Origin of the sequence: Microbacterium sp. NPDC089186 (assembly GCF_040685115.1) — a bacterium.
Lineage (GTDB): Bacteria > Actinomycetota > Actinomycetes > Actinomycetales > Microbacteriaceae > Microbacterium > Microbacterium galbum.
The window spans coordinates 113,947-225,672 of sequence record NZ_JBFBHJ010000002.1; the positions used below are offsets into that span (position 1 = coordinate 113,947).

General features: G+C 71.1%; 108 protein-coding genes and 3 tRNA genes (1 of these 111 only partly in view). 50 read left to right on the forward strand and 61 right to left on the reverse strand.

Annotated elements, in window-relative coordinates; all coding sequences use genetic code 11:
• The 4 genes from AB0N82_RS06755 to AB0N82_RS06770 form a co-directional block, all read left to right on the forward strand.
• Positions 1–362: the 3' portion of a DUF445 domain-containing protein gene (locus AB0N82_RS06755; RefSeq protein WP_315994702.1), read on the forward strand. The gene continues 913 nt to the left of window position 1, outside the view; only the last 362 of its 1,275 coding nucleotides appear in the window; the start codon falls outside the window, past its left edge; it ends in the stop codon at positions 360–362.
• A 77-nt stretch (positions 363–439) separates the two neighbouring features.
• Positions 440–793 carry a gamma-glutamylcyclotransferase family protein gene (locus AB0N82_RS06760; protein WP_315994703.1) on the forward strand — a complete coding sequence of 118 codons (354 nt, stop codon included), beginning with the start codon at positions 440–442 and terminating at the stop codon, positions 791–793.
• The gene (locus AB0N82_RS06765) at positions 790–1,716 is read left to right on the forward strand and encodes an arginase family protein (protein ID WP_363389674.1); all 927 of its coding nucleotides are present in this window, start codon (positions 790–792) and stop codon (positions 1,714–1,716) included. Before AB0N82_RS06760 ends, AB0N82_RS06765 begins: the two co-directional genes overlap by 4 nt.
• Positions 1,713–2,177: a histidine phosphatase family protein gene (locus AB0N82_RS06770; protein WP_315994705.1), complete on the forward strand. Its 465-nt coding sequence runs from the start codon at positions 1,713–1,715 to the stop codon at positions 2,175–2,177. The genes AB0N82_RS06765 and AB0N82_RS06770 overlap by 4 nt, the downstream gene beginning before the upstream one ends.
• Here AB0N82_RS06770 and hutI read toward each other — a convergent pair.
• The 3 genes from hutI to hutH form a co-directional block, all read right to left on the reverse strand.
• Positions 2,167–3,336 (reverse strand): imidazolonepropionase, encoded by a 1,170-nt coding sequence (gene hutI / locus AB0N82_RS06775; protein ID WP_363391167.1) that lies wholly within the window; start codon positions 3,334–3,336, stop codon positions 2,167–2,169. The genes AB0N82_RS06770 and hutI overlap by 11 nt on opposite strands.
• Positions 3,337–3,437: 101 nt before the next feature.
• On the reverse strand, positions 3,438–5,141 hold the full coding sequence (locus AB0N82_RS06780; protein ID WP_363389678.1) for a urocanate hydratase: 1,704 nt from the start codon (positions 5,139–5,141) through the stop codon (positions 3,438–3,440).
• Positions 5,138–6,697: a histidine ammonia-lyase gene (gene hutH, locus AB0N82_RS06785; RefSeq protein WP_363389681.1), complete on the reverse strand. Its 1,560-nt coding sequence runs from the start codon at positions 6,695–6,697 to the stop codon at positions 5,138–5,140. Before hutH ends, AB0N82_RS06780 begins: the two co-directional genes overlap by 4 nt.
• A gap of 61 nt (positions 6,698–6,758) precedes the next feature.
• On the opposite strand from hutH, the gene AB0N82_RS06790 reads away from it, so the two are divergent.
• Positions 6,759–7,532: an IclR family transcriptional regulator gene (locus AB0N82_RS06790; RefSeq protein WP_363389684.1), complete on the forward strand. Its 774-nt coding sequence runs from the start codon at positions 6,759–6,761 to the stop codon at positions 7,530–7,532.
• A 253-nt stretch (positions 7,533–7,785) separates the two neighbouring features.
• Here the strand turns inward: AB0N82_RS06790 and AB0N82_RS06795 are convergent, their stop codons facing one another.
• The gene (locus tag AB0N82_RS06795; RefSeq protein WP_363389687.1) at positions 7,786–8,790 is read right to left on the reverse strand and encodes a LacI family DNA-binding transcriptional regulator; all 1,005 of its coding nucleotides are present in this window, start codon (positions 8,788–8,790) and stop codon (positions 7,786–7,788) included.
• A 229-nt stretch (positions 8,791–9,019) separates the two neighbouring features.
• Here AB0N82_RS06795 and AB0N82_RS06800 point away from each other — a divergent pair, with 229 nt between their 5' ends.
• Genes AB0N82_RS06800 through AB0N82_RS06815 form a run of 4 tightly spaced genes read left to right on the forward strand, consistent with a single transcriptional unit; the run spans position 9,020 to position 14,236 of the window.
• Entirely contained in the window at positions 9,020–10,258 is a 1,239-nt protein-coding gene (locus tag AB0N82_RS06800; RefSeq protein ID WP_363389690.1) for an extracellular solute-binding protein, read from the forward strand.
• Positions 10,259–10,260: 2 nt separating this feature from the next.
• Entirely contained in the window at positions 10,261–11,376 is a 1,116-nt protein-coding gene (locus AB0N82_RS06805; RefSeq protein WP_363389693.1) for a sugar ABC transporter permease, read from the forward strand.
• Positions 11,373–12,287 (forward strand): carbohydrate ABC transporter permease, encoded by a 915-nt coding sequence (locus AB0N82_RS06810; protein WP_363389696.1) that lies wholly within the window; start codon positions 11,373–11,375, stop codon positions 12,285–12,287. The genes AB0N82_RS06805 and AB0N82_RS06810 overlap by 4 nt, the downstream gene beginning before the upstream one ends.
• Positions 12,284–14,236 carry a glycogen debranching N-terminal domain-containing protein gene (locus AB0N82_RS06815; protein WP_363389698.1) on the forward strand — a complete coding sequence of 651 codons (1,953 nt, stop codon included), beginning with the start codon at positions 12,284–12,286 and terminating at the stop codon, positions 14,234–14,236. Before AB0N82_RS06810 ends, AB0N82_RS06815 begins: the two co-directional genes overlap by 4 nt.
• A 235-nt stretch (positions 14,237–14,471) precedes the next feature.
• Here the strand turns inward: AB0N82_RS06815 and AB0N82_RS06820 are convergent, their stop codons facing one another.
• Positions 14,472–14,948, reverse strand: coding sequence for a YbaK/EbsC family protein (locus AB0N82_RS06820; RefSeq protein ID WP_363389700.1), 477 nt, complete (start codon positions 14,946–14,948; stop codon positions 14,472–14,474).
• 222 nt (positions 14,949–15,170) lie between these two features.
• On the opposite strand from AB0N82_RS06820, the gene AB0N82_RS06825 reads away from it, so the two are divergent.
• The gene (locus AB0N82_RS06825) at positions 15,171–16,244 is read left to right on the forward strand and encodes a Glu/Leu/Phe/Val dehydrogenase dimerization domain-containing protein (RefSeq protein WP_363389703.1); all 1,074 of its coding nucleotides are present in this window, start codon (positions 15,171–15,173) and stop codon (positions 16,242–16,244) included.
• A gap of 62 nt (positions 16,245–16,306) precedes the next feature.
• Here AB0N82_RS06825 and AB0N82_RS06830 read toward each other — a convergent pair whose 3' ends face one another.
• The 3 genes from AB0N82_RS06830 to AB0N82_RS06840 all read right to left on the reverse strand — a co-directional run bounded on the left by AB0N82_RS06830 (position 16,307) and on the right by AB0N82_RS06840 (position 17,836).
• Entirely contained in the window at positions 16,307–16,645 is a 339-nt protein-coding gene (locus tag AB0N82_RS06830) for an Lsr2 family protein (RefSeq protein ID WP_315994716.1), read from the reverse strand.
• Between the two features lie 68 nt (positions 16,646–16,713).
• A complete protein-coding gene (locus AB0N82_RS06835; protein WP_363389708.1) occupies positions 16,714–17,433 on the reverse strand; it encodes an acetolactate decarboxylase in 720 nt (239 codons plus the stop codon).
• Between the two features lie 55 nt (positions 17,434–17,488).
• The gene (locus AB0N82_RS06840; RefSeq protein WP_315994718.1) at positions 17,489–17,836 is read right to left on the reverse strand and encodes an Lsr2 family protein; all 348 of its coding nucleotides are present in this window, start codon (positions 17,834–17,836) and stop codon (positions 17,489–17,491) included.
• 183 nt (positions 17,837–18,019) lie between these two features.
• On the opposite strand from AB0N82_RS06840, the gene AB0N82_RS06845 reads away from it, so the two are divergent.
• The 7 genes from AB0N82_RS06845 to AB0N82_RS06875 all read left to right on the forward strand — a co-directional run bounded on the left by AB0N82_RS06845 (position 18,020) and on the right by AB0N82_RS06875 (position 25,951).
• Positions 18,020–19,519: an amino acid permease gene (locus tag AB0N82_RS06845; RefSeq protein ID WP_363389711.1), complete on the forward strand. Its 1,500-nt coding sequence runs from the start codon at positions 18,020–18,022 to the stop codon at positions 19,517–19,519.
• A 212-nt stretch (positions 19,520–19,731) separates the two neighbouring features.
• A complete protein-coding gene (locus tag AB0N82_RS06850) occupies positions 19,732–20,784 on the forward strand; it encodes a hypothetical protein (protein ID WP_315994720.1) in 1,053 nt (350 codons plus the stop codon).
• The gene (locus AB0N82_RS06855; RefSeq protein ID WP_315994721.1) at positions 20,781–21,659 is read left to right on the forward strand and encodes an ABC transporter ATP-binding protein; all 879 of its coding nucleotides are present in this window, start codon (positions 20,781–20,783) and stop codon (positions 21,657–21,659) included. The genes AB0N82_RS06850 and AB0N82_RS06855 overlap by 4 nt, the downstream gene beginning before the upstream one ends.
• Positions 21,659–22,957 carry an ABC transporter permease gene (locus AB0N82_RS06860; RefSeq protein WP_363389716.1) on the forward strand — a complete coding sequence of 433 codons (1,299 nt, stop codon included), beginning with the start codon at positions 21,659–21,661 and terminating at the stop codon, positions 22,955–22,957. The genes AB0N82_RS06855 and AB0N82_RS06860 overlap by 1 nt, the downstream gene beginning before the upstream one ends.
• A 171-nt stretch (positions 22,958–23,128) precedes the next feature.
• Entirely contained in the window at positions 23,129–23,872 is a 744-nt protein-coding gene (locus AB0N82_RS06865; protein ID WP_363391170.1) for an ABC transporter ATP-binding protein, read from the forward strand.
• Positions 23,854–25,440, forward strand: coding sequence for a hypothetical protein (locus tag AB0N82_RS06870; protein WP_363389719.1), 1,587 nt, complete (start codon positions 23,854–23,856; stop codon positions 25,438–25,440). Before AB0N82_RS06865 ends, AB0N82_RS06870 begins: the two co-directional genes overlap by 19 nt.
• A gap of 73 nt (positions 25,441–25,513) precedes the next feature.
• Positions 25,514–25,951, forward strand: coding sequence for a VOC family protein (locus AB0N82_RS06875; protein ID WP_363389722.1), 438 nt, complete (start codon positions 25,514–25,516; stop codon positions 25,949–25,951).
• Between the two features lie 36 nt (positions 25,952–25,987).
• Here AB0N82_RS06875 and AB0N82_RS06880 read toward each other — a convergent pair whose 3' ends face one another.
• The 5 genes from AB0N82_RS06880 to galU all read right to left on the reverse strand — a co-directional run bounded on the left by AB0N82_RS06880 (position 25,988) and on the right by galU (position 29,851).
• Positions 25,988–26,743 (reverse strand): alpha/beta hydrolase, encoded by a 756-nt coding sequence (locus AB0N82_RS06880; protein WP_363389725.1) that lies wholly within the window; start codon positions 26,741–26,743, stop codon positions 25,988–25,990.
• A gap of 134 nt (positions 26,744–26,877) precedes the next feature.
• Positions 26,878–26,953: transfer RNA gene (locus AB0N82_RS06885), tRNA-Ala, on the reverse strand.
• Between the two features lie 145 nt (positions 26,954–27,098).
• Entirely contained in the window at positions 27,099–28,154 is a 1,056-nt protein-coding gene (locus AB0N82_RS06890; protein WP_363389728.1) for a large exoprotein, read from the reverse strand.
• 168 nt (positions 28,155–28,322) lie between these two features.
• Positions 28,323–28,946, reverse strand: coding sequence for a GNAT family protein (locus tag AB0N82_RS06895; protein WP_315994727.1), 624 nt, complete (start codon positions 28,944–28,946; stop codon positions 28,323–28,325).
• A 14-nt stretch (positions 28,947–28,960) separates the two neighbouring features.
• Positions 28,961–29,851 carry a UTP--glucose-1-phosphate uridylyltransferase GalU gene (gene galU, locus AB0N82_RS06900; RefSeq protein ID WP_363389731.1) on the reverse strand — a complete coding sequence of 297 codons (891 nt, stop codon included), beginning with the start codon at positions 29,849–29,851 and terminating at the stop codon, positions 28,961–28,963.
• Between the two features lie 63 nt (positions 29,852–29,914).
• Between galU and AB0N82_RS06905 the strand changes: the two genes are divergently transcribed.
• The 3 genes from AB0N82_RS06905 to mscL are packed head-to-tail and all read left to right on the forward strand — an operon-like array spanning position 29,915 to position 31,253.
• Positions 29,915–30,511 carry a 5-formyltetrahydrofolate cyclo-ligase gene (locus AB0N82_RS06905; RefSeq protein ID WP_315994729.1) on the forward strand — a complete coding sequence of 199 codons (597 nt, stop codon included), beginning with the start codon at positions 29,915–29,917 and terminating at the stop codon, positions 30,509–30,511.
• A gap of 18 nt (positions 30,512–30,529) precedes the next feature.
• Positions 30,530–30,799: an FmdB family zinc ribbon protein gene (locus AB0N82_RS06910; RefSeq protein WP_363389734.1), complete on the forward strand. Its 270-nt coding sequence runs from the start codon at positions 30,530–30,532 to the stop codon at positions 30,797–30,799.
• Between the two features lie 34 nt (positions 30,800–30,833).
• The gene (gene mscL / locus AB0N82_RS06915) at positions 30,834–31,253 is read left to right on the forward strand and encodes a large conductance mechanosensitive channel protein MscL (protein ID WP_363389737.1); all 420 of its coding nucleotides are present in this window, start codon (positions 30,834–30,836) and stop codon (positions 31,251–31,253) included.
• Positions 31,254–31,689: 436 nt separating this feature from the next.
• Here the strand turns inward: mscL and AB0N82_RS06920 are convergent, their stop codons facing one another.
• Positions 31,690–35,388, reverse strand: a complete 3,699-nt coding sequence (locus tag AB0N82_RS06920; RefSeq protein WP_363389740.1) for an AAA family ATPase — start codon at positions 35,386–35,388, stop codon at positions 31,690–31,692.
• Positions 35,389–35,614: 226 nt separating this feature from the next.
• On the opposite strand from AB0N82_RS06920, the gene AB0N82_RS06925 reads away from it, so the two are divergent.
• Positions 35,615–36,148, forward strand: coding sequence for a methylated-DNA--[protein]-cysteine S-methyltransferase (locus tag AB0N82_RS06925; protein WP_315994733.1), 534 nt, complete (start codon positions 35,615–35,617; stop codon positions 36,146–36,148).
• A gap of 81 nt (positions 36,149–36,229) precedes the next feature.
• On the opposite strand, the gene AB0N82_RS06930 is transcribed toward AB0N82_RS06925, so the two are convergent.
• The gene (locus AB0N82_RS06930) at positions 36,230–37,846 is read right to left on the reverse strand and encodes a cation acetate symporter (RefSeq protein WP_363389744.1); all 1,617 of its coding nucleotides are present in this window, start codon (positions 37,844–37,846) and stop codon (positions 36,230–36,232) included.
• The gene (locus AB0N82_RS06935) at positions 37,843–38,196 is read right to left on the reverse strand and encodes a DUF485 domain-containing protein (protein WP_315994735.1); all 354 of its coding nucleotides are present in this window, start codon (positions 38,194–38,196) and stop codon (positions 37,843–37,845) included. Before AB0N82_RS06935 ends, AB0N82_RS06930 begins: the two co-directional genes overlap by 4 nt.
• Before the next feature lie 140 nt (positions 38,197–38,336).
• Between AB0N82_RS06935 and AB0N82_RS06940 the strand changes: the two genes are divergently transcribed.
• Both AB0N82_RS06940 and AB0N82_RS06945 read left to right on the forward strand, forming a co-directional pair.
• Positions 38,337–39,188, forward strand: a complete 852-nt coding sequence (locus AB0N82_RS06940; protein WP_363389747.1) for a LuxR C-terminal-related transcriptional regulator — start codon at positions 38,337–38,339, stop codon at positions 39,186–39,188.
• Between the two features lie 113 nt (positions 39,189–39,301).
• Complete coding sequence (locus AB0N82_RS06945; protein ID WP_315994737.1) at positions 39,302–39,589, forward strand: Fe-S cluster assembly protein HesB; 288 nt, start codon at positions 39,302–39,304, stop codon at positions 39,587–39,589.
• A gap of 125 nt (positions 39,590–39,714) precedes the next feature.
• On the opposite strand, the gene AB0N82_RS06950 is transcribed toward AB0N82_RS06945, so the two are convergent.
• The 7 genes from AB0N82_RS06950 to paaA all read right to left on the reverse strand — a co-directional run bounded on the left by AB0N82_RS06950 (position 39,715) and on the right by paaA (position 45,340).
• Positions 39,715–40,476, reverse strand: coding sequence for a hypothetical protein (locus AB0N82_RS06950; RefSeq protein ID WP_363389750.1), 762 nt, complete (start codon positions 40,474–40,476; stop codon positions 39,715–39,717).
• A 130-nt stretch (positions 40,477–40,606) separates the two neighbouring features.
• A complete protein-coding gene (locus tag AB0N82_RS06955; protein ID WP_363389753.1) occupies positions 40,607–41,377 on the reverse strand; it encodes an enoyl-CoA hydratase-related protein in 771 nt (256 codons plus the stop codon).
• A gap of 73 nt (positions 41,378–41,450) precedes the next feature.
• The gene (gene paaE / locus AB0N82_RS06960) at positions 41,451–42,626 is read right to left on the reverse strand and encodes a 1,2-phenylacetyl-CoA epoxidase subunit PaaE (protein WP_363389756.1); all 1,176 of its coding nucleotides are present in this window, start codon (positions 42,624–42,626) and stop codon (positions 41,451–41,453) included.
• On the reverse strand, positions 42,626–43,111 hold the full coding sequence (paaD, locus tag AB0N82_RS06965) for a 1,2-phenylacetyl-CoA epoxidase subunit PaaD (RefSeq protein ID WP_315994741.1): 486 nt from the start codon (positions 43,109–43,111) through the stop codon (positions 42,626–42,628). Before paaD ends, paaE begins: the two co-directional genes overlap by 1 nt.
• On the reverse strand, positions 43,105–43,941 hold the full coding sequence (paaC, locus tag AB0N82_RS06970; protein WP_363391173.1) for a 1,2-phenylacetyl-CoA epoxidase subunit PaaC: 837 nt from the start codon (positions 43,939–43,941) through the stop codon (positions 43,105–43,107). Before paaC ends, paaD begins: the two co-directional genes overlap by 7 nt.
• 107 nt (positions 43,942–44,048) lie before the next feature.
• Positions 44,049–44,354 carry a 1,2-phenylacetyl-CoA epoxidase subunit PaaB gene (gene paaB, locus AB0N82_RS06975; RefSeq protein WP_315994742.1) on the reverse strand — a complete coding sequence of 102 codons (306 nt, stop codon included), beginning with the start codon at positions 44,352–44,354 and terminating at the stop codon, positions 44,049–44,051.
• Positions 44,354–45,340 carry a 1,2-phenylacetyl-CoA epoxidase subunit PaaA gene (paaA, locus tag AB0N82_RS06980; RefSeq protein ID WP_363389760.1) on the reverse strand — a complete coding sequence of 329 codons (987 nt, stop codon included), beginning with the start codon at positions 45,338–45,340 and terminating at the stop codon, positions 44,354–44,356. The genes paaB and paaA overlap by 1 nt, the downstream gene beginning before the upstream one ends.
• Before the next feature lie 133 nt (positions 45,341–45,473).
• Here paaA and AB0N82_RS06985 point away from each other — a divergent pair, with 133 nt between their 5' ends.
• The gene (locus tag AB0N82_RS06985) at positions 45,474–46,136 is read left to right on the forward strand and encodes an HAD family hydrolase (protein ID WP_315994744.1); all 663 of its coding nucleotides are present in this window, start codon (positions 45,474–45,476) and stop codon (positions 46,134–46,136) included.
• A 49-nt stretch (positions 46,137–46,185) separates the two neighbouring features.
• Here AB0N82_RS06985 and AB0N82_RS06990 read toward each other — a convergent pair whose 3' ends face one another.
• Positions 46,186–46,893 (reverse strand): PAS domain-containing protein, encoded by a 708-nt coding sequence (locus AB0N82_RS06990; protein ID WP_315994745.1) that lies wholly within the window; start codon positions 46,891–46,893, stop codon positions 46,186–46,188.
• A gap of 158 nt (positions 46,894–47,051) precedes the next feature.
• Here AB0N82_RS06990 and AB0N82_RS06995 point away from each other — a divergent pair, with 158 nt between their 5' ends.
• The 5 genes from AB0N82_RS06995 to AB0N82_RS07015 are packed head-to-tail and all read left to right on the forward strand — an operon-like array spanning position 47,052 to position 51,280.
• Complete coding sequence (locus tag AB0N82_RS06995) at positions 47,052–48,014, forward strand: ABC transporter substrate-binding protein (protein ID WP_363389764.1); 963 nt, start codon at positions 47,052–47,054, stop codon at positions 48,012–48,014.
• A gap of 2 nt (positions 48,015–48,016) precedes the next feature.
• Positions 48,017–48,991 carry an amino acid ABC transporter permease gene (locus tag AB0N82_RS07000; RefSeq protein WP_315994747.1) on the forward strand — a complete coding sequence of 325 codons (975 nt, stop codon included), beginning with the start codon at positions 48,017–48,019 and terminating at the stop codon, positions 48,989–48,991.
• Positions 48,988–49,770, forward strand: coding sequence for an amino acid ABC transporter ATP-binding protein (locus AB0N82_RS07005; protein ID WP_363389767.1), 783 nt, complete (start codon positions 48,988–48,990; stop codon positions 49,768–49,770). Before AB0N82_RS07000 ends, AB0N82_RS07005 begins: the two co-directional genes overlap by 4 nt.
• Complete coding sequence (locus AB0N82_RS07010; RefSeq protein WP_363389770.1) at positions 49,767–50,891, forward strand: aminotransferase class V-fold PLP-dependent enzyme; 1,125 nt, start codon at positions 49,767–49,769, stop codon at positions 50,889–50,891. Before AB0N82_RS07005 ends, AB0N82_RS07010 begins: the two co-directional genes overlap by 4 nt.
• Entirely contained in the window at positions 50,888–51,280 is a 393-nt protein-coding gene (locus AB0N82_RS07015) for a RidA family protein (RefSeq protein ID WP_315994750.1), read from the forward strand. The genes AB0N82_RS07010 and AB0N82_RS07015 overlap by 4 nt, the downstream gene beginning before the upstream one ends.
• 12 nt (positions 51,281–51,292) lie before the next feature.
• On the opposite strand, the gene paaK is transcribed toward AB0N82_RS07015, so the two are convergent.
• From paaK to AB0N82_RS07055, 8 genes are all read right to left on the reverse strand, one after another.
• Positions 51,293–52,603, reverse strand: coding sequence for a phenylacetate--CoA ligase PaaK (paaK, locus tag AB0N82_RS07020; RefSeq protein ID WP_363389775.1), 1,311 nt, complete (start codon positions 52,601–52,603; stop codon positions 51,293–51,295).
• Positions 52,600–53,142 carry a hydroxyphenylacetyl-CoA thioesterase PaaI gene (paaI, locus tag AB0N82_RS07025; protein WP_363389778.1) on the reverse strand — a complete coding sequence of 181 codons (543 nt, stop codon included), beginning with the start codon at positions 53,140–53,142 and terminating at the stop codon, positions 52,600–52,602. Before paaI ends, paaK begins: the two co-directional genes overlap by 4 nt.
• Positions 53,139–55,184, reverse strand: coding sequence for a phenylacetic acid degradation bifunctional protein PaaZ (paaZ, locus tag AB0N82_RS07030; RefSeq protein WP_363389781.1), 2,046 nt, complete (start codon positions 55,182–55,184; stop codon positions 53,139–53,141). Before paaZ ends, paaI begins: the two co-directional genes overlap by 4 nt.
• Positions 55,181–56,107, reverse strand: a complete 927-nt coding sequence (locus AB0N82_RS07035) for a 3-hydroxyacyl-CoA dehydrogenase family protein (protein WP_363389784.1) — start codon at positions 56,105–56,107, stop codon at positions 55,181–55,183. Before AB0N82_RS07035 ends, paaZ begins: the two co-directional genes overlap by 4 nt.
• Positions 56,104–56,979, reverse strand: a complete 876-nt coding sequence (locus AB0N82_RS07040; protein WP_363389787.1) for an enoyl-CoA hydratase/isomerase family protein — start codon at positions 56,977–56,979, stop codon at positions 56,104–56,106. Before AB0N82_RS07040 ends, AB0N82_RS07035 begins: the two co-directional genes overlap by 4 nt.
• Complete coding sequence (locus AB0N82_RS07045) at positions 56,972–58,162, reverse strand: thiolase family protein (protein WP_363389790.1); 1,191 nt, start codon at positions 58,160–58,162, stop codon at positions 56,972–56,974. Before AB0N82_RS07045 ends, AB0N82_RS07040 begins: the two co-directional genes overlap by 8 nt.
• A 335-nt stretch (positions 58,163–58,497) precedes the next feature.
• Positions 58,498–58,573 (reverse strand) — tRNA-Arg (locus AB0N82_RS07050).
• 14 nt (positions 58,574–58,587) lie between these two features.
• Positions 58,588–59,322, reverse strand: coding sequence for an NRDE family protein (locus tag AB0N82_RS07055; protein WP_363389793.1), 735 nt, complete (start codon positions 59,320–59,322; stop codon positions 58,588–58,590).
• A gap of 337 nt (positions 59,323–59,659) precedes the next feature.
• Between AB0N82_RS07055 and coaBC the strand changes: the two genes are divergently transcribed.
• Positions 59,660–60,871, forward strand: coding sequence for a bifunctional phosphopantothenoylcysteine decarboxylase/phosphopantothenate--cysteine ligase CoaBC (gene coaBC / locus AB0N82_RS07060; RefSeq protein WP_363389796.1), 1,212 nt, complete (start codon positions 59,660–59,662; stop codon positions 60,869–60,871).
• 64 nt (positions 60,872–60,935) lie between these two features.
• On the opposite strand, the gene AB0N82_RS07065 is transcribed toward coaBC, so the two are convergent.
• The 4 genes from AB0N82_RS07065 to AB0N82_RS07080 form a co-directional block, all read right to left on the reverse strand.
• A complete protein-coding gene (locus AB0N82_RS07065; protein ID WP_363389799.1) occupies positions 60,936–62,138 on the reverse strand; it encodes a DUF2510 domain-containing protein in 1,203 nt (400 codons plus the stop codon).
• Between the two features lie 66 nt (positions 62,139–62,204).
• On the reverse strand, positions 62,205–65,735 hold the full coding sequence (locus AB0N82_RS07070; RefSeq protein ID WP_363389802.1) for an error-prone DNA polymerase: 3,531 nt from the start codon (positions 65,733–65,735) through the stop codon (positions 62,205–62,207).
• 66 nt (positions 65,736–65,801) lie between these two features.
• Positions 65,802–67,346 carry a DNA polymerase Y family protein gene (locus tag AB0N82_RS07075; RefSeq protein ID WP_363389805.1) on the reverse strand — a complete coding sequence of 515 codons (1,545 nt, stop codon included), beginning with the start codon at positions 67,344–67,346 and terminating at the stop codon, positions 65,802–65,804.
• Positions 67,346–68,062, reverse strand: a complete 717-nt coding sequence (locus AB0N82_RS07080; protein ID WP_363389808.1) for a hypothetical protein — start codon at positions 68,060–68,062, stop codon at positions 67,346–67,348. Before AB0N82_RS07080 ends, AB0N82_RS07075 begins: the two co-directional genes overlap by 1 nt.
• Before the next feature lie 304 nt (positions 68,063–68,366).
• Between AB0N82_RS07080 and AB0N82_RS07085 the strand changes: the two genes are divergently transcribed.
• The 4 genes from AB0N82_RS07085 to opgC are packed head-to-tail and all read left to right on the forward strand — an operon-like array spanning position 68,367 to position 73,635.
• Complete coding sequence (locus AB0N82_RS07085) at positions 68,367–70,283, forward strand: glycosyltransferase family 2 protein (protein WP_315995263.1); 1,917 nt, start codon at positions 68,367–68,369, stop codon at positions 70,281–70,283.
• A 1-nt stretch (position 70,284) separates the two neighbouring features.
• On the forward strand, positions 70,285–70,620 hold the full coding sequence (locus AB0N82_RS07090; protein WP_315994763.1) for an STAS domain-containing protein: 336 nt from the start codon (positions 70,285–70,287) through the stop codon (positions 70,618–70,620).
• Positions 70,613–71,029 (forward strand): ATP-binding protein, encoded by a 417-nt coding sequence (locus AB0N82_RS07095; RefSeq protein WP_315994764.1) that lies wholly within the window; start codon positions 70,613–70,615, stop codon positions 71,027–71,029. The genes AB0N82_RS07090 and AB0N82_RS07095 overlap by 8 nt, the downstream gene beginning before the upstream one ends.
• Positions 71,026–73,635 carry an OpgC domain-containing protein gene (gene opgC, locus AB0N82_RS07100; RefSeq protein WP_363389812.1) on the forward strand — a complete coding sequence of 870 codons (2,610 nt, stop codon included), beginning with the start codon at positions 71,026–71,028 and terminating at the stop codon, positions 73,633–73,635. Before AB0N82_RS07095 ends, opgC begins: the two co-directional genes overlap by 4 nt.
• Before the next feature lie 58 nt (positions 73,636–73,693).
• Here opgC and AB0N82_RS07105 read toward each other — a convergent pair whose 3' ends face one another.
• The 4 genes from AB0N82_RS07105 to AB0N82_RS07120 form a co-directional block, all read right to left on the reverse strand.
• The gene (locus AB0N82_RS07105) at positions 73,694–74,875 is read right to left on the reverse strand and encodes a GAF domain-containing SpoIIE family protein phosphatase (RefSeq protein WP_315994766.1); all 1,182 of its coding nucleotides are present in this window, start codon (positions 74,873–74,875) and stop codon (positions 73,694–73,696) included.
• Between the two features lie 402 nt (positions 74,876–75,277).
• Positions 75,278–75,775 (reverse strand): HNH endonuclease, encoded by a 498-nt coding sequence (locus AB0N82_RS07110; RefSeq protein WP_315994767.1) that lies wholly within the window; start codon positions 75,773–75,775, stop codon positions 75,278–75,280.
• 352 nt (positions 75,776–76,127) lie between these two features.
• Positions 76,128–76,943 (reverse strand): M23 family metallopeptidase, encoded by an 816-nt coding sequence (locus AB0N82_RS07115; protein WP_315994768.1) that lies wholly within the window; start codon positions 76,941–76,943, stop codon positions 76,128–76,130.
• A 339-nt stretch (positions 76,944–77,282) separates the two neighbouring features.
• Complete coding sequence (locus tag AB0N82_RS07120; RefSeq protein ID WP_315994769.1) at positions 77,283–77,981, reverse strand: metal-dependent transcriptional regulator; 699 nt, start codon at positions 77,979–77,981, stop codon at positions 77,283–77,285.
• Positions 77,982–78,080: 99 nt separating this feature from the next.
• On the opposite strand from AB0N82_RS07120, the gene serC reads away from it, so the two are divergent.
• A complete protein-coding gene (gene serC, locus AB0N82_RS07125) occupies positions 78,081–79,202 on the forward strand; it encodes a phosphoserine transaminase (protein ID WP_315994770.1) in 1,122 nt (373 codons plus the stop codon).
• Between the two features lie 63 nt (positions 79,203–79,265).
• Here serC and AB0N82_RS07130 read toward each other — a convergent pair whose 3' ends face one another.
• Together AB0N82_RS07130 and AB0N82_RS07135 are read right to left on the reverse strand one after the other, a co-directional pair.
• Complete coding sequence (locus AB0N82_RS07130; RefSeq protein ID WP_363389818.1) at positions 79,266–79,910, reverse strand: DUF3027 domain-containing protein; 645 nt, start codon at positions 79,908–79,910, stop codon at positions 79,266–79,268.
• Positions 79,894–80,277 carry a cold shock domain-containing protein gene (locus tag AB0N82_RS07135; RefSeq protein ID WP_307454093.1) on the reverse strand — a complete coding sequence of 128 codons (384 nt, stop codon included), beginning with the start codon at positions 80,275–80,277 and terminating at the stop codon, positions 79,894–79,896. The genes AB0N82_RS07130 and AB0N82_RS07135 overlap by 17 nt, the downstream gene beginning before the upstream one ends.
• A 106-nt stretch (positions 80,278–80,383) precedes the next feature.
• On the opposite strand from AB0N82_RS07135, the gene AB0N82_RS07140 reads away from it, so the two are divergent.
• The 5 genes from AB0N82_RS07140 (at position 80,384) to AB0N82_RS07160 (ending at position 86,672) form a co-directional block, all read left to right on the forward strand.
• Positions 80,384–80,665, forward strand: a complete 282-nt coding sequence (locus tag AB0N82_RS07140; protein WP_363389821.1) for a multidrug ABC transporter ATPase — start codon at positions 80,384–80,386, stop codon at positions 80,663–80,665.
• Between the two features lies 1 nt (position 80,666).
• Complete coding sequence (locus AB0N82_RS07145; protein ID WP_363389824.1) at positions 80,667–82,397, forward strand: helicase-associated domain-containing protein; 1,731 nt, start codon at positions 80,667–80,669, stop codon at positions 82,395–82,397.
• A 47-nt stretch (positions 82,398–82,444) separates the two neighbouring features.
• Positions 82,445–84,094 carry a DNA repair helicase XPB gene (locus AB0N82_RS07150; protein ID WP_315994774.1) on the forward strand — a complete coding sequence of 550 codons (1,650 nt, stop codon included), beginning with the start codon at positions 82,445–82,447 and terminating at the stop codon, positions 84,092–84,094.
• Positions 84,095–84,163: 69 nt separating this feature from the next.
• Positions 84,164–84,856, forward strand: a complete 693-nt coding sequence (locus AB0N82_RS07155) for a response regulator transcription factor (protein ID WP_076676776.1) — start codon at positions 84,164–84,166, stop codon at positions 84,854–84,856.
• Positions 84,857–84,992: 136 nt separating this feature from the next.
• A complete protein-coding gene (locus AB0N82_RS07160) occupies positions 84,993–86,672 on the forward strand; it encodes a HAMP domain-containing sensor histidine kinase (RefSeq protein ID WP_363391176.1) in 1,680 nt (559 codons plus the stop codon).
• 303 nt (positions 86,673–86,975) lie between these two features.
• Here AB0N82_RS07160 and groL read toward each other — a convergent pair whose 3' ends face one another.
• The 5 genes from groL to AB0N82_RS07185 all read right to left on the reverse strand — a co-directional run bounded on the left by groL (position 86,976) and on the right by AB0N82_RS07185 (position 90,990).
• Entirely contained in the window at positions 86,976–88,595 is a 1,620-nt protein-coding gene (gene groL / locus AB0N82_RS07165) for a chaperonin GroEL (protein WP_363389829.1), read from the reverse strand.
• A gap of 172 nt (positions 88,596–88,767) precedes the next feature.
• Positions 88,768–88,968 carry a cold-shock protein gene (locus tag AB0N82_RS07170; protein WP_076676782.1) on the reverse strand — a complete coding sequence of 67 codons (201 nt, stop codon included), beginning with the start codon at positions 88,966–88,968 and terminating at the stop codon, positions 88,768–88,770.
• A 130-nt stretch (positions 88,969–89,098) separates the two neighbouring features.
• Positions 89,099–89,701, reverse strand: a complete 603-nt coding sequence (locus tag AB0N82_RS07175) for a LytR C-terminal domain-containing protein (protein ID WP_315994776.1) — start codon at positions 89,699–89,701, stop codon at positions 89,099–89,101.
• Between the two features lie 35 nt (positions 89,702–89,736).
• On the reverse strand, positions 89,737–89,991 hold the full coding sequence (locus tag AB0N82_RS07180) for a DUF3263 domain-containing protein (RefSeq protein ID WP_363389834.1): 255 nt from the start codon (positions 89,989–89,991) through the stop codon (positions 89,737–89,739).
• Positions 89,992–90,000: 9 nt separating this feature from the next.
• Complete coding sequence (locus AB0N82_RS07185) at positions 90,001–90,990, reverse strand: DUF2332 domain-containing protein (RefSeq protein WP_363389837.1); 990 nt, start codon at positions 90,988–90,990, stop codon at positions 90,001–90,003.
• Between the two features lie 72 nt (positions 90,991–91,062).
• Between AB0N82_RS07185 and msrB the strand changes: the two genes are divergently transcribed.
• Both msrB and AB0N82_RS07195 read left to right on the forward strand, forming a co-directional pair.
• Positions 91,063–91,482: a peptide-methionine (R)-S-oxide reductase MsrB gene (gene msrB, locus AB0N82_RS07190; protein ID WP_315994779.1), complete on the forward strand. Its 420-nt coding sequence runs from the start codon at positions 91,063–91,065 to the stop codon at positions 91,480–91,482.
• Complete coding sequence (locus AB0N82_RS07195) at positions 91,479–92,048, forward strand: nitroreductase family protein (RefSeq protein ID WP_363389841.1); 570 nt, start codon at positions 91,479–91,481, stop codon at positions 92,046–92,048. Before msrB ends, AB0N82_RS07195 begins: the two co-directional genes overlap by 4 nt.
• Positions 92,049–92,191: 143 nt before the next feature.
• Here the strand turns inward: AB0N82_RS07195 and AB0N82_RS07200 are convergent, their stop codons facing one another.
• From AB0N82_RS07200 to AB0N82_RS07210, 3 genes are read right to left on the reverse strand one after another with little or no spacing between them, the layout of a single operon-like run.
• Positions 92,192–93,166: a DMT family transporter gene (locus tag AB0N82_RS07200; protein ID WP_363389844.1), complete on the reverse strand. Its 975-nt coding sequence runs from the start codon at positions 93,164–93,166 to the stop codon at positions 92,192–92,194.
• Positions 93,167–93,213: 47 nt separating this feature from the next.
• Positions 93,214–93,585, reverse strand: coding sequence for a GntR family transcriptional regulator (locus tag AB0N82_RS07205; RefSeq protein WP_363389847.1), 372 nt, complete (start codon positions 93,583–93,585; stop codon positions 93,214–93,216).
• Positions 93,582–94,577, reverse strand: a complete 996-nt coding sequence (locus AB0N82_RS07210; RefSeq protein WP_363389850.1) for a hypothetical protein — start codon at positions 94,575–94,577, stop codon at positions 93,582–93,584. Before AB0N82_RS07210 ends, AB0N82_RS07205 begins: the two co-directional genes overlap by 4 nt.
• A 235-nt stretch (positions 94,578–94,812) precedes the next feature.
• Between AB0N82_RS07210 and AB0N82_RS07215 the strand changes: the two genes are divergently transcribed.
• The 3 genes from AB0N82_RS07215 (at position 94,813) to AB0N82_RS07225 (ending at position 97,544) form a co-directional block, all read left to right on the forward strand.
• Complete coding sequence (locus AB0N82_RS07215; protein WP_363389853.1) at positions 94,813–96,702, forward strand: amylosucrase; 1,890 nt, start codon at positions 94,813–94,815, stop codon at positions 96,700–96,702.
• A gap of 14 nt (positions 96,703–96,716) precedes the next feature.
• Positions 96,717–96,998 (forward strand): hypothetical protein, encoded by a 282-nt coding sequence (locus AB0N82_RS07220; protein WP_315994783.1) that lies wholly within the window; start codon positions 96,717–96,719, stop codon positions 96,996–96,998.
• Between the two features lie 72 nt (positions 96,999–97,070).
• Positions 97,071–97,544 carry a nucleoside deaminase gene (locus tag AB0N82_RS07225; RefSeq protein ID WP_315994784.1) on the forward strand — a complete coding sequence of 158 codons (474 nt, stop codon included), beginning with the start codon at positions 97,071–97,073 and terminating at the stop codon, positions 97,542–97,544.
• A gap of 43 nt (positions 97,545–97,587) precedes the next feature.
• Here the strand turns inward: AB0N82_RS07225 and AB0N82_RS07230 are convergent.
• The 3 genes from AB0N82_RS07230 to AB0N82_RS07240 all read right to left on the reverse strand — a co-directional run bounded on the left by AB0N82_RS07230 (position 97,588) and on the right by AB0N82_RS07240 (position 99,091).
• Positions 97,588–97,660, reverse strand: a tRNA-Thr gene (locus AB0N82_RS07230).
• 48 nt (positions 97,661–97,708) lie between these two features.
• On the reverse strand, positions 97,709–98,083 hold the full coding sequence (locus AB0N82_RS07235; protein ID WP_315994785.1) for a hypothetical protein: 375 nt from the start codon (positions 98,081–98,083) through the stop codon (positions 97,709–97,711).
• A 54-nt stretch (positions 98,084–98,137) separates the two neighbouring features.
• Positions 98,138–99,091 (reverse strand): thioredoxin domain-containing protein, encoded by a 954-nt coding sequence (locus tag AB0N82_RS07240; RefSeq protein ID WP_315994786.1) that lies wholly within the window; start codon positions 99,089–99,091, stop codon positions 98,138–98,140.
• A gap of 213 nt (positions 99,092–99,304) precedes the next feature.
• On the opposite strand from AB0N82_RS07240, the gene ugpC reads away from it, so the two are divergent.
• Together ugpC and AB0N82_RS07250 are read left to right on the forward strand one after the other, a co-directional pair.
• Positions 99,305–100,408, forward strand: a complete 1,104-nt coding sequence (gene ugpC, locus AB0N82_RS07245) for a sn-glycerol-3-phosphate ABC transporter ATP-binding protein UgpC (protein WP_363389859.1) — start codon at positions 99,305–99,307, stop codon at positions 100,406–100,408.
• Between the two features lie 81 nt (positions 100,409–100,489).
• Positions 100,490–101,812 (forward strand): DUF4032 domain-containing protein, encoded by a 1,323-nt coding sequence (locus AB0N82_RS07250; RefSeq protein WP_315994787.1) that lies wholly within the window; start codon positions 100,490–100,492, stop codon positions 101,810–101,812.
• Between the two features lie 186 nt (positions 101,813–101,998).
• Here the strand turns inward: AB0N82_RS07250 and AB0N82_RS07255 are convergent, their stop codons facing one another.
• The 3 genes from AB0N82_RS07255 to cysS are packed head-to-tail and all read right to left on the reverse strand — an operon-like array spanning position 101,999 to position 105,045.
• On the reverse strand, positions 101,999–102,640 hold the full coding sequence (locus AB0N82_RS07255; RefSeq protein ID WP_363389863.1) for an NAD(P)H-binding protein: 642 nt from the start codon (positions 102,638–102,640) through the stop codon (positions 101,999–102,001).
• A gap of 19 nt (positions 102,641–102,659) precedes the next feature.
• Complete coding sequence (rlmB, locus tag AB0N82_RS07260) at positions 102,660–103,658, reverse strand: 23S rRNA (guanosine(2251)-2'-O)-methyltransferase RlmB (RefSeq protein ID WP_315994789.1); 999 nt, start codon at positions 103,656–103,658, stop codon at positions 102,660–102,662.
• Positions 103,651–105,045 carry a cysteine--tRNA ligase gene (cysS, locus tag AB0N82_RS07265; RefSeq protein WP_363389867.1) on the reverse strand — a complete coding sequence of 465 codons (1,395 nt, stop codon included), beginning with the start codon at positions 105,043–105,045 and terminating at the stop codon, positions 103,651–103,653. The genes rlmB and cysS overlap by 8 nt, the downstream gene beginning before the upstream one ends.
• 68 nt (positions 105,046–105,113) lie before the next feature.
• Here cysS and AB0N82_RS07270 point away from each other — a divergent pair, with 68 nt between their 5' ends.
• On the forward strand, positions 105,114–105,575 hold the full coding sequence (locus AB0N82_RS07270) for a GNAT family N-acetyltransferase (protein ID WP_363389870.1): 462 nt from the start codon (positions 105,114–105,116) through the stop codon (positions 105,573–105,575).
• A gap of 9 nt (positions 105,576–105,584) precedes the next feature.
• On the opposite strand, the gene ispD is transcribed toward AB0N82_RS07270, so the two are convergent.
• Together ispD and AB0N82_RS07280 are read right to left on the reverse strand one after the other, a co-directional pair.
• Entirely contained in the window at positions 105,585–106,784 is a 1,200-nt protein-coding gene (gene ispD / locus AB0N82_RS07275) for a 2-C-methyl-D-erythritol 4-phosphate cytidylyltransferase (RefSeq protein ID WP_363389873.1), read from the reverse strand.
• Between the two features lie 89 nt (positions 106,785–106,873).
• Complete coding sequence (locus AB0N82_RS07280; protein WP_013585821.1) at positions 106,874–107,356, reverse strand: CarD family transcriptional regulator; 483 nt, start codon at positions 107,354–107,356, stop codon at positions 106,874–106,876.
• Between the two features lie 172 nt (positions 107,357–107,528).
• Here AB0N82_RS07280 and AB0N82_RS07285 point away from each other — a divergent pair, with 172 nt between their 5' ends.
• Positions 107,529–108,092, forward strand: coding sequence for a DNA modification methylase (locus AB0N82_RS07285; RefSeq protein ID WP_315994793.1), 564 nt, complete (start codon positions 107,529–107,531; stop codon positions 108,090–108,092).
• Between the two features lie 67 nt (positions 108,093–108,159).
• Here the strand turns inward: AB0N82_RS07285 and AB0N82_RS07290 are convergent, their stop codons facing one another.
• Positions 108,160–108,843, reverse strand: a complete 684-nt coding sequence (locus AB0N82_RS07290; RefSeq protein ID WP_315994794.1) for a response regulator transcription factor — start codon at positions 108,841–108,843, stop codon at positions 108,160–108,162.
• A complete protein-coding gene (locus AB0N82_RS07295; RefSeq protein ID WP_315994795.1) occupies positions 108,840–110,054 on the reverse strand; it encodes an ATP-binding protein in 1,215 nt (404 codons plus the stop codon). Before AB0N82_RS07295 ends, AB0N82_RS07290 begins: the two co-directional genes overlap by 4 nt.
• A gap of 172 nt (positions 110,055–110,226) precedes the next feature.
• Here AB0N82_RS07295 and phoU point away from each other — a divergent pair, with 172 nt between their 5' ends.
• Positions 110,227–110,910 carry a phosphate signaling complex protein PhoU gene (gene phoU / locus AB0N82_RS07300; RefSeq protein WP_315994796.1) on the forward strand — a complete coding sequence of 228 codons (684 nt, stop codon included), beginning with the start codon at positions 110,227–110,229 and terminating at the stop codon, positions 110,908–110,910.
• A 57-nt stretch (positions 110,911–110,967) separates the two neighbouring features.
• Here the strand turns inward: phoU and AB0N82_RS07305 are convergent, their stop codons facing one another.
• Positions 110,968–111,714, reverse strand: coding sequence for a phosphoglyceromutase (locus tag AB0N82_RS07305; protein ID WP_315994797.1), 747 nt, complete (start codon positions 111,712–111,714; stop codon positions 110,968–110,970).
• Positions 111,715–111,726: the final 12 nt, after the last annotated feature.

Genomic DNA, 111,726 nt, shown 5'->3' on the forward strand with positions numbered 1-111,726 from the left:
CGTGGAACACCGCCAAGGCCGGACTGCTGCGCTCCCTCGCCGACCCCGAGAGCGCCCTGCGCCGACGGGCCTCCGCCGCGTTGGCCGAGGTGGGCGAGCGACTGCAGCACGACGAGACCCTGCAACGGCGGGTCGACGGCTGGGTCACCGATGCGGCGGTCTTCGTCGTGGGTCGGTACCGGCACGACATCGCCTCGATCATCACCGACACCGTCGAGCGGTGGGATGCCGAGGAGACCACCGAGAAGATCGAGCTCATGGTGGGCCGCGACCTGCAGTACATCCGCCTGAACGGCACGATCGTGGGGGCCCTGGCCGGGGTCGTCATCTTCACCGTGGCCCACTTCATCTGGGGCTCGTGATGATCCGCGGCCGGGCGCGCACATTCGTGTCGCGTCGCACCGCCCGCCGACACGCCGCGCTGGGTAGCCTGAGCCTCGTGAGCGACGGTTCGGGGCCGGCGGAGTGCCTCTTCACCTACGGGACGCTGCAGCTGCCCGACGTGCAGCTCGACACGTTCGGCCGCCTGCTCGAGGGAGAAGACGACGCGCTGCCGGGCTACCGTCTCGAGTGGACCGACGTGGGTGACGAACGGGTCGCCCAGCTGTCGGGGCTCGACACGCATCCGATCCTTCGCCGCACCGACGATCCGCGCGACCGCGTGTTCGGACGCGTCCTCCGCCTCACGCCCGATGAACTCGACGCGGCCGACGAGTACGAGGTCTCGCTCTACCGTCGCGCGTCGGTCTCGCTGGCGAGCGGCCTGCGCGCCTGGGTCTACGTGGCCGCATGAGCGCGCTGTCGGTCGATCCCCTGTGGCCCCGGGCCGGTGACTGGCCCTCACCGGCGGAGGGGACGGATGCCGTCCTCCTCGGCGTGCCTGCCTGGCGCACCTCTCTGTCGCCCACCGGCGCCGGCGAGACCCCGGCGGCGGTCCGCGCCGCCCTGCGCCGCTTCTCGCCGACGCTGATCGGCCCGCCCGCGATCGACCTGACCGCGCACCTGCGCATCGCCGACGCGGGCGACGTCGACGAGCCCGACGGCCGCGACGGCGAAGCTCGGGTGCGCGCAGCCGTCGCCGCGCTGGCGTCGTCGCGACTCGTCATCGCCCTCGGCGGAGACAACTCCGCGACGTACGCGGTGGCGCAGGGCCGCGGCTCACAGGGTCTCATCACCCTCGACGCGCACTTCGACCTGCGCGACGGCGAATCCAACGGCTCGCCCGTCCGCCGTCTCATCGCCGACGGTCTCGACCCTCACCGCATCGTGCAGATCGGGATCGCCGACTTCGCCAACTCGGCCGCGTACGCGCGCCGCGCCGCCGACGCCGGTATCACCGTCATCACCCTCGACGAGGTGCGCCGCCGCGGCATCGACGAGGTCGTGTCGCACGCCCTGCGCGTGGCCGGCGCGGCAGAGGCGCGCCCCACGGCCGAGGACGCGGACGCCGCGGCCGCCGCCGGCGGCATCCACCTCGACATCGACGTCGACGTGTGCGACCGCGCCGTGGCGCCCGGATGCCCCGCGAGCGTGCCCGGCGGGCTGGCCGCGTGGGAGTTGCGCGCTCTCGTACGCGGGCTCGCCCGAGACCCCGGCGTGACCAGCGCCGACATCGTCGAGGTGGATGCCACGGCAGACACCGACGACGCCCGCACGGTGCGACTCGCCGCCCTGTGCGTTCTGGAGCTCCTGGCAGGAATGGCGGAAAGACGATGATCCAACTCGTGCTCGCGCGTCACGCGAAATCCGACTGGGCCGATGAAGGCCTCGACGATCACGACCGGCCCCTCAACGATCGCGGCCGGCGCGACGCCCCGACGGTCGCGCGCGCAGTGCTGCGGGCGGGAGTGCGTCCCGAGATCCTGCTGTCGAGCACGGCCCTGCGGGCGCGCGAGACGGCTGCGGTATTCGCGCGCACCTTCGACGCCGAGGTGACCGAGCAGGCCGAGCTCTACCTCGCCGAGCCGGATGGACTGCTGGCGGCGGCGCGCGACGCGGGTGGCGACGAGGTCATGGTCGTCGCGCACGACCCCGGCATGAGCGCCCTCGTCTCCCGTCTCGCCGATCGCGACGTGCGCATGGTCACGTGCGCGGTCGCCGTCTTCACGTGGCACGACGGAACCTGGGACGACGTGGATGCCGTCGCCCCCGACGAGTTCGAACTCTTCACGCCATAGGCCGCGGCTCCACGCCGTCCTTCCAGACACGGCGCACGAGCGGCACACCCGGCCGATAGGCGAGATGCACGCGGCTCGGCGCGTCGAGCAGCACGAGGTCGGCCCGCATCCCGGGCGCGATCGCACCGACGTCGGTGCGACGAAGCGCCCGCGCTCCCCCGGCTGTCGCCGCCCAGACCGCTTCGGCCGGCGTCATCCCCATCTCCCGCACCGCGAGGGCGACCATCAGGGGCATCGAGCTGGTGAAGCTCGACCCGGGGTTGCAATCGCTCGCGAGCGCCACGGTGACGCCGGCGTCGAGCAACCGCCGGGCGTCGGGATACGGCTGCCGCGTCGAGAACTCCACCCCGGGCAGCAAGGTCGCCACCGTGTCCGAGGCGGCGAGCGCCTCCACGTCGGCGTCGCTCAGGTAGGTGCAGTGGTCCACGGCGGCCGCACCGCACTCGACGGCGAGCCTCACTCCGTCGCCGTGACCGAGCTGGTTGCCATGCACCCGGATGCCGAGACCCGCCGCCCGACCCGCCTCGAGCACCCGCCGCGCCTGGCCTGCCGTGAACGCGCCGTCCTCGCAGAACACGTCGATCCATCGCGCGGCGAGTGCGACCGCAGCGAGCATCGGACCGGCGACGAGATCGACGTAGGCGTCGGCCCGGCCGGCGAACTCCGCGGGCACCACGTGCGCGCCGAGGAAGGTGACCTCCTCGGTCACCTCGGCGGCGAGGCGGGCGAGGCGCGTCTCGGTCTCGACGTCGAGGCCGTAGCCGGTCTTGACCTCGATCGTGGTCGTCCCTTGCGCACGGCACTCGTCGACGAGGCTCCGCAGGCGCACGCGCAGATCGTCGTCGGACGCGGCACGAGTCGCGGCGACGGTGGTGCGGATGCCCCCCGCGGCATACGTCTCGCCCGCCATGCGGGCCGCGAACTCCTCCGCGCGATCCCCCGCGAAGACGAGGTGCGTGTGACTGTCGACGAAGCCCGGTATCACCGCGCGGCCCCCGGCATCGATGACGGGGAGACCATCGGGGCCCGGGAGCGGCGAGCCGTCGGCCCCACCCGGCCCGACCCACGCGACGCGCCCGTCGCGGACGAGCACCCCCGCATCGCAGATCGTGCCGCAGGGATCACCGCCGACGGCGACGTTGGTCGTCAGCTCGCCGATGCCGGTGAGCCAGAACGACCCTCCGGCGTCGACGGCCCCGGTCGACTCCGCCGCCGCCGATGCACCATCGACCGGCTCGACCGTGCCCCGCGCGGACGCGTTCACCACATCGGCACCGTCAGGCCGCGTTCGGCGGCGACCTCGCGAGCGCGGTCGTACCCGGCATCCACGTGGCGCATGACGCCGGTGCCGGGGTCGTTGACGAGCACGCGCGCGAGCTTCTCCGCGGCCAGCGGCGTGCCGTCGGCGACGCACACCTGTCCGGCGTGGATGCTGCGGCCGATACCGACGCCTCCGCCGTGGTGGATCGACACCCACGACGCTCCGCTGGCGGTGTTGAGCAGCGCGTTCAGCAGCGGCCAGTCGGCGATCGCGTCGGATCCGTCGGCCATCGCCTCGGTCTCGCGATAGGGCGAGGCGACCGAGCCCGCGTCGAGGTGATCACGGCCGATCACGATCGGCCCCGACAGCTCGCCCGACGCGACCATCTCGTTGAACTTCAGCCCCGCCAGATGCCGCTCCTGGTAGCCGAGCCAGCAGATGCGCGCGGGCAGCCCCTCGAAGTGCACCTGCTCTCCGGCCTTCTCGAGCCAGCGGTGCAGGGCGGTGTCGTGCGGGAACAGTTCCGCGACAGCGCGGTCGGTCTTGGCGATGTCCTCGGGGTCTCCCGACAGCGCCACCCAGCGGAACGGCCCCTTGCCCTCGGCGAACAGCGGGCGGATGTAGGCGGGCACGAAGCCCGGGAAGGCGAAAGCGCGGTCGTAGCCGCCGAGCTCCGCCTCGCGACGGATCGAGTTCCCGTAATCGAACACCGCGGCTCCGGCATCCTGGAAGCCGACCATCGCCTGCACGTGCGCGGCCATACTCTCGCGCGCCCGGCGGGTGAAGTCCTCGGGGTCGCGGGCCGCTTCGGCCTGCCACTGGTCGACCGAGACGCCGGTGGGGAGGTACGACAGGGGGTCGTGCGCGCTCGTCTGGTCGGTGACGATGTCGATCCGGATGCCACGGGCCAGCAGCTCCGGGAAGACCTCCGCCGCGTTGCCCGCGACGCCGACCGACCGGGCCTCGCCCGCCTCGCGGGCGGCGCTCACGCGCGCGATCGCCGTGTCGAGATTGACGGCGACCTCGTCCAGATAGCCGTGGGCGACGCGGCGGTCGAGGCGCGCGCGATCGACGTCGACGATGAGCACGGCACCGCCGTTCATGGTGACCGCGAGGGGCTGCGCGCCGCCCATCCCCCCGCACCCGGCAGTGAGCGTGAGGGTGCCCGCGAGCGACTCCCGGCCGAGCGAGCGGGCGACGGCCGCGAAGGTCTCGTACGTGCCCTGCAGGATGCCCTGCGTGCCGATGTAGATCCACGACCCGGCCGTCATCTGGCCGTACATCGTCAGTCCGAGCTCCTCGAGCCGGCGGAACTCCGGCCACGTGGCCCAGTCGCCGACGAGGTTCGAGTTGGCGATGAGCACGCGCGGCGCCCACTCGTGCGTGCGGAAGACGCCCACGGGCTTGCCCGACTGCACGAGCAGCGTCTCGTCGGGCTCGAGCTCGTCGAGCGTGCGCACGATCGCGTCGTACGCGGCCCACGAGCGCGCGGCGCGTCCCGTCCCGCCGTACACGACGAGGTCGTCGGGGCGCTCGGCCACCTCGGGGTCGAGGTTGTTCATGAGCATGCGCTTGGCGGCCTCGGCTCCCCAGCTCTTCGCGGTGCGGGTCGCGCCGCGGGCGGCCCGGATCCCGGATGCCGCGCGGCCGGCGTCCGCATCGGACGGGGTCGCGAGAGCGTCGGTCGTGGGGGTGTCGGTCATGCGTGATCTCCTTCGATCAGGGCGAGGGCGGTCCGGGCGACTGCTCCGGACGCGACGAGCTCGGTGACGGCCTCGATCTCGGGCGCGACGAAGCGGTCGGGTCCCGGTCCCTGCACGCGCGCGCGCACGAGGTCGCGCACGGCTCCCGTGGCCGCCGCGGGCTGCAGCGGCGCGCGCAGGTCGAGGGCGCGGCATCCCGTGAGCACCTCGATGGCGAGCACGCGCGCGAGGCCGTCGACGGCGCGACGGAGCTTTCGGGCCCCGGCCCATCCCATCGAGACGTGGTCCTCCTGCATCGCGCTCGAGGGGATCGAGTCGACCGACGCGGGCGCCGCGAGCCGCTTGAGCTCCGACACGATGCCCGCCGCCGCGTACTGCGCGATCATCAGGCCCGAGTCGACGCCGACCTCGTCGGCCAGGAACGGCGGCAGACCATTGCTGCGCGCCACGTCGAGGGCCCGGTCTGTGCGTCGCTCCGACATGGATGCCACGTCGGCCACCGCGATCGCGAGGAAGTCGAGCACGTACGCCACCGGAGCGCCGTGGAAGTTGCCGTTCGACTCGACGCGTCCGTCGACGGTCACGACGGGATTGTCGACGGCGGATGCCAGCTCGCACTCGGCGATCTGCGCGGCGTGGGTCAGGGTGTCGCGGGCGGCGCCGTGCACCTGGGGCGCGCAGCGCAGCGAGTAGGCGTCCTGCACGCGCGTGCACTCGGGGCCGCGGTGGCTCGCGACCAGCGGTGAGCCGGCCAGCAGCGCACGGAGGTTCGCCGCGGAGGCGGCTTGACCCCGCTGCGGCCGCAACGCCATGAGGTCGGCCGCGAAGACGGCATCCGTCCCCAGCTGGGACTCGATCGAGATCGCCGCGGCGACGTCGGCCGTGGTCAGCAGCGTCTCGAGGTCGTGCACGGCGAGCAGGAGCATGCCGAGCATGCCGTCTGTGCCGTTGATGAGCGCCAGCCCTTCCTTCTCGCGCAGCACGAGCGGCTCGATCCCGGCGGCGGCGAGGGCATCGGCGGCGGGGCGGATCCGCCCCGCGGCGTCCCGGACCTCCCCTTCGCCCATCACGGCGAGGGCGACGTGCGAGAGCGGAGCGAGGTCGCCCGAGCAGCCCAGCGAGCCGTACTCGCGCACGACGGGGGTGATGCCCGCGTTCAGCAGCGCCGCGTAGGTCTCGACGACGACGGGGCGCACGCCCGTGCGTCCGGTCGCGAGGGTCTGCAGGCGCAGCAGCATGAGGGCGCGGACGACCTCGCGCTCGACCTCCGCTCCGGTGCCGGCCGCGTGCGAGCGGATGAGGCTCGCCTGCAGCTGCGCGCGGCGGTCGTCGGCGATGAAGGTGGTCGCAAGCGCTCCGAACCCGGTCGAGATGCCGTAGTGCGGCTGCGGGTCGTCGGCGAGTGCTTCGATGAGGGCGCGCGTGTCGGCGACGCGCCGAAGAGCATCTTCGTCCACGACCACCCCGGCGCCGTGGCGGGCGACGTCGACGACGTCGTGGGGGCGGAGGATGGTCGATCCGACGGTGACGGATCCGACGGCGAGGCTCGTGTGCATACGCCGATTCCATCGCGTCCCCTGTCGCGGAACGGCGGGGTTCTGGCATCCTGTGTCTGTCATGCCAGACAATGCCCGCCCGCAGGTGCCCGCCGCCGACCAGACGCTGCGGATCCTCTCGCTGCTCGCGCGGCAGCCCGGCCCGATGGCCGCCCAGACGATCGCGACGACTCTCGGCCTCCCCCGTTCCAGCGTCTACCACCTGCTGGCGACCCTCGAGCAGCACGGCTACGTCGTGCACCTGCCCGGAGAGCGTCGCTGGGGGCTGGGCACCGCCGCGTTCGAGCTGGGCGGCGGCTACGCCCGCCAGCAGCCGCTCGCGCGCCTCGGGCGTCCCCTGCTCGCCGCCCTGTCGGACCGCGTCGGCGAGAGCGCGCACCTCGCCGTGCTCGCCGGTCGCGACGTGCTCTACATCGTCGAGGAGCGCGCTCCGCGGCGCCCGGCGCTCGTGACCGACGTGGGCGTGCGGCTTCCCGCCCACCTCACGGCCACGGGCCGGGCGATGCTCGCCGCCCTCCCCCGCGAGCAGGTGCGGGCCCTGTTCCCGGATGCCACCGCCCTCACGCAGCGGCACGGCGTGGGCCCCGCGACCCCGCGCTCCCTGCGCGAGCTCCTGCGCGAGGTGCGCGCGGCGGGTCACGCGAGTGAGAACGGCGAGGTCACCCCCGGATTCCGCTCCGTCGCCGCCCCGGTGCTCGACCACGCCGGCTGGCCGGCCGCCGCGGTCGCGATCACGTGGCCGGCCGAGGGGCCGCTTCGCGACGCCGACGCGCTGGCGGAGGCCGCGATCGTCTCCGCCGCCGAGCTCGCCCGCCGCATCGGCCGCCCCGCCTGACGCGGCCGCACACTCCGTCGAGTGTCCACGACACGCCGCAGGCACCCGCGCCGGTACGGCGTTTCTCGAACACTCGAGCGGGCTTCAGGCGATCCGCGCGGTTTCTCCGTCACGCGCGCCGACGCCCCCGGCAGCCCCACGCCCCGCACGGCGCGTCGATCGTCCACAACACCCGGACGGGTCTCGGAGACGTCCGGGGGTTCCGGACACTCGACAGCGGACTGCGGCCGCGACACGGAAACCGCCCCGCGCGTCAGCGCACGATGAGCCGCGGCTCCACGAGCACGTGCGCGGCTCCCGCCGTCGCGGGGCGGGGCGCCACCACCGTGCCGTTCTCGCCCATCAGCAGGTCGAGGGCTCCGGATGCCACCCGCTCGGGCAGCTGTTCGACGCTCGAGAGCCCCAGAGCCTCGGCCGCGGGGGTGTTGTCGAACCCGATGACGCGGATGTCGGGGCGGCCGGTGAGGGCGGTCGCGAGGTGCGCACCGATGGCGAGAGAGTCGCTCGCGCACACGATGGCGGTGACGTCGGCATCGACGCGCAGGCCCGCCTCGACCGCGTCACGGGCGAGGGCGACGCTGTCTTCGACGACCCAGCGCGGTCCGCGCGCTGCTCCGACGCTCTCGCTCCATCCGCGCTCTCGTTCGTCGCCCGTCCCCGACCCCTCGGGCCACCCGAGGAACGCGACGCGTCCGGTCGCGCGCTCGAGCGCGTGGACGGTCGCCGCCCGCGTCCCCGCCGCGCCGTCGACATCGACCCACAGGTGGGCGGGCGCCTCGACGTCGTCCTCGCCCCACGGCCGACCGAACGACACGAACGGCAGACCCCGGGCGTTCAGCCACCCGGTGCGGGGGTCGCCGTGGAAGGTGCCGGTGATGACGACGGCATCCACCTCTCCCCCCTCCAGCAGATCGGCGAGCCGGTCGATCTCCTCCTCCGCGGTCCGCGCGGCGTACAGCAGCACGCGCATGTCGCGCTCGCCGGCGCTCTCGGTGAGGGCGTGGACGAATCGGTCGAGCACGACCCCGGCGATGCCGCCGGCGTAGGGATCGAGATGGATGCCGATGGTCGAGCTGCGCCGCGTCCGCAGGCGCCGCGCGGCGGCGTGGGGGCGGTAGCCGAGCTCGGCGATGGCGGCCTCGACGCGCAGGCGAGTGGCCTCGCGGACGATGTCGGGAGTGTTCACGACGTTCGACACGGTCTGCCGCGAGACGCCCGCGATGCGCGCGACGTCATCGATGGTGGGCGCCTTGGTCATGTCTTCCTCCCCCCAGGGTGTCAGCCGTCGATCACGTCGGGCGGCCGGATCGGATGCCCTGCCGGCCCCCGTGGACGTGGCGGACGCCCGTCAGCCTAGGCCGCGTGTCGACGGCTTGACATCGCGCCCCGCCGTTCCTTACCGTAGTCGAACCGTCATTTGAACGTTCAAAAAGACGGCCCTCCGCGCACTCGGAGGGGTCGCATGCCTCATCGAAGGAGAGAGACACATGACACGGCACCCTGTCCGCCTCTGGCTCACCGCCGGCGCCCTGCTCGCCACCGGAGCCCTCACGCTCACCGCGTGCGGGTCGGGCTTCACCGACACCCCCGGCGAAGGTCAGGCCTCGGGCGGCGGCAAACTCACGCTGCTCATCGGCTCCTCAGGCGACGCCGAGACCACGGCCGTCACCGACGCCGTCGCCGCATGGAGCGAGCAGTCCGGCGTCGAGGCCGAGGTCCAGACCGCCAACGACCTCCCCCAGCAGCTCTCCCAGGGCTTCGCGGCCGGCTCGCCGCCGGACCTGTTCTACCTCGCCCCCGAGGCCCTCGCCGGCTACGCCGCGAACGGCTCGATCCAGGCGTACGGCGACGACCTGTCGAACAAGAGCGACTTCTACCCCTCGCTCGTCGACAACTTCACCGTCGACGGTCAGTTCTTCTGCGCTCCCAAGGACTTCTCCACGCTCGCGCTGATCATCAACACCGACCTGTGGGCGGCGGCGGGACTCACGGATGCCGACATCCCCACGACGTGGGACCAGTTGGCATCCGTCGCCCAGAAGCTCACCACCGACGGGCGCGTGGGTCTGGCCTTCGGCGCCGAGTACCAGCGCGTGGGCGCCTTCATGGCCCAGGCCGGCGGCGGACTGGTCACCGACGGCACGGCCACCGCCGACAGTGCCGCCAACGTCGAGGCGTTGACGTACGTCAAGACGCACCTCAACGACGGCACCTTCGCCTTCGCCTCCGACGTGGGCGCGGGCTGGGGCGGCGAGGCGTTCGGCACCCAGAAGGCCGCGATGGTCATCGAGGGCAACTGGATCTCGGGCGCGATGTCCGCCGACTACCCCACCGTGAAGTACCAGGTCGCCGAGCTCCCCGCGGGCCCCGGCGGCAAGGGAACGCTGCAGTTCACCAACTGCTGGGGCATGGCCGCCGACAGCGCGAACCAGGAGCAGGCCCGTTCTCTCGTGGAGTACCTGACCGGCACCGACCAGCAGCTGGCCTTCTCGAAGGCGTTCGGCCCGATGCCCTCGATCCAGTCGGCCGCCGATGCATGGTCGACCGCCAACCCCGACAAGACCGCATTCCTCGCCGGTGCCGACTACGCGCAGTTCCCGCCGAACATGGCCGGGGCGGCCGACGTCATCACCGACTTCAACGCCCAGCTGGAGTCGCTGAAGACCGGTGACCCGCAGGCGCTGCTGTCGACGGCGCAGTCCAACCTCGAGGCCATCGTCAAGTAATCATGAGCGCTCTCACCGCAGCGCCTCGTCGGGCCGGATCCCCCTCCGCGGGGATCCGGCGCGGCGAGGCCGCCGCCGGCTGGCTGTTCACCGCCCCGGTGCTGATCATCCTCGGCGTGTTCCTCCTCGTCCCCGTGCTCATGGCGCTGTGGGTGAGCTTCTCCGACTGGACCGGGCGCGGCAGTCCGTTCTCCTCGAACGTCGGCTTCGTCGGCCTCGACAACTACGCCGCCGTGACCACCGGCGGCGGGCTCGCCGAGCGCGACTTCGGCACGGCCCTGCGCAACAACGCCTGGTACGTGCTGCTGGTCGTCCCGCTGCAGACCGCCCTCTCGCTCTTCCTCGCGGTGCTCGTCAACCGCGCCGTGCTGCGCGGTCGCGGCCTCTTCCGCACCGCGTTCTACTTCCCCTCGGTGACCAGCTCGGTCGCGATCACCGTGCTGTGGCTGTTCCTCTTCTCGGCATCCGGGGCGGTCAACGAGGTGCTCTCGTGGCTCGGCATCAACGGGCCGAACTGGTTCAGCGATCCCTCGGGCGTCGTGCACAACCTTCTCGGCGCGCTGGGCGTCACAAGCGGCCCCGCCTTCCTCACCGGCAACACGATGCTCGGCGTGTCGTGGTGGGACTGGCTCGCCGGTCCGTCGGTGGCGATGTCGGCGTTCATCCTCATGGCCGTGTTCACGACCTCGGGCACCTTCATGCTCCTGTTCATCGCGGGGCTGCAGAACATCGGCGCCGACGTGCAGGAAGCCGCGATGATGGACGGCGCGAACGGCTGGCAGCGCTTCTGGCGCGTGACCCTGCCGCAGCTCAAGCCCGTGCTGTTCACCGTGCTGACCCTCGGCCTCATCGGCACCTGGCAGGTGTTCGACCAGATCTACACCGGCACCCAGGGCGGTCCCGGCAAGACGACCCTGACCCCGGCCTACCTCAGCTACTCGTCCGCGTTCCTCTCGCAGCAGTGGGGACAGGGTGCGGCGATCGCCTTCGTGCTGTTCGTCATCATCGTGGCCCTCACGATCCTCCAGCGCTTCGTGCTGCGCGACCGCCCGGTCTCGCGCCGGCGCCTCCGTCAGTACGAACTGCCCCGCGAGGGCGCGAAGGGAGCGAAGCGATGACCGCCACGGCATCCCCGCAGACGACGGTGCTCGCCGAGCAGCGCGTCGACGGCCCCACGCGCCCCGCGAAGCACCGCATGTCGGCGAAGACCCTGCGCTGGCAGATCGGCCTGTACGTGCTGCTGCTCGTGCTCGCCCTCGTGTACATCTATCCGTTCCTGGTGCAGGTGGCGACCTCCTTCAAGTCGGATGCCGCCGCCGCGGCCGACCCGATCTCGCTCGTCCCGCAGCCCTTCACGTGGGCCGCGTACGAGCGCCTGTTCCTGAACTCCGACTTCCCCGTGTGGTTCGGCAACTCCGTCGTCGTGACGGTGTTCGTCACCGCGGGCCGGGTGTTCTTCAACTCCCTCGCCGGCTACGCCCTCGCGCGCCTGCAGTTCCGCGGTCGCGGCATCGTGTTCGCCGGCCTCGTCGCCGTCATGGCCGTTCCGGCGGTGGTGCTGCTGATCCCCAAGTTCCTCGTGATCAATCAGCTGGGCATGTACGACTCGTACGCGGGCATGATCCTGCCCCTCCTCGTGGATGCCGCGGGCGTGTTCATCATGAAGAACTTCTTCGAGTCGATCCCGCCGTCCGTCGAGGAGCAGGCCCGCATCGACGGAGCGGGGACCTTCCGCATCTTTTGGTCGGTCGTGCTGCCGATGGCGCGCCCCGCGCTCATCACGATCGTGATCCTGTCGTTCCAGGGGTCGTGGAACGAGCTCAGCCACTTCGTCATCTCCACCCAGTCGCCCGAGCTGACCACGCTGACCAAGGGCGTGGCATCCCTCGCCAGCGGGCAGCTCAGCCAGGGCAGCCAATTCCCCCTCAAACTCGCGGCCGCGGCCCTGATGACGATCCCGGTCGCCGTGGTGTTCTTCATCTTCCAGCGCCGCATCATGAACGCCAGCGAAGGAGCCGTCAAAGAATGACCACCGCCCCCACCACCTCGCCGAACGGGACGACCACCGAAACCATGCCCCTGCAACCGCTCCTCAACGACGCCCTCATCGTGCTGCGCGCCCCCACCCAGGTGTGGTCGGACGCGACGGGCGCCATCGGCACGGCCGCCGTTCACGGGGTCTACCACGGCGACGTGCGTCACGTCAGCGCGCTCACGGCCTCGTGCGACGACTCGCCGATCGAGTGGATCTCGACCGCCCCCGACGGCGCCTCGCGCGTGGTCTTCGGCGGGCTCCTCCGCGGAGTCGACGACACCACCCCCGACCCGAAGGTGCGGCTGGTGCGCGACCGCCGGGTCGACGACGGTCTCGTCAGCGAGTCGTGGATCATCCGCTCGCGCGTCGACCGGCCCCTCCGCACCACCCTGCGTCTGCGCCTGACGCCGGAGTTCGCCCAGTTGCACGAGGTGAAGTCGGGCCACGCCCACCCCCGGGCCGCCGAGACGGTGCCCGAGCGAGAGGGCGTGCGCGTCGACGCCGGGGCCCAGGGACTCTCCCTCCACGCCCCCGGGGCCGGGATCTCCCTCGGCGACGCGGGCGTCGAGGCCGCGTGGGACGTCGACGTGCCCGCCTTCGGCGAGGTCCAGGTGGGCTTCACGCTGAGCCTTCGCGACGACACGCTCGTCGTCGACTCGCCCGCCGTCCCGGCCCGCTGGGACGCCGCTGCCGTGTCATCCGCCGCCGCCGACCCGCGCCTCGCCCGATGGCTGCGGACGGCGCTCGACGATCTCGACGCACTGCGCCTCGTGCTCCCCGACCACCCCGACGACGAGTTCTTCGCGGCCGGTGCGCCCTGGTTCTTCACGCTCTTCGGACGCGACTCGATCTGGGCCGCCCGCCTGGCCCTCCCCCTCGACCGCGAGATGGCGGCATCCACCCTCCGCGTGCTCGCGCGTCTGCAGGGGACCGACGACGACGCCCAGACGGCGCAGGAGCCGGGCAAGATCCTGCACGAGCTGCGGGCATCGTCGCTGGAGATCCCGGGCGAGGGCATCGTGCTGCCGCCGAAGTACTACGGCAGCGTCGATTCCACCCCCCTGTGGATCTGCCTGCTCGCCGATGCGTGGCGCGCGGGCATGCCCGAGGCCGAGGTGCGGCAACTCCTGCCGGCGCTGCGCGCGGCGCTCGGCTGGATCCGCGACAGCGGCGACAGCGACGGCGACGGCTTCCTCGACTACATCGACCGCCTCGGCACCGGCCTGTCGAACCAGGGCTGGAAGGACTCCGGCGACTCGATCCAGTGGCGCGACGGAAGCCTCGCCGAGGGTCCGATCGCCCTGTGCGAGGTGCAGGCGTACGCCTACGAGGCCGCCCTCGCCGGCGCCGATCTGCTCGAGGCCTTCGGAGCGGACAGGGATGCCGACGACATCGCGTTCTGGCGCACGTGGGCGCTCGACCTCAAGGCGCGCTTCGCCGACACGTACTGGGTGCAGACGCCGGAGGGCCGGTACCCCGCCGTCGCCCTCGACAACGCCAAGCGGCCGGTCGACACCCTCACCAGCAACATCGGGCATCTGATCGGCACCGGCATCCTCTCCCCCGACGAGGAACGGCACATCGCGTCACTCCTGCTGGGCGAGAGCATGTCGAGCGGGTACGGCATCCGCACGATGTCGACCGGCGCCGCCGGGTACTGGCCCCTGTCGTACCACGGCGGCAGCGTCTGGGTGCACGACACCGCGATCGCCGCCCACGGCATGCTGCGTGCGGGCCTGACCACCGAGGCCCGGGCCGTCGTCGACGGACTCCTGGATGCCGCCGAGGGCTTCGCATACCGCGTGCCCGAGCTGCACAGCGGCGACCCGCGCACCGACTCCTCCGTGCCCACGCCGTACCCCGCGGCGTGCCGCCCGCAGGCGTGGTCGGCCGCGGCCGCCGTCGTCTGCCTCACCGCCCTCACGCCGTCCCCCCTGGCGTGAGCCCGCCGGGCGGCGCGGACCCCCCGCCGCGCCGCCCGGCCCTTCCCCCTCCGGTCGGGGCGCTCGAGGTGGCCCCGGGGCGCCGGAAATGGCCCCGGGCCCACCCCGCGACCCGCTCCATCCCGCCCCGCGCCGGCCAATCACTCCGCCACGTGGCCCCGGGCCCCGGAAATTGCCTCCGGGCCACCCCGCGCCGCGTCGCGCCACCCTGACGCCGCGAATCTCCGGCGTGACCTCAGGCGACCCGCGCCACCGTGCCGCCCGTCAGCCGCACGAGCTCGTCGAAGGTCAGCGGGAACACCGTGTGCGGCGTCCCGCCCGCGGCCCAGATCTGCGGGAACGCGGCGAGGTCCTCGTCGACCACGGTCGTCAGCGCAGCGGGGTGCCCGGTCGGCGCGACTCCCCCGATCGGCTGACCGGTCGCGGCGAGGACCTGTTCCGGCGTCGCCCGCCGGATCGCGCCGCGCCCGAGTCTCTCGGCCAGCGCCGTCGTGTCGACGCGGTGCGCGCCGCTGGTCATCACGAGCAGCGGCTCGTCGTCGCTCCAGAACACGAGGCTGTTCGCGATCGCGCCCACCGCGATGCCGAGGGCTGCGGCCGCCAGGGCGGCCGTCGACGCGGCATCCGGCAGGACGACGATCTTCCCGGGGATGCCGGCCGCCTCCAGCGACGCGGCGACGAGGCGACTCCGGGCGGGCAGGGCGTCGGTCATGCCCGTCAGCCTAGGCCCGTCGTCGCGCCGCTCCGCCGCCCGAGGCCGGGCCGAGACCGCACATGCGGTGCGGCTCCGGCGCCGAACGGCGAACCTCGGCGGTCACCCGCGCGCGGCGGCGTCGCGCTCGGCGGCGGCGCGCGCCAGAATGGAGGGTGGATGCCGCAACGCCGCGGCGTTCGAAACGTGCCGCCCACAAGGCGACCGACGACAAGGAACGCGATGACCAACGCCCTGCCCCTGCCCGATTTCGTCCACGAGCGCGTGGAGGTGATGACGGGGCGCCGCAGCGGCCTGTTCATCGCCGTCGCGCTGCACTCCTCGGTCCTCGGCTCCGCCCTCGGCGGAGCGCGACTGTGGACCTACCCCTCCTGGACCGACGCCCTGGGCGACGCCCTCCGCCTCTCGGCGGCGATGACGCTGAAGAACGCGGCCGCCGGACTCGACGCCGGCGGCGGAAAGAGCGTCATCGGCCTCCCCGAGGGCACGGTCCTCGACGCCGAGCGCCGCCGTGCCGCCTTCCTCGACCTGGGCGACGCCGTCGAGAGCCTGGGCGGCCTCTACCGCACGGCCGAGGACGTGGGCTCCACCACCGACGACATGCTCGTGGTGAGCGAGCGCACGGCGCACGTCGTGGGCCTGCCCGACACCGTGGGCGGGTCGGGCGAGCCGGCCGGGCCCACGAGCCTCGGCGTCTACGCCTCCCTCGTCGCGACGCTGGAGCGCGCGGTCGGCACGAGCGACGTGTCCGGTCGCCGCATCACGATCGCCGGTCTCGGCCAGGTCGGCAGCCGGCTCGCCGAGCGCCTCGCGACCGAGGGCGCGACGCTGACCGTCACCGACGTCAACCCCGCCAAGCGCGCGCTGGCCGCCGAGCTGGGCGCCGCGTGGGTCGAGCCGAGCGAGGCGCACCTCGTGCCGGCCGATGTCTTCGTTCCCGCCGGGATCGGCGGTGTGCTCACCGACGCGGTGATCGACGCCCTCGACGCGCGCGCGGTCTGCGGCCCCGCCAACAACCCGCTCGCCGAGCGTTCGGGTGCCGAGCGGCTTGCGCGGCGCGGCATCCTGTACGCCCCCGACTTCGTGGTGAACGCGGGCGGCGTGATCTACCTCGACCTCGTGGCCAAGCAGCGCGGGACGCTGGAGCAGATCATGGGGCGCGTGGCCGACATCGGCGACACCGTGCGCCGCGTGTTCGACGAGGCGCAGTCGCGCGGGGTCACCCCGCTCGCCGCCGCCGAGGGACTCGCCGCCGAGCGTCTCGCTGTCGGAGCGGGCGACGGCGCCTTCGTCTGACACGCCCGGGACGAAGAAAGCCGGATGCCGTTTCCCACGGCATCCGGCTTTCTTTCGACCACTCAGTGTGCAGCGTCGTACGCCGCGAGGACGACCTCCGAAATACGTCCGCGTGTATTGATGGAATAGCCGTTCTTCTCGGCCCACGTGCGGACGTCGACCAGGTCGCGGGTGGGCGCGGGGCGGCGCCGCGATTCCTTGCGGGCGGACGGCGAAGAAAAGCCGACGGCGCGACCGGCGGAGATGAAAGGCGAAAGAGCCTCGCGAAGCTTGTCGGCATTCTCACTAGAGAGATCGATCTCGTACGAACGCCCTTCGAGGGAGAAGTGGACGGTGGTTCCGTCATCGATGACCGAACCGTCGAGATCGTCGATCACCTGCGTGATGTGCTTTTTCGCCATGCGCCGATCGTAAGACGGCAATTTGCGCCTCCCCGGGGCGCGATATTACGAATTCACCCGCTTCTTCGTCAGCTTTCACCGGTTTCCGGAACGGCCGGCCGACTCTCGACCGCGACGATCCGATGATCCTCGTCGTGCGTGAGTTCCGTGCGCCGGAATTGCTCGTCGTCCGGCAACCGGAGCGCGAAACGCGCATATGCCGTCATGCGCAGGCTGCCCTCGCGCACGCGCACGTCGAGAACGTGGCCGCCGACGGTGCGATCGTCGGCGAGGAAATGCAGGTGGAGCCCGGCGACCGTGATGCCCTGATAGATCCGGGGCATCCAGAACCCGACGAGAGAACCCGTGCAGTCGCACGCCACCGTTTCGATCTGCTCCGCGGCGACGTCCGCGAGCGGGCGGAACGGCGGCTCCTGCCGTCGCGTGACGCGCGTGCGCACCCGCGCCATCACGCCGTCGAGGCGCACGGCGTGGAAGAGGTTGCGGCTGGCCAGCCGGGCGTCGACGTGGCTCTCGAGGTCGGCGAAGTCGGCGTCGCGCACCACGGTGGCGACCCCCTCGCCCATCGCGCACACGTCGACGAAGGGCAGCGTCTCGCTCGGCTCCATCCGGCGCGGCGGGGCGTCCGGCGTGCACTCGAACGGCGTGCCGTCGAGGATGACGACTTCGCCGCCGAGGCCTTCGCAGCAGCCGATCCCGGTGTCTCCGAGCTCCACCGCATCGGAAACCGGAATACCCGCCGAATACACGCCCGCCATCAGCGCGTCGAGCACGGCGAATTGGGTCACCGCGCTCGACGCGATGTCGGCCGTCGGCGAACCGACCGGCGAATCCGGAGCGACCTCAGGAATTCGCGTCGGCGTACGCGTCGAGAATGGTCGAGGGAACACGGCCGCGGTCGCTCACCGTGTGTCCGTTCGCCCGCGCCCATTCGCGGACGGCACCGAGGTCGACGTCGCTGGAGCGGCGGGGGGCGCGTGATCGACGCGTCGTGGAGGCACCGCGCGAGACCGAGCGAGCGGCATCCACGAAAGGTGCGATCGCCGAATAGAACTTGTCCGCATTCCGGTCGGAGAGATCGATCTCATAAGCACGGCCTTCGACCGAGAAAGTGATCTGCTTTCCTTGTCCGTCTTCGAGGACCGTTCCGTCGAGATCGTCGACGAGGTGCGTGATGTGCTTCATAGCCATAATACGAAAAACCTTACACCGGCATTCGATGAATTACCCGCACGACTATCCGTGTGATAGCACCGGGACGGCGGGCCGCGTCACCGATAGGCGCGGGGGCGGCGAGGGACTATTCTCCGGGGGTGGTGTTCGCTCCGGGGACACCACCTGAGACAGACATCCGTCGAGACAGGGAAGCGTCGCGTGAGCCTTTTCCGTACCAAGTCGGTGGAGCAGTCCATCGCCGACACCGATGAACCGGAGTTCCGGCTCAAGAAGTCCCTGAGCGCGGTCGACCTGACCGTCTTCGGCGTGGGCGTCGTGATCGGCGCCGGCATCTTCACCCTCACCGGGCGTGCCGCGCACGACGTGGCGGGTCCCGCCGTGGTGATCAGTTTCGTGATCGCCGCGATCGCGTGCGGCCTCGCGGCCATGTGCTACGCCGAGTTCGCCTCGACCGTCCCCGTGTCGGGATCGGCGTACACCTTCTCCTACGCGTCGCTCGGCGAGCTGTTCGCCTGGATCATCGGGTGGGATCTGATCCTGGAGATGTTCCTCGGCGCGAGCGTCGTCGCCCAGGGCTGGAGCGCCTACCTCGGGACGTTCCTCGAACAGATCGGCATCGTGCTCCCGCCGGCCATCTCATACGGCGGTGTCGTCGATCTCCCCGCCATCCTGCTCGTGCTGGTGCTCGGCGGCCTGATGACCCTGGGCATCAAGGAGTCGCTCCGCGTCAACCTCGTCCTCGTGGCGGTGAAGCTGTTCATCGTGCTGTTCGTCATCATCGCCGGCATCCTGTTCATTAACCCGGCGAACTACAGCCCCTTCGTGCCCGACCCCGTGCCGACCGAATCCACGTCGGGACTGACGCAGCCGCTGCTGCAGTTCCTCTCGGGTCTGGAGCCCGCGACCTTCGGTGTCGGCGGCATCCTCGCGGGAGCCGCCCTGGTGTTCTTCGCCTATATCGGCTTCGACGTCGTGGCGACCACCGCCGAGGAGACCAAGCGCCCCCAGCGCGACCTGCCGATCGGCATCATCGCGTCGCTCGTGATCTGCACGATCCTGTACTGCGCGGTCGCCGTCGTGGTCACGGGAATGGTCCCCTACTCCGACCTCAACCCCTCCGCGGCCCTCGCGAACGCGTTCGCCTTCCACGGCCAGACGTGGATGGCGACCGTCATCGCGGCCGGCGCGGTGGCGGGCCTCACGACCGTCGTGCTGACCCTGCTGATCGGCGCCACGCGCATCATCTTCGCGATGTCGCGCGACCGCCTGCTCCCCGGCGGCCTCGCCAAGGTGCACCCGCGCTTCCGCACCCCGTGGGTCATCTCGATCATCGTCACGGTCATCGTGGCGATCGTCGCCGGACTCACCCCCATCGGCGTCCTCGAAGAAATGGTGAACATCGGCACGCTCTCCGCCTTCGTGCTGGTCTCGATCGGCGTCATCGTGCTGCGGCGCAAGCGCCCCGACCTGAAGCGCGGGTTCCGCGTGCCCTTCAGCCCGGTGCTGCCGATCCTGTCGGCGCTCATCTGCACCTACCTGATGCTCAACCTCTCGGTCGAGACCTGGCTGCGCTTCCTCATCTGGCTCGCCCTCGGGTTCGCGATCTACTTCGCCTACTCGCGCAGCCACGCGCGCCTCGCCACCGGCGCCCCGCTCGATCCCACGAAGCCGCACGTCGTGGCGCCGCCGAAGGACTGAGCCTCGCCCACCGGATGCCGCGGCCCCACCGTCTCGAACGGTCGGGGTCGCGGCATCCGTGCCTCCGTCATCCGAGGGGATGACATCGCCGATCGACGTCATCCCATCGGATGATCTCCGGCCCCCACGGCGCCGGGCGATACGTGGGCGATACACGCACCCCCCTAGGGTGGAGACGTTCGATGACGACGATTTCCGTTCCGGGGGGTTTCATGGGGATCGCACGCACGTGGGTCTTTCCGATTCTGCGTATCCTTCTCGTCGCCCTGGTGGCGGCGGCACTCATCAAGCTCGCGTTCTTCCCTGATCGCCCCGCCGACGCGTCTCCCGCGATCCCGACGGGGACCATCGTCGAACCGACGACCGTCGCGGCGCTGGGCACGATCACGAACGACGTGGTCGTCTCGGCCACCGTCTCGGCGGATCCCGCCCTGCCGATGAAGGCAACGGCCGCCGGCACGGTGAACAAGATCTTCATCGCCCAGGGCGCGAACGTGAACCAGGGCGACGTCGTCTTCGACGTCAAGGTCCCCATCGAGCGCGATCCCGCCGACAGCGTGGATGCCGAGGGCAAGCCCAAGCCGGCGATCTTCCGCTACGAGGACGTCACGGCGCCGGCGACCGGCATCCTGAGCTCGCTCTCGGTCATCTCGGGGCAGGACATCACGATCGGGATGACGGCGGGCACCGTGGCCCCGCCGACCTTCTCGGTCAGCGGCTCGCTCGAGCCCGCGCAGCAGTACCGCTTGCTGGACCGCCCGACCGAGGCCACGGTGACGATCACCGGCGGGCCCGCCGCCTTCGCGTGCGGGAACCTCCGCATCACCACTCCCCTGGCCGGGAGCACCGGCGGGAGCACGAGCGACGACACGTCCGCCACGGGCGGAGCGAGCACCGGTGGTGCGGGCGGATCATCGACGACGGCCACGTGCACCGTGCCGGGCGAGGTGACCGTCTTCTCGGGGCTCGCCGCCGAGATGACGATCGCCGGAGGTCGCGCCGAGAACGTGCTCGTCGTGCCGACCACCGCGGTGCGCGGGGCGGCTCAGAGCGGCACGGTGTGGGTGATGAGCGCGGACGGTGCCACCGAGGAGCGCCCGGTGGCGCTGGGCCTCACCGACGGCACGCAGGTGCAGATCACGCAGGGGCTGGCCGAGGGCGACGAGATCCTGGAGTTCGCCCCCGGCGCGATGGCCCCGGCGAACGACGGGTGCACGACCTATCCCGACGGGTCGATGTACTGCGAAGCGGCCCTCGGCGGATGAGCCTGCTCGCGCTGCGGGCGGTCACCCGCACGGTGATCCCGCAGGATCAGCCCGCGCTGACGATCCTGAACGGCGTCGACCTGCAGATCGAACCGGGCGACCACGTGTCGATCGTCGGGCGGTCGGGCTCGGGCAAGTCGACGCTGCTGAACATGCTGGGGCTTCTCGACCTGCCCACCAGCGGCGAGATCCTCTTCGACGACCGCCCGGTGCGGTCGTACTCGTCGGCGCAGCGCGATCGTCTGCGCGGAGCGGCGATCGGCTTCGTCTTCCAGCAGTTCAACCTGCTGCCCGGACGCACCGCCCTCGAGAACGTCACGATGCCGCTCCTCTACGCGTCGGGGAGGACGTTCTGGCGACGCAAGAGGATCGCCGCCGACATGCTCGCCCTCGTCGGTCTCGAGCACCGACTGAACAGCATGCCCGATCGCCTGTCGGGCGGTGAGCAGCAGCGGGTGGCGATCGCGCGCTCGCTCGTCCGCGGGCCGCGCCTGATCCTCGCCGACGAGCCCACGGGCGCCCTCGACCTCGACACCGGGCAGAGCGTGATGGAGCTGATCGACGAGGTCGCCGTGCAGACGGGCGCCGCACAGGTCATCATCACCCACGACCCGACCATCGCCCGGCGCGCGCGTCGGCACTTCCGGCTCGACCGGGGCGTGCTGACCCCGGTCGACGATCCGTCGCTGGAGCCGCTGACGAGACGCGACCGGCGCGAGATGGCTCCGGCGCCGGAGGAGGCGGCGTCGACCGGCACGGACGAGCTCGCCGTCCTCGGGCTCGGCACCGCGACGGCGACCGCCACCCTCCCCGACCCCGCCGACAGCGGACCCACCGACGACGCGCGCCTCGACGCGCCGGAGGGCGAGGACTGATGCGCGGCGTCAGCGCCGTGGTCGGCGCGCTGCTCGAGGCCTGGCAGGAAGTGCGGGTGCATCGCACGCGCGTCCTGCTCTCGCTCGTGGGCGTGGCCGTCGCCGTGTGTTCGCTCACGACCGTCGTCGCCCTCGGCGCGATCGTGCAGCAGGCGAACCAGGAACTCAGCGAGCGGCAGTCCGGGCGCCCGGCGAGCCTGTCCGTCTCGGCCTACCGCACCGACGGCGGCACCCTCGCCCCCGAGGCGATGGATGCCGCGTGGAGCGACGTCGTCGAGCGCTACGACATCTCCTACGCCACCCGCGTCGTGCAGACCACGCAGTCGGTGCCGTTCCGCGACGGCATCGTGCAAGTGCCGACGCAGGCCGTCGACCAGCCGTTCGGCGAGATGCACCGGGTGCGCATGGCCGAGGGCGAGTGGTTCACCGAGCGGGACGTGCAGCAGCTGGCTCCTCGCCTCATCGTGAACGAGATCTTCTACGACCGCATGGGCCGCCCGCCCCTCGAGACCCACCCGATGGTGGCGCTCGGGGGCCAGGGCCTGCCGAACGCGGCATCCGGCATCCCCTCCGGCGGCGTGCGCGCCGTCGTCGTCGGCGTGACGCCCTCGGCCACGTGGGAGATCGAACCGTCGATGTACATGCTCGGCTCTCAGCTGCAGGCGATGCAGGCCGCGGCCGCCGGCGAGCGCGGAGACGCCGCCGCCGCGCCGAGCGATCCGTACGGCGGCGGGGGTCCCGTCATCCCGTCGTACGAGATGTGGGTGCCGCCCGAGATCGCCGACCAGCTCACCGAGGTGGTGAAGCGCGATCTGCGCGCGGCCCTGGGCACCGGCGTCGAAGTGACCGCCGATCGACGCGATTGGGCGACGTATGGCGACGATCCGTTCCTCGTCACGAAGATGGTCGTCATCGGCATCGCCGTGCTCGTGCTGCTGCTCGGCGCCCTCGGACTGGTGAACATCGCGCTCGTCACGGTGAAGCAGCGTGTTCGCGAGATCGGCATCCGCCGCAGTTTCGGTGCGACCGCGAGCCGGGTGTTCTTCGCGGTCATGCTCGAGAGCGTCGTGGCGACGGTGGTCGCAGGGGCCGCGGGAGTGACCGTGTCGATCCTCGTGGTGCAGTCGCCGGCCGTGCGCGAGCTCATCGGACAGGGGATGGTCACCGACTTCCCCCCGTTCCCGGTGGACGCCGCGGTCACCGGCCTCGTCGCCGCCACGGCCGTGGGCGCGATCGCCGGGCTGCTCCCGGCCCTCGTCGCGGTGCGCGTGAAGGTTGTCGACGCCATCCGATATTGACCTCCATTCCCCGCGGAGCCTAGGAAGGGCCCGCACCACGCAGATAGGTTCGAGATCGTGACCGACCCCTCCCGCGAGACCTCGCAGACCGTGCCCCCGCAACCCGTCACGCCGCCGACCGTCCTTCCGGATGCCGTCGTGCCTCCGGTCGCGACCGATCAGCAGCCCGCGATGCAGCTGAGCGGACTCGCCAAGCGCTTCGGCGAGAAGACCGCCGTCGCAGGTCTCGACCTGACCGTGCCGACCGGGTCGTTCTACGGCCTGGTCGGGCCCAACGGAGCGGGGAAGACCACGACGCTGTCGATGGCCACCGGCCTGCTGCGACCGGATGCCGGGACCGCGCGCATCCACGGCGTCGACGTGTGGGCGCATCCCGTGGAGGCGAAGAAGCTCATCGGCAACCTCGCCGACGGCGTGCGCCTGTTCGACCGGCTCACCGGGGAGCAGCTGGTCACCTACACCGGCATGATGTTCGGCCTCCCCCGCGACGAGGTCGCCTCGCGGACGGCCGACCTGCTGCGCATCATGGACCTCGGCGAGGCCGCCGGCACCCCCGTCGTCGACTACTCCGCGGGCATGACCAAGAAGGTCGCCCTCGCGTGCGCCCTGGTGCACGCCCCGCGGCTGCTCGTGCTCGATGAGCCCTTCGAGTCGGTCGATCCGGTGTCGGCGGCGAACATCGAGGACATCCTCCGCGGCTACACCGGCTCGGGCGGGACGGTCATCGTGTCGAGCCACTCGATGGACCTGGTGCAACGCATGTGCGACCACGTCGCCGTCATCGCGCAGGGCCGGCTGCTGGCATCCGGGACCGTCGACGAGGTGCGCGGCACCCAGACCCTGCAGGACCGCTTCGTCGACCTCGTGGGCGGTCGCCACCACTCGGAGGGGCCGCAGTGGTTGCGACAGTCCTGAAGATCCGGTTCCGCGTGCTGGGCAACACCCTCATGCGGAGCCCGATACAGTTGGTCGGCTTCATCCTCGGCGTGCTCGGCGCGCTGTGGATGCTGCTGCTGGTGGGAGCGGGGCTGTTCTTCGTGGGCACCCTCGACGCCGGCATCGCGCGCGCCGCGGTGACGGCCGCGGGCGCCCTGCTCACCCTCGGCTGGGTCATCGGACCGGTGTTCGCCGCGGGGATCGACACCACCCTCGATCCCGCCAAGCTCGCACCGTTCCCGATGACGACGCGCCAGATGATGCTCGCCATCACCGCCGGCGGCCTCACCGGCGTGCCCGGCATCGCGACGACCCTCGGCGCGCTCGCGACGTTCCTCGTGTGGGGTCGCGACCCGGTGTCGGCGATCGCCGCGGTCGTGTGCGTGCCGCTGGGCGTCCTCATCTGCGTCGTCGCGTCTCGTGCCGTGTCGGCTCTGGCGGCGGGCGTGGGCGGCGGCCGACGCACGCGCGAGATCATCGGTCTCGTCGGTTTCGCGGTGCTGATCTTCGCGAGCCCGCTCTTCATCGTGCTCACCAACGGCCTCGTCGCGGTCAGCGGACAGGGCACGCAGCTGCAGAGCATCGTGACCGCGGTGTCGTGGACGCCCATCGGGGCGGTGTGGGCCGTGCCCGGCGACCTCGCCGCCGGCTCCTGGCTGCCCGCGCTGGGGAAGTTCGCGATCGCCCTGGCGACCCTCGCCCTGCTGTGGTGGTTGTGGCGGCGGAGCCTGTCGGCCTCGGTCGTCGCACCGCCCGCCCGTTCCGCCGCGCGCCGCAGCGCCGGCTCGCTCGGATGGTTCGGCGTCATGCCCTCCACCCCCGCGGGCGCCACCTGGGCGCGAGCGCTCACCTCGTGGACCCGCGACTTCCGCTACCTGCGGCAGCTGTTGCTGCTCCCCTTCGCCCCCGTCCTCGTGCTCATCTACGCGGGGGGCGACATCACGGGTCCGTTCTTCGTGCTCTCGGGCGTGCTCGTCGGGTTCTTCGCCGGCACGATCGTCTACGCCGACGTCTCGTACGACGGCACCGCGTTCGCGACCGTCATGCAGACCGGCATCCGGGGGCGCGCCGATCGTCTCGGCCGCATGCTCGGGGCGGCGAGCGTCGGCATCCCCCTCACCCTGCTGGCGGATGCCGTGATCCTGGCGATCGCGAACCGCTGGGACCTCCTACCGGCCGTCGTCGGCGCGTCGGTCGGCGTCGCGCTCGTGGGCTACGGCGTCAGCGCCGTCACGTCGGCGCTGCTCGTGATCCCCACGCCTGCGCCCGGTGATTCGCCGTTCAAGCGCGTGCCGGGGACGACCTTCACGATGACGCTGCTGTTCTTCCTCTGCTGGATCGTCGCGGCGGTCATGGCCCTGCCGGCCGTGATCCCGGCGGGGATCGCGGCCTTCGGCGGCTCGACGCTCGCGGGGTGGCTCGCCCTCGGGATCGGGCCGGTCTGGGGTGTCGCCGTGTTCGTCGTCGGTGTCGTCGTAGGGGGTCGCACCTTCGACGCGAGCGCGCCCCGCCTGCTCGCGCAACTGCGTCAGTACCAGGGCGCGTGACGCACCTTCCCTCTCCCCCGCCGCGGGACTAACGTGAGGGCCGATCCGCCCCTCGAAGATGAAGGATGCCACCATGTCGACCGCTCTCGTCGTCTACATCTCGTTCGCCGGCGCCGCCCGGGAGGCGATGACCTTCTACCAGTCGGTCTTCGGCGGCGAGCTGACGATCAACACGTTCGCCGACTTCGGCATCCCGGACGCGCCCGCTGACGGTGTGATGCACTCGGAGCTGCGCGCCGACGGCTTCACCGTGATGGGCGCCGACGGCTTCGACGAGCCCGCCCAGGGGTGGGGCTCCAGCCGCACGCACGCCGCGTTCATGAGCGACGAGTTCGACCGCGTCCGCGGCTTCTACGACCGCTTCGTCGAGCGCGGCGCCGAGGTGAAGCAGCCGCTCGAGAAGCAGGTGTGGGGCGACTTCTACGGCGAGGTCGTCGACCCGTGGGGCGTGGCGTGGATGTTCAACGTGGCCGCTCCCGGCGGGTGGGCGGAGGGCGCCGCGGCGGACTGACCCGGACGAGCGCACCCGGGCCCGACGGCCCGGTGGTCAGCGCGCGAACGCCTCGATACGCGCGACGAAACGGGCTGGATCGATGAGGTGCGGGTAGTGCGTCGCCGGCTGCCACACCTCGTGGACGCTGTGCGGGATGGTCTGCTGCAACCAGGCGGCGTAATCCGGCCCCGCGTCGAGTCCGGTGATGACGAGATAGGGAACGTCGGCGGGCACCGCCGTGAGCCGGTCCACCAGCGCCGCCAGCTCTTCGGGCGAGTCGTCGAGCAGAGGACGCCACATCCCGAGCACCACATCCTGTTTCGGCGCGCGGAGCGCGTTCAGGCGGTCGAGCTCGGCGGCATCCAATCCTCCCGCCATCTGCGCGAACATGCCGCCGATGAACACGGGGAACTGCTCGCCGCGCAGCATCGCCTCGGCCTGCTGGATCTGCTGCTGCATCCCGGCCAAGTGGAGCGGCTGGTCGACGTTCACGATCGCGCGGGCCGGGAAGAGCGCTCCGTACGCGGTCGCGACGATGCCGCCCAGGGAGTGCCCGACGACGATCGGCGGGCCGTCGGGAACGACGCCCTGTTCCTGCAGCTGCGTGACGGTGTCATGGATGTCTGCCGCCAAGGTGGGGATGTCGTAGGGCTCGGCGGCGGCCGACTCGCCGTGGCCGCGCACGTCGACGCGCACCACAGTGAATGAGCCGGTGAGGTCGACGGGGTCCCAGCTGCGGCGGTCTTCGGTGATGCCATGCACCAGCACCAGGAGCGGGCCGGAGCCGGCGATGTCGTGGGCGAGGATCATGGCGCGGCTCCCGTGCTCGGAGGGTCTGGGTGAGCGAGAGCCTAGCGGGGCCGACGACGCCCCCGGGAGCGCGGACGGAACCACGCCGGGAAACGAGAACGGCGCCCCTCTGAGGAGGGACGCCGTTCGGGAAGTGGTGGACCTGAGGGGATTCGAACCCCTGACCTCCTCGATGCGAACGAGGCGCGCTACCAACTGCGCCACAGGCCCGGAAACCTCGTCAACACTATCACGTCACGCGCCCGTCACCTGACGCGAGACGCAGCCCGGGCGCGCCGCGCGCCGTCGCCGCGGAAGGATATGCCGCCACGCGTATGAGGCCGCAACGAACGGCCCGGCGCCGAAACGCCGGTACTCACTCCCCCGACGCGCGGCGCGTCAGGAGGCGCTGGACGTGGCTCTCGATCTCGCTATCGTCGACGTAGCCCATCGCCGCGTACGGCGAGGCGACAGGGGCAGCAGCGGCCGGACGGGCCGTCTCGATGGGGGTGGGAGCCTGCTCCGCGGCGATGTGCCGCGCGGCCTCTTCGCGGGCCGCGGCCCGCAGGGCCTCGCGGGCGAGCTGCTCGTCGACGGTCGCGGCGGCCCGAGAGCCGACCGACGCGACGAGGGGGCGGGGCAGCTCACGCGGCGTCCACGTCGGGCGCGGCTCGGGCACGAGGGCGACGTCCTGCACCTCGCCCATGATCCGGCGCACCGACACCTCGGCCGGACGCGCCGCGGTGCGGGTGGCCACGACCGAGATCCGACGCAGGATGACGAGGGATGCCACGACCACGGCCGCTCCGGCGACGAGGACGATCGGGGACGCTCCCCCGACGATCTGCACGGCACCGAAGCCGGAGGCGATGAGCCCGGCCAGGAGCGCGACCGAGACGGTGAGGCGGAAGCGACGACGCACACGCGAGCGACGAGCCGCCGGGACGGCGACCGCGGCAGCCTGTTCGGCACGCGCGCGCTCCACGGCGGAGGCGCGTTCCGCACGCGTCTTCTCGAGAGCCGCGGCGCGCTCGGCGCGAGCGACCTCGACGGCGGCGGCCCGTTCGGCACGGGCCAGCTCGATCGCGGCCGCGCGCTGCTCCTTCACGACATCGCGGTCACGCGCACTCTCGAGCTTCGCCACCTCGAGGCGCGCCTTGGCGGCGGCGAGCTCGGCCTGGGCCTTCTGCGCCTGCACCTGACGGGCGAGCTTCTGCTGCTGGTGCGCGGTGCGGGTGGTCAGCTCGAGGTGCACTTCCCGCGGCGTCTCGGCCGTCTCGGCGAGCACGCGAAGGGCCTGGTTGAGGCGCACGGCGTTGCGTTCGGCGGAGGTGAACCGATGCCGGCTCTGCCACGACGGCAGGAGATAGACCAACCACAGCGCGACCGCCACGAAGACGATCACCCCGCCGCTCAGCACCTGGCCACCCATGGGACAAAGGTAGGTCACCGAGAGATCACACCTCGGCATCCTCCCGCGTGTCGTCACGCCCGATCGCGAGAATGGTGTCCGGCTCCGGGCGTGCGGGGCGCTGACGAGCGGGCGACATCCTGCCGCCGAGATATCAGCGGGGTGCCGTCCCGCCGCGCCCCAACGCGCTCAGAGGCGGTCGGCCGGCGGGATGCGCGCCGCGTCGGGCGGCACCTGCCCCCGCGCCCAGCGGTCGAGCACGCCGTGCGGCACCTCTTCGCGCACGAGCGCGAAGGCGTAGTGGTCTCGCCAGTCGCCGTCGATGTGGATGTAGCGGCGACGGAGTCCCTCGTAGCGGAAGCCGAGCTTCTCGACCACGCGCAGACTCGCGTGGTTCTCGGGACGGATGCAGATCTCGATCCGGTGCAGGTTCAGCTCCGTGAAGCACACGTCGGTGGCCATCGCGACACCGACCGTCGTGATGTTGCGACCGGCGAATTCCTCGGCCACCCAGTAGCCGATCGTGGCCGAGGCCAGCGAACCGCGCGAGACCCCCCACACGTTGAGCTGCCCCGCGACCTCGTCGTCCCACGCCATCACGAAGGGGACGCCGAGGCCGTCGCGGTACTGCTGGAGGAGGCGACGGATGCCGAGCCGCATGTCGAACGACACGGGGCCGTCGGGGCTCGTCGCCTCCCACGGACGCAGCCACGAGCGGTTGTCGATCAGCTGCTGCTGCAGCACGCGCGCGTCGCGGTTGCGGATGAGACGGATCGACACCTCGCCGTGCCGTCTCGGGATCGATAGATCCATAGTGCTCCGCCGGGTCAGAGACCCTGCGCGAACTCCTTGAACCACGGACGCAGCGCGGGGCCCAGGTCGTCGCGGTCGGCCGCGAGCTGCACGATGGCCTTGATGTAGTCGACGCGGTCGCCGGTGTCGTAACGGCGTCCGCGGAACACGACGCCGTACACGCCGCCCCCGTCGCCGCCGCCGGTCGCGAGCTCCTCGAGCGCGTCGGTCAGCTGGATCTCGCCGCCCTTGCCGGGCTCCGTGCGCTCGAGGATGTCGAACACGTCGGGGCCGAGCACGTAGCGGCCGATGATCGCGAGGTTCGAGGGCGCGTCCTCCGCCTTGGGCTTCTCGACGAGCTGCGTGACCTTGACGACACCGTCGTCTTCGGTGGGCTTGACCGCGGCGACACCGTAGAGGTGGATCTGTGAGGGGTCGACCTCCATGAGGGCGATGACCGTCGCGCCGCGCTTGTCGTACTCGGACATCATCTTCTCGAGCAGCGGGTCGCGCTCGTCGATGAGGTCGTCGCCCAGGAGGACCGCGAAGGGGTGGTCGCCCACGTGGCTGCGCGCGCGGAGCACCGCGTGACCCAGACCCTTGGGCTCGCCCTGACGCACCATGTGCACGTCGGCCAGGTCGGAGGAGTGCTCCACCTTGGCGAGCTTGTCGTGGTCGCCCTTCTCGCGGAGCTTCGTCTCGAGCTCCGGCATCGAGTCGAAGTGGTTGGCGATGTTGTTCTTGTTGCGTCCGATGATGATCAGGACGTCCTGGATGCCGGCACCGGTCGCCTCTTCGACGACGTACTGGATGGCCGGCTTGTCGACCACCGGCAGCATCTCCTTGGGCATGGCCTTGGTGGCGGGGAGGAAGCGAGTACCGAGTCCTGCGGCCGGAATCACGGCCTTGAAGGGCTTATGAGGCATGGGCATACCCTAGCGGGAGCGCGGGTCGTCGTCGTCAACACGCGCGCACGTAGACTTACCCGCATGCCGGATCGCATCGAGCAGGCCAAGCGCGCACTGCGCGCCGATCTGCGCGAACGTCGCCAGACCGTGTCGTCCCACGCCCGCGATGTCGCGGAGGCCGGCGTCAAGGAGCAGCTCGACGCCCTCGTCGATCGACTGGGCGCCCGCAGCATCTCCTGCTTCCTCTCGACGCCGACCGAGCCGGGCACGCACGCCTTCGTGTCCGCGGCGGTGGAACGCGGCATCCGCGTGCTCCTTCCCATCACGCGTGAAGACGGGCTGCTCGACTGGAGCGTGGCCACTGCCGACACCGAGATCGCGGAGGGACTGTTCGGTCTGCCCGAGCCCGTCGGCGACGTGCTCGGCCCGATCGCCGTCAACGACGTCGACCTGCTCGTCATCCCCGCCGCGGCCGTCGACCGGCACGGGATGCGCCTGGGCTGGGGACGCGGCTACTTCGACAAGACCCTGGGCTCGATGGAGAAGTGCCCGCCGGTGTATGCGGTGATCTTCGACTCCGAGTTCGTCGACGACGTGCCCCGCGACGTGCACGACCAGCCCGTCACGGGCGTGGTCACGCCGACGCGCACCATCGCGCTCGACTCTCACCACGCCTGAACACCCGAAGGAAGACCGATGCCCACCTACTCCTACGCCTGCAAGCAGTGCGGCCACCGCTTCGACGCCGTGCAGTCCTTCTCCGACGCGGCCCTCACCGAGTGCCCGGAGTGCGGCGGCGAGGTGCGCAAGCAGTACGGCTCGATCGGCGTCACCTTCAACGGATCGGGGTTCTACCGCACCGATTCCCGCGGGTCGAGCTCGTCGTCCTCCGGTGGCGCGTCGTCGGGTTCTTCGACATCATCGAAGTCGGAAACGACGTCGTCCGCTCCCTCTTCGGTCTCCTGAGTCCGGGGCGGCGCGGCAGAAGGGGAGCCAGCGCATGATCAAAGGATTCAAGGAGTTCATCCTCCGCGGCAACGTCATCGACCTCGCGGTCGCCGTCGTCATCGGAGCGGCCTTCACGGCCATCGTCAACGCCCTCGTGCAGGGTCTGATCAATCCGTTGATCGGGTTCCTGTTCCAGGTCGGCGACCTGAGTGACCTGAACGTCATCGTCCCGACTCTGCTCGGCGGCACGTCCACGTTCGAGTTCGGCGCGATCCTCGTGGCGATCATCAACTTCGTCGCGGTCGCCGCGATCGTCTACTTCGTGTTCGTGTACCCCATGAACCGCTGGAAGGCCCGCGCCGCGGCTCGCGCCGGAGTGAACGAGGCGGCATCCGAAGAGCCGAACCTGCCGACCGAGCAGGAGCTGCTCGTGCAGATCCGCGATCTGCTGGAGCGCCAGAACAAGATCTGAGCGGCCTCGAGCCGACGACGCGGCGTCCGCGCCGGGACCACGGGTTCCGGCACGGGCGCCGTCGCCGTTCCTGGTCAGTAGTGCGGGGGGACCTCGCGCATCATGCGCTCGTCGTTGGGCCCGGATGCCGTGGGTCGGGGGCCCGTGCCGCGTGCGGGGTCGTCGGCGGGCGCCGGCTCGGCCGTCGTCCCCGGCGCAGCGAGGAGCCGTGCGCGGCGGGCGCCACGGACGCGGACGACGGGCTGACGATCCGCCGGCGTGTCCGCAGAGCTCTTTGGGCCGGTCGAAGCGACCGGGCCCGACGCGGCGTCGGGGGCTTCGACGGGCTCAGCCTCCGGAGAGGTCCCTGAGCCCGTCGACGGGACCGCACCCGACTCCGACTCGGAGGGTTCGACAGGCTCAGCCGGTGGCATCCGGATTCTCGGTCATCAGGGGATCAGCCGGGCAGGTCGAGGGGCTCGGTCGTCGAGTCGGGGGTGGCGGCGTCGTCGGGGGCGATGCCGAGCAGCTCCGCGATGCGCGCGGCGACGCCGGCGGGATCGCTGTACAGGTCGAACGCGTGCACCCGCACGTAGTGCCAGCCGAGGCGCCGGAGGATCTGCGGGCGCAGACGCAGCGTCTCGCGCAGGGACTCCCCGATGGTCTCGGGGTCGCTCTCGGCGACGACCGCCTTGCCCTTGTAGCGGGCGACGAGCGGTAGCAGACCGCGGTAGTCGACGTCGACCTCGACCCCCAGACGGCGCAGCTCCCGCGCCAGCGCGCGGGTGAGCGGATCGGCGAGGTCTTCGAGGCGGCTCTCGCGGCCGCGGGCGGCGACGTTGCCGAGGATGCCCATGAGGGTTGCGGCTCCGTGCTCGAGGCGGCCGTCGTCGAACGCCGAGGGGCGGATCGACGACACGATCACCATCGAGCGGCGGGCGCGGGTCATCCCGACCGTGAGCAGCCGCTCCCCGTCGGGCATCGACAGGTCGCCGAAGTCGCTGAGCACGCGCCCGTGACGCGTGAGACCGAAGCCGAGCGAGAACACCACGCGGTCGCGGCTCTCGGCCACCGACTCCTCGAGGGTGAGCACGGCGAAGGGCTCGGCGGCATCCCGTGAGACGAACTCGGCGACGTCGGAGCGGCCGGCCAGCGCCGCCACGACCGAGGCGCGCACGCGCTCGGCGTGCTTGCGGCTCGCGGTGACGACCATGAGCGATTCCGAAGCGCGATTCACGGCGTGCTCGACCACCAGGGTGACGACGCGGGCGACCTCGGCGTCGGGGCTCTCGACGGCACCGCTGACGGGGTCCGGGGCGCCGACACCACCCTCGACGTAGTCGACGCTCAAGCTGCCGCGGCCGAGGTAAGAGCCCGCCCAGGGCAGCGACACGATCTCTCCGCCGTAGAAGGCGTCGTTGACCAGCTGCGACAGATCTTCTCCGCCGGCGCGGTAGCTGCGGGTGAGCGTCTCGACGGGGAGCAGCTCGGCGATGCGTTCGAAGACCGAGGTCTCGTCGAACGGCACCTCGTCGGCGTCCGCGTCGGCCCCGGCGGACTCGGGCGCGGCGGCGATCGCCGCACTCACGCGGAAGGGCGTCGGCTTCTGTACGACCGGGTCGCCGAACAGCACGACCTGACGCGCGCGGCGCAGCGCCGGGGTCGCCTCGGCGAGGCACAGGGCGGCGGCATCCGCGATGATCACGACGTCGAACGCGAGATCGTGCGGCACGTCGGGCACCTCGTAGGGCGACGCCAGCCACACCGGCGCGAGCGTGCGCAGCAGCGTGGGGGCGGCATCCGAGATCTCCTGCGCCGTGTGCAGGCCGTCCTTCAGCGAACGCTTGAGGGCGGCGGCCTCGTCGGCGTGGTCGACGATGCCGATACGCCACTGCGTCGCGAGCTGGGCGGCGAGCAGGGGCCCCGCGGCGGCCGCGTGCGCCTCGTCGACGAGCCGGAAGTCGCGCTCGAGGCGGTCGACGACGCTCGTGTTGGCTCCCAGCAGGGCCTTGTCGGTGCGCAGCAGGTGCTCGAGGGCGGACTGCCACCACGCGAACTCGAGTTCGGCGCCCACGCGCTCCTCGGGCACGTGCCGCACCGACAGTTCGACCAGGAGCTGCTCCAGCCCCAGGCGCGCGAGCTCGGAACGCAGCTGCGCGCGCTCGACGAGGTTGTCGAAGAACGTCGACTCGGCGGCGAGTCCGGCGAGGGTGCGGACGAGACGCTGCACGGGAAGGGTCGCCAAGCGGTCGGAGCCCTGGCGACCGAGGATCTGGTCGAGCTCGCCGAGCAGCGCGTCGGTGCGCTGCCACGAGACGTGCACGTCGGCCAGGCCGAGCGGCACCTCGGGGGTGACGCCGGCCTCGACGACGCGCTGCCACTCGGTGCGCTGCTGCTGGATGCGCACGAGCGCCTCGTACATGTCGGGCACGTGCACGCCCGGGCGCACGTACTCCTTCGAGAGGCGCTTGAGCCGACGGCGGTTCGGACCGCTCATCGCCGAGGCGTCGCGGCGCGGGGAATGCGCGTCGATCAGCTCGCCGAGGGGGCGTTCGAACACGCTCGGGCTGAAGCGATCGAGCGACTCGCGGATGCCCTGCAGGAGCTTGAGGTACGCGCCGAGCTCGGAGACCGTCTGGAACGGCCGCATGCGGGTCTGCGCGATGAGCTCGTAGCCGCGCTCGAGCAGGCGCGGAACCTCGTGGGCGTGCAGTTTGCCCGCGAGATCGTGCGCGGCGCGCGCGTCCTCGGTGCGGGTGAAGCTGACGCCGTACCACGGCGAGTCGTCTGGGCCGAAGCGGAACTCGCCCAGGCGTGCCGCCATCGCCAGGGCGCGGACCGCGGCGTCGCGGCGACCGGCGAGGCGTTCGAGCGTGGCGAGATCGAACCGCGCCTCGGTCGAGGGGGCGGGGGACGTGGATGCCAGAGACGTCAGCGCGCGAAGGACGTCGAGCGCGGAGACGCCCAGTGCCAGGTGCGGCTCGGTCACGGCCGAGCGGTAGTCGCGCAGCACGGTGCGCAGACGCACGAGAGCGTCGTCGATCTCGGCGACCTTGGGCTGCTCGGCCTTCTCGTTTCGGCCGATCGCGCGGATGAGGTCGCGGCGCACGTGGTGCGGCGAGACGGCGAGCCCGGTCAGTCCGACGCCGGCGAGACGGTGACGGATGCCGTCGAGCGTCGAGCGACGGGCGCTGACCACGAGCACGCGCTTGTTGTCGTGGACGAGCTGACCGATCGCGTTGATGACGGTCTGCGTCCCTCCGGTGCCGGGCAGCGTGTGCACGGCGAGGGAGTGACCGGCGGCGATCCGGGCGAGCACCCGCTCCTGCTCGGCGTCGGCGTCGAGCAGCAGGGTGTCGGCGGCGGGCGCACGCTCGTCGGGGCCGACGACCACGGGGTCGGCACGGCGCACGCTGACGCGGGCACGGTCGTCGGGATGCCCCGCGAGGGCGTTCAGCAGCGGGTCGTCGAGGTCGTGCGTGTCGCGCGCCATGCCCGAGCCCACGTCGGCGAACGACGAGATGACCAGGCGCGGGTGCACGACGAAGGTCGGCACGTGCGAGGTCAGGCGGCGGATGTGGTCGATGACCGGCTGCGGTTTGAACACGCCCTGGTCGTACGCGAGACCTGCGAGGGCGGCGCTGTCGATCTGGATGCCGAGATGCGTGCGGAACGCGCGCGAGAGCTCGGGGTTCATCACGAAGGCGCCGTGCAGCTTGAGCTCGAAGTCGCCGTGGTGCCGGCGGATGGCGAGGGGACGCAGCAGCACGGGGGCCGACCACTCCACTCCCCCGATCTTCCACGCGGAGAGGCCGACGGCCAGATGCACGGGCTCGAGACCGCGGGCGGTGCGCAGCTCGACGTTCTTCGAGGTGATGCGGTCGGCGGCCATGCGTGCCGTGCGCAGGGCGACCTCGTCGCGGAAGAGGTTGGAGAGCATCGTCGCGCGCCCCGTGATGAACTGCGGGAGAGAGCCCGGGTGCGCCTTGGTGATGTCGATGCCCGCGTCAAGCGCGTCGTCGAACCGCAGCAGTGTCGACCGCCCGCCCAGGGCTGCCGCCTCGGCGCGGATGCGATCGCGCTCGGGGTCGGCGACGTGGCGGACCACGATGCCGGGCTCCGACAATCGCAGCTCGCCCGGATCGACGGACGACATCGAATCGTCTCCGTCGGCACCGATCACGGTACCGTCCTCAGCTCGCCACACACCTGTCAGACTAAGCCGGTCGATCGGGTAACCCCCGTAGCGGCGGCGAGTTTCGCGACAATCGGCGACACGCCGCACCACCGGCGCTTCCTCCCCAGGCGGCGGATCAGCGGCATCCTCCCCTCTTCCGGGCGGCGGCCCCGCGGGGCTCCCCGACGGTGAAGAGGATGAGGGCATGAGCACAGTCACCAGCACTGAATACGACGGCCCCCTCGGGCCGATCCTGCTGACGTTCATCGACGACGCCCTCGTGCGTCTCGACGTCGCGCACGACGGGATCGACCTCGCCCGCGCCGAGATCTCGCACCGCCTGGGCGTCGTGCCAGAGCCCGACCCGTCGGTCGGCGACGGCCTCGTCGCGCAGCTCGACGAGTATTTCGCCGGCGAACGACGCGCGTTCGAGGTCGCCCTCGACTGGCGCCTCGTGCGCGGATTCACGCGGACGGCGCTCGAGGCGACGCTCGGCATCCCCTACGGAGAAGTGGCGTCGTACGGAGAGGTGGCGCTTATGGCCGACGCTCCGCGCGCCGCGCGGGCGGTCGGCACGGCGTGCGCGTCGAGTCCGTTCTCGATCGTCGTCCCCGTGCATCGGGTGGTGCGCGCCGACGGATCGATCGGCGAGTACGGCGGGCACCCCGAGGTCAAGGAGCAGCTGCTCGACCTCGAGAGCAGGGTCGTGCTCGGCGAGAGGCTGCGCGCCGCGGGGTAGGCGGGGACGCGCCTCTGTGCGGCGCCGGGGCCGCGCGCGACGACGCCCGGCCCCGCTGGAGCGGGACCGGGCGCGGCCGGATCAGTGGTTCGACGCCTTCTCGGCGCCGTACCCGGTGAGGGATCGCACGTCCATCTCGGCCGCCTTGCGGCGGTCTTCGGCGGTGCGCGAGGTGACCGAGCCCAGCCATCCCAGAAGGAAGCCGAGCGGGATCGACACGATGCCAGGGTTGTTCAGCGGCCAGATGGCCACCCCGGTGTTCACGAACACGCTCGTGGGCGTTCCCCAGAAGACCGGCGAGAGGAAGATGAGCACGAGCGCCGAGCCGAGCCCGCCGTACATGCTCCACACCGCGCCACGGGTGGTGAACTTGCGCCAGAACAGCGAGAACAGGATCGTCGGCAGGTTGGCCGAGGCCGCGACCGCGAACGCGAGGGCGACGAGGAAGGCCACGTTCTGGCCCTGCACGCCGATCCCGCCGAGGATGGCCAGGATGCCGATGACGATGACCGTCCGCCGCGCGACCTTGACCTCGCCGTCGGGCGGCACGTCGCCCTTCTTCACCACGTTGGCGTAGATGTCGTGCGCGAACGACGCGGCCGCGGTGATCGTCAGCCCCGCCACGACCGCCAGGATCGTCGCGAACGCCACCGCCGAGATGAAGCCCAGCAGCAGCGGCCCGCCGAGGGCGAAGGCGAGCAGGGGTGCCGCGGCGTTGACCCCGCCGGGGGCCGCGAGGATCGTGTCCGCCCCGACGAGGGCGCCGGCACCGTACCCGAGCACGAGCGTGAGGATGTAGAACAGTCCGATCAGCCAGATGGCCCAAACCACCGAGCGCCGCGCCTCCTTCGCCGTGGGCACCGTGTAGAAGCGCATGAGCACATGCGGGAGTCCCGCGGTGCCGAGGACGAGTGCGAGGGCGAGCGAGATGAAGTCCCACGGGTTCTTGCCGTACTGCAGTCCCGGGGCGAGGACCGCGTCGCCCTTGGGCGAGGCCGCCACCGCGCTCTCGAGAAGGGTGTTCAGGCTGAAGCCGTTGATCGCGAGCACCCAGACCGTCATCACGACGGCACCGCCGATGAGCAGGAAGGCCTTGACGATCTGCACCCAGGTCGTTCCCTTCATCCCGCCGATCAGCACGTAGACGATCATCAGGATGCCGACCACCGCGACCACGATCGACTGGCCGACCCGCTCGGTGATGCCGAGCAGCAGCGACACCAGTCCGCCGGCACCCGCCATCTGCGCGAGGAGGTAGAAGAAGCACACCGCGAGCGTCGTGATCGCGGCGGCCATGCGCACGGGGCGCTCCTTGAGGCGGAACGAGAGCACGTCGGCCATCGTGAACTTGCCCGTGTTGCGCATGAGCTCCGCGACGAGCAGCAGGGCCACGAGCCACGCCACGAGGAAGCCGATCGAGTACAGGAACCCGTCGTAGCCGTTGATCGCGATGGCGCCGACGATGCCGAGGAACGACGCCGCCGAGAGGTAGTCGCCGGCGATCGCGAACCCGTTCTGCGGTCCGGTGAACGATCGCCCGGCGGCGTAGTAATCGGCCGCGGTCTTGCTGTTGCGACTGGCCCGGATGACGATGAACAACGTCACGGCCACGAATGCGCCGAAGATCGAGATGTTCAGCACCGGGTTGTTCTCGACCGTCTGGACGGCCGCGTCGAGGGCGGCGAGCACGTCGTTCAAGCGCGTCCCCCCTCAGCCTGCTCGAGCTCGTGACGAAGCTGTTCGGCTCCGGGGTCGAGTTGCCGGTTGGCGTACGCGACGTAGCCCATGGTGATCGCGAACGTGGTCACGAACTGCCCGAGTCCCAGCAGCAGGCCGACGGTGATCGCTCCCGACACCGGCTGGGCCATGAACTCCGGGGCGAACGACGACAGCAGCACGTAGGCGAAATACCAGACGAGGAACACCACCGCGAGCGGGAAGACGAAGCGGCGTTGGCGCCTCTTCAACTCCTGGAACGGGGCGGACTCCTCGACCGCGATGTAATCGACGCCGCCCGTGTGGGCGTCGTCGATGCGACGGTCCGTCATGTGGCCTCCTTGCCTCATGAGTACGGCGCAACGCTGCGCCGTTCGGGGGAAAAGTCCGGGTCGGCTGGCGCTTCCCCGGTGGTAGGGTCGACGCTACGAAACGCGGCGACGAAGCCGTCACCCCCGGAAGTAGGTAGTGCGTGGCTGCACCGTCCACACTTCGAGACGACACGCGACTGGTCTCGCACGCCGTGAGCGAGCTCGCCCGGCGCACGCATTTCCCCGTGGCCTTCGGCGGGCTCGAGCACGACGGGGCGGTGCACGTGTCGACCATCGTCGGCGCCCGCACGCGGAGCATCGAGGGCCTCGTGGTCCATGCGACCCGCGGACTCGGTGGGCGGGCCCTCGTCGAGCGGCGCCCCCGCATGACCCTCGACTACCGCACGTCGCGGTCGATCACGCACGATTACGACCGCGCCATCCTCGGCGAGGGCATCGCCACGCTGTTCGCCGTGCCCGTGCTGGTCGGAGGTGCGGCCCGCGGCGTGCTGTACTGCGGCTCGTGGGCGCAATCCCAGGTCGGCGAGGTCGAGGCTCGACCGGCGTTCGATGTGGCGGGCGAGCTCGGCACCGAGCTGCGCGTGCGGGCCGAGGTCGAACGCCGGATGGCGGCTGCACCGGCGCCGGAGGGCGGCCTCAGCGCGGGCGCGCGCGAGGAGATCCGGGAGAGCTACGCGCAGCTGCGGAGCCTGGCCGCGACCGTCGGAGACGACGCCGTGCGCCGACGACTCGAGGACATCGAGGCGCGACTCGCCGCGCTCACCGGCGACAGTCCTGCCACGGGCGCCGAAACGGACGTCCACCTGTCGCGACGCGAGATCGACGTGCTCGCCTGCGCCGCGGTAGGCTCGACGAACGGGGAGATCGCGGCATCCCTCGGTCTGCGTGAGACCACGGTGAAGTCGTACCTGGCCTCGGCGATGTCGAAGCTCGACGCCTCCACCCGACACGCGGCAGTGACACGCGCACGACGGGCCGGGCTCCTCCCCTGACGTCTGGACGACCGGTGGGAAACCCCTGGAAATGGCGGCGAGGAGTTGAGAGCCGCCGCGATTCTCGGCATCGTGGCTGATTCCTGTCGTCGATCAGAGAAGGAGAGTCACCCATGCTGACACTCACCGAAGAGGCCACGACCGCCGTCAAGACCATCACCGCGCAGTTCCCCGACGCCCCGCAGGGCGGCGTGCGCATCGCCGGAGCGGGTTCGCCCGAGTCGCAGTTCGCGCTCTCGGTCGTCGACGCGCCCGAGCCCGCCGACACCGTCGTCGAGAACTCCGGAGCACGGGTCTTCCTCGACACCGACGCCGCCGCGGTGCTCGACGACCGCGTTCTCGACGCGCAGATCGACCCGCAGCAGGGATCCGTGCAGTTCGCCGTGACCACCGCTGCGTGACGCATGTGACACGCTGACGCGTTTCGACGATGCCCCGGCCGGTGTGCCGGGGCATCGTCGTGTGCGGCGGGGGCTTGCGTCCGACGCGGTTCTCGCGCGGCCGCGATCCCCGAGCAGCCTCGCCGTCAGCCGCGGAAGACCACGATCTGGTCTCGTCCCTGGTCGTAGACGAACTGCAAGGACGTGTCCGCGGGCAGATCCGTCGGCTCCCGCTCGGGGGTGTCCTCGGCGAGCAGGATCGTGAAGGTCGCCGGGAACGGGCCCGCCGCACAGGAGGGCAGGAGGAACTGCCCGTCGTACGAGAAGGAATCGTCACCGGTGTCGAGCAGGTCGGGTTGATACACCGTCATGCACCGGGCCGCGCCTTCGCCCGCGCGGAACGAGGGATAGGAGATGACGCGGAAACCCTCGAAGGCCGTATAGGCCTTCACGTTGCCGGTGATCCCGCGGTACAGGGAGCTGGGAATGTCGAACGAAGGGTCCTCCGCGAGCCGGGCGACCTGCGTGGCACCCACCTGGAGGGGATCGGTCTGCACGCGCTGCACGAGCACCAGAGCGGTCAGCAGTGTCGCCACGACGAGCCCGGCCCCGGCGAGCATCACCACCGTGGAACGCCGCAGACGCGGCATCCGGCGGCGGGCCGGGCGGGCCGACTCGCCGTCTTCTCCCCCCGCCTCCGCACCGACGGATGCCGCCTCGGGCTCCGTCTGTTCGCCGTCCGGCGCCGCACGGTCGTCCGCCGCGCCGCCGTCGCGGGCCGCCGCGCGCTGCTCGAGCTCGATCAGGCGCTCCAGCGCCGAAGGGTCGGCGGAGATGTCGGCGCCGGGGGCGTAAGCCCGGCGGCGGAGGGTCGCGAGTTCGTCGTCGTCGTCGTCGATGCGCGGCATGGTCTGATTCAAGCAGGGCGACGACAAGGGATGCGCGACGACGACGCACGCCCTGCGCGCGGCGCGGAGCCGACTGCGCGCGCTGTCCGGCGCCCGGGCGGGGGCGCCGACGTGCGGTTCTCGCGCGGCGTCAGTGACCCGTGAACGACGGTGCGCGCTTGGCCTGGAACGCCGCGAACCCCTCGCGATAGTCGTCGGTGGCCGCGAGGGCCGCCTGGGCGCGGTTCTCGAGCGCCATGGCGTCCCACAGCCCCAGCCGCTCGTCGCGGATCGCCGAGACGATGCGCTTGCTCGCCCGGAAGGCGGCGGTGGGCCCGGCCGCCGCGCGGACGGCGGCGAGGATCGCGGCATCCTGCACCTCGGCGGCGGGGAGCACGCGCGAGAAGAGGCCCGCCCGCACCGCTTCCTCGCCCGACAGCAGGCGACCGGTGTAGATGAGATCAAGGGTCGCGTGGATGCCGAGCCGCTCGGCGAACAGCGCGTGGCCGCCGGAGTCGAGGGTCGCTCCCAGGGCCGCGAAGGGCGAACCGATCCTGGCGGTGTCGGCGACGTAGACGACGTCGGTGGCGATGAGCAGGCCGAGGCCGACGCCCAGGCACGCGCCGTGGGCGACCGCGAAGGTGGGTGCGGGGAAGGCCGCCATGCGACGCAGGAGCGGCGCCAGCGTCTCGTCCAGGTAACCGCCGACGTCGTCGGTCGACGGGTCGACGCCGGAGATGTCGCGACCGGCGCAGAAGGACGGCCCCTCACCCCGCAGCAGAACGGCGCGGGCGCCGTTCGCCTCGGCGCGGTCGTAGGCCGCGGCCAGGGCGTGCAGATCGTCGAGACCGACGGCATTGCGGCGTGCGGGGGCGTTCAGGACGATCTCGGCGACACCGTCGGCGCCGGTGTACTCGATCATGCGACTCCCCCGCGGGCGCGCCCGGGTGACGGATCGCCTACGGAGATGCGGTGCGGGGTCATGGCATCCTTCGTCATCCGTCGTAGTCGACGCGAACGGCGTCGGAGGTCGGGTGGGACTGGCAGGTCAGCACGTAGCCGCGGGCGATCTCGTCGGGCTCGAGGGCGTAGTTCTCGGTCATCGACACCGCCCCCTCGATCACGCGGGCGCGGCAGGTTCCGCAGACACCGCCGGCGCACGCGAACGGCACGTCGGGCCGCACGCGCAGGGCCGCGGCCAGGATCGTCTCGTTCGCGGCGATCGGGCTCTCCACCGACGCCGACTGGCCGTCGAGGGTGAAGTCGATGCGGCGTACCGGCTCGTCGGCGCGCACGCGCACGGGGCGCGCTCCCCCGGTCTGCGCCGGCGCGTCGCCGTCTCCGGCGGTGAACAGCTCGAAACGCACGCGCTCGCGCGGCACACCGACCTCGGTGAGCGCCTCGCGGCACAGCTCGACGAGGGCGAACGGCCCGCACAGGAACCATTCGTCGACGGATGCCGGATCGATCAGGCGCGACAGGATGAGGCGCAGTCGCTCGTCGTCGATGCGTCCCGAGAACACCGGGGCCGCCCGCTGCTCGCGCGAGAGCACGTGATGCAGCGTGACGCGGGCGGGGTACCGGTCCTTCAGGTCGGCGAGCTCGTCGACGAACATCACGTCGGTCGAGGACCGGTTGGCGTAGACGATCGTCATCCGACTCTCGGTCGAGCCTTCGAGCACATCGGCGGCGAGCGCCATGATGGGGGTGATCCCGGAGCCGGCGGCGATGGCCACGACGTGTCCGGTCGCCGTTGAGGCTCGCGAGACGAAGGTGCCCTGCGGGCTCATCACGTCGATCTCGTCGCCCGGGCGCAGGTCCTCGTGCGCCCAGGTCGAGAACCGGCCGTCGGGGTCGCGCTTGATGCCGACGCTGATCGTCCCGCGCGTCGGAGGTCGGCAGAGCGAGTACGACCGCCGCAGGTCTTCGCCGTCGACGCGCGCTCGAAGGGCGACGTACTGGCCCGCGGCGTAGTCGAAGGCGTCGACGAGCTCGTCGGGGACGGCGAAGGTCACCTCGATCGCGGTCGGGGTGAGGGGGCGGACGTCCGCGACCCGCAGGGTGTGGAACCGGGCGCGGGCACGACCCCCGGTCTCGCGCACGGCACCGAGGGTCGGGCTTCTCGCGAACGCCGGGGTCACGGCATCCGCAGCCGTGTCGGTCGTCGTCATCAGAGGGCCTTGAAGTGGTCGAAGGGTTCGAGGCACGCCCGGCACTCCCAGTGCGACTTGCACGAGGTCGACCCGAAGCGCGAGACCTCGCGGGTGTCGAGGGAGCCGCACCGGGGGCACGCGACGCTGAGCTTCACGCGGATGGGGCCCGCGGGAGCCCGGCCGGACGGCGGGGCGATGCCGTACTCGGTGAGCTTGCGTCGTCCCGCGTCGCTCATCCAGTCGGTGGTCCACGCGGGGGTCAGCGTCGTCGAGACGACGACGTCGTCGAAGCCGGCAGAGGTGAGGGCGAGCACGATGTCGTCGCGGATCGCGTCGACCGCCGGGCACCCCGAGTAGGTCGGGGTGATCGTGACGGTCACGGTCTCCCCGTCCAGGCGGACGTCGCGCAGCACTCCGAGATCGTCGATCGTGAGCACGGGCACCTCGGGGTCGACGACGGCCGCGACGATCTCGCGAGCACGGTCCCGCGTCGCGGTCACCATGTCGCCCCCGGATGCCGGCGGGCCAGCACCTGCAGCTCGGCCAGCAGCGGCCCGAAGGCGGGGTGATGCCGCCCCCGGCGTCCCCCCGCGGAGGACGAGGCGATCGCGGGGACCGGGACGTCCTCCTCCGCGAGCACCTCCGCGAGCACCTCGTCGACGCGGCCGCGCAGGGTGGAGGGGCGCACGGCGATGCCCTCGAGACGATCGTGCAGCGGCAGGTCGCGGAACACCTCGTCGAGGTACGGCCAGGTGTCATCGAGGGCGACGAGGAAGCGGCGACGCGACTCGTCGGTGCCGCCGGCGAGACGGAGCGTCCACTGCACGGCGTGATCGCGGTGGTAGTCGACCTCCTTCTCGGCCTTGGCGGCGACGGCGGACAGCACGGGATCGGTGGATGCCGACAGGTCGCGGTACAGCTCGAGGAGGTACGCGGATGCCAGGAGCTGACGGGCGATCGTGTGCGCGAAGTCGCCGTTCGGAAGCTCGAAGAGCCACGCGCTGCGGAAATCGCGCTCGTCTCGCCAGTATGCGAGATCGTCTTCGCTGCGCCCGTCGTGGCTGCCGGCGTAGCGCAGGAGCGAGCGGGCGTGGCCGAGGAGGTCGAGGGCGATGTTGCCGAGGGCGACGTCCTCCTCCAGCTCGGGGGCACGGGCGACCCAGCCGCAGAGGTTCTGCGCGAGGATGAGCGCGTCGTCGCCCAGGTGCGTCGCGTACGCGGCGACGTCGGGATCGGTCGCCCGGTCCTCTCCCCCGGCGAGTTCGGCGGCGAGCTCGCGCGCGTCGAGCGAGACGTCGCCGTGGGTGCCGGTGGGTTCGACGGGCTCAGCCACCGGCGCCGTGGCCCCGGCCTGCGGCGCTGCGGCTCCGGTCACCGGGGCTGCGACCCCAGGTCCCTGAGCCTGTCGAAGGGACCGGTCCCCCTGATCGGTCGAGATGCTCACAGGTGCGGCACCCCCTCGGAGGCGGTGTAGTACACGGCGTGCCGATAGTTCTTGCCCGCCGGGGACTCGAAGAACGCGCCCTTGGCCCCCGGGTCGCTCGTGGTCACGGCATCCGAGGGCACGACCCACACCGAGACGCCCTCGCCGCGCCGGGTGTACAGGTCGCGCGCGTTGCGGACGGCGAGTTCGGCGTCGGGTGCGTGGAGCGAGCCGACGTGCACGTGACTGAGGCCGCGGCCTGCGCGCACGAAGACCTCCCACAGGGGCCAGGTCTCCGCGGGGCTCCCGCCGGGCGTGGCCATCAGGCGGCCGCCGTCGTCTCGGCGCGGGCGGCGCTCTTCTTCGCGGCGTAGGCCGCGGCGGCCTCGCGCACCCAGGCGCCTTCCTCGTGGGCGTCACGGCGGTGCTGGCGGCGCATCGTGTTGAGCGGACCGCGTCCGGCGAGCACCTCGTGGAACTCGGTCCAATCGATCTCGCCCATGCGGTACTCGCCGGTCGCCTCGTCGAACCGCAGCTCGGGGTCGGGCAGCGTCACGCCCAGCACGGCCGCCTGCGGCACGAGCATGGACACGAAGCGCTGACGCAGCTCGTCGTTGCTGAAGCGCTTGATGTTCCACGCCATCGACTGCGCCGAGTTGGGCGAGTCGTCATCGGGGGGTCCGAACATCATCAGGCTCGGCCAGTACCAGCGGTTCACGGCATCCTGAGCCATCTCCCGCTGCTCCTCTGTTCCCTGCATGAGGGTGAGCAGGATCTCGAAACCCTGGCGCTGGTGGAACGACTCCTCTTTGCAGATGCGCACCATCGCGCGACCGTAGGGCCCGTACGAGGCGCGGCACAACGGCACCTGGTTGCAGATCGCGGCGCCGTCGACGAGCCAGCCGATCGCGCCCATGTCGGCCCAGGTGGGGGTCGGGTAGTTGAAGATCGACGAGTACCGCGCCTTCCCGTCGACGAGCTGCTGCGTCATCTCGTCGCGCGTGATGCCGAGGGTCTGCGCCGCGGAGTAGAGGTACAGGCCGTGACCCGCCTCGTCCTGCACCTTCGCGAGCAGGATCGACTTGCGCTTCAGGCTCGGTGCCCGCGTGATCCACGCCCCTTCCGGCTGCATGCCGATGATCTCGGAGTGCGCGTGCTGCGAGATCTGGCGGATCAGCGTGCGGCGGTAGGCGTCCGGCATCCAATCGCGCGGCTCGATGCGGCCGTCGGCCTCGATGAGGGCGTCGAACGTCGCCTCGCCATCGAGGGCGTGGGCGTGGGCGTCCGCGGGGGGTACGGTCATCGTCATCGTCGACTCCTTTTACAGACCGATCGTTCAGTAAAACTGTAGCCGAGGGCGCCCGGGACCGCAATGGGACTGACCTCTCGCGCGGCGGCGTGTGGGCTGCATGCACCCGACCACGACCGGAAGACGGAACCCCATGGCAGACACCGCGATCTTCGACGTCGACGGCACCCTCGTCGACACCAACTACCAGCACGCCCTCGCCTGGTACCGGTCATTCCGCCGCTTCGACATCGTGCTGCCGATCTGGCGCATCCACCGCGCGATCGGCATGGGCGGCGATCAGCTCGTGCCCTCCCTCACCGACGACAGGGTCGAACGCGCGCACGGCGACGACCTGCGTGCCGCGTGGGCCGAGGAGTTCGAACCGCTCATCGACGAGGTGCGCCCCTTCGACGGAGCGCACGATCTGCTCCTCGAGGTCAAGAAGCGCGGATTTCAGGTCGTGCTCGCCAGCTCCGGCAAGAGCGACCACGTCGAGCATTTCCTCGACCTCGTCGAGGCGCGCGACATCGCCGACGCATGGACGACCTCCGACGACGTGACCGCCAGCAAACCCGCCCCCGACCTCGTGCAGACGGCCCTCGCCCGCGTGTCCGGCACGGGCGGGATCATGATCGGAGACTCCCCCTGGGATGCCGTGGCGGCCGGTGACGCCGGCGTCGACACGGTCGCGGTGCGCACCGGCGGGTTCTCCGTCGACGAGCTTCACGACGCAGGCGCCGTCCGGGTCTTCGACAGCCTGCGCGATCTCATCGACGGCCTCGACGGCACCCCGCTCGCGCGGCCCGGCGTGTGAGCGGCGACCGCGCGGTCGCCGGCCGAGATCGAGTCGTCGTGGGGAACGCTCAGACCCGGGAGCGTCGCACCTGCGCGAGGTAGCGGTAGACCGTCGGCTCCGACACCTGGAGGGCGGTCGCCACCTGCGCCACCGCGCCCTTCAGCAAGAAGACGCCCGCGCGCTCCAGCTCACCGACCGTCGAGGTCTTCTCCTGCACGCTCATGCGATGAGGCTCGACACCTCGAGCGGCGACGATGCGATCGATGCCGTCCAGGGCCAGCTCGTCGACACTCGCGCTGAGTCGCTCCGCGACGGGCGCGGCGGTGCCGACACCCGGGTCCACCACCGCTTTCGGCACGCCGGTGGTCGCCGTGATGGCCTCGAGGAGATCACGCGCGCGGCGGAGCGGCTCATCGTCGACGTTGACGCAGAGCATGCCGACGACGGCACCCACCCTGTCGCGGATGAAGAACGTGGAAGAGCGGAAGGCGCCGCCCGTCCGCGAGACGGCCAGGTAATTCGCGAGGAAGTCCCGATCGTCGTGCTCGTGATTCTGCAGCACCTTGAGCACGAGATCCGTCGCCGGGCCGCCGACGGAACGGCCGCTCACGTGACCGTTGGTGAGGGCGACGATGGAGCGGCTCACGTCGCTGGTGTCGTGCAGGACCACCTCGGTGCGGGGTCCGAGCAGCTCCGCGAGGAAGTCCATCATCGGCAGATAGGGCGCGAACTCCGGCCGCATCACTCGCGTCTCATCGACGACCGTCCGTCTCATCACCGATCTCCTCCCCCGCCGCGTCTTCCGCATCGACGTGATGGTCAATTTAGATTGCGCGCACGTAACAATTCTGCTTCATCATGATAATTTTCTCTTATTATCGCCGCGGAGTCGATAGCTTCCGATGACAACGACGTTTGGAAAGGCCCCCCTACATGACCCGTCACGCCCGCACCCTCACCGCCATCGGCGCTCTCGCCGCGAGCGCCGCCCTCACCCTCTCGCTCTCCGCGTGCGGCGGCCCGAGCGCACCCCAGCCCGGTGATGCGCAGACCGACGGCGCCGCATCGTCGATTCCCGACACGTCCGCGCTGCTCGACGGCGTCGGCGCCGACGACGCACTCGTCGCGATGGTCCCGAGCACGATCAGCGACGCCGGACAGCTCGTCGTCGGCTCGAACGTGCAGTCTCCCCCGAACAACTTCTACGCCGCAGACGGTTCCACCGTCGTGGGGTCGGACCACGACCTCATCACCGCGATCGCCAAGAAGCTCGGCCTCGACGTGCAGTACGAGAACCAGGACTTCGGCTCGCTCATCACGAGCCTGCAGTCGGGACGCGTCGACGTCACCATCGCCGCGATGAACGACACAGCCGAGCGTCAGCAGGCCATCGACTTCGTCGATTACCTGACGTCCGGCATCACGATCATGGTGCAGAAGGACAACCCCGCCGGGATCACCGGACCCGACACGCTGTGCGGTCACTCCGTGGCCGTCGTCACAGGCACGAGCCAGCAGGAGTTCGCCGAGTCCACCAGCGCGGACTGCACCGCCGACGGCAAGGAGGCCGTGGAGGTCGTCGTCACCGACAGCGACAGCCAGAACCAGACCCAGCTGCGCACGGGACGGATCGACGCGATCGTCAACGACCTCCCGAGCGCGGTCTACATCTCGCAGACCACTCAGGACGGAAACGCGTTCGAGGTCGTGCCGGGCGACGTCATCGACGGAGCCCCCTACGGCATCGGCGTCAATAAGGACAACGCCGGCCTGCGCGATGCGATGGCCCAGGCGCTCGATGCGCTCATCGACGACGGCACCTACGCCGAGATCCTCGACTCCTGGGGGATCTCCTCCGGCGCCGTGACCGAGGCCGTCGTCAACGGGGGCAAGTGACGGTGTCGATCTCCACATCCCGGCTGGGCGATGGACGCGGTCCGTCGCCCGCCGCGGGCGGGGAACGGCCCCTCCTCCCCCAGGTCCGACTGAAGCACTGGGGGCGGTGGGTCAGCGGAGTCGTCATCGTGCTCCTGCTGGTCGCCCTCATCGCCGCCGCCTCGCAGGGTGACATCTCCTACGGCGACATCCCGTACTACGTGATCTCGCCGATCATCCTTCAAGGTCTCGTCGGCACCATCGTGCTCGCGGTCGTCGCCCAGCTGAGTGCGATCGTCATCGGTGTCGTCATCGCTCTCATGCGCATCTCGAAGAACCCCGTCGCCCAGGCTTTCGCGGCCGGGTACACCTGGTTGTTCCGCGGATTGCCGGTACTGCTGCAGATCCTGCTCTGGTACAACCTCGCGCTGATCTTCCCGCGCCTGCAGGTCGGCATCCCGTTCACCGACGTGCTCTTCGTCGACGTGAGCACGAATGCCGTCATGACCACCTTCATCGCGGCGTTCCTGGGCCTCGCGCTCAACGAGAGCGCGTACATGGCGGAGATCGTCCGCGCGGGCCTCAAGAGCGTCGACCGTGGCCAGATCGAGGCCGCGCAGTCCATCGGCCAGACCCCGATGCAGCGCATGGCGCGGATCGTGCTCCCCCAGGCGATGCGCATCATCATCCCCCCGACCGGCAACGACTTCATCAACATGCTCAAGGGCACGGCCATGGCATCCGTGATCGGGTACGTCGAGCTCATCCGTGCCGCCAACAACATCTCGTCGTTCAACCTGCAGGTCATGGAGACGCTCATCGCCGCGGCCATCTGGTACATGGTGATCGTCAGTGTCGCCAGCGTCGGGCAGTTCTACCTCGAGCGCGCCTTCGACCGTCAGGATCGCCGGCCCGGCGGTCCGCGCAACGCACGCGCCCTTCGCCGGAAGATCGTCGGCGATCTCGGCCGTCCCCCGCTGATGAGGAGCGAGAAATGACCGTCACCCCCGACGCCGCACCTGTTCTCGAAGCGGTGCGCATCACGAAGTCCTACGGACACAATGTGGTGCTGAGCGACGTGTCGCTCACCGTCCGCAGCGGCGAGGTCGTCTGCATCATCGGCCCGTCCGGCGCCGGGAAGTCCACGTTCCTGCGCACGCTGAACCGTCTCGAGGAGCCCGACAGCGGCGAGGTCTGGGTGGGCGGCGAGCCCATGGGCTACGAGCTCCGCGACGGCAAACTGCACGAGTTGACGGAGCGCCGCCTGTCGGCGCAGCGCGCGAAGACGGCGATGGTCTTCCAGCACTTCAATCTCTTCCCGCATCTCACGGTGCTCGGCAACGTGATGGAGGGGCCGGTGCGCGTGCAGCGTCGACCGGCGAAAGAGGTGCGGGCGGAGGCCGTCGCGATCCTCGAACGGGTCGGCCTGGGCGAACGGATCGACGCGTATCCGAGCCAGCTGTCGGGCGGTCAGCGGCAACGCGTCGCGATCGCCCGGGCGGTGGCCATGAAGCCGCTGTTCCTGTTGTTCGACGAACCGACCTCGGCCCTGGACCCGGAGCTCGTCGGCGAGGTCCTGACGGTGATGGGCGACCTCGCTCGGGAGGGGATGACGATGCTCGTCGTCACGCACGAGATGGCGTTCGCCCGCGAGGTCGCGGATCGCGTGGTGTTCATGGCCGATGCGGGCATCGTCGAGGAGGGGCCGGTGGAGCAGGTGCTCGGCGACCCTCGCGAGGCGCGGACGCGGCAGTTCCTGCAGCGGGTGCTGGCATGAGCTCGACGGCGTGGGAGAGATACCTCGCAGCGTTCCGCGAACCGAGCGGGTATCTCAACTTCGCCAGCTACGGTCCTCCGTCGCAGGCCGTGGTCGACACGATCGGCGGGCTCGCCCAGGCGGCCGCGGACGGCGAGGCCTCCGCACGGCTGCATGCCGAAGACCGGCGCGCCCTCGCGGCAGTCTCCCGTCTGAGCGGCTTCGCTCTGGATGCCGTGACCCTGACCAGCAGCACCTCCCTCGGGCTGTTCCAGATCGCCTTCGGATTGCCGCCGGGCGAGGTCCTCGTCAGCGCGGCGGAGTTCCCCTCCAACCTGTACGCGTGGTGGCGGTCGGAGGAGGCGGGCCTCACCCGAGTGCGGACCCTGCCTCCCGTCGCCGGAGTCCCCCTGGCCCCGGTCACCGCCGCGCGCGTCGCCGAGGCCGTCACGGCCGATACCGTGGCCGTCGCCGTCAGTGCCGTCGACTTCCGCACCGGAGCCCGTGCGGACCTCGCTGCGCTCCGCGACGCCGTTGGCGACCGGCTGCTCATCGTCGACGGCATCCAGGGGTTCGGCGTCATCGAGGCCGATTGGACGCTGGCGGATGCGCTGGTCGTCGGCGGACAGAAGTGGCTCCGAGCCGGATGGGGAACCGGCTTCCTGGCGCTGTCCCCGCGGGCGCTGGAGCGCCTCCGTCCCCTTCTCGGCGGCTGGACCGGCGTCGAGGAGGCGGGGCTCTACGACGGACGTCCGCACCCGGCTCTTCCCGGAGCGCAACGCCTGTCGATCACCAACGCCTCCCCGTTCAGCTCAGGTGCCCTCGCGACCGCTCTCGAGCTGCTGGAGAGCGTCGGCGTACCGACCGTCGGCCGGCGCATCGCCGACAGGACCGGTCAGTTGTCGACCGCGCTGACGGATGCCGGTTTCCCCGTGCTGTCACCACAGGAGGACGGTGCGCGCGCCGGCATCGTCGTGGCGCACGTCGCCGACCGATCGGCCCCCACGACCGTCGCGCGTCTCGCCGAGCGCGGTGTGACGGCCACCGCGCACGGTTTCGACCGTGTGCGCTTCAGTGTGCACGCCACCACCTCGTCGTCCGCGGTCGACGCCGCCATCGACGCCCTGAAGGGAACCCCATGACCATCATCTCCACAGTGACCTCGCCCGAAGCCCCCGCCGCCATCGGCGCCTACTCGCAGGCCGTCCGCACCGGGGAACTCGTCTTCGTCTCGGGACAGCTGCCCCTCGACCCCGCGACGGGAGAGCTCGTCGGCGCCGACGTGCGCGCCCAGGCCGCGCAGTCGCTGAGCAACGGCGCCGCCATCCTCGCCGCCGCCGGCTCGAGCATGGACCGCGTGGTCAAGACCACGATCCTGCTGACCGACATCGCCGACTTCGCCGCGGTGAACGAGGTCTACGGCGAACGCTTCACCGGCGCGGTGCTGCCCGCTCGTGCGGCCTACCAGGTCGCCGCCCTCCCCCGCGGCGCGAAGGTCGAGATCGAATTCATCGCCGTCTGCGGAGACTGAGGGCCCCGCGGATCAGCGCAGGTCGTAGACCCGCTTGTACTTGCCCTCGCTGCGGGGAAGGACGCCCGGCTCCTCGACGCGCACGTCGACCGTCGTGCCGATGAGCACCTTGATGCGCTGCTGCAGCACGACGCCGGCGGCTTCGCACACCTCGCGCTCCAGGGCCGGATGCCTCTCGATGCGGACCGTCATGGCATCCATCCGCCCCTCGCGCCGCAGCTCGAGCACGAAGTGGGGCGTGAGGGTCTCGATGCCCATCACGATCTCCTCGATCTGCGTCGGGAAGAGGTTCACGCCGCGCAGGATGATCATGTCGTCGTTGCGGCCGGTGATCTTCTCGATACGGCGCATCGACGGGAACGCCGTGCCGGGGTGCAGCCGGGTGAGGTCGCGGGTGCGGTAGCGGATAACCGGGAACGCCTCCTTCGTGAGGGAGGTGAAGACGAGCTCGCCGAGCTCGCCGTCGGCGACGGGCTCGCCGGTCTCGCCGTCGATCGTCTCGGGGAGGAAGTGGTCCTCCCACACGTGCGGGCCGTCTTTGGTGAGGGCGCTCTCGGATGCCACGCCCGGGCCCATCACCTCGCTCAGGCCGTAGATGTCGACGGCGACGAGGTCGAGGCGGCGCTCGATCTCGCGTCGCATCTCGTTGGTCCAGGGCTCCGCGCCGAGCACGGCGACCTTGAGCGAGGTGGATCGCGGGTCGACACCCGCGGCCTCCAACGCGTCGGCGATCGTCAAGAGGTAGCTGGGCGTGCAGAGGATGGCATCCGGTTCGAAGTCCTGGATGAGCTGGGCCTGGCGCGCGGTCTGCCCACCCGACATCGGGATGACGGTCGCCCCGAGCCGCTCGATGCCCGCGTGCGCGCCGAGGCCCCCGGTGAACAGGCCGTAGCCGTACGCGTTGTGCACGCGGTCGCCCGCGCGGATGCCGGCCGCGCTCAGCGACCGCGCGACGAGGTCGGCCCAGCGGTCGAGGTCGCCGGCGGTGTATCCGACCACCGTGGGACGCCCGGTCGTGCCGGAGGAGGCATGGATGCGACGCACGTCGGCCATCGGCACCGCGAACATCCCGAAGGGATAGGTCTCCCGGAGGTCCGCCTTGGTCGTGAACGGCAGCAGGCGGATGTCGTCGAGCGAGCGGATGTCGTCGGGGTGCACGCCGGCCTCGTCGAACGTGCGGCGGTACAGCGCGACGTTCTCGTACGCGTGGCGCACGGTCCACTGCAGGCGCTCGAGCTGTAGGGCGCGGAGCCGGTCGAGCGGGATGCCGGTGGGATCGACGGATGCCAGGAAGTCCGGGCGCGATGCGGTGGTCAGGGTCATCGGGACACCTCCGTGGTCGTCAGCGCGGCGTTGCGCTGGGGGTCGTTCGCGGGTCGGGGGCCGGAGGCATCGACAGGCTTAGCCACCGGCGCGTCCGAGCTCACTGCCACGTCAGAGGTCCCTGAGCTCGTCGAAGGGACCGGAACCGGCGGACGCCGGTCCGTCGTGATGCTGCGGCCGCGCACCTCGGCGACGAGGTCGCCCGTCTCATCCGTCACCCGGATGTCGTACAAGCCCGTCCGGCCGCTGCGGGCGCGGCGCGCAGCCGTCGCCGTGAGCGTCTGCCCGGCGGTCGTGGACTTCAAGAACGTGATGTCGGCGCCGCCGGCGACCGTCACGCGCTCGTCCTCGTTGCAGGCGATCGCGAAGGCCGTGTCGGCGAGGGCGAAGACGAGCCCGCCGTGGGTGATGGCGAAGCCGTTCAGCATGTCGTCGCGCACGGTCATCGACACCCGCGATTCTCCGGGCGCGTCGTGTTCGACGACCATGCCGAGCATCGCGGATGCCTGATCGCGCTGCATCATCGGCCGCAGACTCATGCCGGCACCGCCACCGGAGCCCACGTCTTGGCCACGAGCGTGAGCACGTCGTACTGCGCGACGATCTCGTCGTCCTGGTTGCGGATCACAGCATCCCACCGCACCTCGCCGTACTCGTCGGTCTCGCGCGGGGTGATCTGCTTCGCCGTGAGCGACACGCGGATGCGGTCTCCGGGTGAGACGGGGGTGACGAAGCGGAGGTTCTCGAGGCCCGAGTTCGCGAGCACGGGACCCGGCGCGGGGTCGACGAAGAGCCCTGCCGCCCACGACACGAGCAGGTACCCGTGCGCGACGCGTCCCGGGAAGAACGGGTTCGCCGCGGCCGACTCCTCGTCCATGTGCGCGTAGAACGTGTCGCCGGTGAATCTCGCGAACACCTCGATGTCGTCGAGGGTGACCTCTCGCTCGGCCGACTCCACGGCATCCCCGATCCGGAGATCCGAGAGGGGTTTGCGGAACGGGTGCGTCCCCGTGGAGTCGGTCTCGGCTCCCGGATGCCACACCCCGGTGAGCGCGGTCAGCATGCGCGGCGAACCCTGGATCGCGGTGCGCTGCATGGAGTGGAGCACGGAGCGGATGCCGCCGAGCTCCTCGCCGCCACCCGCCCGACCGGGCCCGCCGTGCACGAGGTGCGGCACGGGGGCGCCGTGGCCGGTCGAGGTGCGCGCATCGTCGCGGTCGAGGAAGAGCACGCGGCCGTTCATCGCGCCCATGCGGGTGAGAAGTTCGGTCGCGACGTCGGGGTCGTGGGTGGCGATGCTCGTGACGAGCGAGCCGCCGCCCCGGCCCACGATGGTCGCGGCCTCGGCGACGTCGGCGTATTCGACGATGCTCGCGACCGGCCCGAACGCCTCGATGTCGTTGACGGCCGGGGTCGCGGCATCCGCGAAGGCCAGGAGCATGGGCCGGAGGAACGCCCCCTCCGCGGGTGTGCCCTCGGGCGCCTCCGCCGAGCCGACGACGAATCGTCCTCCTGCCGCCTGGAGCGCCGTCACCTGCCGCAGCACCTCGTCGCGCTGCTCGCGCGAGACGACCGGGCCCATCGTGACGCCCTCGGCGCGCGGGTCGCCGACGACCACGCGCTCGGCGATCTTGTCGCGCAGCGCCTCGGCCACGGCATCCGTCATTCCCGCCGGCACGATCGCGCGGCGGATCGCGGTGCACTTCTGCCCCGCCTTGGTCGTCAGCTCGACGAGCAGCTGCTTCACGTAGGCGTCGAACTCGGGGGTGCCGGGTACCGCGTCGGGGCCGAGGATCGAGGCGTTGATCGAGTCGGTCTCGCTCGTGAACCGCACCCCGGGCCTCGCCTGGGCGCGGAGGCGCTCGGCGGTCGCGGCGCTGCCGGTGAAGCCGACGGTGTCGCCGAGGTCGAGGAGGTCGAACAGGCCCGGGACGCTCCCGCTGATCAGCTGCAGGGCGCCCCCGGGCAGGAGGCCGGTCTCGACGACCATCCGCACCCACGCCTCGGCGATGTACGCCGTCGGGGTCGCGGGCTTCACGATCGTCGGGAGCCCGGCGAGGAACGCGGGGGCGAACTTCTCGAGCGCCCCCCACATCGGGAAGTTGAAGGCGTTGATCTGCACCGCGACACCGGGCAGGCGCGTGTACACGTGCCGACCGAGGAAGGAGCCGTCCTTCGATAGCGGCTCGACCGGTCCGTCGAGCACGACCTTTCCGGCGGGGAGTTCGCGACGGGCCTTCGACGAGAAGGTGAAGAGCACGCCGATGCCGCCGTCGACGTCGCTGAGCGAGTCGCGGCGGGTCGAGCCGGAACGCTCCGAGAGGGCGTAGAGCTCTTCGCGGCGGTCGTTCAGCGCGATCGCGAGGTTCTTCAGCACCATCGCGCGCTGGTGGAAGGTGAGGGCGCCAATGCTCTTCTGGCCTTCGCGCCGTGCGTAGGCGACGGCACCCTCGAGGTCGAGCCCGCGCGTGCTGACCCGCACGATCTCCTCCCCCGTCGACGCGTCCCGCACGATCGCCGCGTCGGGGTCGCCGTCCGGCGTCCACCACGCACCCTTCACGTAGCTCGGCAGAAACGTCATCGTTCGCTCCATTCGTAGAATCCGCGGCCGGTCTTGCGACCCAGGTGCCCCTGGGCGACGAGCTCTCGCAGCAGCGCGGGCGGGGTGAAACGCGCGCCGAACGCGCGCTCGAGTTCTTCGGCGATGCCCATGCGCACGTCGAGCCCGACGATGTCGGTCGTGCGGAGGGGGCCCATCGGATGCCGGTACCCCAGCTCCATCGCCGTGTCGATGTCGTGCGCCGACGCGACGCCTTCTTCGAGCATGCGGATCGCTTCGAGCCCCAGGGCGACGCCCAGGCGGCTGGACGCGAAGCCCGGCGCATCGCGCACGACGACGGCGGTCTTGCCGATGGCCTCGACCCAGTCGGTCGCCGCGCCGACGACCTGCGGTTCGCTGCGCGACCCGGTGACGACCTCGACCAGCGCCGATGCCGGGACGGGGTTGAAGAAGTGCAGGCCGAGGAACCGCTGCGGGCGGCGGAGCGCGGCGGCGAGCGCATCGATCGAGATGGAGGAGGTGTTGGATGCCACGACCGCGTCGTCGTGCACGGCCCCCTCGATCCGCGCGAGGGCGTCGACTTTGAGCGCGCGATCCTCGGGGACGGCCTCGATCACGAGGCCCGCGTCGGCGAACGCGGCGGTGTCGACGCCGGTGGTCAAGGTGTCGGCATCCGGGATCTCGATGCCCTTCTGCGCGGAGCGGCCCAGAGCGGTCTCGACGCGCTCGCGGGCGGCCTCGGCGGCCGCGGCGTCGCGCTCGACGACGTGCACGCGGGCACCGGCGAGCAGGAACGCGTGCGCGATCCCGGCTCCCATGCGGCCCCCGCCGAGCACGCCGACGCTGGTGGGCACGGACGCCGGGACCCGGTCGGTCGAGGGGCGCGGCGCGGCGGCGGTACCGGCAAGGGCGTGGGCCGGAGACGTGGTCTCGGGGAGTGTCACTTCTTCTTCCTCTCGAGGAACGCGGTCATGCGCGCGCGCTTGTCGGCGCTGTCGAACAGCTCGGCCTGGAGTTCGCCGTCGATGGCGGGGTGCTCCGCGCGGGGCGCGAGCAGGGCGCGCTTGGTGAGGATGGTCGCGCGCGCGGAATTCGCGGCGATGCGGTCGGCGATCGCGTGGGCGGCGTCCAGCACCGCGTCGGGCTCGTGCACGCTCGACAGCAGTCCCCACGCGAGGGCCTCGTCGGCGTCGATCACCCGCGCCGTCAGCAGAAGCTCGCTCGCGCGGGCGTGGCCAACGATCTCGGGCAGCCGCCACGACGCTCCGGCCGCGGCGATGATGCCGAGCCCCGGCTCGGGGTTGCCGAATCGCACACGCGGGGTGCCGATGCGGATGTCGGCGGCGTAGGCGAGCTCGGCTCCCCCGCCGAGCGCGAAGCCGTCGACGGCCGCGATCACGGGCATCGGCAGGCGGCGGATGCGATCGAACGCGGTCGCGTTGATCCCGCGGCGCGCGTCGTCGCCGGTGCGTTCGCGCAACTGCGCGATGTCGGCCCCAGCGGCGAAGATCCCCCCGGCGCCGGTGATGATGAGCGTGCGCGGGCGCTCCTCCAGCTCCTCACAGAGGGCGTGGAGTTCGTCGATCATCGCCTGGTCGATCGCGTTGCGGCGCTCCGGTCGGTCGAGGGTGGCGACGACGCGATCGGCGCGGTCGTCGATGCGGATGCGCGGTGTCGAGCCCGTCGCCCCGGTGGCTGAGCTCGTCGAAGCCCCCGGCCCCAGGTCTCCGCCGGCCCCGGTCCCTTCGACAGGCTCAGGGACCTGCGCTGGCGCATCGACCTGGGCCGAGGTTGCCGGCGTGTGCGTCTCAGCCATCGACCCGCTCCACGATCATCGCCGTGCCCTGCCCGACGCCGACGCACATGGTCGCCAGGCCGTAGCACGCGTCCTCGCGCTCGAGCCGACCGAGCAGCGTCACGAGAAGCCGCGAGCCGCTCGACCCCAGCGGATGTCCGAGAGCGATCGCCCCGCCGTCGGCGTTGACGATCTCGGGGTCGAGCCCCAGCCGACGCATGCACGCGAGCGACTGCGACGCGAACGCCTCGTTGAGTTCGACCGCCCCCAGATCGGATGCCGACAGCCCTGCCTTCGCGAGAGCCTTCTCGGTCGCGGGCACGGGGCCGAGCCCCATGATCTCCGGCGCGAGACCGGCGGAGGCGTGGGCGACGATCCGCGCGCGGGGGCGCAGGCCGTAGCGCTCGACCGCGTCGGCGCTGGCGACGACGATCGCGGAGGCTCCGTCGTTGAGCGAGCTGGAGTTGCCCGCCGTCACGACCTCCCCGCCCTTCACGACGGGTCGGAGCCCGGCGAGCGCATCGAGCGAGGTGTCACGCCGCGGTCCTTCGTCGGTGTCGATGAGGCCCCGACCGGTGTCGACGGCGACGATCTCGTCGCGGAAGTGCCCGGCATCCTGCGCCCGCACCGCCCGCTCGTGACTCCGCAGCGCGAACGCGTCGGCGTCGGCGCGCGAGATGCCGTCGACGCGCGCGACCTCCTCGGCCGTCTCGGGCATGGTGAACGTCGCTTTGTCGCGCGCGGCGAGACGCGGGTTGGTGAAGCGCCAGCCGATCGAGGTGTCGAAAGCGTCGCCCGGCTTCGCCCATGCTTTCGAGGGCTTCGCCTGCACCCAGGGCGCGCGCGTCATCGACTCCACCCCGCCCGCAACGACGATGTCGGCGTCGCCCGCCCGCACGGCCTGGGCGGCGAGCGCGATCGCGCTCATCCCCGAGGCGCAGAGGCGGTTCACGGTGAGGCCGGGGATGGCATCCGGGAGGCCTGCGAGCAGCACGGCCATGCGCGCGACGTTGCGGTTGTCCTCGCCGGCCTGGTTCGCCGCGCCGAGGATCACCTCGTCGATCGCCTCGGCGGGAACACCCGCGCGGGTCACGGCCTCACCGACCACGAGGGCCGCGAGATCGTCGGGACGAACGGATGCCAACGACCCGCCGTACCGCCCGACCGGGGTGCGCGCACCGCCGATGAGAAACGCCTGCGACATCGCCATCCTCTCCCCCGCCGGCTCTGGCGGGGTCGCGTCCACCTCGACTGCGAGGTTTTTCGACCGATCGTTCAGTAATCATGCCATGCGGCGGACGCGGGGGCAACGGGGCGACTGAGGTCGAGGGCGAGGGCGGGGGCCAGGGCACGGCCTCGACCACTACGCGAGAGAGACGACGGCCTCGACCTCGACGCGAGCGACGCGGGCGAGGCCCAAGCGATGTCGCAGACGCCGCGGATGGCCCCGGGGCCACCTGCGGGCACACGTCGTACGGCCAGTCGAGAGGGACGCCGGAACGAGGGGCGCGCGCCCGGAGAGCCGACCGCGGCGCGAGATGGTGCCCCCGACAGGATTCGAACCTGCGACGCCCGCGTTAGGAGTGCGGCGCTCTATCCCCTGAGCTACGGAGGCGGGATGCCCCCAGCCTACCGCCGCGGCAGCGGGTCGCCCGTGAGCAGCCGGGACGGGAGCCCGGCGTCCCAGTGCCCCGGCTCCGCCAGGCGCGCTTCGCGCATCTCGACGCCGTCCGGGCCGATACTCGCGGCACAGACGAGCAGCGACTCGAGAACGAGGCCAGCGTGGGCGTCGCGGCGGAGGATCGATGACGCGGGGTCGTGCGTCGACTGTTCCACGACGCGCATCCACGGCTCCCACCACGCGGAGTCGGCTGCGAGTCCTGCGCCGCGAAACTCCGCGAGCCACCGTGCGATGCGCGGGGTCCCGGCATCGTCCACCGCGTGGTGAGCGACCATGTGCGTACCGGGGCTCAGCGGCGTGCGCCGCACCGCGAGTCCGTCCCACTCGACGAGGCGGGCACCCGTGGCATCCACCTCGACGAGGTTGAACCCGCGGGTCGGAGGATGATCCGGGATGCCGTCACCCAGCGCATCGAGGGCGATCGCGCCGCGGCTGACGACCTCGTCATCCGCGCGCGTCGAAAGGTCTTCGCGGTTGAGGAGCACCGCCAGCCGACGTCGATCGGGATCGACCGTCATCCACGCACCGCCCGCGCGGTCGTCGCGCACGCCGAGAACCCCGGGGCGGTCGGGCCACCACGGTCCGAGGCCGCGCCACGGGCGGTCCCGGTCCTCATCGCGGACCGCGAGGAGGCGCACGGGGTCACCGGGCGCGGCGGGGACATCGATGACGACGGTGCACACCCGCTCTACGCTACCCGCGCCGTGAAAACAGGGGATGCCACGAGAACAGGGCGCACGGCGCCACATCGGCCTGTTCTCGTGGCATCCCCTGTTCCGGTGTCGGCGGTGACCCCCGCGTCGGCACCGACGTCCGCACCCGCACCTCCGAGCCCCGACGCACCCGGACTCGCCCCACGCCTACCCCGCCCTGAAAACAGGGGATGCGACGAGAACAGGGCGCACGGCGCCGTATTGGCCTGTTCTCGTCGCATCCCCTGTTCTGGTGACGGCGGCACCTGTGCCGGTCGCCGTGCCCGCACCACCCCCGCCGACCGGTGCGACCTGGAAGACTGGGGCGATGTTCGTCGTGGTGGGAGTGACCGGGGGCATCGCCGCCTACAAGACCGTCGGCCTCGTGCGCCTGCTGGTGAAGGCCGGGCACGACGTGCACGTGATCCCCACCGACGACGCCCTGCGGTTCGTGGGACTGCCCACCTGGGAGGCGCTCAGTCGCCATCCCGTGACCACGTCGGTGCATGACGACGTCGCCAAGGTTCGTCACGTCGCGCTCGGCCAGTCGGCCGACCTCGTGATCGTCGCTCCGGCGACGGCCAACACCCTTGCGGCGATGGCCGCCGGGCTCGCCTCCGACCTGCTCGGCACGACGCTGCTCGCGACCACCGCCCCCGTCGTGGTCGCTCCGGCCATGCACACCGAGATGTGGCGGCATCCGGCGACCGTCCACAACATGGAGGTGCTGCGCGCCCGCGGCGTGCACGTCGTGGGACCGGCTGACGGTGAGCTCACCGGCGGCGATTCCGGTCCGGGCCGCATGTCGGAACCCGAGGAGATCGCCGCCGCGGCCCTCGCCCTCGTCGAACGCCCGCGTGACCTCGACGGCGTCTCGATCGTGGTGAGCGCCGGGGGCACGCGCGAGCCGATCGATCCGGTCCGCTTCCTCGGCAACCGCTCCAGCGGACGGCAGGGTGTCGCGATCGCCCGCGCGGCCGCCGACCGCGGCGCGCGGGTGACCCTCGTCGCCGCGCATCTCGACGCCGACGTGCGCCCCGACCCCCGCGTCGAGGTCGTGGCGGTCGGAACCGCCGACGAACTCGGACGGGCGATGGATGCCACGGCTCCCGACGCCGATGTGATCGTCATGGCTGCGGCGGTCGCCGACTACTCCGTGGCCGAGGTGTCGGCGCACAAGCTGCGCAAGCAGGACTCCCCGGGTGGACTGACGCTGCACCTGACCGAGAACCGCGACGTCGTGGCCGGGCTCGTCGGAGCCCGGCGTGCGGGTCAGACGATCGTCGCTTTCGCCGCGGAGACCGTGGCCGATGACGACGAGCTCCTCGCGCGCGCCCGCGCCAAGGCCGCGCGGAAGGGCGTCGACCTCCTGGCCGCGAACGCCGTGGGGTGGACGCGGGGCTTCGAGGCGGCGGACAACGCCCTCACGATCGTGGATCGCGACGGACGCGTCGTGGCGACGGCATCCGGATCGAAGGATGACACCGCGCACGCGCTTCTCGACGCGATCGCGGCGGTGCGGGCGACGTCGCACGACTGACGGGCCTCGCCCGGAATCGCCGCGAGCCGGGTGAGGACGCCCTCGCCCTCACCCGCCCGCCGGCTCAGTATCCGTAGTACTGGAGCTCCTCGATCAGCGGGATGATCTGCCAGAGCAGGAAGATCCCCCACGCGATGATGGCGATGAGCGCCACGACGTTGACCGCGATGGCCGCCCACATGGGGGCGAGACCGCTCCGTGTGCGCTTGCGCAGGATCACGGCGCGACCGATGACGTACACCAGCCCGCTGCCGATGAGGAAGACGAAGAAGCTCCACGCCCAGTGGAACGGCCGCTCGACCCCGCGAGCGCGCAGCACACGCCAGTCGAGGAACGCGAAGAGCACCGTGACCGCCGAGAAGACGAGTCCCAGCACGGTGGTGACGGCAGACACCACCGCTTCGACGGGCGACGTCCCGCCGCCGTAGACCTGCGCGTAGAACGACTCCTGGATGAAGGTCGACCAGTCGAACAGGAACAGCGAGAGAACCCCGACCAGCGGGAGGAGGGCCACCAGCCAGACCCAGACGGTGTTGGTGCGGATGTCGGTGCGCGGGGCGGCATCCGGCGAGGCGGAGGCGCTCGAATACGCCGGAGCTCCCGGGTAGGCGGGCGGACTCGCATACCCCGCGGCGGTCGGCGAGCTCGCCGCGGTCGGATACGCGGGCGCGGGCGCCGGCGCCGACACGGGCGCTATGGGCGGGGCGACGGGCGGCACCGCAGAGGCTGCCGCAGGAGCCGGATCGGTCGCGGCGCCATGGTCCGGGGCCACGACAGGATCCGGGGTCGCTGACGGCTCCGACGCGACGACGGGCTCCGGTGCAGCCGGTGCACCCGTCGCGAGGTCGCGCTCCAGGGTCGCCGACGGCTCCGACGCCGCGGACGGCTCCGAAGCGACGACGGGCTCGGGTGCGGTCGGCTCCGGGCTGCCCGCGTGCGCCGGCGCGGCCGGCTCCGGGCTACCCGCAGACTCCCCCGCGAGATCGGGCTCCGACGCCACGACGCGGTCACCGACCCCCGGCTCCGACGCGGTCACGGCCTCCTGCGGTTCGGCCGAGGCGAGGGGCTCGCGCGCGTGTGGGACCGCGTCGTGCGCGACGGCGCTGTCCTCGCTCGTCGGCGCGGCCGTGGCCTCGGGCGCGGTGTGCGCCGACCCGTCGACCGTGCGCACCTCGTCGGTCCAGCTCGTGCCGTCCCAGCGGCGCAGGCCGCCGCCTCCTGCGGGGTCGGGGTACCAGCCGTCGGGCGGTGTGGGCGTGTCGGTCATGGTCGTTTCCCCTGTCTGGTGCGGAACCGGGCGAGATCGCCCCGAGTCTAGTGAGGGCGCTCGAGGTCATCGGAAGTCCCTCGATGCGTGCGCGACCCCGACGCGCAGATCCGTGAACCCGTCGGCGACCACGTTGGTGACCCCCTCGACCGAGCGCTCGAGCATTCCGCGCACGATGAGAGCGGGCGATTCCCGGGCGACGCGCCGGTACCTGTTCCACACCCCCACCGAGCAGATGATGTTCATGAGCCCGTGTTCGTCTTCGAGGTTGAGGAAGGTGATCCCGGATGCCGTGGCCGGCCGTTGCCGGTGGGTCACCAGGCCCGCGACCTCGATGCGTCGGCCGGTCTCGAACGTGCGCAGTTCTCGCGAGGTGATCACCCCGCGAGCGTCGAGCGCGGAGCGGAAATGGGTCAGCGGATGGTCATCTGCCGAGAGGCCCGTCGCCCACAGGTCGGCGGCGAGCACCTCGTAGCTGGAGGGGTCGGTGAACAGAGGCGGCTGAACCGAGACCAGCGAGTCGGGGAGGAACTCGGGGCGATCCATCGCGGCCGATCCGGCGAGCCAGATCGCCTCGCGGCGGGTGTGCCCGAGGCACTCGAACGCCCCCGCCGTGGCGAGCGCCTCGATCTGCGCGGTGACGAGTCCCGTGCGCCGCACGAGGTCGCGCAGGTCGCGGTACGCACCCCCGCTCTCACGCTCGGCGACGATGCGCTCGGCGACCTTGACCCCGATCCCGGTGACCTCCGCGAGCCCGAGCCGCACGGCGAACCCCCCGTCTCGACGGTGCGCGAGGGTCTCGTCGGGGTCGGAGGGGTCGAACTCCCCCGTCGGCGGCTGATCCGCGTGCGCGCACGCGGGGCGTCCGGTCGGCGCCCCGGCCCCGCGGCGGGGTGCGTCGTCCGCATCGGGGGCTCCCCCGGCATCCCCCGGCCCGCGCCGCGTCTCGCCGACCGACGCCCCCGCCGGAGCCCCGGCATCCCCTCCGTGCTGCGAACCGGCGTCGTCGTCGAGCACCTCGAGCGAGGCCTGGACCTTCGAGCGCAGCAGATCGGGCCGACGCACCACCACACCGTGACGGCGGGCGTCGGCGGTGAGGGTCGCGGGCGAATAGAACCCCATCGGCTGCGCGCGCAGGAGCCCCGCGAGGAACGCCGCCGGGTAGTGCAGCTTGATCCACGAGCTCGCGTAGACCAGGAGAGCGAACGACAGCGAGTGCGACTCCGCGAAGCCGAAGTTCGCGAACGCCTGGATCTTCGCGTACAGCTCGTCGGCGACCCGACCGACCAGGCCGTTCTCGGCCATGCCGGCGTACAGCGTCTCGCGGAGGGAGTCGATGCGTTCGAGCCCGCGCTTCGACCCCATCGCCCGGCGCAGCAGGTCGGCGTCTTCGGCCGAGCAGTTGCCCACGGCCACCGCCATCTGCATGAGCTGCTCCTGGAACACCGGGACACCCATCGTGCGTGACAGCACCGGCTCGAGCTTGGGGTGCACGTAGGTGATCTCCTCCTGGCCGAGCTTGCGCCGCACGAAGGGGTGCACCGCCCCGCCCTGGATGGGCCCGGGACGGATAAGGGCGATCTGCACGACGAGGTCGTAGAACTTCCGCGGCTGCAGGCGCGGCAGCAGACCCATCTGCGCACGTGATTCGACCTGGAACACCCCGATCGAGTCGGCCCGGCACAGCATGTCGTACACGGCCTTCTCTTCTTTGGGCAGGGTCGACAGCTCCCACTCCTCCCCCGTGGCATCCCGGATCAGATCGAAGCAGTACTGCAGCGCCGCGAGCATGCCCAGGCCGAGCAGGTCGAACTTCACCAACCCCATCCAGGCCGCGTCGTCTTTGTCCCATTGGATGACCGTGCGGTTCTCCATGCGCGCGTGCTCGATGGGCACCACCTCGCCCACCGGCCGGTCGGTGAGCACCATTCCCCCCGAGTGGATGCCGAGATGCCGCGGCGCCTTGAGCAGCTCCGACGCGAACTCGATGACCTGATCGGGGATGTCGTGATCCGACCCGGTCTCGAGCGTCGCCCCCCAGCGCTCGACCTGCTTCGACCAGGCGTCCTGCTGACCCGGGGAGTGCCCGAGAGCGCGAGCCATATCGCGCACCGCGTTCTTCGGGCGGTACTGGATGACGTTCGCCACCTGCGCCGCCCGCTCGCGCCCGTACTCGCCGTAGACCCACTGGATGATCTCCTCGCGCCGGTCGGAGTCGAAGTCGACGTCGATGTCGGGCTCCTCGTCGCGCAGGCTCGACAGGAACCGCTCGAACGGCAGCTTGTAGAAGATGGAGTCGACCGCGGTGATGTTCAGCAGATAGCAGACGGCGCTGTTGGCGGCCGAGCCCCGCCCCTGACACAGGATGCCGCGACGACGGGCCTCGGCGACGATGCCGTAGACGATGAGGAAGTAGCCGGGGAAGTCCTTCATCTCGATCACCTCGAGCTCGCGCTCGATACGGCGGCGGTCGTCGTCGGAGAGGTTCGGATACTTCGTCGGCACCGCCTCCCAGACCAGGTGCCGCAGCCACGACATGGGCGTATGCCCCTCGGGCACTTTCTGCTTCGGCAGGGCCGGCTTGGCCCGACGCAGGGGGAACGCGATCTCGTCGGCGAGCGCCACCGTGCGCGCCACGGCTCCCGGATACCGGGCGAAGCGCGCGGCCATCTCGGCCCCCGAGCGCAGGTGCGCCCCGGCGTGGGCGGGGAGCCAGCCGTCGAGCTCGTCGAGGCCGCGGTTCGCCCGCACCGCGGCGACGGCGGCGGCGAGGAGCTGCTTCTGCGGGGCGGCGTAATGCACGTTGTTGGTCGCCAGGGTCGCGAGCCCCCGTTCGGCCGCGAGCCCGGCGAGCACGTCGTTGCGGCGCGAGTCGAGCGGGTCGCCCTGATCCATCAGCTCGACGTAGACGGCCTCGGCCCCGAACAGGTCGACGAGGGTGTCGAGCTCTCGCGCCGCACCCGCCGGCCCCTCGAACGCCAGGGCCTGTCGCACCGCCCCCTTGCGGCATCCGGTGAGCACCGCCCAGTGCGGATCGCGCGGACCCCCGGCGCGTTCGGCCAGGTCGTCGAGATCGTAGACCGGGCGTCCTTTCTCGGCGCCCTCGAGCTGCGCGTGGGTGATCGCGGCGGCGAGGCGGTGATACCCCTCTTCGCGCCGCGCGAGCACGAGGAGGTGCGAACCGGTCGGGTCGGCCTCGCCGTTCTGCGGGCCGCGGAGGCCCAGCGACAGTTCCGCGCCGAACACCGTCTTCACCGCGCGCGCCTCGGCGGCCTCGGCGAAACGCACGATGCCGTAGAACCCGTCGTGATCGGTGAGCGCGAGGGCGTGCAGGCCGAGGCGTTCGGCCTCTTCGACGAGCTCCTCGGGCGACGACGCCCCGTCGAGGAACGAGTACGACGAGTGGGCGTGCAGTTCGGCGTACGGCACGGTGTCGGCCGGACGCTCGATCGTCGGAGGCACGTAGGCGCCGCGCTTGTGCGACCACGCCGGACTGTCACCGCCGTCGCCGTTAGGCGGGGCACCGGTGGGGCGCCGCGCGTCGCTGAGCAGTCGTTCGAGCTCCGACCACTTCACCGGCGGATTGGTCCAGCCCATCACGCACCTCCCGATCCGAGGGGCGACGACCGAGCGGCGAGCGCGCGCGAGGAGAGCGGACGGGGGTCAGTCATAGCGCCCCTCCGCTCGCCATTCCCCCTCTTCGACGACGAGCAGCCACGCACCCCCGTCGGCGTCGACGACCTGGAACCGGTGCGCCCGCCGAGCGCGCAGGGGGTCCCACCCGCGCTCGCTGATCGGCCAGGGACCCGCCCACTCCTGGATGCGTCGACGCTGCCCCGCCGTCTCGAGCACCGCGGGTGGGGCGCTCAGCGCGTCTCGCTCGCCCACGGTCACGGGCGCCCCCGCGATGTCGGTGACCCCCACCAGGCGAGGCTCGGGATAGACGGTCGCCGGCAGGGGGTCGGGGAGACTCCCCGGCCAGGGGCGCGTGCGCTCCTTCGCCGTGACGGCACGATCGCCCCACGGCACCAGCACCTGCCGTTCGGCGAGCCACCGCCCGCCGCCGATCACCGGCGTGAGCACCGCGCGATGGCCGAGCATCGCCTGCACGCGCGAGAGGGCGTGGTGCACGCGTTCGTCGGGCCCCGCACCGAACAGACCCCGGGCGTGGTGCGCGGCGGCATCGACGGCCTCGGGCTCGATGTGCACGCCCGCGACCCCGCTGCCGAAGATGCCCTGCGCGTCTTCGGCGAGCTGCCACCGCACGCGGTCGACCACTCCCGCCGCGTCGAACGAGCCGGGGTGCAGCCACACGCGTTCGCTGCGCTCGCCCCGCTCGCCGGTGAGGACGACACGCAGTTCGGTGCACACCAGGTCGTGCGCGCCGAGGCGCGCGATGAACTCCTCGGCCGCCACGCGCATGCCGAAGGCGATCTGGTCGGCCAGCTCGAGCGGGGGCTCGAAGGCGACGTCGCGATGGAGCTCGGGCGGGGGCGTGCGCGGCAGCACCGGCTGGGAGTCGAGACCCCCCGCCAGGGCGTGCAGACGCACCCCCCGTTCGCCGAACCTCTCCCGCATCCTCTCGACCGGCAGGCCGGCCAGCTCGCCCAGGGTGTGCACCCCGAGGCGCGAGAGGAGGCTGCCGAACTCGTCGTCGTCGAGGGTCGTGATCGACAGCGGCGCGAGGAACGCGCCCGCCTCCCCCGGCGGTACGACGCGCACGGGCTCGTCGACGTCGGCCGTGCGGGCCGCCTGCTCCGCGGTGAAGACGCCGTCGGCCACGCTCGCCCGCACTCCGGCGAACCCGTCGTCGTCGAGCAGGCGGATCAGCATGCGGGCCGCCTCGAGCTCGCCGCCGTAATAACGGGCCGGGCCCCGGGCCTTCACGGCGCACAGCCCCGGCCGCACCACGTGCACGCCGGGGGCGTGCTCCTCGACGCGAGCGACGACGGGGGCGAAGGCTCGGGCGTCGCGCACAGCGTCGGCGGGCACCACCTGCAGCCCCGGGCACAGGGCCTGCGCATCGCGCCGCTTCTGCCCGCGCCGCACGCCGTGCGCGCGAGCCGCCCACGAGCACGCGACGACGACGTTGTTCGCGAACACCGCCACGGCGGCATCCGGCTTCGGAGGAGACACGGCCTCGCGCACGAACGCCGTGATCGGCCAGTCGGGGAACCACAGCACGAGACTGCGCGTCGGCGCCGTCATCAGCCCACCGCCCGCACGGGATAGGCCTCGCGCTCGCGGGGCACGAGACGTTCGGTGGGGGCGCCGAGCAGTTCGATCGAGCCGTCGGCCGCGGGCAGCATCATGCGGGCGCGGCGGGCGTTCGGCGAGCGACGACTGCTGACCGACACCGTCAGTTCGCGCCCGGCCAGGTAGCCGTGCCCCTGCCCGAGCCCCGTCCAGTGCGGGTCGGCCACGTCGATCACGGCCTCCGCCTGCGGCCAGGCGCCCTGCACCAGCAGCACCGATCCGCGATCGCGCAGGCGCGCGGCCAGGCGGGTGGTCTCGGCCCCTCCCCGCGCGGCCGGGGAGCCGAGGGGCGGACGCACGGCCACCACGGGGAGCACCTCGGTGATCGTCGCTGTCACCGCGAGCCAGCGCGGTCCGGGATTGGGGATGAAGACGAGCCGGTCGAGGTCGAGCCCGTACTTCTCGGCCGCCTCGGCTCCGAGCTCGGGCATGCCGATGACCCCGCACCATGCTCCGTCTTGGGAGGGACGCGCCATCAAGGCCAGCAGAAGGGATGCCGAGCGGGCGAGCGCATATGCCGACCCCGAGCGCAGACCCCCGCCGGGCAGCAGCGACGAGAACGCCGGATGCGTGGGCAGCACGGGGGCGTCCATGCGCCGCCCCTGCATGCGCTCGAGGCGATCGCGCAGCGCGGTGATGTCGGGTACGGCCTGTACCTGGTCTCTCACGATCGCCCTCACTCCCACAGGTTAGAACATGTGTTCTAGTGTCTCAATCCCTGTGGTCGAAGATACGATCGACCTCCGACATCGTCGGCCGGCGACCCCGTCACGACGAACCCGCGCCCGCGGGAGCGTACCTTCTCGACTCGACGACGCGCGCGTCAAGGATCGACGCGAAAGCCCGTCTTCATAGAAGATGAAAAGCGACGAAAGGTCCCCCCAATTGGTCGTCGAAACAACGATCCGTCGCGATGATCTGCGACGGGATGCACGACGTCGCGACGTCTCGCGCACACGACGTCTCGCTCTGGTGCGCGTGATCGTCATCCTGTCCGCCGCGACGGGCCTCAACTACATCACGTGGCGCTGGCTGGCGTCGGTGAACTGGGAGTCCTGGTGGATCGCGGTCCCCCTCGTGCTGGCCGAGACCTACAGCCTCATCGACTCCCTCCTCTTCGGCCTCGGCGCCTGGAGGCTGCGCGAGCGCCACGACGCACCCCCGCTGAAGCACGAGGTGACGGTCGACGTCCTCGTGACGACGTACAACGAGCCCCTCGACCTCGTCATGGAGACCGCTCGAGCGGCCAAGGCGATCCGCTACCCGCACGAGACCTGGATCCTCGACGACGGCGACCGCCCCGAGCTGCGCGCCCTCGCCGAAGCCGAGGGCATCGGCGTGATCACCCGTTCGGAGGCGTGGCGCGATCGCCCGCGTCACGCCAAGGCCGGCAATCTCAACAACGCGCTGATGGTGACCGAGGGCGAGTTCTTCCTCATCCTGGATGCCGATCAGATCCCCTCCCCCGACATCCTCGACCGCACGCTCGGATGGTTCGAGGACGACCGCGTCGCCCTGGTGCAGACCCCGCAGTGGTTCACCAACGTCCCGGCCAGCGACCCCCTCGGCAGCCAGGCGCCCCTGTTCTACGGGCCGATCCAGCAGTCCAAGGACGGATGGAACGCCGCCTTCTTCTGCGGCTCCAACGCGATCCTGCGCCGCGAGGCCCTCATGCAGCTCGGCGTCTCGCGCTACGTCGGCGAGGTCACCCTCGCCGTCAACCGCGGCATCCGCTCGTCCCGTCGCGTGCTCGCCCGAGCGCGACGCGAGCACGCGACCGACGCCCGCATCGTGGCATCCCTCGATCGCGTCTCCCGCGCGCTCGACGACCTCAAGGCGGGCATCGCGCGCGGCGACGCCCTCGCCGATCTCACCTACGGGTTCCAGCGGCAGATCATGGCGGTGCGCCGCGAGCTCGCCGATCAGGACATCGCCGAGGTGCGCGCCGAGCTCGCCGAGCTGGCGGAGGTGACGGGAGACCCCGCCGCCCTCGCCGCGATCGACGACCTCGCCCTCGAAGCCCTCGGCGAGCGCAGCCTGTCGCCCCTGGCCGCGGTCGAGTCGGTCAGCATGCTGGTGGAGTCCTTCGACGTCGGGCGCGAAGAAGAGGCGCAGGCCATCATGCCCCTCGCCACGATCTCGGTCACCGAGGACATGGCGACCTCGATGCGCCTGCACGGCCTCGGCTGGAAGTCGGTCTACCACGACGAGGTGCTCGCGAAGGGTCTCGCCCCCGAGGATCTCCCGACCATGCTCACCCAGCGCCTGCGCTGGGCGCAGGGCACGATGCAGGTGATGTTCCGCGAGAACCCGCTCGTGCAGAAGGGCATGAGCTGGGGTCAGCGGCTGATGTACTTCGGCACGATGTGGAGCTACCTGTCGGGCTTCGCCGCGATCGTGTACGTCGCCGCCCCCGTGCTGTACCTGTCGTTCGGGGTCATGCCCGTCCAGGCATGGAGCGTGGACTTCTTCGCGCGCTTCATCCCGTTCTTCGTCATCAACCAGGTGCTGTTCCTGGTGGTGGCCAACGGCCGACCGACCTGGCGGGGCGCGCAGTACTCGCTCGCCCTGTTCCCCGTGTGGATCCGCTCCGTCACGAGCGCGTTCGACAACGTCTACCGCGGGCGTTCGCTCGGGTTCTCCGTCACCCCGAAGACGCGCTCGCTCGAGAACCGCCCCCGCTGGGACCTCGTGAAGCCGCAGCTGTGGGTCATGGGCGCCCTCGTGGCCTCGCTCGGCGTCGTCGCCGTGCGCTACGCCGCGGGGCAGGCCGAGGGCATCGCTCCGCTCATCAACATCGCGTGGGTCCTGTACGACCTCGCCGTCTTCAGCATCATCGTCCGCGCGGTGCTGTACTCCGCCTCCGATCACCAACCGAAGGGTTACTGACATGCTCCAGGTCGACATCGACTCCCGCCCCGACGGAACGGTCGTCACGCCGCGCGGCCGTCTGACCATGGTGTCGGCGAAGTCGTTCCGCGAAACGGTCACCGCCGAGATCACCCGAGGGAAGGGCGACATCGTGGTCGTGGACCTCTCGGAGACCGAGTTCGTCGACTCGTCGGGACTCGGCGCGCTCGTCGCCTGCCTGAAGACGGCGCGCCAGGCCGGCGGCGACCTGCGCCTCGCGGCCCCGAGCGAGCAGGTCACGATGGTGCTCGGCCTCACCAACCTCGACCGGGTGCTGCGTCCGCGTCCGAGCGTCGACGAGGCCCTCCGTGACTGAGCCCGCGGCGCGCCGCTCCCTCGACGCCGCCGTCGTCCCGGCGAGCCTCGACGCCATCTTCGACCTGCTCGCCGGGTGGTGGGACGAGGTGGGCGAGGTGACGCCGATGACGCGGTTCGGCTTCGAGACGGCGGTGATCGAGATCGCCGGCAACATCGTCGAGCACTCGCGCGGCGAGTCCGACGAGCGCCGGTTCACCCTCGACCTCTTCGCCGATGCGCAGCGGCTCGTCGCGACGTTCCGCGACGACGGCGACCCTCCCCTGCTCGACCTGGCATCGGTGCGCATGGCGGATGCCGACGAGGAGAGCGGCCGCGGCCTGGCCCTCGCCAACGCGGGGGTCGACGACGTCGACTTCCGTCGCGACGGCGACCGGAACGTCTGGACGTTGGAGACGAGACGAGAGTGAGGCACGCGGGACGACGGATCGCGGCGGCCGTGGGGGCCACCGCCGCACTCCTTCTGATCGGCGTCTCCCCCGCCCTGGCCGCGGTACCCGCGCCCTCGGCGGCATCCGGCACGGTCGCGGCGCCCGCGACGCCGGATCCCCGCGCGACCCCCGACGCGCCCGGGGCATCCGTCACGCCCTCCGCCACCCCGACCGCGACGCCGCCCGCCTCGGCGACCGACGGCGTACGTTTCGGCCCCGAGCTCGACTGGGGCGACGACGGACCCGACGGCTACCGCACCCGCCTCGGCGAGACCCCGGCGATGTACAGCGTGCGCCTGTCGTACCCCCTCGACGCGCGTTCGATCTCGGAGTGGCAGCACGCCGCCCTGCAGGTCGCCGGGCAGGGGGCCTCGCTGGTGCTCACCCTGGAGCCCTCGGTCGAGCTCGAGACCCTGACCGACGCCGACGCGGCCGAGCTCACCATGCGCCTCGAGCGTTACCACTCGCAGTACGGCACCGAGCAGTTCGTGCGTTTCGCGCCCGAGATGAACGGCTCGTGGGTGTCGTGGGGGCAGCAGCCCACGGCCTACGTGGCCGCGTTCGACGACGTCGCCGCTGCCGTGCACGCCGGCACCTCCGGCGCCGAGATGCTGTGGAGCCCCTCCTACGGCGCCGGATACCCCTTCGAACGCGCCGACGGCCGCCTCGACGCCATCACCGCGCGCGACCGCGTCGCGATCGACACCGACGGCGACGGGCTGTTCACCGAGGCCGACGACCCGTACGGTCCGTATTTCCCGGATGCCGACTCCGTCGACCGCGTGGGACTGTCGCTGTACTACTTCGGCAAGGGCGAGGCGGCGGCCGCCGCCGGCCGCGACGTGCCGCTCGAGGAGAACGCCGCCCCGGAGGACGGCGAGGTCGCCGCACGGCTGGACGAGAGATGGGGCTACACGACCGGTCAGCGCTCGTCGTTCTACGACCGCTTCGCCGTCGGCCAGGGCAAGCAGCTCCTGCTCGACACCGGCGCGCTGTACGACTTCGGTCGCGAGGGCGACTCCGAACTGGCGGTGAAGCGCGGCTGGTGGACGCAGGTGCTCGCCGAGCTCGGCGACCACCCCCTCATCACCGGGATCACCTGGCTCGAGGTGGTCCGCGAAGAGGCCGAGGCCGGTGGACGCGAGGTCGACTGGCGCGCGACGGCGAACGGCGAGCTGGCCACCGCGCTGCGTGACGACCTGCTCTCGACGGGCCTCATCCGCTGGGGACCGGTCTCCGATGTCGTCACGCCCGAGCAGGGGGTGGCCGCCACGGTGCAGGTGCGTCAGGGCGGCGCGGATCCGAACGAGGAGATGAACTGGATCACCGGCAGCGCAGCCGTCCTCGCGGTCGCGTTCCTGGCATCCGGGATCATCGGTCGCGCGCTGCCGAAATGGCGCTACGACGACACCTCGGCCAGCCGCGACCTGCGCATCGACATGGTGCGCGGCTTCATCATCGTGGTGGTGGTCGTGACGCACATCGAGGTCACGAGCCCGTTCGCCTACGCCTCACTCAAGGCGATCGGTGCGATCACCGGGGCGGAGTTGTTCGTGCTGCTCAGCGGCATCGTGCTGGGCATGGTGTTCCCCGCGGCGGTCGCCCGCGCGGGCGAGTGGGGCGCGGCGGTGGCGGCGTGGGGACGCGCGCGCAAGCAGTACCTCGTCGCCCTGGCCGTGATTCTGCTGGTCTTCGCGATCGGCTTCCTCCCCTTCGTCGACGCCTCCGCGGTGACCACCTTCACCGATCGCGGGACGGGCGAAGGAGGCTCCGGCGACAGCGGACGCGTGTACGACCTCTATCCCAACGGCGAGCGCCTGCTCGACTATCCGCCGCCGTGGTACGCCGTCCGCCAGTTCCTCCTGCTCGAGATGGGCCCGTGGCCCTTCAACATCATGGGCCTGTTCGTGGTGCTGAGCCTGGCGTATCCCGCGTTGATGTGGCTCATCAAGAGGCGCCTGTGGTGGCTCGTGCTCGCTCTCAGCTGGGGCGTCTACGTTCTGCACGGCATCGCCCCCGACGTCCTGCGCCTTCCGTCGCAGTTCGACGCGGTGTTCCCCCTCGCGCTCTGGCAGGTGCTGTTCACGCACGGCCTCGTGATCGGGTACTACCGTCGCCGGATCATCCGCGCACTCACGTCGCTGCCCGGCAAGATCGGTGTCGGTGTCTTCGTGGTCGGCTATGCCGGCATCCTGGTCTACCTGTGGGCGGGGCAGACCTACGGCTTCACCCCCGTGCCCTTCCCGGCCGACCTCTACGCGGGTCTCTACGACTCCGGCTACCAGCGCATCTTCCTCGAGTGGGGGCGTCTGCTCGACCTGCCGCTCGTGCTGGTGTGCACCTACGCGGTGCTGACGGTCGCCTGGAAGCCGATCGAGAAGAGCATGGGCTGGCTCTGGATCCCCCTCGGCCAGGCGAGCCTGTACGTGTTCATCGTGCACGTGTTCTTCGTGCTCGCCGTGGCGAACATCCCGGGGCTGGACCGCGGGAGCTTCTGGCAGGGGACGCTCATCCACGCGGCGGTCATCGGGATCATCTTCGTCATGGTCCGCAAGCGCTTCCTGTTCACCGTCATCCCACGCTGAGGCCGCAACGACGGATGCCGGGTCCTCGCGCCACGCGAGGACCCGGCATCCGGAGTGCTCAGTGCACCGATAGCACGACGGCGGTGACGTCGTCGTCGACCTCGTGGGTGGAGACCTTCAGCGCGAGCTCGTCGAAGAACCCGCCGGTGTCGGCGGCGGCGCGCAGATCGTCGCCGATCATGCGGAGACTCTCGAGCGTGGAGTCGTAGGCGTCGAGCGCCCCATCCGAGACGCTGACGAGCAGGTCGCCGCGACCGACCCGCACGCGACCGGGCTCCCAGGTCACGTCGGCCGGACGCAGCCCGAGCGGGAGGTTGCGCGAGTCGAGCCTCTCGCTCGTCCCGTCGGCGTGCAGCACGAGGGTCAGGCCGTGACCGGCGTCGACGAAGTCGACCGTGCCGGAGGCGGCGTCCACGACGGCATGGAAGACGGTCGCGAACACATCGCGGTAGCGGCCGTCGGCGCGGGCCTCGTCCTCGACCGAGAGCATCGCCTGCACGGGGTCCATGTCGCGCCGGGCCTGCAGGGCTCCGAGCAGCGCGTCGGCGACGGCCCCGGCGGCCTCGCCCTTGCCCATCACGTCGGCGAGGGTGACCACCACCCGTCCGCCCACCTGCTGCCAGCCGCTGCTGTCTCCGCTGACGACCCCGTGCGGGATGGCGAGGGATGCCAGGCCCACGCCGTCGGCGCTGCCCCGCTTCTCCCGTCCGGTCGCCGGGCCCGCTGCAGCGGCCGGATCGGCGGGCGCGGCCGGGGCGGACGCGTCTGCCTCGCTCTGCCGCACCTCCGCCTGGGCCCAGCGGCCGAACTGCTCGAGGCTGCGCCGCTGCGCGTCGCTCAGCGACCGGGCGTCGGAATCGAGCAGGCACAGCGTGCCCACGGCATCGCCGTCGTCGGTGCGCAGAGGGAAGCCCGCGTAGAAGCGCATCCCGAACTCCGTGACCGACGCGATGTCGCGGAAGCGCTCGTCTGCGGTCGCGTCGTCGACCTCGAGCAGACCATCCTGCTTGACCGTCTCGCCGCAGAACACCGCCTCGCGCGGCGACCGGCCGAAGCGCGGTCCCTCCGGTTGCGACTTCGTGTAGACCTCGTCGGTGTCGACGATGTTCACGAGCGCGTAGTCGACGTCGAAGAGCTCGCGCGCGAGGCGCGTGATGCGATCGAACCGTTCCTCGGGGGGCGAGTCCATCAGCCCTGTGCGCTCGACGGGGGATTCGGGGGTGGGCGTGTCGAAGGTCATCGGGGGGGTCTGTCCTTCCGCGGGGCGTGACACCGCACGGATGAGCGGCGACCGACGCGCTCTCGCGGACGCGGACAGCTTCGACTCGGAAGACTCCCCCACGTCGTCGCGGAATCGATCGCGCCGACTCTTCGACTCTAGCGAGTGAGGGGCGATGCCGGGCGGAGTCGCCGCACGGTCCCCGTTCTCGCCGGAGCGACCGGAGGTCCGCCTCCCTCGCCGCGACCTCGCCGATCACCGTCGGCACGAGGCGGTCGAGCACCGTCGCACGGGAACGCCGCCCACTGCTCCTCGAGACGTTCACCGCCGCGGCGACCGCACCGTTCCGGTCGCGCACGGGCACCGCCACCGAGGTGAGCCCGGGCGCGAGCTCGACCTCGACGACGGCCCCCACGCGTCAGATCATGCGGCGAGCGCCAGGTACGGCTCCCAGCGCGGGTCGCTCTTGTCGACGCCCCGCACCGTCCACGACGAGCCGCGCGGGGGCGCGGGCACGAGTCGCAGCTCCCACCGCATCTCCTGCGGGGTGCGATCGCCCTTGATGTTGTTGCAGGCCAGGCAGCAGGCCACGAGGTTCTCCCACGTGTCTTTCCCGCCGCGAGAGCGCGGCAGCACGTGGTCGATGGTCGACGCGGCCTTGCCGCAATAACCGCACCGGTGCGCGTCGCGCCGCAGGACCCCGCGGCGCGTGACCGGCACCTGACGCGCCCCCGGCACCCGGACGTATCGCGTCAGGATGATCACCGCCGGGCGGTCGTAGGTTCCCGCCGCCGCCCAGACGGGGTCTTCCTCGATGCGTTCGATGACCGTGGCCTTCTCGTTCATGACGAGCACGAGCGCTCGTTTGAACGACACGACCGCGAGGGGCTCGTAGCCCGCGTTCAGGACCAGTGTGCGCATTCCGCTTCCTCTCGAATGGCCGAGACGGCTTCTCGGATGTTCGACTCGCGACGACGGCTGAGGCGCAGGGGTATGAAAAAAGGCGCTGTCTAGGCAGACAGCGCCTGGGTGATCGCGGCGAAACCGCGGCATCCGAACACACGATGCCGAAGAACGAGCAGCCCGAGCGCATCCATGGTGCGGATGCGCGGGCTGGTGTTCATCGGCGTTCCCTCCGGTTCTTCCGACGTCGCTGACAGGCTAACCCACTGCGACACGCCCGGGGTCGGGTGCGGGGGGAAACAGGAAGCGGCGTGTCGGAGAACGATCGTCTCCGGCACGCCGCTTCAGGTCGCGATCTCCGCGACGAAGGTCAGCCCGCGTTCTGCTGCAGCCAGGCGTAGGGGTCGACGACCGAGCCGTTGATGTGCACCTCGAAGTGCAGGTGGTTCGCGGTCGAGCTGCCCGTCGAGCCGACGAGGCCGATCAGCTGGCCTGCCGCGACGGTCTGGCCCGCCTGCACCTGACGGCTGCCGTACGTCATGTGACCGTAGGTGGTCGACACCTTCTGGCCGTTGATCACGTGCTCGATGACGATGCCGACGCCGTAGCCGCCGTAGCTCTCGGACGAGACGCTCACGACACCCGCCGCGGCGGCGAAGATCGGCTGACCGCCGGGGGCGAGCAGGTCGACGCCCTGGTGGTAGCCCGAGTCCCAGAGGCCACGGCCGAGGATGTAGCTGGTCAGCGGCCAGCGCACCTCGCCCGAGCCGGGAGCGGTCATCGTGAGGTCGATGTTCGAGACCGACGAACCGGCGGTGGATGCCGACTGGCGGGCCCGCTCCGCGGCTGCCGCCGCGGCGGCTGCAGCCGCCTCCTCGTCCTTCTTCTTCTGGATCTCCTCCGCCGTGGTGGCGGAATAGCTGCTGCGGTCGAGGCTCTCGGCCGTCGCGTCCGACGCGACGACGAGCGACTGGTTGTCGGGCGCCGACATCTGCTGCAGCGACATCGTCTGGGCCGCGGGCACCGTGGCCGCGTACGCCGGGATCGCGACGGTGGCGACGAGCCCTGCGACCATCGACAGGATCACGGCGCTGCGCAGCGGCTTGACCCCGCGCCGCCGGGCGGCGCCGGTGGGGGCGGGAGCGGTACGGGCGACGGGTGCGGTCGCCGTGGAGCGGGACTGCATCGGGCGGCGGGTGGGTCGAGCGACCTCAGCGCGCGCGCTCTTGCGGGTGGGACCCGTTGCGGGGACCTCGGGTAGGTCCGCAGCGGGATCGTTGTGTTCAGCCAAAGTTCCTCCGGCGCCTCTGCGTCTGGGACGCTGGCTCGTCAGCACTCGATGGTTGGGGGCACGATGTGCGGGCTTCACCCTCTGCGGACGACGAGCCGATGAGGCAAACCGCGAGGGGTCCGACGGCGGGCTTCTCGCCTGTGGACCCTCAGAGGCTACCCGAAGATAACGAACAAGTCACGCTCTGCATCGAGTGACGGCCCGATGCCCGGCGAAGGCTCAGCCTCGGTCGACTCAGCTCTCGGCGACGAGGAAGATGTGCGACGCGACCTCGACCGGGAGTTCGAGCCCCTCGTCGACGCCCTCCATCTGCACCAGCACGTACCCCTCGTTGAAGCGGTAGTCGCCGCGCGCTCCGGGCAGGACCCCCGCCGCCTTCAGCTGCTGCAGGAGCTCGGGGTCGACCTGCGCCGGCTCGGCGAGCCGACGGACCGTGCCCGAGATCGGACCGCCCGCGTCGGTGAGCTTGCGCACCAGACCCACGACCCCGTCGTCGAACGTGGCGCTCGCGGTGTCGCCGAGCTGGTCGAGACCGGGGATCGGGTTGCCGTAGGGAGACTCGGTGGGGTGGCCGAGCAGCTCGACGAGCCGGCGTTCGACCTGCTCGCTCATGACGTGCTCCCACCGGCAGGCCTCGTCGTGCACGTAGGCCCAGTCGAGACCGATGACATCGCTCAGCAGCCGCTCGGCGAGACGGTGCTTGCGCATGACGTCGACCGCCTTCTGACGACCGTCGGAGGTCAGCTCGAGGCGCCGGTCCTCGGACACCACCACGAGGCCGTCGCGCTCCATGCGTCCCACGGTCTGCGACACCGTCGGACCCGAGTGGCCGAGGCGCTCGGAGATGCGCGCGCGCAGCGGCACGATCTTCTCCTCCTCGAGCTCCAGGATGGTGCGCAGATACATCTCGGTGGTGTCGATCAGGTCGGTCATTCAGCAGTCCTCGATGTCGCGCGGCAGGTCCTCCCAGCCTACCGACCCCCTCCGACATGAGCACCGGAGGGCCGGGACCGGGACCCTAGAATCGGTCCCATGCCGCACGTGGAACTGCCCAGTGACCTCCTGCCCGCCGACGGCCGCTTCGGATGCGGTCCCTCGAAGGTGCGCGGTGCGCAGCTCGAGGCCCTCGTCACCCGCGGGGCGTCGATCCTCGGCACTTCGCACCGCCAGGCGCCGGTGAAGAACCTCGTCGCCAGCACGCGCGAGCGCCTCGCGCAGCTGTTCCGCCTCCCCGAGGGGTACGAGATCATCCTGGGCAACGGCGGATCGACCGCGTTCTGGGATGCCGCGGCCTTCGGCCTCATCGAGAACCGCAGCCAGAACCTCGTCTTCGGCGAGTTCGGCGGCAAGTTCGCCTCCGCGGCCGCAGCCCCCTGGCTGCAGGCGCCCGACGTCCGCAAGGCCGAGCCGGGCACCCGCACGGTCGCCGAGGCCGTCGAGGGCGTCGACGTGTACGCGTGGCCGCACAACGAGACCTCCACGGGCGTATCCGCGCCCGTCCAGCGCGTTCAGGCGGATGCCGGCGCGCTCACCGTGATCGACGCGACCAGCGCCGCGGGCGGCATCGACTTCGACGTGACGCAGGCCGACGTCTACTACTTCGCCCCGCAGAAGAACCTCGGCTCCGACGGGGGCCTGTGGTACGCCGCCGTCTCGCCGGCCGCGATCGAGCGCATCGAGGGCATCGCGGCATCCGACCGCTACATCCCCGAGTTCCTGAGCCTGAAGAACGCGCTCGACAACTCCCGCCTGCAGCAGACCCTCAACACCCCGGCCCTGGCCACCCTGCTCCTGCTCGACGAGCAGCTCGGCTGGATCCTCGACAACGGCGGCCTGTCGTGGGCGGCCGGCCGAACGGCGGAGTCGTCGGCGGCACTGTACGACTGGGCGGATGCCAGCACGGTCGCGACCCCGTTCGTCGCCGACCCGGCCGACCGCTCCCCCGTCGTCGTCACGATCGACTTCGACGAGAGCATCGACGCCGCGGCGATCGCGAAGAGCCTGCGCGCCAACGGCATCGTCGACACCGAGCCTTACCGCAAGCTCGGCCGCAACCAGCTGCGGGTGGCGACGTTCGTCTCGATCGAGCCCGACGACGTCCGCCGCCTCATCGGCGCGATCGACTACACGATCGAACGCCTTCCCGGCGCCTGAGCCGGTCACGACGAAGGCCGCCCCGCATCACGCGGGGCGGCCTTCGTCGTTCGGGGCTGCGCGTCAGTAGCTGCGGTCGCCCTCGTCGCGATCGTCGTCGTACGCCTCCGCGTCGTCGTCGTCGTCATCCGCGTGGTCGTCGTCCGCGTCGTGGCCATCCGCGTCGTCGCCGTCCGCCCGATGGTCGGGGGCGTGGTCCGCGTCGAGTTCGTCGATGTCCACGCCGTCGAGGTCGCCCGCGTGGAAGCGGGCCTTGGGCTCGTCCTCTTCTTCGTCGTCGTCGTCATCGGAATCGTCGTGCTCGTCGTCGACGTCGTCGACGTCGTCGTCATCCGCTTCGTCGTCGGCATCCTCTGCCGCCGCAGCGGCCTGGGCCGCCTGGTACTCGGCCAGTCGCGTCGCCCACGGCACCCAGTCGGGGGCGAGCAGCGCGCCGTCTCCGGGGAGCAGCTCGACCTCGAGCACCGTCGGCTCGGAGTCCTCGACGACAGCCACGCTCACCGTCCAGAACCACCCCGGGTATCCCGACAGGCGCGTGTGGAAACGGAGCGAGACGACGCCGTCGTCTTCGAGGGTGTATCCCGCGGCGGGGCCGACGGTGTCGGCCGCGGTAATCTCGTGCAGGGCCGCGAGGGCGAGATCGTGCGCGCCGGTCAGCCGCTCGTCGGCGACTGGCGAGGGCTCACCCTGCTCAGGCTTCGAAGTCATCGGCGACCTTGCGCAGGACCGCGGCGATCTTCTGGGCGTGCGGGCCGCTGGGATAGCGACCGCGACGCAGGTCACCGCCGATGCCGTCGAGGAGCTTCACGAGGTCCTCCACGATGATCGCCATGTCGTCGGCCGGCTTGCGCGACCGCTTCGACAGGCTCACCGGAGCGTCCAGCACGCGGACCGACAGCGCCTGCAGTCCGCGCTTGCCGTCGGCCACGCCGAACTCGAGGCGCGTTCCGGCCTTGGGAGCGGGGGTCCCGGCGGGCAGAGCCGTGGCGTGCAGGAACACGTCCTGGCCGTCATCGGTGCTGATGAAGCCGAAGCCCTTCTCGTCGTCGTAGAACCTGACCTTGCCGGTGGGCATGGACACCTCGCTGGATATGTGCGCGAACGCGCGGCGGAACGCGGGAACCGAGCGGATCCCGGTCTTCCAGCCTACGACACCGGCGCCAGGCAGTAGGCTGAGCGCGATGAGCACCCGCACCACCGGCGGCAGCACGCCGGGCGACGACGTTCCCGTCCGACGTATCGACCGCATCCTGGCGTTCATGTCGCTGGGTCTCCTCGTGCTGTCGATCGTGTGCTTCTTCGCGATCATCGTTGGCTCCAGCTCCGGAGCCGACATGGGCTCGGGCATCTGGCCGACGATCGGGGTCATCGTCTACATCGCCCCACCGGTCGCCTTCGTGTGCCTGCTGGCCGTGCTCATCATGAGCTTCACCCGAAGGGCGCGGGCCAACAAGGCCCGCTGACGTGCCCGAGACCTCCGCACAACGCGCACTGGCGGTCTCGTTGGGCGCGCGCGACGACGCCTCTCTCGCACGCCTGTTCACGGGGCGGCACGTCGCTCCCTCGAGCGCCTGGCGCGACATGTTCGACGCCGCCGAGGCGCTTCTCGATCCGGCCTCGGTCGCTCGGGAGCTGCCCGCCCTGACGCGCGACGAGGCGATCGCGCTGCTCGACGCCGTCGCCGGCAGCCCGGCCACCGGCGCCGCGCGCGACGCGCTGATCGCGCGCGCCCTGGTCGGCGACGACGGCATCCCGTTCCCGACCGTCACGAGCGCGGTGCACGAGGCGCTCCCCGACGGACTGCCCGCGGCCCCGTCCGCGACGGCGCCCGCCCCGGCCGCGGAGACGGCCTCGGCAGCGGCGGAGGCCGCTTTCACCAACGCCGCCTCGGTCGCCGACATCCTCATGCTCACGCTCGAGTCCCCCCTCGGCCGTATCGGGTCGGGGTCGCTCGGCGCGACGGAGCGGCGACGACTCGTCGACGCGGGGGCGGTGACCACCGCCGCCGAAGCGGACCTGCTGGTCGGCCTCGCCTCCGACGTCGGCCTCCTGGGCGCGAACGACCGAGCGTGGCTCGTTTCGCCCCGGGGCCGCGAATGGCTGCGCCTGCCGACCCTCGAGCGCTGGAGCCGCACGGCGGTGGCCCTGCGCGATGCTCTCCCCCGCGCGTATCGAGCGGATGACGGAGGCTGGATCCCCAGCGAGCACTGGGCCGACGCCACCCCCTTCGACCCCGAGGGGCCCGAGCGCGCGACGCTGTGGATCCGGCGGCTGGTGCGCTGGGGCCTGCTCGACGCGGCGGGACGCGTGGCGCCCTGGGCGGCCCCCCTCGCGGCCGGCGGCGAGCTCGACACCTCGGCGTTGAAAGAGCTGCTGCCCCCCGAGGTCGACCGCGTCTACCTGCAGAACGACTTGACCGCGATCGCGCCGGGACCCCTGGCGCCCCACCTCGACGTACGGCTGCGCACGATGGCCGCGCGCGAGTCCCGCGCCCAGGCCTCGAGCTACCGTTTCAGCGCCGGCACGGTGGGCGCGGCGATCACCGCTGGCGAGACCGCGGAGTCGCTCCGGAGCTTCCTCACCGAAATCTCCCTCACGGGCCTGCCGCAGCCGCTCGCGTACGTCATCGAACGCACCTCCGCCGAGCACGGCCGCGTGCGCGTGGGCGTCGACGCCGACACCTCTCTCACGCGGGTGACCACCGACGACGAGACCCTGCGACGCTCGATGGAGGTCGATCAGTCGTTGCGCTCGATCGCCCTGGCGCGCGACGACGGCGACGACCTCGTCTCCCACGTCTCGGCCGACGTCGTTTTCTGGGCCCTCACAGACGCGCACTATCCCGCTGTCGCCGTCGACGCCGACGGCCGCCCCCGCGCTCTCGAGCGCGCGAAGCTCGCCGGCGCCGAGCAGCCGGCGTCCGACCCCGACGAGCTCTACGCCCCGCTCCTGGGGCGCCTGCGCAACGGCGCCCAGGACTCCGATGCCGCGTGGCTCGAGCGCGAGCTCGATCACGCGGTCCGCGCCCGCGCCGTGGTCGACGTGACCGTGCGGCTGCCCGACGGGTCGGCGCGAGTGTTCCGGCTCGAGGCGACGGGTCTCGGCGGCGGACGCCTGCGCGGACGCGACCGCGCGGCCGACGTCGAGCGCACGCTCCCCCTCTCGCACATCGAAGGGGTCGCCCCGGTCGACTGAGACCAGGGGACGCCGGGCTGCTTGCGACCCCGGTAGACTCGAACGCTATGTCTGACGGCCCCTTGATCGTGCAGAGCGACCGCACCGTCCTCCTCGAGGTCGCGCACCCCCAGGCGGAGACGGCGCGGCACGAGCTCGCGGTCTTCGCCGAGCTCGAGCGCGCACCCGAGCACATCCACACCTACCGGATCACGCGGCTCGGCCTGTGGAACGCCCGCGCGGCCGGCCACGACGCCGACGCGATGCTCGAGACGCTCGACACGTGGTCGCGCTTCCCCGTCCCCGCATCCGTCAGCACCGACATCCGGGAGACGGTCAACCGGTACGGGCGCCTCGTCATCGAGCGCAACGACGAGGGCGCCCTCGTCCTGCGGTCGACGGATGCCGCCGTCCTCGGCGAGGTCTCGCGCAACAAGCGCATCGCTCCCCTGCTGATCGGGCATCCCAGCCCCGACAGTTACCTCGTCGACGCATGGGCACGCGGTCACATCAAACAAGAGCTGTTGAAGATCGGCTGGCCCGCCGAAGACCTCGCCGGATACACCCCCGGCACCCCGCACCCGATCGACCTCGCCGAAGACGGCTGGAGCCTGCGCCCCTACCAGCGTCAGGCGGTGGACTCGTTCTCCGAGGGCGGGTCCGGCGTCGTGGTGCTCCCCTGCGGCGCCGGCAAGACGCTCGTGGGCGCGGGGGCGATGGCCGACACGCGCACGACGACCCTCATCCTCGTCACCAACACCGTCAGCGCCCGTCAGTGGCGCGACGAGCTGCTGCGGCGCACGACCCTGACCCCCGACGAGATCGGCGAGTACTCCGGTCAGGTGAAGGAGATCAAGCCGGTCACCATCGCGACGTACCAGATCCTCACCGCCAAGCGGAAAGGCCAGTACGCCCACCTCGCCCTGCTCGACGCCCTCGACTGGGGCCTCGTGCTGTACGACGAGGTGCACCTCCTCCCCGCCCCGGTCTTCAAGCTCACCGCCGACCTGCAGGCGCGCCGCCGCCTCGGCCTCACTGCGACGCTCGTGCGCGAGGACGGACGCGAGGGCGACGTGTTCAGCCTCATCGGCCCCAAGCGCTTCGACGCGCCGTGGAAGGAGATCGAGGCCCAGGGCTTCATCTCCCCGGCCGCCTGCTACGAGGTGCGCATCGACCTCCCGGCCGACGAGCGCCTCGAATACGCCGCCGCGGCCGACGAGGATCGCTATCGCCTCGCCGCCACCGCCCCCGCGAAGATCGACGTCACGCGCCGCCTGGTGCAGCGGCATCCGGGTGAGCGCGTGCTGGTCATCGGGCAGTACCTCGATCAGATCGACGAGCTCGCCGAGGCGTTGAACGCCCCGCAGATCACCGGCGCCACCCCGATCCCCGAGCGCGAGGAACTGTTCCAGGGCTTCCGCGACGGCAGCATCCCGCTGCTCGTCGTCTCGAAGGTGGCGAACTTCTCGGTCGACCTCCCCGAGGCGTCCGTCGCGATCCAGGTGTCGGGCTCGTTCGGCTCGCGGCAGGAGGAGGCGCAGCGTCTCGGACGTCTGCTGCGGCCTAAGCAGTCGAACCACACGGCGAGCTTCTACACCCTCATCGCGCGCGACACCGTCGACCAGGATTTCGCGCAGAACCGTCAGCGCTTCCTCGCCGAGCAGGGCTACGCCTACACGATCCTGGATGCCGACGGGATCGACGCCGCGGCCGCCTGACGCATACCAGCACGCGGCTTTCCGTTCCATATCCAGGACATTGCGGGGTCGGATCACGATAATGAGGGGATGACAGCTCCTCGCATCCTCGTCGTGGACGACGAACCGAACATCCGCGACCTGCTCATCACGAGCCTGCGCTTCGCCGGTTTCCAGGTGCGAGCCGTGGCCAACGGCGCGCAGACGATCTCGGCCGTGCTCGAAGAAGAACCCGACCTCATCGTGCTCGACGTGATGCTGCCCGACATGAACGGCTTCAGCGTCACCAAGCGGCTGCGGGGTGCGGGCTACACCGCCCCCATCCTCTTCCTCACCGCGAAGGACGAGACCGAGGACAAGATCGAGGGGCTGAATGCCGGGGGCGACGACTACGTCACCAAGCCCTTCAGCCTCGATGAGATCGTCGCCCGCATCCAGGCGATCCTGCGTCGCACGATGCAGGCCGATGAGGAGTCGATCATCCGCACCGGCGAGCTGACGATGGACCAGGACACCCACGACGTCAGCGTCGGCGACGTCTCGATCGACCTCAGCCCCACGGAGTTCAAGCTCCTGCGTTACCTCATGCTCAACCCCAATCGCGTGCTGTCGAAGGCCCAGATCCTCGACCACGTCTGGGAGTACGACTTCAACGGCGACGCCGGCATCGTCGAGAGCTACATCTCGTACCTGCGTCGCAAGATCGACCCGCACTCCTCCGAGCCGCTCATCCAGACCAAGCGCGGCTTCGGCTACATGCTGAAGTCGGGCAAGAGCGCCTGAGCGGAAGGCGTCCGCCCTGTCGCCCTCCGACGATGCCCTGACGCGCTGGTGGCGAGGTCTGAGCCTTCGGACCAAGGTCACCGGTGTGACCGTCGCGCTGCTCGCGATCGGTCTGTTCACCGCGGGTATCGGCACCATGGTGTTCCTGCGCACCACGCTGGTGAACAATCTCGACGAGCAGTTGGCCCAGCAGGCGGCGGGCAGCATCGCCAACAGCATCTTCACCACGACACCGGTCGACGGCGGCATCGAGTTCACGCAGGTCGAGAACGCCCCGCAGATCGGGTCGATGGTCGTGGTCTACGGTCCTGACGGCCGACGCGAGGCCTTCTACAACGGCACGTCGTCGAAGGCGCTGCCGCAGCTGCCCGACACCTTCACCGTCGAGCAGACGTACGGCCAGATCGACCGACGCATCGAGCTGGAGGACCCGGACTCCGGAGCGCACTTCCTCGCGCGCGTCGGCGTCCTGCAGGTGCCGGGCAACCCCGGCGTCTACACGCAGATGGTCGTGCAGCCCCTGGCGCCCACCGACCGCATCGTCGCCGCGTACGTCGGCATCTACGCGTTCGTCGCGCTGCTCATCCTCATCGCCACGGCCCTGCTCACGAGGTGGCTGGTGACGCTCGCCTTCCGCAACCTGCGCCAGGTCGAGACGACCGCGATGGACATCGCCGCGGGCGATTTCAGCCAGCGCCTCACCGACATCGTGCCCGACACCGAGGTGGGGCGGCTCAAGACCGCCATCAACGCCATGCTCGCGCGCATCGACGGCGCGCTCGGGCAACGGGATGCCACCGTGCGGCAGATGCGCCGGTTCATCGGTGACGCGAGCCACGAGCTGCGCACCCCGCTCGTGACGATGCGCGGCTATGCCGAGCTCTACCGCATGGGGGCGATCCGCTCCGACGAGGACGTGGCGCAGTCGATGGAGCGCATCGAGAAGGAAGCGATCCGCATGGGGGCGCTCGTCGAGGATCTCCTCGCGCTCGCCCGCCTCGACGAGCGCCGTGATGTCTCGATCACCGAGCTCGACCTGCGTCCCATCGCACGTGACGCCGCCCTCGACCTGCGGGTGACCTCGCCCCAGCGCGAGGTCACGGTCGACGACACCACTTCTCGCGGTCCGCTCGTGCTGCCCACGATCACCCTCGATCCACTGCTCGATTCGGGCGGACACCCCTCCGAGTCCGCGACGCGACGCCGCACGGCTCCCACCACGTCGGCCATGGCGATCGCCGGAGCCACGCTGTCGCGCCTGCGCCGCCGCCAGAAGGACGGCACCGATCCCGCCACGACGACCGGGGAGGCACCGACGACCGAGCCGGCCGCCCCGCCGGCCGGAGCGATGCGTCCCACACCGCGGCTGGCGCCGATCGTGTTGGGCGACGAGAACAAGGTGCGTCAGGTGGTGGCGAACCTCCTGGGCAACGCGCGTCGATTCACCGCCGACGACTCCCCCATCGGGCTGCGCGTGGGAGTGGATGCCGAGAACGACATGGGCTGGATCGAGATCATCGACCACGGCGAGGGCGTTCCCGAGCAGATCCGCGACCAGATCTTCCAGCGCTTCTGGCGCGCCGACACCTCGCGCACGCGCGAGACCGGCGGATCCGGCCTCGGTCTGTCGATCGTGGCATCCATCGTCGATCTGCTGCACGGCACGGTCGAGGTCGTCGACACCCCCGGCGGGGGCGCGACGTTCCGGGTGTCTCTTCCGCTGGCCGATCGTCGCGACGCCGCGGAGCATGCGCTGATCGAGACGCAGCCGCTCGAGCGCCTCCCCGACGATCACCGGCCCGACACCCCGGCCTGAGACGCCGCGCTCCGTTTCCCGGCGGGGATCGTCCGGCCGGGACCGCGTGAGCTAGTCCCTTCGGCAGATCACGCCGCCTGGTCGTCTCGCGACGTGGGCGAAACGATCCGCAGCACGCCGGAAGGACACGCGGCAGGCTCGAGCGCTCGCGCGAGCGAGAGGGCTCGGCGGCGTCGTTCGTCGACGCGCCGCCTCGGGCGACCGGGGCACCGTCATCGGCGTGTGAGACCGCGCCACCCGGCCCGCCGGAACGGAGAACGCCCCCTCCCGGAGGAGGGGGCGTTCTCGGGCGTCAGGCGTGGATCAGAAGTCCATGCCACCCGTCGGGTCGCCCGCGGGAGCGGCGACCTTCTCGGGCTTGTCGGCGACGACGGCCTCGGTCGTGAGGAACAGACCGGCGATCGACGCGGCGTTCTGCAGAGCAGAGCGGGTCACCTTGGCGGGGTCGATGATGCCCTGTGCGAACAGGTCACCGTACTCGCCGGTCGCGGCGTTGAGGCCGTGGCCCACGGGGAGCTCCGACACCTTGTTCGCGACGACACCGGGCTCGAGACCGGCGTTCAGCGCGATCTGCTTGAGCGGAGCCTCGATGGCGACCTTGACGATGTTCGCACCGGTCGCCTCGTCGCCCGAGAGCTGGAGGTTCGCGAGAGCGTTCTTGCCGGCCTGGATGAGCGCGACGCCACCACCGGCGACGACACCCTCTTCCACGGCGGCCTTGGCGTTGCGCACGGCGTCTTCGATGCGGTGCTTGCGCTCCTTGAGCTCGACCTCGGTCGCGGCTCCGGCCTTGATGACGGCGACGCCACCGGCGAGCTTCGCGAGGCGCTCCTGGAGCTTCTCGCGGTCGTAGTCGCTGTCGGTGTTCTCGATCTCGCGGCGGATCTGGGTCACGCGACCCTCGATCAGCTCCGACTCACCGGCACCCTCGACGATCGTGGTCTCGTCCTTGGTGATGATGACCTTGCGAGCACGGCCGAGCAGGTCGACGGTCGCGTTCTCGAGCTTGAGGCCCACCTCTTCGGTGATGACCTGGCCGCCGGTGAGGATCGCGATGTCCTGCAGCTGAGCCTTGCGGCGGTCGCCGAAGCCGGGAGCCTTGACGGCGACCGACTTGAAGATGCCGCGGATCTTGTTCAGCACCAGGGTCGCGAGCGCTTCGCCCTCGACGTCCTCGGCGATGATGAGGAGCTCCTTGCCCTCCTGGATCACCTTGTCGACGATCGGCAGAAGGTCCTTGATGTTGGAGATCTTCTGGTTGGCGATCAGGATGTACGGGTCTTCGAAGACCGCTTCCTGACGCTCGGGGTCGGTGACGAAGTAGGGGTTGATGTAACCCTTGTCGAAGCGCATGCCCTCGGTGAGCTCGAGCTCGGTGCCGAAGGTGTTGCTCTCCTCGACGGTGACGACGCCTTCCTTGCCCACCTTGTCGATGGCCTCGGCGATGAGCTCGCCGATCGCGGGGTCGGCGGCGGAGATCGACGCGGTGGCGGCGATCTGCTCCTTGGACTCGACCTCCTTGGCGGAGGAGAGCAGCTCGTCGGTGACGGCCTTGACGGCCTTCTCGATGCCCTTCTTGAGCGAGATGGGGTCGGCGCCGGCCGCGACGTTGCGCAGGCCCTCGCGCACGAGCGCCTGGGCGAGAACGGTGGCGGTGGTGGTGCCGTCACCCGCGACGTCGTCGGTCTTCTTGGCGACCTCCTTGACCAGCTCGGCGCCGATCTTCTCGTACGGGTCGTCGAGCTCGATCTCCTTGGCGATCGAGACACCGTCGTTCGTGATCGTGGGGGCGCCCCACTTCTTCTCGAGCACGACGTTGCGACCGCGGGGGCCCAGGGTCACCTTGACGGCGTCGGCCAGCGTGTTGAGGCCGCGCTCGAGACCGCGACGGGCCTCTTCGTCGAAAGCGATGATCTTTGCCATAAGTGTGTCGTCCCTCCCGGACGGGTGACTTCCAGATTTTGGCACTCGACGAAAGCGAGTGCTAACTCATTCTGGCACTCGCCCCTGGGGAGTGCAAGCCGCGAGGCCGTCCGTGAGACGACGAACGCCGTGGCATCCCGGTGAGGGATGCCACGGCGTTCGAGCCAGCGGATCAGGCCAGTCGCACGGACTCCGCCTGCGGGCCCTTCTGACCGGTGCCGACGGTGAATTCGACCGCCTGACCTTCCTCGAGGACGCGGAAGCCCGACATCTCGATGCTCGAGTAGTGGACGAACACGTCCTGCCCATCGGACACGGTGATGAACCCGTAGCCCTTCTCGGCGTTGAACCATTTGACGGTGCCCTGCGTCATGCGAATCTCCTGTTGCTGGATGACTCGGTCATCGTAAGCACGCCGGATGCCGCCGAACCGGCCCCTCCGGGGATTGTTGACGCGCGTGCCCCCAACTTGTTACGCCGCGGAAACACGCGGCGCGAGAGGGTCACTGCGCGGTGGCGGAGGGGGTCGCGCCGGCGGCGCGGTCGAGGCCGATCACCACGACGAGTCGCTTGACGGCGCTCTCGTCGTCGGGGGTGTTCGGGTCGTCGGTCGGCTGCAGGAAGTCGCTCTGCGCGACCTCGGCGCCGCCGATGGTCTGCGCGAGGCCCCGCGCCGCCGCCTCGTCGCCGTCGCGCAGGTAGTAGATCGTGGTCTGAGCGAAATCGGTGGAGTCGGAGTCCCCCGTCTCGACGGTGTCACCGGCCCACCCCGCCGCCACGATCTGATCGCGCACCGTCGCGGCGAGGCCGTCCTGGCCCGTGCCGTTCAGCACCACCACGGAGTACGAGGTGTCGACGACGACGGCCTCGGTCGGTTCTGCCGACACGGTCGGAACGGGTGCGTCATCGGCGCCGAGGCTGATGCGGCCCGAGGCCACGAGGGACCCGAAGATGCCCACGATGATGAGCACGAGCGTGGCGATGGCCGCCCACAGGAACACGATCCATCCGCGCGTGCGCGGTCGCTCGGCCCGGTGCGCCCCGACCCGGCCGGTGGAATCGGGCAGGTCGTCGAAGCGATCCCGAGGGAAGGTCGATCTGGCCATTGGACGATGCTATCGGTCGACGCCTGAGCACCCCGTCAGCGGGCCGCCGTCCGACCCAGCCGGGCGCGCTGCTGCGCCACTGCGTCGTCGCGTCGCCGCCGCAGACGGCGAACGAGCATCGGGTCGTGCGCGAGGGCGTCGGGGGTGTCGATCAACCGCCCCAGCAGCTGGTAGTAGCGCGCCGGCGTGAGGTCGAACTCCGCCCGGATCGCCTCCTCCTTCGCACCCGCGTGGCGCCGCCATTCACCCTCGAAGGCGAGGAAGGCGAGGTCGCGGTCCGAAAGAGGCACGGCGCCACGCTACTGCGCCGACGACGCCCCTCCCGGATGCCACGCCACCCACGCGCCGAGTGGATCCACCTCGGCCAGCACCTCCCCGTCCAGCGCCAGGGCGAAGCCGCCCCGTTTCACGCCCGGTGCTCCCGTCCATCCGTCGTGGAGGCCGGGGGCGTCGAGCGTCACCCAGCGTCCCGCGGTGCGGGCGGCGTCGATGACCGCCCCGCGCCGAGCGCGCGGCACGTGCGCGAGCACGCCCGGCGTCGTGACCACGAGCGTGGCGTCGGCGGGGGCCTGCGCGGCGAGCGCGGGCAGGGCGTCCGCGCCGTCGCCGGAAATCAGGAGCGGCGGATCGACGGCGGCGATGTCGAGAGCGGCGACGATGCGCTCACGTCGCCCCTCCTCCCCCGGCCACACGAGCCCCTCGAGCCACGCCCGGTCATCCGCGTCGCGGGCGTCGAGCGGGTTGAGGTCGATCCCGGCGCGCCAGACGATCTCGGGCATTCGAAGGACGGGGTCGCCGGTCAGGTCGCTGTGCAACTCGACCGTCGAGGGGCCGTCGACCGGGTCGAGGGCGATGAGCTCGTCGCCTCGGCGGTAGCGGTACGAGTACCGGTCGGGGTACAGGCACAGCCCGGCGCTCGCGCCGACCTCGAGCAGCGCGATCGGACCGTCGATGCGGGCGAGCGCCGGCAGCAGAGCGGCGCACCGGAGCGGCTCGTTGGTCTGCACGCTGCGCACCCGGCACTGCGCGGCGATCTCGTCGGCGTGTGCGACGACCCACGGGGCCCACGCGTCGACGTCGTCCATCGGCGCCCCGCGCACGCGCATCACCGCGAAGACGAGCGGGGGTTGACGGCGGGTCTCGGGAATCGGCGCGAGCGCGGCAGCGACCGTCGGATCCTTCGCCACGCGATGCGCCCAGGCCTCGTAGACCGCGGATCGGCCGGGCGCCTCGTCGCGGGCGAACCGTCCGTAGCGTTCGACGACGGCATCCACGGCATCCTGATCCACTCACGAATCATCGCAGCACGACCCGGTCGGCGCCGGGCACGAGACAATGGGAGCAGACGAAGGAGAGAACACATGACCTACGCCGTCGACAAGTCCGACGACCAGTGGCGCGCCGAGCTCAGCCCCGAGCAGTACGCGGTGCTGCGCCAGGCGGGAACCGAGCGCGCCTGGACCGGTGAGCTGCTCGACGAGAGCCGCGCCGGCCTCTACACCTGCGCCGCGTGCGGCAACGAGCTGTTCCAGAGCGGCACCAAGTTCGACTCGCACTGCGGATGGCCCAGCTTCTACGAGTCGGTTCGACCCGAAGCGGTCGAGCTGATCGACGACAACAGCCACGGGATGCAGCGCACCGAGGTGCGGTGCGCCAACTGCGGCTCGCACCTGGGACACGTCTTCCCCGACGGCTTCGGCACCCCCACCGGCGACCGGTACTGCATGAATTCGCTGTCGCTGAACTTCACCCCGGCCGACTCCCCCGCCGACGGAGCATGAGCGCCCTCGAAGCCATGCGCGACCGTCGGTCGTGGTCGAAGGTCACCGACCTCGCCCCGACCGGCCCCGAGCTCGAGGCCTTCGTCGCCGCGGCCGGTCGCGTCGCGGATCACAAGAGCTTGAAACCGTGGCGCCTGATCGAGATCCGCGGTGCGGATCGCGATCTCCTCGCGCGTGCGCTGAACAAGGCCGACGGCAAGAAGGGGTATTCCTCCAAGCCCCGGCGCGCTCCGCTCATCATCGCGGTCGTGGCCGATCTCGGCTCGAAGAAGATCCCCTCGTGGGAGCAGGAGGCCGTGGCATCCGGTGTCGCCCACATGCTGAGTCTCGTGCTCGACGAGGCGGGGTTCGGGGTGTTCTGGCGCACCGACGACAACACCCGCCACAAGGTGCTGGCGAAGGCTCACGGCCTGGCGAAGCACGAGGTGCTGCTGGGCTGGCTCTACGTCGGCGGCAAGCCGAAGATGTCGCGGCCGGTCCGGCGCAAGACGCTGGATGCCGCGAAGCACCTCTCGCGCATGCCGGGGGGCAAGAAGAAACGCACGGTCGACGAAGCGCGCCTCTGACGCGCGCGATGCCACGGCCTCGACGCCGCCGACTCCGGTCGGCGGCGTCGTCGTGTCTCCGGCGGGGCATGAACGCGCCGCGGGCGCGCGGCGTGAGCCGCGCGAACGGCCGACGTGTCGGGCCGCGTCCGGGGGGAACGCTCCTAGCGGCTCCGGCGCCTCCACGGCACGGCGGCCACGGCGACCCCGGAGATCGCCACGGCGGCGGCGAGAAGCGCCACCGGGGTGGCGGGTGCGGCGGGGGCGGGCCAGAGGGCGTCGAGCAGCACCGAGGTGGTGAGCAGGCCGACCACCGACCCGAGACCCAGCAGCAGCACGCCCGTTCGACGCACGACCACCGCCGACAGGAAGATGTAGATCACGCCGACCGCCCCGCCGACGTAGAGCCACGGTTCCGTCGGCACGGCGCGGGGAGCGCCCACGACACCGACGTGAACGAACGCGGCCACGAGCAGCACCACGGTGCCGCCGATGAAGTTCACCAGCGTCGCCGTCAGCGGACTCTCCACGCGCACGCGCAGTCGCCCGTTGGTCCCCTGCTGCCAGGCGACGCCCGCTCCGGCGATCGCCGGAACGATGAGCATCCACAGCGGCACACCGTTGACGGCATCCCCCGACAGGCACACCACGACCCCGGCGATCGCCAGGAGCGCGCCGATGACGCGTCGCACCGTGACGGGCACGACGCCCGCCGGTCCGAAGCCGACGCGGTCCAGCACGAGCCCCCCGCTGGTCTGCCCGGCGACGAAGCCGACCGTGAAGAGGGCGACTCCGATGGTCGCCACGGTCAGCCCCTGACTCGCGACGGTGAACGCTCCCGCAAGACCGCCCAGCAGCATCCACGCGGGGATCGTTCGCGATCGGATGCCGGACACGAGGCGCTCGAATCCGCGGCGACCCTGCGGAACCAGGGCCGACAGCGCGATGAGGATGATCAATCCCGACCCGAACGAGATCGCGGCCGCGACGAACCCGTCACCGATCTCCGCCCCGAGCGTGCCGTTGATGCGGGCCTGGAGGGCCGTGAGGGCGCCGATGAGCACCGCTCCGGCGACGGCGAGGCCGACCGATCCGCGCTCCGCCACCGCTCTCCCCTCGTTCCCCCGCTCGGGGGCCACGGTCGATCGTAGGGGACGGCCGGTCGCGTCCGACGCGCGCCGATAGGTCACGCGGAACGGACGTCGTCCGACATGGTGCGCAAGACGTCGATCAGCGTCTCGAGATCGACCCCCTCCGCCGCCGCCGCATCGGCGATCGACCGGAGGCGTCGCGCGAGATCGGCCGAGAGCGCGGCCACCCCGGGGGCGACACGGGTTCCCGACCCCACCCTGCTCACGGTGAGACCGTCCGCCTCGAGGGCGCGATACGCCTTCTGCACCGTTCCCGGCGCCACACCGAAGTCGACGGCGGCTTGACGCACCGTCGGCAGCTTCTCCCCGGCGCCGAGCCGCCCCGAGACGATCAGCCCGCGGAAGAAGCGGTGGAGGTCATCGGTCGAGGCGGGCTCGACGACGTCGTCCGGAGTCGGAGTCCTCACGCCGCGCTCCCCGCGGTCCGCGCGAGGCGCCGGCCGGGCGCGACGAGCTCGCCCGCGCGGATGACGAGGAGCGCGAGCACCACGGCCCCGCTGATCTCGAGCACGGGCGCGAGCATCCCGCCGAGAACGATGAGATCCTCGTGCGGGACGGAGACGTTCACGGTCTCCCCGCTGTGGGCGAACGTCATCGACGTGAGGACGGCCGCCCGCGCCATGCGCAGCAGACCCGCCAGCGCCAGGAGCGTCGCCGCGAGAGCGACGGCGACCAGCCCGCGGGCCGTCATCGCGCGTCGAGAGCGCTCCTCGTCCCACCCGAGGCCCCCACGGAAGGGACGGACGCTGTTCCGATGCAGCGCGAAGACGGTCGCCGCGATCACGAGCATGAGGGCCGAGATCGTGGGGATGCCGTAGGCCCACCCGGGAAAGGGCAGAACGACGGGTGCGTACGCGGTATTGGGGGCGTCCAAGGCGACGTGAGCACTGACCCCCGAATCGAGCGACATCGCCGTGGTCCCGAACACCACGACGATCGCCCCGGTGAGGGCGGCGAGCGTGACGAGAGCGACGAGTTCGCGCCGCGGCCCGAAGGTCGTCCAGGTGCGCCGCGTCACCGAGAGGGCATCGACCGCGCGCCGCGCCCCTCCGGCGCGCAGCGAGGCGCCCAGGACGACGAGGCCGCCGGTTGCGACGAGAGGAGCGACGGCGAACCGCCACCACGACACGGTCGCCGACATGTCGAAGACGTACCCGCGCAGGACGACGTCGGCGAGCCACGCCGCGCCCACCATGAGGGCGAGCGCGCCGAGCGCGACGCGTTCGCGATCGGCGCCGGCGGCGGACGCCCCGCCCGGTCGCCGCCGGACGCGAGCGACGATGAGGGCGAGGACGACGGCTCCGGCGGCGCACACCACCGGGGACGACGCCAGCCCCCACCCGATCTCGGCCGGCGACACCTGCCACAGCCTGCTCGCGATGCTTGCGATCTCGCCCATCATCGTGCGCCCACCTTTCGTATCTTTCCGCTGGCACAATTTGTACCACACAGACGGAACAAAAGGGTCGACTCGCGCCCCCGTCCGGATCGCTCGCGCCCCTCCCCTCGCCGCGGGTACGCCGCCCCCACCGCCCGTGTTTTGAAGAGGATGTACCGCGCACCCCGGCATCCGTGCCGAGATCGAGACCACGTCGTTGTCGCCCCATCCCCTCCGATGCGTCAGGATTTCCCCCGTGACACAGCTCCAAGGCACCTCCCACGACGTCCCCGCGATCCTCGCCGACCTCGCCGCCGACCAGGTCGATCGCGAGTTCCTGGCGAACGCCGAGGTGCATCTCCCCCGGCTCCACGACCTGTTCGCCCAGCTCTACGGCGACCGCGCCGACGGCTTCGAGCGTCTGGCCTCCGTGGTCGACCTCGCCCGACGTTCCTGGGCGGCGCGTCCCGCCGACCTCAAAGCACTCGACCGCGCGCGAGAGAGCGAGCCGGAGTGGTTCGAGAGCGAGCGCATGGTCGGAGGGGTCTGCTACGTCGACCGGTACGCCGGCGGACTCAGCGGCATCCGGGACTCCATCCCGTATTTCCGCGAGCTCGGCCTGACCTACCTGCACCTCATGCCGCTGTTCGAGAGCCCCGAGGGCAACAGCGACGGCGGCTACGCGGTCTCGAGCTATCGCCGCGTCAACCCGAAGCTCGGCACGATGGCCGACCTCGCCGAACTCGCCGCCGAACTGCGCCGGGCCGGCATCTCGCTCGTCGTCGACTTCATCTTCAACCACACCAGCAACGAGCACCGCTGGGCGCAGAAGGCCGTCGCGGGCGAGCGCGGGTACGAGGACTTCTACCTCATCTTCCCCGACCGCGAGATGCCCGACGCGTACGAGCGGACTACTCGCGAGATCTTCCCCGACGACCACCCGGGCTCGTTCGTGCAGCTCGACGACGGCCGGTGGATCTGGGCGACCTTCTACCACTTCCAGTGGGACCTGAACTACGCCAATCCCGCCGTCTTCGAGGCCATGGCCGGCGAGATGCTGTACCTGGCGAACCAGGGCGTGGAGATCCTGCGGATGGATGCCGTGGCCTTCATCTGGAAGCGCCTCGGCACCACGTGCGAGTCGCTGCCCGAGGCGCACCTGCTGCTGCAGGCGTTCAACGCCGTGCTGCGGATGGCCGCTCCCGGGCTGCTGTTCAAGTCGGAGGCGATCGTGCACCCCGACGAGGTCGTGTCGTACATCTCCCCCGACGAATGCCAGATCTCCTACAACCCCCTGCAGATGGCGCTGACCTGGGAGGCGCTGGCCACCCGAGACGGACGCCTCCTCCAGCAGGCCCTCGAGCGGCGCCACGCCCTTCCCGCGGGCACGGCCTGGGTCAACTACGTACGCAGCCACGACGACATCGGGTGGACCTTCGCCGATGAGGATGCCGCCGAGCTTGGGATCGACGGCTCCCCGCATCGCCGCTTCCTCAACGACTTCTACGTCGGCCGAGCCGAGGGCACCTTCGCCCGCGGCGTGCCGTTCCAGGAGAACCCCCGCACGGGCGATGCCCGCGTCACCGGCACCACGGCATCCCTCGCCGGGATCGAGGCGGGCGACGCCGGTGGCGAGGACCGCGTCATCCTGGCGCACGCGCTGGCCCTGTCCACCGGCGGCATCCCGCTGCTCTACCTCGGCGACGAGGTGGCCCAGCTCAACGACTACGGCTATTCCGACCGCCCGGAGGAGGCGGGCGACAGTCGATGGGTGCACCGCCCCTTCCGTCCCGCGCAGAACTACGCGGACCGGAGGGATGCCGACACCCCGGCCGGACGCGTGTTCGCCCGTCTCACGCGTCTGCTCGACGTCCGCCGCGCGACCCCGGAGTTCTCCGGCAACGAGCTGATCGCCTTCGACGCCCACGTCCCCTCTGTCGTCGCCTTCCTCCGCCCGGGCGACAACGGATTCGCCGTCCTCGTCCTCGCCAACGTCGCCGACTCGGCCGTCGAGATCGACGCGCTGACCCTGTCGGGCATGGCGCCCGAGGCGCTAGACCTCGTCTCGTCCGCGCCGATCTGGTTGGGAGCCGGTGTGACCCTCGCTGCGCACGGGACGCGGTGGCTGCGCGTGCGGCCGCGCTGACGAACGACGCGTCCATGAGCTCCGAAGCCGCCCCGCCTGGCAACCACGTCCGCCATGTCGTGGCGTTGCTCGCGGGGGTGGCGGCGATGGCGAGCGTCGTGTGGGCGCCGGTCGGTCTCGTGGGAGACCTCATCATGCTCGTCGTCGGCGTCGCGGCCCTCCTCTTCGCCGGGGAGGCGGGTACCCGCCCCGGCCCCCTGCGCGCCCTCGCCATCGCCGGTGCACTGCTCGCGGGGCTGGTCACGGTCGCCGCGGGGGGCGTCTTCCTCGTGGCGCTCGCGAACGCCCTGTCGTGAGCCGTCACTAGCACGGTTCTCCCCCGCCGCCCAGCCCCGGACCGCGGACGACCGGACGCCTAGCGTCGAGCCATGAACCACCAGGAGCTGTCCGCCCTCACCGTCTCGCGCGCGCACGAGAACGTCGATGCCGGAGGCAAGCCCTTCGCGTGTCTCATCGTCAAGGACGGCGAGATCGTCGTCGAGGCGGTCAATCACGTCGCCCAGGACGGCGACCCGACCGCGCACGCCGAGATCCGCGCCATCCGCGCGGCCGCCGAGAAGGGCATCCGCGACCTGGCCGGTCACGACATGTACGTCACGGCCTATCCGTGCCCGATGTGCCTGGGCGCCGTGTACTACGCCCAGCCGGACCGTCTCTTCTTCGCCGTCACGCGGGAGCAGGAGGGCGAGCACTACGAGGACGGCAACCGGCTCATGACGCTGGCGTCGTTCTACGACGAGTACACGATGGCACCCGAGGACCGTGCGCTGCCCGCCGAGCAGATCGAGGTGGATGACGCGACGGCGCCGTTCCGGGAGTGGACCACGCGTCACGGATCCTGAGCCCCGTGGCGTCGGCGGGCGGACCAGATCGTCACGGGCGACGTGCCGGCTACAGGACTTGAACCTGCAACCCCCGTATTACAAGTACGGTGCGCTACCAATTGCGCCAAGCCGGCGTGAGGCGCTCAGCGCCTCGGCGATCGAGTCTACGACGCGCGACGACCTCAGTCGTGCCGCCCGCTCTGGCGATCCCACTCCAGCGATTTGAACTGCAGGAAGGAGCAGAGATTGCCGGCGATGACCAATTCGGCGGCGAGGCTCGCCATGTCGTGGGGGCTGAGCGTGAGGTCATCGGGGCGCGCGGTGAGCGTCGCCTCCCACAGGGGGTCGTCGTAGCCGCGCGGCTGCATGTAGATCGACGCCTTGGTGTTGCGGAGGTTCATGACCACCAGCCCGGTGTCCTGACCGTCGGCATCTTCCTGGTCGACGACCTTGATGGTGCCGGCCACGGCGTGACCCTGAGTGAGGAACTCTTCGACCCACACCGTCAACTGACCACGGGACCGCCGCGGCGGGGAGTCCTCGATCTCGTCGTCCATGTCACCAGAATCTCATACGTCGGGTATGTCGCACGTGCTGCGTCGAGCGGCCGATCAACCCGCGGGAGTCGCCGAGGGGGTGGGCGTCGGAGTGGCCGTGGAGTAGTACGCGTTGCTGTCGACGGTGAGCACGAACTGCGCGAACTCCTTCGCGTCATCCATGTTCCCGACGTACTCCGTGCCGTTCACGAGCACCGTCGGAGTCGCGGTGAGCGCGTGACCGTCGGTACCCGGCAGGCCCTTGATGGCGCGGTCGGTCGCCGCCTTCGCCCACGAGGTGTACGTCTCGTCCTCGATGCAGTCGCGCACGGTCGCCACGTCGCTGACGCCGGCGCCCTGGGCCATGTCGGCGAGCTGCTGGTCGCTGTAGCCGTCGGAGTCCACCGCGGGCTGGTTGGTCAACAGCTCGTGGTTGTAGGCGAAGAAACGGTCCGAGGCGTGGGTCGCGACGCACGCCGCCGCACCCGCGGCCCGCAGGCTGTACTTCGTGCCGTTGGATTTCGAGGTCAGCATGGCGACCGGGTAGTAGGTGAGGGTCGCCGCGCCGTCGTCGACCCACTTCGACAGCTGGGTCGCATTGGCCGCCTGGAACTCGTGCGCCTCGGTCGACATGTAGTCGACGTACACGCGGATGTCGACCGGAGCGGCCGTTCCGGTCGGTTCCGGAGTCGCGGCGGGCGAGGGGGCGGCATCCGTCGACATCGTCGCGGCGCTGCCGTCGACGGTCTGATCGGCGAGGGGGTCGGCGACGCCCGTCGCGGAGGTCACCACGAAACCGTCGTCGGTCGCCGTGTCGGGCAGGGCCTGCGAGCGCGCCTCGCGCGAGTTCAGCGCGGCGGAGACCCCGACCGCACCCACGGCGATGACCGCGACGGCCCCGACGCCCAGCAGCGATCGACGCGCGATGCGCCAGCGCGTCTGCTTCGCCTTGACCTGCTGCGCCTTCTCACGCACCGCCTCGCGACGGTCGCGTTCGGCGGGAACGTTCGGGGACTGGTCGTGGGACATGAAACCTTCCGGGCATAAACGTCTGCCGCATGAAATCGGGGGGAACGCGCGGGTGGAGCGAACGATCAACGATGCTAACGAGGCTGGCTGAGAAATGACCAGACACGTGCGATACTGACCCTGCGTCCACTGTCGGGCGCACGGGGTCGCCCCCGTTCATTCCATTCACTACGGATCGTCCGGCACGTACCTGCCGGTGAAGGAGAAGAAAACATGGCGTCCGTCACCTTCGACAACGCAACCCGTCTGTACCCGGGCGGAACCCGCCCCGCCGTCGACAAGTTGAACCTCGACGTCGCAGACGGCGAATTCCTCGTCCTCGTCGGCCCCTCGGGCTGCGGTAAGTCCACCTCCCTGCGCATGCTCGCGGGGCTCGAGGAGGTCAACTCGGGTCGCATCCTCATCGGCGACCGCGACGTCACCGACGTGCCCCCGAAGGACCGCGACATCGCGATGGTCTTCCAGAACTACGCGCTGTACCCCCACATGACCGTCGCCGAGAACATGGGCTTCGCGCTCAAGATCGCCGGCGTCGGCAAGGAGGAGCGCGCTGCGCGCGTCCTCGAGGCCGCCAAGCTCCTCGACCTCGAGCAGTACCTCACCCGCAAGCCCAAGGCCCTCTCGGGTGGTCAGCGTCAGCGTGTCGCCATGGGCCGCGCGATCGTGCGCCAGCCCCAGGTCTTCCTGATGGACGAGCCGCTGTCGAACCTCGACGCCAAGCTCCGCGTCCAGACGCGCACCCAGATCGCCTCGCTCCAGCGTCGCCTCGGCGTCACCACGGTCTACGTCACCCACGACCAGACCGAGGCCCTCACCATGGGCGACCGCATCGCGGTCCTCAAGGACGGCCTGCTCCAGCAGGTCGGCACGCCGCGCGACCTGTACGAGACCCCGAAGAACGTCTTCGTGGCCGGCTTCATCGGCTCGCCCGCGATGAACCTCTTCACCGCCGACCTGGCCGAGGGTGGCGTGAGCTTCGGCGACCTCGTCGTCCCCGTCGAGGCCGACACCATCGGCAAGGCCCACGGCTCCGAGGTCACCATCGGTGTGCGCCCCGAGGACATCCAGGTCGCCCCCGCCGACGGCCGCGGCCTCTCGGTCGTCGTCGACCTCGTCGAGGAGCTCGGCGCCGACGGCTACCTCTACGGCCACACCGACATCAACGGCAAGCGCACCGACCTGGTCGCGCGCGTCGACGGTCGTCGTCACCCCAACGCGGGCGAGACGGTCGTGCTGGCCCCGGTTCCCGGACACGTCCACGTGTTCGACCTCGAGTCGGGCGAGCGCCTGACCGACCGGGCCATCGCCTCCGCCTGACCCTCGCACCGACGCGGCGCGTCCTCGATTCCCGACCTCGTCGGGTCGGGGGCGCGCCGCACCGTTTTCCCGGAGGTACCCGTGTCCGAATCGCTCAGCATCACGGCCAGCACCGTCGACCCGGGCCTTCTTCAGCTGCCGTGGTCGACCAGCCTCGCCGATTGGCCGAGCAGCCACATCGTCGCGCTGCCGAAGGGCATCTCGCGTCACCTGGTGCGCTTCGCGAACCTCTCCGGTCGCGTCGTGGCCATCAAGGAGACGACCGAGGAGATGGCCCGTCGCGAGTACGACATGCTCGGCAACCTCGACCGCCTCGACGCGCCGTGCGTCGATCGCGTCGCGGTGATCGCGGGCCGCACCGACGCCTCGGGGCGCCCCCTGCCCGCGGCCCTGGTCACCGCGCACCTCAAGTTCTCGCTCCCCTATCGCGCGCTCTTCACGCAGGTCCTGCGCCCTCACACCGCGACGCGCCTCGTCGACGCCCTGGCCGTCCTCCTCGTGCGGCTGCACAACGTGGGCTTCTACTGGGGCGACGTGTCGCTGTCGAACACCCTGTTCCGGCGCGACGCGGGCGAGTTCGCCGCCTACCTCGTCGACGCCGAGACCGGCGAACTCCACGGCAACCGCCTGAGCCCGGGTCAGCGGGCGCATGACCTCGACATCGCCCGCACCAACATCGCCGGCGAGATCATGGACCTCGAAGCCGGCGGACGCCTGGAGGGCGGGGTGGACGCCATCGCCATCGCCGACGGTCTGGTCGCCTCGTATCACTCGCTGTGGGGTGCCCTCACCGACAAGGAGACCTTCGCCGTCGACGAGTCGTGGCGCATCACCGAGCGCGTGCACCGCCTGAACGCCCTGGGCTTCGACATCGGCGAGATGTCGATCCGCACCGCCAGCGACGGCACGCAGGTGTCGATCCAGCCGAAGGTCGTGGATGCCGGGCACCACCAACGCCGTCTCCTGCGGCTCACGGGTCTCGATGTCGAGGAGAACCAGGCCCGTCGCCTGCTCAACGACCTCGACGAGTTCCGCGCGCGCGTCTCGCGCCTCGGCGCCGACGAGGAGATGGTCGCCCACGAGTGGCTGACGCGCGTCTTCGAGCCGATCGTCATGGCGATCCCCTGGGACCTTCGCGCCAAGCTCGAGCCCGCCGAGGTGTTCCATCAGGTGCTGGAGCACCGCTGGTACATGTCGCAGGCGCGGGGCCGCTCCGTTCCCCTCGCCGAGGTCGTCAGCTCCTACATCGACGACGTCCTGCGCCACCGCCGCGACGAGGCGACCGTCATGGGCCCGCCCACCGACACCATGTCGCTTCCGACGGTGTCCGACGCCGACGCTCCGGCCACGGGCGAGGTCCCGACCACCGACACCGACCTCGTCGACTGGCGCGACCTGGTCTGAGACGCGGCGGTGTCGTAGACGTCCCCCGCCGCCGAGGGCACGCGATCGCGTCGAGGTCACAGGGGTCGGCGTGTCACCTCCTCACGGTCACGTGATCCCGCGGGTGAGTCGACACGCTGGCGGAACGACCGAGGCCGTGGCATCCGGAATCAGGATTCGGATGCCACGGCCTCGGTGTTCAGCGGGTCAGTACCCGACGGTGAAACGCTCCCGCGAGTGCGCGGCATTCTCGATCTCGTCGAGCACGGCCACCGCGAAGTCGGCCCCGCCGATGAAGGAGTCGCCCTCGTCGTCGACGACGAGCACGTCGCCGCCGTCGCGGTAGGAGCCGGTGCGCTCCCCCGGCGCCCACGAGCCGAAGCCGCCGGCCGGGTGCACGTAGAACCAGTCGCGCCCGGTGTCGTCGGCCTGCAGGTCCTCGAGGATGCCGATGGCCTCACGGGCCTCGGGCTTGTACTCCTCGGCGAAGCCCTCGGTGTCGATCAGGCGCGGGCCGCCCTCGGCGACCAACGATCCACCGGCACCGCCGACCACGCCCACGCGGACGTTCTCGGGCAGAGCCGTGACGAGTTCGGCGATGGCGGGGCGGAGCTTGCCCTCCATGTCGCCGCGGGGGGCGGCGGCCGACACGACCACGTCGACGCCCTCGAGCTGAGCGACGAGTCCGGGGACGTCGAGAACGGTGCCCTCGAGGTAGGTGGCCCCCTCGACGCGCTCGGCGGGGACCGAGCGGGCGATGGAGACGACGGTGTGACCGCGGCGGACGGCCTCGGTCACGATGTGGCTGCCGGCGTAGCCGGTGCCTCCGATGACGGCGATGCGGGGCATGAGCGTTCCTCTCGACGGGTCAGACGGTGCCGCGCAGCGTCGACACCTGGTACAGGGCGACGGATGCGGCGATACCGGCGTTCAGCGATTCGGTGGCGGCGGAGATGGGGATGGAGACGACCTGGTCGCACGTCTCGGTGACCAGGCGCGACAGGCCCTTGCCCTCCGAGCCGACGACGATCACGACGGGACGGTCGGCGAGTTCGAGGGCGGGCAGCGACACGTCGCCGTCGCCGTCGAGGCCGAGGACGAAGACGCCCTGCTTCTTGAACTCCTTCAGCGTCGCCGTGAGGTTCGCGGCGAGGGCGACCGGGATGCGGGCGGCGGCTCCCGCGCTCGTCTTCCACGCGGCGGAGTTGACGCTCGCCGATCGACGCTGCGGGATGATCAGTCCCTGACCGCCGAACGCGCCCGTCGAGCGGATGATCGCGCCGAGGTTGCGGGGGTCGGTCACTCCGTCGAGGGCCACGAGCAGCGGCACCTCGCCGCGGTCGATGATCTTCTCGAGCAGATCCTGCGGGTGCGCGTACGCGTACGGCGGCACCTTCAGGGCGACACCCTGGTGCACGCCGTCGAAGCCGGCCATGCGGTCGAGCTCGGGTCGGGTGACCTCGAGCACGGGGATGCCGCGGTTGGTGGCCATCGACAGCATCTCCTTGACGCGGTCGTCCATCTCGACGCGCTGGGCGATGTACATCGCCGTCGCGGGGATCTTCGCCCGCAGCGCCTCGAGCACCGAGTTGCGGCCGGTGACCGTCTCGGTGTCGTCGGCGGCCTTGGGGCTCTTGCGGTTCGGGTTCCCGCCCACCGCGCGCACGCCGGGGCGCCCCTTTCCGCCCGCTGCGGCGTAACGCTCTTCGGCGGCCTTGCGCTTGCCGGCGGGGTGCCAGGCGCGGTCCTCGGCCTTCGGGGTCGGGCCGCGTCCCTCGAGCGCCTTGCGGGAGTGCCCGCCGGTGCCCTTGAGAGGGCCCTTCTTCTTGCCGGGGTTGCGTGCTCCCGGGCGTCCTGGCTTAGGCATCGATACTCCAATTGGTTCCGGCCGGAGTGTCCTCCAGCGTGATTCCGGCGGCGGCGACGGCATCGCGGATGCGGTCGGCGGCTGCCCAGTCCTTGTCGGCGCGAGCGCGGGCGCGCTGCGCGATCATCTCGTTCACGAGAGCGTCGAGGGTCGTGTCGACCGCCCCCGTCGCCCCGGTCGGCTCCTCGGCATCCAGCCCCAGGATGCCGAGCATCGCCACCACCGCGCGATGAGCGGCGACGGCGGTCTCGAGGTCTCCCCCGTCGATGGCCGCATTGCCGGCGCGCACGGTCTCGTGCAGGGTCGCGATCGCCTGCGGTACCCCGAGGTCGTCGTCCATCGCCGCCGCGAAGTCCGTCGGCACCTCGCCGGGCACGACGACCAGCGGGTCGGCTGCGGCGGCACGCAGAACGCGCTGGCGGAAGGTCGAGATCCGCTCCAGCGCGCTCGCCGCTTCAGAGAACGCCTTGTCCGACACGTCGAGGCTCGAGCGGTAGTGCGCCGCCGCGAGGGCGTACCGCACGACCCGGGGGTCGTGCGTGGCGAGCACGTCGGCGGCCAGGGTGAAGTTGCCGAGCGACTTCGACATCTTCTGCCCGTCGACGGTGACCAGGCCGTTGTGCACCCAGTACCGCGCGAAGGCGTCGCCCGCGGCGCTCGACTGGGCGATCTCGTTCTCGTGGTGCGGGAAGCGCAGGTCGAGGCCCCCGCCGTGGATGTCGAACTCGGGCCCGAGATAGCGGCGCGACATGGCCGAGCACTCGATGTGCCACCCGGGCCGTCCCGCACCCCACGGCGACGACCAGGTCGCCGAGGCGGGCTCGCCGCGCTTCGCGCCCTTCCACAGCGCGAAATCGTGCGGGTCGCGCTTACCCCGGGGATCCGCGTCGGCGGCGGGTTCCATGGCATCCAGGCTCTGCCGCGTCAGCTCGCCGTACGCGGGCCACGAGCGCACATCGAAGTAGACGTCTCCTGAGGCGGCGTAGGCGTGCCCGCGCTCGATGAGCTCGGCGATGAGCTCCTGCATCTGCGTCACCGAGGCGGTCGCCCGCGGCTCGTACGTCGGGGGCAGGATGCCGACGGCGGCATAGGCCCGCGTGAACTCGAGCTCCATGCGGTACGCGAGCGCCCACCACGGCTCCTCGTCCGTGGCATTGGCGAGCACCTTGTCATCGATGTCGGTGACGTTGCGAACGAAGGTGACGCGCCCGAAACGGTGCTCGAGCCAGCGGCGGAGAAGGTCGAACGCGAGGGCGGCGCGGACATGGCCGATGTGCGGACCGGACTGCACGGTCGGACCGCAGACGTAGAGGGTGACGTTCGAGGGGTCGAGAGGGACGAACTCGCGCAGAGCCTGCGCTTTCGTGTCATACAGCCGAACGGTCACCCTCCCAGCCTACCGGCCGCCCCTCCGCGCGACCCGTGCGTGAAACACGACCCGGCTAGGGTGCCGGAGTGCCTCTGCTCATCCGCCCCGACGACCTCTCCTCCGATGCCACGCGTGCCCTGGCGGCCGCGCACCTCGCGGGGATGCACGAGAACACCCCCGCCGAGAGCGTGCACGCCCTCGACCTCGACGGCCTCACCGCCGACGGCATCACGGTGTGGTCGGCGTGGGTCGACGACGAGCTCGCCGGGATCGGCGCGTGCAAAGACCTCGGCGACGACCGGGCGGAGCTCAAGTCGATGCGCGTGGTCGACGCCTTCCTCGGGCAGGGCATCGGTCGTGCGATCCTGCGACACATCGTCGAGGACGCCGACGAGCGCGGTATCCGCAGCCTCTGGCTCGAGACGGGCAGTACCGACGACTTCCTCCCGGCGCGCCGGCTGTATGCCAGCGAAGGGTTCGAGGAGTGCCCGGCGTTCCCGCCCTACGTCCCCGACCCGCTGTCGACGTTCATGACGCGACGGCTCTGACGCGCGCGCTCAGGCGGGGACCACGAGCGCCGTCGCGAAGGCGGCCACACCTTCGCTGCGCCCGGTGAAGCCGAGACCGTCGGTGGTCGTCGCGCTGACGGAGACCGGGGCGCCCACCGCGGCGGAGAGGATCCGCTCCGCCTCGACGCGTCGCGCCGCGAACCGCGGCCGGTTCGCCTGCACCTGCACCGAGACGTTGCCCACCCGCCACCCTGCGGCGGAGAGCAGCCCGACGGTGTGCGAGAGGAAGGCATCGGCGTGGGCGCCGGCGAACTCGGGCCGGTCCGTCCCGAAGTGCGTTCCGATGTCGCCGAGCCCCGCGGCGGCGAGCAGGGCATCGACGATCGCGTGCGCGACCGCGTCCCCGTCGGAGTGCCCCGACAGGGCCACCTCGCCGGGCCACTCGAGTCCCGCGAGCCACAACGCGCCCTCCCCGCCGAACGCGTGGACGTCGGTGCCGATGCCCACCTGGGGTCCCCGCGGAACCGGCGTCGCCGCGGCGACGGGCGACAGTCGTTCAGAAAGGAGCGCCCGTGCGCGGTCGAGATCGGGGGCCGTCGTGATCTTGAACGCCACCGCGTCCCCCTCCACCGTCGCGACCGAGTGACCGGCGGATGCCACGGCGGCGGCGTCATCGGTGTGATCCGCGTCCGCGTCCCGCAGCGCAGCCTCGAGCACGTCACGACGGAAGCCCTGCGGCGTCTGCGCCGCGGCCAGCTCGGAACGATCGACCGCCGCGACCACGCGGCCGTCGGCGTCGACGCGCTTGATGGTGTCGACCACCGGCACGGTCGGGATGACGGCGACGGCTCCCGCGTCGATCGCGGCCACGACCCGGTCGAACACCGCGGGCGGCGTGAGCGCGCGGGCCGCGTCATGGACGAGGACGGTCTCCACATCGGCCCACAGCGCGGCCAGCCCGGCGGAAACGGACTCCTGGCGCGTCTCGCCGCCCGTCACGATCGTGACGAGGTCGGCGCGTCCCCCGGCGGCGTCGCGCGCATCGGTGAGGGCTTCGCCCTCGAACCCCTGAGGGACGACGACGACCACCTGCGCCGGCTCGGCCGCGAACACGCCGACGAGACAGTGGTGCAGGATGCTGCGCTCGTCGAGGCCGACGAAGGCCTTGGGCGCTCCGCCTTTCAGGCGGGTGCCGGAACCGGCGGCGACGACGATGACCGCGAGACGCGGAACCGGAGTGAGAGTCACCCGTTCACGCTAGCGCGGCCGTGCGCGCGCAGCGGCCGCGACGACGATCGGCGCGCGCCCGGGCAGGACGCGCGCCGATGTCGATGTCGTCAGGACGCGAGGACCTCGTCGAGCACGACGCTCGCACGGTCTTCGTCGGTCTTCTCGGCCAGAGCGAGCTCGGACACGAGGATCTGGCGCGCCTTGGCGAGCATGCGCTTCTCGCCGGCGGACAGGCCGCGGTCCTGGTCGCGGCGCCACAGGTCGCGCACGACCTCGCTGACCTTGATCACGTCGCCCGACGCGAGCTTCTCGAGGTTCGCCTTGTAGCGACGCGACCAGTTGGTCGGCTCCTCGGTGAAGGGCGCGCGCAGCACGTCAAAGACGCGGTCGAGACCTTCCTTGCCGATCACGTCACGGACGCCGACGAGGTCGACGTTGTCGGCAGGGACCTCGATGACGAGGTCTCCCTGGGTGACGTTGAGCTTCAGGTACTTCTTCGTCTCGCCCTTGATAACGCGTTCTTTGACCTCGATGATCGTGGCCGCGCCATGGTGCGGGTAAACGACGGTCTCGCCAACCTCAAAAAGCATGGAGTTATGTCCTTTCGGCAACATCCAGGATACCACAGGCCCGCATGCGCTAAGGTTCCGCCCACCGTCGCACCCCTCAGCCCTCTGCGCGCGCGAGGCCGAAGCGGAACCGGGGCGCCGCCGTGGACCGCGTAGGATGATTCCGATGTCGTCTGCCGTTCTTGGAGGATCCGTGAAAACGCGCCTGATCGCGTCCATCGCCGTGGGTGCCGCTGTCGTGCTGGGCACGACGGGGTGCAACCTCATCGCACCGCAGGCGACCACCATCGACTATTCCGCCTCCGACGGCGTGAACGTCCCGGCCGCCGCCGGTCCGCTGCACGTGCGCAACGCGCTCATCGTCGCCGACGAAGAGGGCACGACCGGCAACCTCGTCGCGGCCATCGTCAACGACACCACCGACTCGCTCACGCTGCGCGTCGAGGTCGGCGAAGGATCCTCGGCCGTGAAGTCGACCGTGATCGTGCCGGCCAACCGCACCGTCAGCCTGGGCGACCTCACGAGCGACACCGAGCCGCTCCGTCTCGACGGCATCGACGCGATGCCCGGCACCACGGTCCCCGTCTACTTCCAGTCCGGCGACGGCGAAGGCTCGCTCATGCAGGTGCCCGTGCTCGACGGCGCCCTCGAGTACCTCTCGCCCCTCGCCCCGACGCCGACGCCGTCCTTCTCGGTCACGCCGATCCCGGTCATGCCGACCGTGACGCCGTCGCCCTCCGCGACCCCCGCGTCCTGACGCGAACGACGAAGGCGCCGACGGTTCTCCGTCGGCGCCTTCGTCGTCCGCGGGGGCGGGTCGAGCGTCAGGCCTCGAAGCGGTAACCGAGACCGCGCACCGTGACGAGCATGCTGGGCTCGCTGGGGTTCTGCTCGATACGGGAGCGGATGCGCTTGATGTGCACGTCGAGCGTCTTGGTGTCGCCGAAGTAGTCGGTCCCCCAGACGCGGTCGATGAGCTGACCGCGCGTGAGCACGCGTCCGGCGTTGCGCATGAGCACCTCCAGGAGCTCGAACTCCTTGAGGGGGATGCTGATCTCGCTCCCGTCCACGGCGACCGTGTGACGGTCGATGTCGAGCACCACCCGTCCGCCCGAGAGCACACGGTCGTCGAGATCGGCGTCATCGGGGGTGCGGCGGCGCAGCACGGCCCGCATCCGCGCGAGGAGCTCGCGCGTGGAGTAGGGCTTCGTGACGTAGTCGTCGGCGCCGAGCTCCAACCCCACCACGATGTCGACTTCGGAGTCCTTCGCGGTCAGCATGATGATCGGCACCTGAGAGGTCAGGCGCAACTGCCGGCACACCTCCGTCCCCGGCATCCCGGGGAGCATGAGGTCGAGCAGCAGGATGTCCGCTCCGCGCTCGCGGAAGGCCGCCAGGGCGAGCGCGCCGTCTTCGGCGATCTCGACCTCGTATCCTTCGCGGCGCAGCAGGTAGGCCAGCGGGTCGGCGAGGTCGGGCTCGTCCTCGACGATCAGAACGCGGGTCATGCGGTGTCTCCCTTCACGGGTGAGGCGATCGCTGCGGTGGCCTTTCGACCCTTGCGACGCGGTTTGGAACGGACGCTGTCGAGATCGGGGGTCTCCGACAGCGGAAGGCGGATGGTGAACGTCGACCCGCGGGAGGGCCGGGACCACAGGCGCACCTCGCCGCCGTGCCGCTGCACCGCGTGCTTCACGATGGACAGGCCGAGACCCGTTCCCCCGGTGCGTCGCGAGCGGGCCTGGTCGGCGCGGTAGAAGCGTTCGAACACCCGGTGCTGGTCGCTCTCGGGGATGCCGATCCCCCGGTCGGTGACGGCGATCTCCACGACGCCGTCGTCGAGCTTGACCCCGACGCCCACCTTCGAGCCCTCCGGTGAGTACGCGATCGCGTTGGCGACGAGATTGCCGAGCGCCTCGGTGAGGATCTGCGGTTCCCCGCGCACCCACAACCCCTTCGTGCCGCCGCGCACCACCGTCACCTGCGCGGCGTCCGCCTGCACCGTGTAGGCCTCGACCGCGGCGGTCACGACCTCGTCGATCGAGACGTCGCGCACGTCGCGCAGCTCGTCGGCCGCCTGCAGGCGCGACAGGCTCAGGATGCGATTGACCAGCGCGCTCAACCGGGTCACCTCGGCCTGCAGACGCGTGGAGAAGTGCCGCACCTGTGCGGGATCGTCTGCGGCGGACTCGATGGCCTCAGCGAGCAGGCTCACCGCACCGACGGGCGTCTTCAACTCGTGGCTGGTGTTGGCGACGAAGTCTCGCCGCATCTCCTCGACGCGCTCGCGCTCGGTGATGTCGCGCAGCACCAGCAGCGTCAGGCGTCCCGAGATGGGGGTGGCGCGCACCGCGACCAGCCTGGGTTCGGCGGGGGCGGCACCTCGGCGCAGACGCAGGTTCTCGGCGATGCCGGCGCCTGTGTCGCGGGCCACGCGGGCGACGCGCTTGAGCTCGTCGCTGGCGATCACCTCGCCCACCTGGACGCCGAACACCTCGGCCGCCGGCGAGAGCGCCAGCACCGTCGAGGAGGTGTCGCAGACGAAGGCGGGGTCGTCCATCGCATCCAGCATGGCCTCCACGCCCTCCGGAACCTCGGTCGAGGTCTGAGCCAGAGTGCGGTTCCGGGCGCGGATGGCTCCGGCGATGAGGCCGACCACCGCGGCCCCGATCAGCAGGCCTGCCAGGAGCGCGAGCAGCGAGAGCTGCGGTTGTTCCATATCCACAGCGTAAAGGGGTGGATGCGACGTCACCCGCCGTTCACCCCCGCCCGGGCCCGGGCAGCGGCTACTATTCACTGTCACAGCACCACTCGTTAACCTTCGCTGGGAAGAATCCCCGAGGGTTGCGGGACACCCATGTGCCGTGCCGCCGACGAGGAAGGTACCCGCGATGCGCGAAGTATTCCACCAGTCCCTCGAGGACGTCCAGAGCCGCCTGGTCGAGATCGCCGACCTCGTGACGGTCGCCATCGACCGCGCCACGCGCGCCTTCGGAACGAGCGACGTCGCCCTCGCCGAGGAAGTCATCGAGGCCGACGCGATCATCGATGAGAAGGCCGTCGAGCTCGACGAGCTGGCCATCGAGATCCTCGCCCGCCAGCAGCCCGTCGCCCGCGATCTGCGCATCGTCGTCACCGCCCTACGAGTAAGTGCGTCGCTCGAACGCATGGGCGACATGGCCGAGCACATCGCTCAGCTCGCCCGCTCGCGCTTCCCCGAGCGCGCCATCCCCAAGGGACTGCGCACGACGTTCACGCGCATGGGCGAGCTCGACGTCGAGGTGGCGCGCAAACTCGCCGAGCTGCTGCGCACGCAGGACCTCCGCATCGCCGAGTCCATCCGCGACACCGACGACGACATCGACGAGCTGCACATCAGCGTGTTCGAGAAGGTCCTCGGCGAGTCCTGGAAGGGCGAGGCCACCGCCACGGTCGACGCCACCCTCGCCAGCCGCTACCACGAGCGCTTCGCCGACCACGCGGTGTCCGTCGCGAAGAAGGTCGTCTACCTGGCCACGGGCGACTGGGCCGGTGCCGACGAGGAGGCCGAGCACGAGCCCAGCCCGGTCATCTGACCGCGTACACGACGAAGGGGTGGATGCCATGGCATCCACCCCTTCGTCGTGTCGGCGTCAGTGCTTGTTGCCCTGCGCGGCGACGGCGGCCGCGCCGGCGGCGGCGGCCTCGGGGTCGAGGTACTCACCCGGGCCGAGGGGCTTCAGGTCGTCGTCGAGGCGGTACACGAGCGGGATACCGGTGGGGATGTTGAGCTCGGCGATGTCGGCGTCACTGATGCCCTCGAGATGCTTCACGAGGCCGCGCAGCGAGTTGCCGTGCGCCGTCACGAGCACGGTCTTGCCCGCCTGCAGGTCGGGCACGATGTCGGAGTGCCAGTAGGGCAGCATGCGGTCGATGACGATGGCGAGCGACTCCGTGTCGGGCACCTCGCCGTCGATGCCCACGTAGCGCGGGTCGCCGACCTGGCTGTACTGGTCGTCGGCGGGCAGCGGCGGCGGCGGAACGTCGAACGAGCGGCGCCAGAGCATGAACTGCTCGTTGCCGAACTCTTCGAGGGTCTGCGCCTTGTCCTTGCCCTGCAGGGCGCCGTAGTGGCGCTCGTTGAGGCGCCACGAGCGCTTCACGGGGATCCAGAGGCGATCGGCTGCGTCGAGAGCGATGTTCGCCGTCTGGATCGCACGGCTGAGCACCGAGGTGTGCAGCACGTCGGGCAGCACGCCGGACTCGGCCAGCAGCTCGCCGCCGCGCTTCGCCTCGGCCTTGCCCTGGTCGGTGAGTCGCACGTCGACCCAGCCGGTGAACTGGTTGGTCTTGTTCCACTCGCTCTGCCCGTGGCGGAGGAGGATCAGCGTGTGAGGCATGACTCCATGCTA

Excerpts from the sequence above, each read along its gene's own strand:
- AB0N82_RS07255 (WP_363389863.1), bottom strand. The coding sequence starts at position 102,640 with ATGCCCCGCATCGCCGTCATCGGAGGCACCGGCTACGCCGGCAGCCAC.
- AB0N82_RS06765 (WP_363389674.1), top strand. The coding sequence starts at position 790 with ATGAGCGCGCTGTCGGTCGATCCCCTGTGGCCCCGGGCCGGTGACTGG.
- AB0N82_RS07290 (WP_315994794.1), bottom strand. The coding sequence starts at position 108,843 with ATGACCCGCGTTCTGATCGTCGAGGACGAGCCCGACCTCGCCGACCCG.
- AB0N82_RS06855 (WP_315994721.1), top strand. The coding sequence starts at position 20,781 with ATGAGCCTGCTCGCGCTGCGGGCGGTCACCCGCACGGTGATCCCGCAG.
- AB0N82_RS07235 (WP_315994785.1), bottom strand. The coding sequence starts at position 98,083 with ATGGACGACGAGATCGAGGACTCCCCGCCGCGGCGGTCCCGTGGTCAG.
- paaE (WP_363389756.1), bottom strand. The coding sequence starts at position 42,626 with ATGACGACGACCGACACGGCTGCGGATGCCGTGACCCCGGCGTTCGCG.
- AB0N82_RS06985 (WP_315994744.1), top strand. The coding sequence starts at position 45,474 with ATGGCAGACACCGCGATCTTCGACGTCGACGGCACCCTCGTCGACACC.
- AB0N82_RS07040 (WP_363389787.1), bottom strand. The coding sequence starts at position 56,979 with ATGGCTGAGACGCACACGCCGGCAACCTCGGCCCAGGTCGATGCGCCA.
- groL (WP_363389829.1), bottom strand. The coding sequence starts at position 88,595 with ATGGCAAAGATCATCGCTTTCGACGAAGAGGCCCGTCGCGGTCTCGAG.
- rlmB (WP_315994789.1), bottom strand. The coding sequence starts at position 103,658 with ATGCCTAAGCCAGGACGCCCGGGAGCACGCAACCCCGGCAAGAAGAAG.
- AB0N82_RS07150 (WP_315994774.1), top strand. The coding sequence starts at position 82,445 with ATGTCTGACGGCCCCTTGATCGTGCAGAGCGACCGCACCGTCCTCCTC.
- AB0N82_RS07280 (WP_013585821.1), bottom strand. The coding sequence starts at position 107,356 with ATGCTTTTTGAGGTTGGCGAGACCGTCGTTTACCCGCACCATGGCGCG.
- AB0N82_RS07045 (WP_363389790.1), bottom strand. The coding sequence starts at position 58,162 with ATGTCGCAGGCGTTTCTCATCGGCGGTGCGCGCACCCCGGTCGGGCGG.
- AB0N82_RS06830 (WP_315994716.1), bottom strand. The coding sequence starts at position 16,645 with ATGGCGAAAAAGCACATCACGCAGGTGATCGACGATCTCGACGGTTCG.
- paaB (WP_315994742.1), bottom strand. The coding sequence starts at position 44,354 with ATGGCCACGCCCGGCGGGAGCCCCGCGGAGACCTGGCCCCTGTGGGAG.
- AB0N82_RS06840 (WP_315994718.1), bottom strand. The coding sequence starts at position 17,836 with ATGGCTATGAAGCACATCACGCACCTCGTCGACGATCTCGACGGAACG.
- AB0N82_RS07155 (WP_076676776.1), top strand. The coding sequence starts at position 84,164 with ATGACAGCTCCTCGCATCCTCGTCGTGGACGACGAACCGAACATCCGC.
- AB0N82_RS06820 (WP_363389700.1), bottom strand. The coding sequence starts at position 14,948 with ATGACCGACGCCCTGCCCGCCCGGAGTCGCCTCGTCGCCGCGTCGCTG.
- AB0N82_RS06790 (WP_363389684.1), top strand. The coding sequence starts at position 6,759 with ATGCCAGACAATGCCCGCCCGCAGGTGCCCGCCGCCGACCAGACGCTG.
- AB0N82_RS07135 (WP_307454093.1), bottom strand. The coding sequence starts at position 80,277 with ATGCCCACCGGCAAGGTCAGGTTCTACGACGACGAGAAGGGCTTCGGC.
- AB0N82_RS06875 (WP_363389722.1), top strand. The coding sequence starts at position 25,514 with ATGTCGACCGCTCTCGTCGTCTACATCTCGTTCGCCGGCGCCGCCCGG.
- AB0N82_RS07225 (WP_315994784.1), top strand. The coding sequence starts at position 97,071 with ATGAACCACCAGGAGCTGTCCGCCCTCACCGTCTCGCGCGCGCACGAG.
- AB0N82_RS07160 (WP_363391176.1), top strand. The coding sequence starts at position 84,993 with ATGGTGTTCCTGCGCACCACGCTGGTGAACAATCTCGACGAGCAGTTG.
- AB0N82_RS07120 (WP_315994769.1), bottom strand. The coding sequence starts at position 77,981 with ATGACCGACCTGATCGACACCACCGAGATGTATCTGCGCACCATCCTG.
- AB0N82_RS06860 (WP_363389716.1), top strand. The coding sequence starts at position 21,659 with ATGCGCGGCGTCAGCGCCGTGGTCGGCGCGCTGCTCGAGGCCTGGCAG.
- AB0N82_RS07015 (WP_315994750.1), top strand. The coding sequence starts at position 50,888 with ATGACCATCATCTCCACAGTGACCTCGCCCGAAGCCCCCGCCGCCATC.
- AB0N82_RS06850 (WP_315994720.1), top strand. The coding sequence starts at position 19,732 with ATGGGGATCGCACGCACGTGGGTCTTTCCGATTCTGCGTATCCTTCTC.
- AB0N82_RS06770 (WP_315994705.1), top strand. The coding sequence starts at position 1,713 with ATGATCCAACTCGTGCTCGCGCGTCACGCGAAATCCGACTGGGCCGAT.
- coaBC (WP_363389796.1), top strand. The coding sequence starts at position 59,660 with ATGTTCGTCGTGGTGGGAGTGACCGGGGGCATCGCCGCCTACAAGACC.
- AB0N82_RS06780 (WP_363389678.1), bottom strand. The coding sequence starts at position 5,141 with ATGACCGACACCCCCACGACCGACGCTCTCGCGACCCCGTCCGATGCG.
- paaD (WP_315994741.1), bottom strand. The coding sequence starts at position 43,111 with ATGGTGACCGCGACGCGGGACCGTGCTCGCGAGATCGTCGCGGCCGTC.
- AB0N82_RS06935 (WP_315994735.1), bottom strand. The coding sequence starts at position 38,196 with ATGACGGACCGTCGCATCGACGACGCCCACACGGGCGGCGTCGATTAC.
- AB0N82_RS06945 (WP_315994737.1), top strand. The coding sequence starts at position 39,302 with ATGCTGACACTCACCGAAGAGGCCACGACCGCCGTCAAGACCATCACC.
- mscL (WP_363389737.1), top strand. The coding sequence starts at position 30,834 with ATGATCAAAGGATTCAAGGAGTTCATCCTCCGCGGCAACGTCATCGAC.
- ugpC (WP_363389859.1), top strand. The coding sequence starts at position 99,305 with ATGGCGTCCGTCACCTTCGACAACGCAACCCGTCTGTACCCGGGCGGA.
- AB0N82_RS07065 (WP_363389799.1), bottom strand. The coding sequence starts at position 62,138 with ATGACCGACACGCCCACACCGCCCGACGGCTGGTACCCCGACCCCGCA.
- AB0N82_RS06865 (WP_363391170.1), top strand. The coding sequence starts at position 23,129 with ATGCAGCTGAGCGGACTCGCCAAGCGCTTCGGCGAGAAGACCGCCGTC.
- AB0N82_RS07210 (WP_363389850.1), bottom strand. The coding sequence starts at position 94,577 with ATGGGCGAGATCGCAAGCATCGCGAGCAGGCTGTGGCAGGTGTCGCCG.
- AB0N82_RS06880 (WP_363389725.1), bottom strand. The coding sequence starts at position 26,743 with ATGATCCTCGCCCACGACATCGCCGGCTCCGGCCCGCTCCTGGTGCTG.
- AB0N82_RS07220 (WP_315994783.1), top strand. The coding sequence starts at position 96,717 with ATGAGCTCCGAAGCCGCCCCGCCTGGCAACCACGTCCGCCATGTCGTG.
- AB0N82_RS06995 (WP_363389764.1), top strand. The coding sequence starts at position 47,052 with ATGACCCGTCACGCCCGCACCCTCACCGCCATCGGCGCTCTCGCCGCG.
- AB0N82_RS06810 (WP_363389696.1), top strand. The coding sequence starts at position 11,373 with ATGACCGCCACGGCATCCCCGCAGACGACGGTGCTCGCCGAGCAGCGC.
- AB0N82_RS06910 (WP_363389734.1), top strand. The coding sequence starts at position 30,530 with ATGCCCACCTACTCCTACGCCTGCAAGCAGTGCGGCCACCGCTTCGAC.
- AB0N82_RS07010 (WP_363389770.1), top strand. The coding sequence starts at position 49,767 with ATGAGCTCGACGGCGTGGGAGAGATACCTCGCAGCGTTCCGCGAACCG.
- hutH (WP_363389681.1), bottom strand. The coding sequence starts at position 6,697 with ATGCACACGAGCCTCGCCGTCGGATCCGTCACCGTCGGATCGACCATC.
- AB0N82_RS06950 (WP_363389750.1), bottom strand. The coding sequence starts at position 40,476 with ATGCCGCGCATCGACGACGACGACGACGAACTCGCGACCCTCCGCCGC.
- AB0N82_RS06815 (WP_363389698.1), top strand. The coding sequence starts at position 12,284 with ATGACCACCGCCCCCACCACCTCGCCGAACGGGACGACCACCGAAACC.
- AB0N82_RS07005 (WP_363389767.1), top strand. The coding sequence starts at position 48,988 with ATGACCGTCACCCCCGACGCCGCACCTGTTCTCGAAGCGGTGCGCATC.
- AB0N82_RS07115 (WP_315994768.1), bottom strand. The coding sequence starts at position 76,943 with ATGCAGTCCCGCTCCACGGCGACCGCACCCGTCGCCCGTACCGCTCCC.
- phoU (WP_315994796.1), top strand. The coding sequence starts at position 110,227 with ATGCGCGAAGTATTCCACCAGTCCCTCGAGGACGTCCAGAGCCGCCTG.
- AB0N82_RS07175 (WP_315994776.1), bottom strand. The coding sequence starts at position 89,701 with ATGGCCAGATCGACCTTCCCTCGGGATCGCTTCGACGACCTGCCCGAT.
- AB0N82_RS06805 (WP_363389693.1), top strand. The coding sequence starts at position 10,261 with ATGAGCGCTCTCACCGCAGCGCCTCGTCGGGCCGGATCCCCCTCCGCG.
- paaK (WP_363389775.1), bottom strand. The coding sequence starts at position 52,603 with ATGACCCTGACCACCGCATCGCGCCCGGACTTCCTGGCATCCGTCGAT.
- AB0N82_RS06905 (WP_315994729.1), top strand. The coding sequence starts at position 29,915 with ATGCCGGATCGCATCGAGCAGGCCAAGCGCGCACTGCGCGCCGATCTG.
- AB0N82_RS06895 (WP_315994727.1), bottom strand. The coding sequence starts at position 28,946 with ATGGATCTATCGATCCCGAGACGGCACGGCGAGGTGTCGATCCGTCTC.
- AB0N82_RS06825 (WP_363389703.1), top strand. The coding sequence starts at position 15,171 with ATGACCAACGCCCTGCCCCTGCCCGATTTCGTCCACGAGCGCGTGGAG.
- AB0N82_RS07140 (WP_363389821.1), top strand. The coding sequence starts at position 80,384 with ATGAGCACCCGCACCACCGGCGGCAGCACGCCGGGCGACGACGTTCCC.
- AB0N82_RS07295 (WP_315994795.1), bottom strand. The coding sequence starts at position 110,054 with ATGGAACAACCGCAGCTCTCGCTGCTCGCGCTCCTGGCAGGCCTGCTG.
- AB0N82_RS07075 (WP_363389805.1), bottom strand. The coding sequence starts at position 67,346 with ATGACGGCGCCGACGCGCAGTCTCGTGCTGTGGTTCCCCGACTGGCCG.
- AB0N82_RS07170 (WP_076676782.1), bottom strand. The coding sequence starts at position 88,968 with ATGACGCAGGGCACCGTCAAATGGTTCAACGCCGAGAAGGGCTACGGG.
- AB0N82_RS07195 (WP_363389841.1), top strand. The coding sequence starts at position 91,479 with ATGAGCGCCCTCGAAGCCATGCGCGACCGTCGGTCGTGGTCGAAGGTC.
- AB0N82_RS07305 (WP_315994797.1), bottom strand. The coding sequence starts at position 111,714 with ATGCCTCACACGCTGATCCTCCTCCGCCACGGGCAGAGCGAGTGGAAC.
- AB0N82_RS07105 (WP_315994766.1), bottom strand. The coding sequence starts at position 74,875 with ATGACCTTCGACACGCCCACCCCCGAATCCCCCGTCGAGCGCACAGGG.
- AB0N82_RS07240 (WP_315994786.1), bottom strand. The coding sequence starts at position 99,091 with ATGTCCCACGACCAGTCCCCGAACGTTCCCGCCGAACGCGACCGTCGC.
- AB0N82_RS06990 (WP_315994745.1), bottom strand. The coding sequence starts at position 46,893 with ATGAGACGGACGGTCGTCGATGAGACGCGAGTGATGCGGCCGGAGTTC.
- paaA (WP_363389760.1), bottom strand. The coding sequence starts at position 45,340 with ATGACGATGACCGTACCCCCCGCGGACGCCCACGCCCACGCCCTCGAT.
- AB0N82_RS07130 (WP_363389818.1), bottom strand. The coding sequence starts at position 79,910 with ATGACTTCGAAGCCTGAGCAGGGTGAGCCCTCGCCAGTCGCCGACGAG.
- galU (WP_363389731.1), bottom strand. The coding sequence starts at position 29,851 with ATGCCTCATAAGCCCTTCAAGGCCGTGATTCCGGCCGCAGGACTCGGT.
- AB0N82_RS06800 (WP_363389690.1), top strand. The coding sequence starts at position 9,020 with ATGACACGGCACCCTGTCCGCCTCTGGCTCACCGCCGGCGCCCTGCTC.
- AB0N82_RS06890 (WP_363389728.1), bottom strand. The coding sequence starts at position 28,154 with ATGGGTGGCCAGGTGCTGAGCGGCGGGGTGATCGTCTTCGTGGCGGTC.
- paaI (WP_363389778.1), bottom strand. The coding sequence starts at position 53,142 with ATGAGTCTGCGGCCGATGATGCAGCGCGATCAGGCATCCGCGATGCTC.
- AB0N82_RS07110 (WP_315994767.1), bottom strand. The coding sequence starts at position 75,775 with ATGCGCACACTGGTCCTGAACGCGGGCTACGAGCCCCTCGCGGTCGTG.
- paaZ (WP_363389781.1), bottom strand. The coding sequence starts at position 55,184 with ATGACGTTTCTGCCGAGCTACGTGAAGGGTGCGTGGTGGACGCCGGAC.
- serC (WP_315994770.1), top strand. The coding sequence starts at position 78,081 with ATGCCGCACGTGGAACTGCCCAGTGACCTCCTGCCCGCCGACGGCCGC.
- AB0N82_RS06925 (WP_315994733.1), top strand. The coding sequence starts at position 35,615 with ATGAGCACAGTCACCAGCACTGAATACGACGGCCCCCTCGGGCCGATC.
- AB0N82_RS06920 (WP_363389740.1), bottom strand. The coding sequence starts at position 35,388 with ATGTCGTCCGTCGATCCGGGCGAGCTGCGATTGTCGGAGCCCGGCATC.
- msrB (WP_315994779.1), top strand. The coding sequence starts at position 91,063 with ATGACCTACGCCGTCGACAAGTCCGACGACCAGTGGCGCGCCGAGCTC.
- AB0N82_RS07070 (WP_363389802.1), bottom strand. The coding sequence starts at position 65,735 with ATGGGCTGGACCAATCCGCCGGTGAAGTGGTCGGAGCTCGAACGACTG.
- AB0N82_RS06795 (WP_363389687.1), bottom strand. The coding sequence starts at position 8,790 with ATGACCAAGGCGCCCACCATCGATGACGTCGCGCGCATCGCGGGCGTC.
- AB0N82_RS07090 (WP_315994763.1), top strand. The coding sequence starts at position 70,285 with ATGCTCCAGGTCGACATCGACTCCCGCCCCGACGGAACGGTCGTCACG.
- AB0N82_RS06955 (WP_363389753.1), bottom strand. The coding sequence starts at position 41,377 with ATGATCGAGTACACCGGCGCCGACGGTGTCGCCGAGATCGTCCTGAAC.